The sequence below is a fragment of the Corynebacterium stationis genome, assembly GCF_001941345.1.
Taxonomy (GTDB): Bacteria; Actinomycetota; Actinomycetes; order Mycobacteriales; family Mycobacteriaceae; genus Corynebacterium; species Corynebacterium stationis.
The window spans coordinates 2,643,584-2,758,926 of the sequence record NZ_CP009251.1; the positions used below are offsets into that span (position 1 = coordinate 2,643,584).

General features: G+C 54.5%; 102 protein-coding genes and 3 rRNA genes (2 of these 105 running past the window's edge). 50 read left to right on the forward strand and 55 right to left on the reverse strand.

What is annotated here, in order from left to right:
* Window positions 1-181: the 3' end of a DUF2020 domain-containing protein gene (locus CSTAT_RS12260; protein ID WP_075723648.1), read on the forward strand. Its footprint begins 413 nt before the window's first position; 181 of the gene's 594 nt are visible here — the last part of the coding sequence; its start codon lies off the left edge, out of view; its stop codon occupies window positions 179-181.
* 37 nt (window positions 182-218) lie between these two features.
* On the opposite strand, the gene CSTAT_RS13625 is transcribed toward CSTAT_RS12260, so the two are convergent.
* Entirely contained in the window at window positions 219-371 is a 153-nt protein-coding gene (locus CSTAT_RS13625) for a hypothetical protein (RefSeq protein ID WP_169833266.1), read from the reverse strand.
* A gap of 8 nt (window positions 372-379) precedes the next feature.
* Window positions 380-1,141, reverse strand: a complete 762-nt coding sequence (locus CSTAT_RS12265) for a class E sortase (protein WP_066796890.1) — start codon at window positions 1,139-1,141, stop codon at window positions 380-382.
* Between the two features lie 45 nt (window positions 1,142-1,186).
* On the opposite strand from CSTAT_RS12265, the gene yidC reads away from it, so the two are divergent.
* Window positions 1,187-2,269, forward strand: a complete 1,083-nt coding sequence (yidC, locus tag CSTAT_RS12270; RefSeq protein ID WP_075723649.1) for a membrane protein insertase YidC — start codon at window positions 1,187-1,189, stop codon at window positions 2,267-2,269.
* Here yidC and CSTAT_RS12275 read toward each other — a convergent pair.
* The 4 genes from CSTAT_RS12275 to CSTAT_RS12290 form a co-directional block, all read right to left on the reverse strand.
* A complete protein-coding gene (locus CSTAT_RS12275; RefSeq protein WP_066838333.1) occupies window positions 2,266-2,874 on the reverse strand; it encodes a TetR/AcrR family transcriptional regulator in 609 nt (202 codons plus the stop codon). The two genes, yidC and CSTAT_RS12275, sit on opposite strands and share 4 nt — an antisense overlap.
* A 130-nt stretch (window positions 2,875-3,004) precedes the next feature.
* Window positions 3,005-3,253 carry a GlsB/YeaQ/YmgE family stress response membrane protein gene (locus CSTAT_RS12280; protein WP_066796896.1) on the reverse strand — a complete coding sequence of 83 codons (249 nt, stop codon included), beginning with the start codon at window positions 3,251-3,253 and terminating at the stop codon, window positions 3,005-3,007.
* A gap of 283 nt (window positions 3,254-3,536) precedes the next feature.
* A complete protein-coding gene (locus CSTAT_RS12285) occupies window positions 3,537-4,463 on the reverse strand; it encodes a universal stress protein (protein ID WP_075723650.1) in 927 nt (308 codons plus the stop codon).
* Window positions 4,464-4,634: 171 nt separating this feature from the next.
* On the reverse strand, window positions 4,635-4,835 hold the full coding sequence (locus tag CSTAT_RS12290) for a hypothetical protein (RefSeq protein WP_066796905.1): 201 nt from the start codon (window positions 4,833-4,835) through the stop codon (window positions 4,635-4,637).
* On the opposite strand from CSTAT_RS12290, the gene CSTAT_RS12295 reads away from it, so the two are divergent.
* A complete protein-coding gene (locus CSTAT_RS12295) occupies window positions 4,834-5,814 on the forward strand; it encodes a pseudouridine synthase (RefSeq protein WP_075723651.1) in 981 nt (326 codons plus the stop codon). The genes CSTAT_RS12290 and CSTAT_RS12295 overlap by 2 nt on opposite strands.
* 133 nt (window positions 5,815-5,947) lie before the next feature.
* On the opposite strand, the gene rrf is transcribed toward CSTAT_RS12295, so the two are convergent.
* The 6 genes from rrf to CSTAT_RS12325 form a co-directional block, all read right to left on the reverse strand.
* Window positions 5,948-6,066, reverse strand: a 5S ribosomal RNA gene (gene rrf, locus CSTAT_RS12300).
* 153 nt (window positions 6,067-6,219) lie between these two features.
* Window positions 6,220-9,296 (reverse strand): 23S ribosomal RNA (locus CSTAT_RS12305).
* A 517-nt stretch (window positions 9,297-9,813) separates the two neighbouring features.
* Window positions 9,814-11,339: ribosomal RNA gene (locus tag CSTAT_RS12310) — 16S ribosomal RNA — on the reverse strand.
* The 16S, 23S and 5S rRNA genes sit together here, the layout of an rRNA operon.
* A 621-nt stretch (window positions 11,340-11,960) precedes the next feature.
* Window positions 11,961-12,857 (reverse strand): ABC transporter permease, encoded by an 897-nt coding sequence (locus CSTAT_RS12315; RefSeq protein WP_244892851.1) that lies wholly within the window; start codon window positions 12,855-12,857, stop codon window positions 11,961-11,963.
* 122 nt (window positions 12,858-12,979) lie between these two features.
* Window positions 12,980-13,795 carry an ATP-binding cassette domain-containing protein gene (locus CSTAT_RS12320; protein WP_244892852.1) on the reverse strand — a complete coding sequence of 272 codons (816 nt, stop codon included), beginning with the start codon at window positions 13,793-13,795 and terminating at the stop codon, window positions 12,980-12,982.
* A gap of 29 nt (window positions 13,796-13,824) precedes the next feature.
* Window positions 13,825-14,199: a GntR family transcriptional regulator gene (locus tag CSTAT_RS12325; RefSeq protein ID WP_066798005.1), complete on the reverse strand. Its 375-nt coding sequence runs from the start codon at window positions 14,197-14,199 to the stop codon at window positions 13,825-13,827.
* A 272-nt stretch (window positions 14,200-14,471) separates the two neighbouring features.
* Here CSTAT_RS12325 and CSTAT_RS12330 point away from each other — a divergent pair, with 272 nt between their 5' ends.
* The gene (locus tag CSTAT_RS12330; RefSeq protein ID WP_075723653.1) at window positions 14,472-15,785 is read left to right on the forward strand and encodes an NYN domain-containing protein; all 1,314 of its coding nucleotides are present in this window, start codon (window positions 14,472-14,474) and stop codon (window positions 15,783-15,785) included.
* 98 nt (window positions 15,786-15,883) lie between these two features.
* Here the strand turns inward: CSTAT_RS12330 and CSTAT_RS12335 are convergent, their stop codons facing one another.
* Together CSTAT_RS12335 and trxA are read right to left on the reverse strand one after the other, a co-directional pair.
* Window positions 15,884-16,807 carry a PspA/IM30 family protein gene (locus CSTAT_RS12335; protein ID WP_066841214.1) on the reverse strand — a complete coding sequence of 308 codons (924 nt, stop codon included), beginning with the start codon at window positions 16,805-16,807 and terminating at the stop codon, window positions 15,884-15,886.
* A 112-nt stretch (window positions 16,808-16,919) separates the two neighbouring features.
* Window positions 16,920-17,369 (reverse strand): thioredoxin, encoded by a 450-nt coding sequence (gene trxA / locus CSTAT_RS12340; RefSeq protein WP_272867663.1) that lies wholly within the window; start codon window positions 17,367-17,369, stop codon window positions 16,920-16,922.
* A 76-nt stretch (window positions 17,370-17,445) separates the two neighbouring features.
* Between trxA and CSTAT_RS12345 the strand changes: the two genes are divergently transcribed.
* Genes CSTAT_RS12345 through CSTAT_RS12355 form a run of 3 tightly spaced genes read left to right on the forward strand, consistent with a single transcriptional unit; the run spans window position 17,446 to window position 21,281 of the window.
* Complete coding sequence (locus CSTAT_RS12345; RefSeq protein ID WP_075723655.1) at window positions 17,446-17,646, forward strand: heavy-metal-associated domain-containing protein; 201 nt, start codon at window positions 17,446-17,448, stop codon at window positions 17,644-17,646.
* A gap of 6 nt (window positions 17,647-17,652) precedes the next feature.
* On the forward strand, window positions 17,653-19,890 hold the full coding sequence (locus CSTAT_RS12350) for a heavy metal translocating P-type ATPase (protein ID WP_075723656.1): 2,238 nt from the start codon (window positions 17,653-17,655) through the stop codon (window positions 19,888-19,890).
* A 50-nt stretch (window positions 19,891-19,940) separates the two neighbouring features.
* Window positions 19,941-21,281, forward strand: a complete 1,341-nt coding sequence (locus CSTAT_RS12355; RefSeq protein ID WP_075723657.1) for an MFS transporter — start codon at window positions 19,941-19,943, stop codon at window positions 21,279-21,281.
* A 43-nt stretch (window positions 21,282-21,324) separates the two neighbouring features.
* Here CSTAT_RS12355 and CSTAT_RS13540 read toward each other — a convergent pair whose 3' ends face one another.
* The 8 genes from CSTAT_RS13540 to CSTAT_RS12390 all read right to left on the reverse strand — a co-directional run bounded on the left by CSTAT_RS13540 (window position 21,325) and on the right by CSTAT_RS12390 (window position 28,166).
* Entirely contained in the window at window positions 21,325-21,468 is a 144-nt protein-coding gene (locus CSTAT_RS13540; RefSeq protein WP_153301093.1) for a hypothetical protein, read from the reverse strand.
* Window positions 21,469-21,690: 222 nt separating this feature from the next.
* On the reverse strand, window positions 21,691-23,184 hold the full coding sequence (dnaB, locus tag CSTAT_RS12360) for a replicative DNA helicase (RefSeq protein ID WP_066841207.1): 1,494 nt from the start codon (window positions 23,182-23,184) through the stop codon (window positions 21,691-21,693).
* Between the two features lie 457 nt (window positions 23,185-23,641).
* Window positions 23,642-24,094, reverse strand: coding sequence for a 50S ribosomal protein L9 (gene rplI, locus CSTAT_RS12365; RefSeq protein WP_066796930.1), 453 nt, complete (start codon window positions 24,092-24,094; stop codon window positions 23,642-23,644).
* Between the two features lie 61 nt (window positions 24,095-24,155).
* Window positions 24,156-24,728, reverse strand: a complete 573-nt coding sequence (locus CSTAT_RS12370; RefSeq protein WP_075723659.1) for a single-stranded DNA-binding protein — start codon at window positions 24,726-24,728, stop codon at window positions 24,156-24,158.
* 53 nt (window positions 24,729-24,781) lie between these two features.
* A complete protein-coding gene (gene rpsF, locus CSTAT_RS12375) occupies window positions 24,782-25,072 on the reverse strand; it encodes a 30S ribosomal protein S6 (protein ID WP_171974897.1) in 291 nt (96 codons plus the stop codon).
* A gap of 149 nt (window positions 25,073-25,221) precedes the next feature.
* Entirely contained in the window at window positions 25,222-25,416 is a 195-nt protein-coding gene (locus tag CSTAT_RS12380) for a hypothetical protein (protein WP_075723934.1), read from the reverse strand.
* Window positions 25,417-25,481: 65 nt separating this feature from the next.
* Entirely contained in the window at window positions 25,482-27,713 is a 2,232-nt protein-coding gene (locus CSTAT_RS12385; protein ID WP_075723660.1) for a transglycosylase domain-containing protein, read from the reverse strand.
* An 81-nt stretch (window positions 27,714-27,794) separates the two neighbouring features.
* Window positions 27,795-28,166, reverse strand: a complete 372-nt coding sequence (locus CSTAT_RS12390) for a DUF5318 family protein (RefSeq protein WP_244892942.1) — start codon at window positions 28,164-28,166, stop codon at window positions 27,795-27,797.
* 139 nt (window positions 28,167-28,305) lie between these two features.
* Between CSTAT_RS12390 and CSTAT_RS12395 the strand changes: the two genes are divergently transcribed.
* The 4 genes from CSTAT_RS12395 to CSTAT_RS12410 all read left to right on the forward strand — a co-directional run bounded on the left by CSTAT_RS12395 (window position 28,306) and on the right by CSTAT_RS12410 (window position 31,544).
* Entirely contained in the window at window positions 28,306-29,397 is a 1,092-nt protein-coding gene (locus tag CSTAT_RS12395; RefSeq protein ID WP_075723662.1) for an inositol-3-phosphate synthase, read from the forward strand.
* A 149-nt stretch (window positions 29,398-29,546) separates the two neighbouring features.
* Window positions 29,547-30,029: a MarR family winged helix-turn-helix transcriptional regulator gene (locus CSTAT_RS12400; protein WP_066796949.1), complete on the forward strand. Its 483-nt coding sequence runs from the start codon at window positions 29,547-29,549 to the stop codon at window positions 30,027-30,029.
* 59 nt (window positions 30,030-30,088) lie between these two features.
* Window positions 30,089-31,033 carry a universal stress protein gene (locus CSTAT_RS12405; protein WP_075723663.1) on the forward strand — a complete coding sequence of 315 codons (945 nt, stop codon included), beginning with the start codon at window positions 30,089-30,091 and terminating at the stop codon, window positions 31,031-31,033.
* Window positions 31,034-31,046: 13 nt separating this feature from the next.
* Window positions 31,047-31,544, forward strand: a complete 498-nt coding sequence (locus CSTAT_RS12410; RefSeq protein WP_075723664.1) for a hypothetical protein — start codon at window positions 31,047-31,049, stop codon at window positions 31,542-31,544.
* Here the strand turns inward: CSTAT_RS12410 and trhO are convergent.
* Both trhO and CSTAT_RS12420 read right to left on the reverse strand, forming a co-directional pair.
* Window positions 31,541-32,503: an oxygen-dependent tRNA uridine(34) hydroxylase TrhO gene (gene trhO / locus CSTAT_RS12415; RefSeq protein ID WP_075723935.1), complete on the reverse strand. Its 963-nt coding sequence runs from the start codon at window positions 32,501-32,503 to the stop codon at window positions 31,541-31,543. The two genes, CSTAT_RS12410 and trhO, sit on opposite strands and share 4 nt — an antisense overlap.
* Window positions 32,504-32,628: 125 nt before the next feature.
* The gene (locus tag CSTAT_RS12420; RefSeq protein ID WP_075723665.1) at window positions 32,629-34,125 is read right to left on the reverse strand and encodes a DUF1846 domain-containing protein; all 1,497 of its coding nucleotides are present in this window, start codon (window positions 34,123-34,125) and stop codon (window positions 32,629-32,631) included.
* Between the two features lie 66 nt (window positions 34,126-34,191).
* Between CSTAT_RS12420 and CSTAT_RS12425 the strand changes: the two genes are divergently transcribed.
* A complete protein-coding gene (locus tag CSTAT_RS12425; RefSeq protein ID WP_066796968.1) occupies window positions 34,192-35,001 on the forward strand; it encodes an Fpg/Nei family DNA glycosylase in 810 nt (269 codons plus the stop codon).
* Window positions 34,989-36,482, forward strand: a complete 1,494-nt coding sequence (locus CSTAT_RS12430) for a bifunctional ADP-dependent NAD(P)H-hydrate dehydratase/NAD(P)H-hydrate epimerase (RefSeq protein WP_244892853.1) — start codon at window positions 34,989-34,991, stop codon at window positions 36,480-36,482. Before CSTAT_RS12425 ends, CSTAT_RS12430 begins: the two co-directional genes overlap by 13 nt.
* 11 nt (window positions 36,483-36,493) lie before the next feature.
* On the opposite strand, the gene CSTAT_RS12435 is transcribed toward CSTAT_RS12430, so the two are convergent.
* On the reverse strand, window positions 36,494-37,201 hold the full coding sequence (locus CSTAT_RS12435) for an ABC transporter ATP-binding protein (protein ID WP_088859281.1): 708 nt from the start codon (window positions 37,199-37,201) through the stop codon (window positions 36,494-36,496).
* Complete coding sequence (locus CSTAT_RS12440; protein WP_075723666.1) at window positions 37,194-38,201, reverse strand: FtsX-like permease family protein; 1,008 nt, start codon at window positions 38,199-38,201, stop codon at window positions 37,194-37,196. Before CSTAT_RS12440 ends, CSTAT_RS12435 begins: the two co-directional genes overlap by 8 nt.
* A gap of 177 nt (window positions 38,202-38,378) precedes the next feature.
* Between CSTAT_RS12440 and CSTAT_RS12445 the strand changes: the two genes are divergently transcribed.
* From CSTAT_RS12445 to CSTAT_RS12460, 4 genes are read left to right on the forward strand one after another with little or no spacing between them, the layout of a single operon-like run.
* Complete coding sequence (locus CSTAT_RS12445) at window positions 38,379-39,545, forward strand: sensor histidine kinase (RefSeq protein ID WP_075723937.1); 1,167 nt, start codon at window positions 38,379-38,381, stop codon at window positions 39,543-39,545.
* On the forward strand, window positions 39,535-40,155 hold the full coding sequence (locus tag CSTAT_RS12450) for a response regulator (RefSeq protein WP_066841182.1): 621 nt from the start codon (window positions 39,535-39,537) through the stop codon (window positions 40,153-40,155). Before CSTAT_RS12445 ends, CSTAT_RS12450 begins: the two co-directional genes overlap by 11 nt.
* 56 nt (window positions 40,156-40,211) lie before the next feature.
* Entirely contained in the window at window positions 40,212-41,735 is a 1,524-nt protein-coding gene (locus tag CSTAT_RS12455) for an FAD-binding oxidoreductase (protein ID WP_075723667.1), read from the forward strand.
* Window positions 41,736-41,782: 47 nt separating this feature from the next.
* A complete protein-coding gene (locus tag CSTAT_RS12460; RefSeq protein ID WP_066796992.1) occupies window positions 41,783-43,090 on the forward strand; it encodes a class I SAM-dependent methyltransferase in 1,308 nt (435 codons plus the stop codon).
* 17 nt (window positions 43,091-43,107) lie between these two features.
* Here the strand turns inward: CSTAT_RS12460 and CSTAT_RS12465 are convergent, their stop codons facing one another.
* From CSTAT_RS12465 to CSTAT_RS12480, 4 genes are all read right to left on the reverse strand, one after another.
* Entirely contained in the window at window positions 43,108-43,647 is a 540-nt protein-coding gene (locus CSTAT_RS12465; RefSeq protein ID WP_082869561.1) for a VanZ family protein, read from the reverse strand.
* Window positions 43,648-43,728: 81 nt separating this feature from the next.
* Complete coding sequence (locus CSTAT_RS12470; protein ID WP_075723668.1) at window positions 43,729-45,054, reverse strand: MFS transporter; 1,326 nt, start codon at window positions 45,052-45,054, stop codon at window positions 43,729-43,731.
* Window positions 45,055-45,122: 68 nt separating this feature from the next.
* Window positions 45,123-46,397 carry an AMP-binding protein gene (locus CSTAT_RS12475; protein ID WP_419186568.1) on the reverse strand — a complete coding sequence of 425 codons (1,275 nt, stop codon included), beginning with the start codon at window positions 46,395-46,397 and terminating at the stop codon, window positions 45,123-45,125.
* Window positions 46,398-46,774: 377 nt separating this feature from the next.
* Window positions 46,775-47,386 (reverse strand): TetR/AcrR family transcriptional regulator, encoded by a 612-nt coding sequence (locus CSTAT_RS12480; RefSeq protein ID WP_075723670.1) that lies wholly within the window; start codon window positions 47,384-47,386, stop codon window positions 46,775-46,777.
* 185 nt (window positions 47,387-47,571) lie between these two features.
* Between CSTAT_RS12480 and paaI the strand changes: the two genes are divergently transcribed.
* From paaI to CSTAT_RS12530, 10 genes are all read left to right on the forward strand, one after another.
* Window positions 47,572-48,018 carry a hydroxyphenylacetyl-CoA thioesterase PaaI gene (gene paaI, locus CSTAT_RS12485; protein ID WP_066841171.1) on the forward strand — a complete coding sequence of 149 codons (447 nt, stop codon included), beginning with the start codon at window positions 47,572-47,574 and terminating at the stop codon, window positions 48,016-48,018.
* Window positions 48,019-48,135: 117 nt separating this feature from the next.
* Window positions 48,136-49,119 (forward strand): 1,2-phenylacetyl-CoA epoxidase subunit PaaA, encoded by a 984-nt coding sequence (gene paaA, locus CSTAT_RS12490; protein ID WP_066797009.1) that lies wholly within the window; start codon window positions 48,136-48,138, stop codon window positions 49,117-49,119.
* A 26-nt stretch (window positions 49,120-49,145) separates the two neighbouring features.
* Window positions 49,146-49,433 carry a 1,2-phenylacetyl-CoA epoxidase subunit PaaB gene (paaB, locus tag CSTAT_RS12495; protein ID WP_006822194.1) on the forward strand — a complete coding sequence of 96 codons (288 nt, stop codon included), beginning with the start codon at window positions 49,146-49,148 and terminating at the stop codon, window positions 49,431-49,433.
* Entirely contained in the window at window positions 49,430-50,266 is an 837-nt protein-coding gene (gene paaC / locus CSTAT_RS12500; RefSeq protein ID WP_066797011.1) for a 1,2-phenylacetyl-CoA epoxidase subunit PaaC, read from the forward strand. Before paaB ends, paaC begins: the two co-directional genes overlap by 4 nt.
* Window positions 50,267-50,281: 15 nt before the next feature.
* Window positions 50,282-50,851, forward strand: a complete 570-nt coding sequence (gene paaD, locus CSTAT_RS12505; RefSeq protein WP_075723671.1) for a 1,2-phenylacetyl-CoA epoxidase subunit PaaD — start codon at window positions 50,282-50,284, stop codon at window positions 50,849-50,851.
* The gene (gene paaE, locus CSTAT_RS12510; RefSeq protein ID WP_075723672.1) at window positions 50,851-52,002 is read left to right on the forward strand and encodes a 1,2-phenylacetyl-CoA epoxidase subunit PaaE; all 1,152 of its coding nucleotides are present in this window, start codon (window positions 50,851-50,853) and stop codon (window positions 52,000-52,002) included. The genes paaD and paaE overlap by 1 nt, the downstream gene beginning before the upstream one ends.
* Before the next feature lie 11 nt (window positions 52,003-52,013).
* On the forward strand, window positions 52,014-52,790 hold the full coding sequence (locus CSTAT_RS12515) for an enoyl-CoA hydratase/isomerase family protein (protein ID WP_075723673.1): 777 nt from the start codon (window positions 52,014-52,016) through the stop codon (window positions 52,788-52,790).
* Window positions 52,791-52,844: 54 nt separating this feature from the next.
* Window positions 52,845-54,050, forward strand: a complete 1,206-nt coding sequence (locus CSTAT_RS12520) for a thiolase family protein (RefSeq protein ID WP_066797033.1) — start codon at window positions 52,845-52,847, stop codon at window positions 54,048-54,050.
* Window positions 54,050-54,838, forward strand: coding sequence for an enoyl-CoA hydratase/isomerase family protein (locus tag CSTAT_RS12525; protein ID WP_066797036.1), 789 nt, complete (start codon window positions 54,050-54,052; stop codon window positions 54,836-54,838). Before CSTAT_RS12520 ends, CSTAT_RS12525 begins: the two co-directional genes overlap by 1 nt.
* A gap of 28 nt (window positions 54,839-54,866) precedes the next feature.
* Window positions 54,867-55,712, forward strand: a complete 846-nt coding sequence (locus CSTAT_RS12530; protein ID WP_075723674.1) for a 3-hydroxyacyl-CoA dehydrogenase family protein — start codon at window positions 54,867-54,869, stop codon at window positions 55,710-55,712.
* Window positions 55,713-55,732: 20 nt separating this feature from the next.
* Here CSTAT_RS12530 and CSTAT_RS12535 read toward each other — a convergent pair whose 3' ends face one another.
* On the reverse strand, window positions 55,733-56,137 hold the full coding sequence (locus CSTAT_RS12535) for a PaaI family thioesterase (protein ID WP_066797041.1): 405 nt from the start codon (window positions 56,135-56,137) through the stop codon (window positions 55,733-55,735).
* Window positions 56,138-56,184: 47 nt separating this feature from the next.
* On the opposite strand from CSTAT_RS12535, the gene paaZ reads away from it, so the two are divergent.
* The 4 genes from paaZ (at window position 56,185) to CSTAT_RS12555 (ending at window position 61,009) form a co-directional block, all read left to right on the forward strand.
* Window positions 56,185-58,266 carry a phenylacetic acid degradation bifunctional protein PaaZ gene (gene paaZ / locus CSTAT_RS12540; RefSeq protein ID WP_075723675.1) on the forward strand — a complete coding sequence of 694 codons (2,082 nt, stop codon included), beginning with the start codon at window positions 56,185-56,187 and terminating at the stop codon, window positions 58,264-58,266.
* Window positions 58,267-58,307: 41 nt separating this feature from the next.
* The gene (locus CSTAT_RS12545; RefSeq protein ID WP_075723676.1) at window positions 58,308-58,523 is read left to right on the forward strand and encodes a hypothetical protein; all 216 of its coding nucleotides are present in this window, start codon (window positions 58,308-58,310) and stop codon (window positions 58,521-58,523) included.
* A gap of 55 nt (window positions 58,524-58,578) precedes the next feature.
* Window positions 58,579-60,099 carry a GMC family oxidoreductase gene (locus CSTAT_RS12550; protein ID WP_075723677.1) on the forward strand — a complete coding sequence of 507 codons (1,521 nt, stop codon included), beginning with the start codon at window positions 58,579-58,581 and terminating at the stop codon, window positions 60,097-60,099.
* 139 nt (window positions 60,100-60,238) lie between these two features.
* Window positions 60,239-61,009 (forward strand): hypothetical protein, encoded by a 771-nt coding sequence (locus CSTAT_RS12555; protein ID WP_075723678.1) that lies wholly within the window; start codon window positions 60,239-60,241, stop codon window positions 61,007-61,009.
* An 83-nt stretch (window positions 61,010-61,092) separates the two neighbouring features.
* On the opposite strand, the gene CSTAT_RS12560 is transcribed toward CSTAT_RS12555, so the two are convergent.
* The 3 genes from CSTAT_RS12560 to CSTAT_RS12570 form a co-directional block, all read right to left on the reverse strand.
* Window positions 61,093-62,502, reverse strand: coding sequence for an MFS transporter (locus CSTAT_RS12560; protein ID WP_211273048.1), 1,410 nt, complete (start codon window positions 62,500-62,502; stop codon window positions 61,093-61,095).
* A 253-nt stretch (window positions 62,503-62,755) separates the two neighbouring features.
* Window positions 62,756-63,403, reverse strand: coding sequence for a CoA transferase subunit B (locus CSTAT_RS12565; protein WP_066797052.1), 648 nt, complete (start codon window positions 63,401-63,403; stop codon window positions 62,756-62,758).
* On the reverse strand, window positions 63,403-64,146 hold the full coding sequence (locus CSTAT_RS12570; protein ID WP_075723938.1) for a CoA transferase subunit A: 744 nt from the start codon (window positions 64,144-64,146) through the stop codon (window positions 63,403-63,405). Before CSTAT_RS12570 ends, CSTAT_RS12565 begins: the two co-directional genes overlap by 1 nt.
* 90 nt (window positions 64,147-64,236) lie before the next feature.
* Here CSTAT_RS12570 and CSTAT_RS12575 point away from each other — a divergent pair, with 90 nt between their 5' ends.
* The 3 genes from CSTAT_RS12575 to pcaD are packed head-to-tail and all read left to right on the forward strand — an operon-like array spanning window position 64,237 to window position 67,070.
* Window positions 64,237-65,013: an IclR family transcriptional regulator domain-containing protein gene (locus tag CSTAT_RS12575; RefSeq protein ID WP_075723680.1), complete on the forward strand. Its 777-nt coding sequence runs from the start codon at window positions 64,237-64,239 to the stop codon at window positions 65,011-65,013.
* 41 nt (window positions 65,014-65,054) lie between these two features.
* On the forward strand, window positions 65,055-66,290 hold the full coding sequence (locus CSTAT_RS12580) for an acetyl-CoA C-acetyltransferase (RefSeq protein WP_075723681.1): 1,236 nt from the start codon (window positions 65,055-65,057) through the stop codon (window positions 66,288-66,290).
* A 6-nt stretch (window positions 66,291-66,296) separates the two neighbouring features.
* Window positions 66,297-67,070 (forward strand): 3-oxoadipate enol-lactonase, encoded by a 774-nt coding sequence (gene pcaD, locus CSTAT_RS12585; protein WP_075723682.1) that lies wholly within the window; start codon window positions 66,297-66,299, stop codon window positions 67,068-67,070.
* A gap of 66 nt (window positions 67,071-67,136) precedes the next feature.
* Here the strand turns inward: pcaD and CSTAT_RS12590 are convergent, their stop codons facing one another.
* From CSTAT_RS12590 to benA, 5 genes are all read right to left on the reverse strand, one after another.
* Window positions 67,137-69,812: a helix-turn-helix transcriptional regulator gene (locus CSTAT_RS12590; RefSeq protein ID WP_169833267.1), complete on the reverse strand. Its 2,676-nt coding sequence runs from the start codon at window positions 69,810-69,812 to the stop codon at window positions 67,137-67,139.
* A gap of 140 nt (window positions 69,813-69,952) precedes the next feature.
* Window positions 69,953-70,804 carry a 1,6-dihydroxycyclohexa-2,4-diene-1-carboxylate dehydrogenase gene (locus tag CSTAT_RS12595; protein ID WP_075723684.1) on the reverse strand — a complete coding sequence of 284 codons (852 nt, stop codon included), beginning with the start codon at window positions 70,802-70,804 and terminating at the stop codon, window positions 69,953-69,955.
* Window positions 70,805-71,899 (reverse strand): benzoate 1,2-dioxygenase electron transfer component BenC, encoded by a 1,095-nt coding sequence (benC, locus tag CSTAT_RS12600; RefSeq protein WP_211273017.1) that lies wholly within the window; start codon window positions 71,897-71,899, stop codon window positions 70,805-70,807. It abuts the gene before it with no gap.
* A 30-nt stretch (window positions 71,900-71,929) separates the two neighbouring features.
* The gene (benB, locus tag CSTAT_RS12605; RefSeq protein ID WP_369831096.1) at window positions 71,930-72,442 is read right to left on the reverse strand and encodes a benzoate 1,2-dioxygenase small subunit; all 513 of its coding nucleotides are present in this window, start codon (window positions 72,440-72,442) and stop codon (window positions 71,930-71,932) included.
* Window positions 72,443-72,514: 72 nt separating this feature from the next.
* On the reverse strand, window positions 72,515-74,032 hold the full coding sequence (gene benA, locus CSTAT_RS12610; protein ID WP_075723686.1) for a benzoate 1,2-dioxygenase large subunit: 1,518 nt from the start codon (window positions 74,030-74,032) through the stop codon (window positions 72,515-72,517).
* 523 nt (window positions 74,033-74,555) lie between these two features.
* Here benA and catA point away from each other — a divergent pair.
* The 3 genes from catA to catC all read left to right on the forward strand — a co-directional run bounded on the left by catA (window position 74,556) and on the right by catC (window position 76,985).
* The gene (gene catA / locus CSTAT_RS12615; RefSeq protein ID WP_075723687.1) at window positions 74,556-75,419 is read left to right on the forward strand and encodes a catechol 1,2-dioxygenase; all 864 of its coding nucleotides are present in this window, start codon (window positions 74,556-74,558) and stop codon (window positions 75,417-75,419) included.
* A 100-nt stretch (window positions 75,420-75,519) separates the two neighbouring features.
* Window positions 75,520-76,641: a muconate/chloromuconate family cycloisomerase gene (locus CSTAT_RS12620; RefSeq protein WP_075723688.1), complete on the forward strand. Its 1,122-nt coding sequence runs from the start codon at window positions 75,520-75,522 to the stop codon at window positions 76,639-76,641.
* Window positions 76,642-76,691: 50 nt separating this feature from the next.
* Window positions 76,692-76,985: a muconolactone Delta-isomerase gene (gene catC / locus CSTAT_RS12625; RefSeq protein ID WP_075723689.1), complete on the forward strand. Its 294-nt coding sequence runs from the start codon at window positions 76,692-76,694 to the stop codon at window positions 76,983-76,985.
* Between the two features lie 77 nt (window positions 76,986-77,062).
* Here the strand turns inward: catC and CSTAT_RS12630 are convergent, their stop codons facing one another.
* From CSTAT_RS12630 to CSTAT_RS12650, 5 genes are all read right to left on the reverse strand, one after another.
* Window positions 77,063-77,776 carry a hypothetical protein gene (locus CSTAT_RS12630; protein WP_156845133.1) on the reverse strand — a complete coding sequence of 238 codons (714 nt, stop codon included), beginning with the start codon at window positions 77,774-77,776 and terminating at the stop codon, window positions 77,063-77,065.
* A 3-nt stretch (window positions 77,777-77,779) separates the two neighbouring features.
* A complete protein-coding gene (locus tag CSTAT_RS12635; RefSeq protein WP_083640873.1) occupies window positions 77,780-78,406 on the reverse strand; it encodes a hypothetical protein in 627 nt (208 codons plus the stop codon).
* A complete protein-coding gene (locus tag CSTAT_RS12640; protein WP_075723691.1) occupies window positions 78,396-79,226 on the reverse strand; it encodes a TIGR04255 family protein in 831 nt (276 codons plus the stop codon). Before CSTAT_RS12640 ends, CSTAT_RS12635 begins: the two co-directional genes overlap by 11 nt.
* Before the next feature lie 148 nt (window positions 79,227-79,374).
* Entirely contained in the window at window positions 79,375-79,695 is a 321-nt protein-coding gene (locus CSTAT_RS12645) for a hypothetical protein (protein WP_156845134.1), read from the reverse strand.
* Window positions 79,696-79,995: 300 nt separating this feature from the next.
* Window positions 79,996-80,598, reverse strand: coding sequence for an MFS transporter (locus CSTAT_RS12650; RefSeq protein WP_156845135.1), 603 nt, complete (start codon window positions 80,596-80,598; stop codon window positions 79,996-79,998).
* 154 nt (window positions 80,599-80,752) lie between these two features.
* On the opposite strand from CSTAT_RS12650, the gene CSTAT_RS12655 reads away from it, so the two are divergent.
* The 3 genes from CSTAT_RS12655 (at window position 80,753) to CSTAT_RS12665 (ending at window position 87,240) form a co-directional block, all read left to right on the forward strand.
* Window positions 80,753-82,357 (forward strand): N-6 DNA methylase, encoded by a 1,605-nt coding sequence (locus CSTAT_RS12655; protein WP_075723694.1) that lies wholly within the window; start codon window positions 80,753-80,755, stop codon window positions 82,355-82,357.
* Entirely contained in the window at window positions 82,303-84,087 is a 1,785-nt protein-coding gene (locus tag CSTAT_RS12660; RefSeq protein WP_156845136.1) for a type ISP restriction/modification enzyme, read from the forward strand. The genes CSTAT_RS12655 and CSTAT_RS12660 overlap by 55 nt, the downstream gene beginning before the upstream one ends.
* A gap of 348 nt (window positions 84,088-84,435) precedes the next feature.
* Entirely contained in the window at window positions 84,436-87,240 is a 2,805-nt protein-coding gene (locus CSTAT_RS12665) for a DUF4365 domain-containing protein (RefSeq protein ID WP_075723696.1), read from the forward strand.
* A gap of 647 nt (window positions 87,241-87,887) precedes the next feature.
* Here CSTAT_RS12665 and leuS read toward each other — a convergent pair.
* Window positions 87,888-90,731, reverse strand: a complete 2,844-nt coding sequence (leuS, locus tag CSTAT_RS12670) for a leucine--tRNA ligase (protein ID WP_075723697.1) — start codon at window positions 90,729-90,731, stop codon at window positions 87,888-87,890.
* Window positions 90,732-90,806: 75 nt separating this feature from the next.
* Between leuS and CSTAT_RS12675 the strand changes: the two genes are divergently transcribed.
* Window positions 90,807-91,502 (forward strand): alkaline phosphatase, encoded by a 696-nt coding sequence (locus tag CSTAT_RS12675; protein WP_244892854.1) that lies wholly within the window; start codon window positions 90,807-90,809, stop codon window positions 91,500-91,502.
* 41 nt (window positions 91,503-91,543) lie between these two features.
* Entirely contained in the window at window positions 91,544-92,200 is a 657-nt protein-coding gene (locus CSTAT_RS12680; protein ID WP_075723941.1) for an MOSC domain-containing protein, read from the forward strand.
* On the opposite strand, the gene CSTAT_RS12685 is transcribed toward CSTAT_RS12680, so the two are convergent.
* Window positions 92,197-93,609, reverse strand: a complete 1,413-nt coding sequence (locus CSTAT_RS12685) for an aldehyde dehydrogenase family protein (protein ID WP_066839399.1) — start codon at window positions 93,607-93,609, stop codon at window positions 92,197-92,199. The two genes, CSTAT_RS12680 and CSTAT_RS12685, sit on opposite strands and share 4 nt — an antisense overlap.
* Before the next feature lie 144 nt (window positions 93,610-93,753).
* Here CSTAT_RS12685 and CSTAT_RS12690 point away from each other — a divergent pair, with 144 nt between their 5' ends.
* The 3 genes from CSTAT_RS12690 to CSTAT_RS12700 all read left to right on the forward strand — a co-directional run bounded on the left by CSTAT_RS12690 (window position 93,754) and on the right by CSTAT_RS12700 (window position 97,493).
* Window positions 93,754-94,677 carry an AraC-like ligand-binding domain-containing protein gene (locus CSTAT_RS12690; RefSeq protein ID WP_075723698.1) on the forward strand — a complete coding sequence of 308 codons (924 nt, stop codon included), beginning with the start codon at window positions 93,754-93,756 and terminating at the stop codon, window positions 94,675-94,677.
* Between the two features lie 15 nt (window positions 94,678-94,692).
* Window positions 94,693-95,775 (forward strand): maleylacetate reductase, encoded by a 1,083-nt coding sequence (locus tag CSTAT_RS12695; protein ID WP_075723699.1) that lies wholly within the window; start codon window positions 94,693-94,695, stop codon window positions 95,773-95,775.
* A gap of 95 nt (window positions 95,776-95,870) precedes the next feature.
* Window positions 95,871-97,493 carry an HNH endonuclease signature motif containing protein gene (locus tag CSTAT_RS12700; protein ID WP_075723700.1) on the forward strand — a complete coding sequence of 541 codons (1,623 nt, stop codon included), beginning with the start codon at window positions 95,871-95,873 and terminating at the stop codon, window positions 97,491-97,493.
* Here the strand turns inward: CSTAT_RS12700 and CSTAT_RS12705 are convergent.
* From CSTAT_RS12705 to CSTAT_RS12730, 6 genes are read right to left on the reverse strand one after another with little or no spacing between them, the layout of a single operon-like run.
* Window positions 97,490-98,269 (reverse strand): HpcH/HpaI aldolase family protein, encoded by a 780-nt coding sequence (locus CSTAT_RS12705; RefSeq protein WP_075723701.1) that lies wholly within the window; start codon window positions 98,267-98,269, stop codon window positions 97,490-97,492. The two genes, CSTAT_RS12700 and CSTAT_RS12705, sit on opposite strands and share 4 nt — an antisense overlap.
* Complete coding sequence (gene hpaH / locus CSTAT_RS12710) at window positions 98,254-99,039, reverse strand: 2-oxo-hept-4-ene-1,7-dioate hydratase (RefSeq protein WP_075723702.1); 786 nt, start codon at window positions 99,037-99,039, stop codon at window positions 98,254-98,256. The genes CSTAT_RS12705 and hpaH overlap by 16 nt, the downstream gene beginning before the upstream one ends.
* A 21-nt stretch (window positions 99,040-99,060) precedes the next feature.
* On the reverse strand, window positions 99,061-100,137 hold the full coding sequence (gene hpaD, locus CSTAT_RS12715; RefSeq protein WP_075723703.1) for a 3,4-dihydroxyphenylacetate 2,3-dioxygenase: 1,077 nt from the start codon (window positions 100,135-100,137) through the stop codon (window positions 99,061-99,063).
* A 57-nt stretch (window positions 100,138-100,194) separates the two neighbouring features.
* Complete coding sequence (gene hpaE, locus CSTAT_RS12720; RefSeq protein WP_075723704.1) at window positions 100,195-101,709, reverse strand: 5-carboxymethyl-2-hydroxymuconate semialdehyde dehydrogenase; 1,515 nt, start codon at window positions 101,707-101,709, stop codon at window positions 100,195-100,197.
* Window positions 101,702-102,397, reverse strand: a complete 696-nt coding sequence (locus CSTAT_RS12725; RefSeq protein ID WP_075723705.1) for a GntR family transcriptional regulator — start codon at window positions 102,395-102,397, stop codon at window positions 101,702-101,704. The genes hpaE and CSTAT_RS12725 overlap by 8 nt, the downstream gene beginning before the upstream one ends.
* A complete protein-coding gene (locus CSTAT_RS12730) occupies window positions 102,378-103,865 on the reverse strand; it encodes a fumarylacetoacetate hydrolase family protein (RefSeq protein ID WP_075723706.1) in 1,488 nt (495 codons plus the stop codon). The genes CSTAT_RS12725 and CSTAT_RS12730 overlap by 20 nt, the downstream gene beginning before the upstream one ends.
* Window positions 103,866-103,989: 124 nt before the next feature.
* Between CSTAT_RS12730 and CSTAT_RS12735 the strand changes: the two genes are divergently transcribed.
* From CSTAT_RS12735 to CSTAT_RS12755, 5 genes are all read left to right on the forward strand, one after another.
* Window positions 103,990-105,345, forward strand: coding sequence for an MFS transporter (locus tag CSTAT_RS12735; protein ID WP_075723707.1), 1,356 nt, complete (start codon window positions 103,990-103,992; stop codon window positions 105,343-105,345).
* A 163-nt stretch (window positions 105,346-105,508) separates the two neighbouring features.
* A complete protein-coding gene (locus CSTAT_RS12740) occupies window positions 105,509-107,362 on the forward strand; it encodes an FAD-dependent monooxygenase (RefSeq protein ID WP_075723708.1) in 1,854 nt (617 codons plus the stop codon).
* Window positions 107,363-107,449: 87 nt separating this feature from the next.
* The gene (locus CSTAT_RS12745) at window positions 107,450-110,026 is read left to right on the forward strand and encodes a YhgE/Pip domain-containing protein (RefSeq protein ID WP_075723709.1); all 2,577 of its coding nucleotides are present in this window, start codon (window positions 107,450-107,452) and stop codon (window positions 110,024-110,026) included.
* Window positions 110,026-112,191, forward strand: a complete 2,166-nt coding sequence (locus tag CSTAT_RS12750) for a YhgE/Pip domain-containing protein (protein WP_075723710.1) — start codon at window positions 110,026-110,028, stop codon at window positions 112,189-112,191. Before CSTAT_RS12745 ends, CSTAT_RS12750 begins: the two co-directional genes overlap by 1 nt.
* A gap of 49 nt (window positions 112,192-112,240) precedes the next feature.
* Complete coding sequence (locus CSTAT_RS12755; protein ID WP_075723711.1) at window positions 112,241-112,774, forward strand: type 1 glutamine amidotransferase domain-containing protein; 534 nt, start codon at window positions 112,241-112,243, stop codon at window positions 112,772-112,774.
* On the opposite strand, the gene CSTAT_RS12760 is transcribed toward CSTAT_RS12755, so the two are convergent.
* The 3 genes from CSTAT_RS12760 to hisC all read right to left on the reverse strand — a co-directional run.
* Window positions 112,771-113,337 carry an NADPH-dependent FMN reductase gene (locus CSTAT_RS12760; protein WP_006822240.1) on the reverse strand — a complete coding sequence of 189 codons (567 nt, stop codon included), beginning with the start codon at window positions 113,335-113,337 and terminating at the stop codon, window positions 112,771-112,773. The genes CSTAT_RS12755 and CSTAT_RS12760 overlap by 4 nt on opposite strands.
* Window positions 113,337-114,446 (reverse strand): LLM class flavin-dependent oxidoreductase, encoded by a 1,110-nt coding sequence (locus tag CSTAT_RS12765; RefSeq protein ID WP_244892855.1) that lies wholly within the window; start codon window positions 114,444-114,446, stop codon window positions 113,337-113,339. Before CSTAT_RS12765 ends, CSTAT_RS12760 begins: the two co-directional genes overlap by 1 nt.
* 223 nt (window positions 114,447-114,669) lie before the next feature.
* Window positions 114,670-115,343, reverse strand: the 3' portion of a protein-coding gene (gene hisC / locus CSTAT_RS12770) for a histidinol-phosphate transaminase (RefSeq protein ID WP_075723712.1). Its footprint extends 373 nt past the window's final position; only the last 674 of its 1,047 coding nucleotides appear in the window; the start codon falls outside the window, past its right edge; its stop codon occupies window positions 114,670-114,672.

A 115,343-nucleotide genomic window follows, 5' to 3' on the forward strand; every position in this document is an offset into this window, starting at 1 on the left:
GCCCGCCGAATACGGCGAGTGGGACGGAGGTCGCGGCGCGCTTGGCGGTATCCCCACCGGCGCCGGCAGCGTCTTCGCCGTGGCCAAAGACTCCATGGCCGTGGTGGTGTGGAGCAATCAAGAACAATCTGTTAAAGCCGAAACCATCGCCAAGCAGGTCATTATCAACTTAGGGTTGTGAATACCGTCCCGCTAAATTACCTTTCCGGTATTTTCCGTTACACAGCGACGTCGTTATAAGGCATCACCAGCGAGATCTGCGGGAAGACAACCTCCATGAGCAAGAAAAATACTCCGATTGCAAACGCGATAGCTAAGAGCGCTTTCACCGGTGCGGATCCAGGTAACAGATTCCATAGAGCGCGGTACATGATTTCTCCTATGCGGTTTCTTCTAATGCTGCAGGGCGTTGGTTATTGGTAGCACCAGCAGTCTTGGGCAGGTTTTCTACTTCCATCGCGTGAATAATCATGCGCTCGGCATTGGAAAACTGTGGGTGGCAGGTAGTAAGCGTTAAAATGCCTTCGCTCGCGATGGCACCGCTAAGCGATGGCACCGGATCCAACACCGAAACATCTCCCGGCACCGTAATGTGCCGACCCTGCACGTGGGAATATTCTGACTGCAACTTGTCCTGCTGCTCCGAGCTTAAACAATCCAACCGCGGCGCCTCATCCCCCGCAATCGGCAGCACGCGGTAGGTCACCCAGGCGGTTTGTGTCTCCACCACGATGGCATCGCAAGTCTCCAGCGAGCCTAAATCATTAAACGGCGCTCCCTTGCCCACGCGGTGGCCCGCAACCGCGAAATTACCTTCCTCGCCCGGCATCTGAGTTTGTTCATAGCGCCCAGGTCCGCGCAGCAGGTCATTTTCATCGGTGCCTTCAACGATCGCGAACTGAAAATCATCGCCGAAAGCCGGGATGTACATCCGAGCAAAAGCTTCGCCGAGCTTCGGGCTAAGCTGCTTACGGGGATTTTGCCAAGTTTCATCGAGCTGCTCTTGAGCCTGCTCCTGCAACTTTCCAGATTCCACATTTGTCCAAAACGCTTCATAAAACGCAAAAAGCAATAGCACAGCGCCGGCTGTTAATAGCAGCTCACCTAAAATTTGGCGTAAGCTTATGCGGGATTTTTCCATAATTGAAATTATAGTGAGCGGAAAGACCCACGCAGAAAGGCACAAATGCTCGATATATTTGTCTACCCAGTTTCGGGAATCATGAAGCTGTGGCATTTGCTCACGCATCATTTCTTCGACGAACAAACTGCGTGGCTTGTATCCATTGTCCTGCTAGTTCTCACCGTACGATCACTTATCGCGCCACTGACGTGGTACTCAGTTAAGGCTGGGCGCATCTCTGCGCTGCTACGCCCGCGCAAGGCTGCGCTACCTACTGCAACTACCCCCGAAGAGTTTCAGGCGAACCAAGATGCCATCGACGCGATGCACAAAGAGCACGACTACAATCCTGCGATTGGCTGTCTGCCGCCCCTGATCATGCTGCCGGTTTTCTTAGGCCTTTACCAAGTAGTGTTGCGTATGGCTCGCCCGACTTTCAACGGCAGCATCGGCTTCATTACCGCCGAAGAAGTCGATTCTTTCCGCGACACGATGCTCAACGGCGTGCCCATTCCGGCGTTTATCTCCATGCCTGATTCCTGGGCGACTGATTTGGCCGTTGAACCTGCCCTAGTACGTGAGAAAGCCTTGCCGTGGCTGGTGCTGGCGATTGCTTTTACCGTCATCAACCTCTGCATCTCCACCACGCGCAGCTTCTGGACCACCGACTTCAACTCAAAGCTAACCCGCCGCGTCTTTATCTTGATGCTGATTTTGATTCCATTCATCCCGATCCTGTTGTGGAGTCTGGCGATGAATGGTCCTATTCCTCTGGCCGTTATCTTCTACTGGTTCTGCACGAACCTATTCACATTGTCCCTGACCATCGTGTGCCAAATCGCGCTAGCGAAAAACTACCCGCTTACCGATGACGTCCATAACATGCGCCGCGAATCCATCACGGATTTCAGGGAATTCCGCAAGTTGCCATCCGCCGAAAAGAAAGAGCACAAGGCAGCGACCAAGGCAGAGAATAAGAAAACTGCGGAAATCCGCCGCGAAGCTAACAAGATTCGTATGGCCAAACGCCGTGAGGAACGCCAAGCAAAGTTGGCCCAAAAGAAGAAGGCGAAGACCAAGGACTCCGCTGAAGAGGTTGAAAACGCTGACGTTAAAGACTCAGACGTCCAAAAGACAGACGACTAAATGGAGTAATCCGCTGGCGGTTCTGAAAGCATGTGGACCGCCAAGTCACGCGCAGTATTCAAAGGCTTGATATCGCGCATCAAACGCGCACCCGACATGCCGCCGTCTAAGAAGATCAGCAGCTGGTCTGCCTGGCTTCCAGAAGGGTAGCCGTTAATTTCGTTGAGCAGCTCCGTCATCGTCGAATGCATCCAACGACGGTGCTCCAGACAGGCTTCTACAATGCCGCGCTCGGCATCAGTTTCCGGCCGTGGGTATTCGCCCGCTGCATTAAGAAAGTGCGAACCACGGAATTCCTTACCGGGTTCTTCTTCAATAGCCATGTCGAAAAAGGCGAGAATTTTACCTTGCGGGTCAGCAACCTCTGCGGTGCGTTCTGCCCAAGCTTCGCGGTATTGCTCATCGAGCGTTTCCACATAAGCAATAACGAGCGCGTCTTTAGAGCCAAAGAGCGAATAGAGCGAGGCTTTGGCCACATCGGCTTCACGCAGGATACGGTCAATACCGATAACGCGGATGCCTTCGGTTGTAAAAAGGTTCGTTGCAGATGCCAACAGACGGTGACGAGGACTCGGGCGATTACGGCGCGACTTCTTTTGGGTCACTTTGACATCCTTCCTGGGTGCAGGCACAACTAAACCGGTTCATCTATACAATATAGACAAACCGGTTTGTTCGCTAATTTTTGGGTGGGTATCTATTCACTACCCGCAGCCAAGGGCTGTGATCCCAATACTAGTTCGCAGTCTTCGAGCGAATTGCCCCTACTACCCACAGCAGCAGACAAGCGCCGATAACTGCCGTGATCAGTGTCCAGATCCAGCCGCCGCTGCCCAAGCCAACTAGCGAGAGCAACCAACCACCGATAACACCACCGACAATACCTACGACGATGTTGGTCAACAGACCGTGATCGCGCTTCATAATCTTTTCTGCCAAGAAGCCAGCGATAGCACCGATAATAATCCAGCCGATAATACTCATGAGTTCTTTCCTCCTTGCGTGCTGAAACAGCCGTAGGCCTCTATGAGACTCTAGTTTCAGCTCAAATCAATTGTTTGTGTCATTCTCTTTATCAGATCGAGCCCAGCCTTGTAACTTCGTTGGTGAAGCTAAAAGGCTATATTAACCATGATGCCACCTTATGTGACCGATGTAAATGTTCGTAGTGGTATTGTTTGCGAACTGTAATAAAAAAGAAAGGCTCCAACTTGCCATTTTAAGAAGCTGGAGCCAAATCAAAGCCGAAGCTAGATGCTTGCCTGACCTACTTGTCGTCTTGTCCTTCTTCGTCACCGATGTAGGACTCTGGACGGACAACCATCACTGGGCAAGGAGAGGACTGCAACAGTGCGCGTGAGGTCGAGCCCAGCAGCATGCCACGGAAACCACCGCGGCCGTGCGAACCAACGACGACCAACTGGGCGCCCTGGGCGGCATCGGCAAGCGCGCGAACTGGACGGTCACGGGCAATGATGCGGGTAACCTTCACGTCTGGGTACTCATTTTCAAAAGGCTCGAGGCGCTCTGAAAGCAGCTCACCCTGTTCCTTTTCAATCTCGCCCCACTCGGCCTGTGCTGCGGCCAGACCTGCCAGCGAAGTCTGTGCTTGCATATCCATCCAGGTGTGGATGGCGACAAGCTCTGCTCCACGCGCCTGCGCCTCGCGGAAAGCGTACGCAGTTGCCTTGCCGGATACTTCCGAGCCATCCACGCCGACAACCACAGGGCCGTACTTGTTATCAGCGGTCACCGCGTTGTTCTCACGAACGACAACAACTGGGCAATGTGCGTGGGAGACGACGTTTGCCGAAACCGAGCCCATAACCATGCCGGAGAGTCCACCCATGCCACGGGAACCCATGACAATCATGGTGACATCGTGTGAAAGCTCCAACAACATATCAATTGGAGAGCCCTCAGCAATGGTGTGCCCGATTTTCAGATCTGGGAAGGCCTCGTGCGCGATGACGCGAGCCTCCTCAATGCGAGAAGCGGTCTCATTCTGGAGGTCTTCGTAGAGCTCCTTCGGTGGAACCATTCCCTCCGCGTAGAGGAACTGAGGCATGGTGTAGCTCGATGCGATGCGCAGCGGGATGCCGCGCTTGGTTGCGGTGTTAGCTGCCCACAGGACGGCGTTTTTGGAGGCTTCCGACCCGTCTACTGCTACAACAACGATGTCTTCTTTGGCCATGATGTTCCCTTCCTCGGTTTTAGCCAGTTGACGGCAATTCCGCACTGGTCAGGCGACAATCTACGGGGATGAAATAATTTCATTTCCTAGACTTAAGTATAGCTGTTTATTACCGGTGGCAGGGGTTGTTATACCCTAATCGGTGGGCAGTACTCTGAACTCTTCTCGGAATTACAGAGAAACCAGAGCATCTTTTAGCTGCATCGCAGAGTCCACTTTAGACTCTAAAGCTGCAGGAGAGCCCGGCGTTGCTGGGTCTGCATTCGATGGATACAAAATGGTGTAGAAAAATTCAGCGATTTTGAGCATGATTGCTCCGATACCATCGGAAGAAAATTCTACAGCTGAGTCAAGGAGTTCTTTATAGTCCATGGGAAACAGATTACCGCATCAGCGCAGGGGCTACATCCCATTGCCGATCAAAGATGGGCTGAACCCTACGCGTGTTCGCGTGCCAGAGGAAGTATCCCCGATTAAGGCGGCGGACTTTCTTATGGAGGTAATTCAGACTCAACGGCACCGTCACCCTGATGATGACCGGGAAGCATTGCTGAAACGTTTTGCCGACCAAGAGGTCGTGCTTTTCGATGCCACCCCGATCTCCCCCGAAACCCTATTATCGGCGGAGCAAGATGTCTTTTTCTATCGAACTCCAGCACCGGAAACCCCGGTGCCTTATGACATTCCTATTGTCTATGAAGACAACGACATCCTGGTTGCCGATAAACCACCTTTTATGGCGACCATGCCGCGGGCACGCCACATCGTGGAAACCGCGACGGTCAAATTACGCCGAAGCACCGGTATCGATGACCTCGCTCCGGCACACCGTTTGGACCGTCTGACCTCAGGGCTTTTACTGTTTACCAAACGTCGCGAAGTCCGCGGTGCCTACCAAACTCTATTTGCCCGTCGCGAGGTACACAAGACCTACAGTGCCATCGCCGAGCACCAAGTTTTAGATACTCCCTTGGTGTGGCAATCACGGATGGAGAAGACACCCGGGGAGATTCAAGGCCGAATCGAACCAGGTGAAATCAACGCCATTACCAACCTGAGTTGCATTACGCCGTTGACTTCTTCCGAGCAGAAAGCGGTGGAAGACATTCACGGCAGTCAGCCGCAGTTGGCACGCTATTCCTTATCTCCCGAAACCGGGAAGACACATCAGCTTAGGCTGCATATGTGGGCGGCTGGTGTTCCTATCCTGGGCGATCCTGTCTACCCAGTTATCTATCCTGTAGATGCGGAAGATATGAATGTCCCGATGCATCTTACCGCAGCCGAATTAGCCTTTACAGATCCTCTCAACGGGAAGCCCCGACATTTTCATACGTCGTTGGCCTTCTAACATTCTCTTTTTCGCCCGTGCCTCGTTACGTTACGGGCGAATGAGGGGTAGAAAACGCAAGAAAGGAAGGCTAACAGCAACATGATGTCGCCTGCTAGCCTTCCTCTTAGTATTTAGTTGTGTTTTGTTTAATTGTCGGCGGTAACTTACTCTCCCACACCCTCCCGGGTGCAGTACCATCAGCGCGGGCAGGCTTAGCTTCCGGGTTCGGAATGGGTAACCGGGCGTTTCCCTGCCGCTATCGCCACCGACAAATCATCGGAACAACATGTTCTGATGCCAGGGGTGTTGTGTCAGATACTGCATAGTGGACGCGTTCACACCACAAGGGTGTGCTTGATTTTTGTCTGTGCGACAAGAGTCAATTTTTCTCGTTACGTGTTACAAACCAACAACATGTGTTGGTTGTGTTTGTTTGTTGGTGTATTAGTACCAGTAGCCTTAACATCTTACAATGCGTACAGGTCTGGCCTATCAACCCTATAGTCTGTAGGGAACCTCAACAGAAACCTCATCTTAAAACAGGCTTCCCGCTTAGATGCTTTCAGCGGTTATCCCTTCCGTACGTAGCCAACCAGCCCTGCTCCTGGCGGAACAACTGGCACACCAGAGGTACGTCCGTCCCGGTCCTCTCGTACTAGGGACAGCCTTCTTCAAGTTTCAACGCGCGCGGCGGATAGAGACCGAACTGTCTCACGACGTTCTGAACCCAGCTCGCGTGCCGCTTTAATGGGCGAACAGCCCAACCCTTGGGACCTACTCCAGCCCCAGGATGCGACGAGCCGACATCGAGGTGCCAAACCATCCCGTCGATATGGACTCTTGGGGAAGATCAGCCTGTTATCCCCGGGGTACCTTTTATCCGTTGAGCGACACCACTTCCACAAGTAGGTGCCGGATCACTAGTCCCGACTTTCGTCCCTGCTCGACTTGTCAGTCTCACAGTCAAGCTCCCTTGTGCACTTACACTCACCACCTGATTGCCAACCAGGCTGAGGGAACCTTTGGGCGCCTCCGTTACATTTTAGGAGGCAACCGCCCCAGTTAAACTACCCACCAGGCACTGTCCCCAACCCAGATCATGGGCCAAGGTTCAGGTATCCAATCCGATCAGAGTGGTATTTCAACAACGACTCCACCACAACTAGCGTCATAGTTTCACAGTCTCCCACCTATCCTACACAAACCGAACCGAACACCAATACCAAGCTATAGTGAAGGTCCCGGGGTCTTTTCGTCCTGCCGCGCGTAACGAGCATCTTTACTCGTAGTGCAATTTCACCGGGCCTGTGGTTGAGACAGCAGAGAAGTCGTTACGCCATTCGTGCAGGTCGGAACTTACCCGACAAGGAATTTCGCTACCTTAGGATGGTTATAGTTACCACCGCCGTTTACTGGGGCTTAAATTCTCAGCTTCGAAACCACAAGGTTTCTAACCGGTCCTCTTAACCTTCCAGCACCGGGCAGGCGTCAGTCCATATACCTCAACTTAACGTCTTCGCATGGACCTGTGTTTTTGATAAACAGTCGCTTCCCTCTATTCTCTGCGACCCACCAACACTCACACCGCAAAGGGCGGTCATCTCAGTGGGTCCCCCTTCTTCCGAAGTTACGGGGGCATTTTGCCGAATTCCTTAACCACAGTTATCCCGAACGCCTTAGTATTTTCAACCTGACTACCTGTGTCGGTTTGGGGTACGGGCCATATACACACATCGCTAGAGGCTTTTCTCGACAGTACAGGATCACCAACTTCACCAAAAAGGCTCCGCATCACGCCTTAGCCTTAAATAAGTGACGGATTTACCTATCACTTGGCCTACACGCTTACACCAACAATCCACTAAGTGGCATGGCTACCTCACTGTGTCACCCCATCGCTTGGACCACATATTAGGCCCCACGCACGCACACAAAACCAGTAACCCGAAGGCAACCAGAACATGCTTGTGGGTGGTTAGTATCAATGCTTTACCGCGGGCGCGCATATACGGGTACCAGAATATCAACTGGTTGTCCATCGACTACGCCTGTCGGCCTCGCCTTAGGTCCCGACTCACCCTGGGAAGACGAACTTGACCCAGGAACCCTTAGTCATCCGGCGGGACAGATTCTCACTGTCCAATTCGTTACTCATGCCTGCATTCTCACTCGCACACAGTCCACAACTCCTTACAGTATTGCTTCAACCCATGCACGACGCTCCCCTACCCAAATATCAAAAATATTTGCCGCGGCTTCGGCGGTGTGCTTGAGCCCCACTACATTGTCGGCGCAAAACCACTCGACCAGTGAGCTATTACGCACTCTTTCAAGGATGGCTGCTTCTAAGCCAACCTCCTGGCTGTCTTCGCGATCTTACATCCTTTTCCACTTAGCACACCCTTAGGGGCCTTAACCGGCGATCTGGGCTGTTTCCCTCTCGACTATGAAGCTTATCCCCCACAGTCTCACTGCCGTAGAACACAACTGGCGGCATTCGGAGTTTGGCTGATGTTGCTAAGATGATAGTCCCGCTCAACCAACCAGTAGCTCTACCTCCACCAGGCTACTACGACGCTGCACCTAAATGCATTTCGGGGAGAACCAGCTATCACGGAGTTTGATTGGCCTTTCACCCCTACCCACAACTCATCCCCGCAGTTTTCAACCTACGTGGGTTCGCGCCTCCACGACGTCTTACCATCGCTTCACACTGGCCATGGGTAGATCACCCCGCTTCGGGTCCAGAACATGCCACTTGCCACCCTAGTTAGGATTCGGTTTCCCTACGGCTACCCCACACGGGTTAACCTCGCGACATGCCGCTGACTCGCAGGCTCATTCTTCAAAAGGCACGCCATCACCCACACAAGGGGCTCTGACGGATTGTAGACACATGGTTTCAGGAACTATTTCACTCCCCTCCCGGGGTACTTTTCACCATTCCCTCACGGTACTCATACACTATCGGTCACACTGAGTATTTAGGCTTACCGGGTGGTCCCGGCAGATTCACAGCAGATTCCACGAGCCCGCTGCTACTCGGGCACCACAACACACACCACACATCGTCTTCACCTACAGGGCTCTCACCTTCTACGGCCGGGCATTCCAACCCACTTCACCTAACAACACATAGCGCGCTCTGTTCTGGTAGAAACAGAAAATCATGGCCCCACAACACCGCATGCACAACCCCTACCAAGTATCACATACACACGGTTTAGCCTCATCCACGTTCGCTCGCCGCTACTAGCAGAATCATTATTATTTTCTCCTCCTGCAGGTACTAAGATGTTTCACTTCCCCACGTATAACCCCCACACTGACTATGAATTCATCAGCAGGTACCTACCCATAACGGCAGGCGGGTTTCCCCATTCGGACATCCTCGGATCAACGCTTAATTGACAACTCCCCGAGGCTTAACGCAGCCTTACACGTCCTTCATCGGCCCAGTATGCCAAGGCATCCACCATGCGCCCTTAAATAACGAACACACACCCCACACAAAAAATGCGCAGGGTGAACAACCGTAACTAAAAAAATAACTAAACACACAAACAACCAAGCATTAACACCCAGTGTTTATGCGCGTTCTCACAGAAAAAATAAGAAAAAATTACACACACCACACAAACCAATGACCAAAGCCAAAACATTCATGTGGTGGATGCTCGCGTCCACTATACAGTTCTCACACAACACCCCACACCACCCTGGGCAAACCACTGCTAAACAGCATCAGCTTGCCTTGACCTGGTGTGAGCATCAGGACCAACCCATAAACAATGGATTGCTGTCCCAGACACCCAACAGTGCACCAACGAATTACCTAGAAAAATTATGTCCCTGTATATGCTTCAAAAAATTCCTGTTACCAACCCTTATATGGTTGGCGGTGTGTTTCCACTCCGATTCAAACCGGTGGCATGACCACACTCGGGCCATCAACCACCAACCCAACAACACCATGGTTACTACCACGTGGTGGGTTATATAAATAATGCTCCTTAGAAAGGAGGTGATCCAGCCGCACCTTCCGGTACGGCTACCTTGTTACGACTTCGTCCCAATCGCCGATCCCACCTTCGACAGCTCCCTAACAAGTTTAGGCCACTGGCTTCGGGTGTTACCAACTTTCATGACGTGACGGGCGGTGTGTACAAGGCCCGGGAACGTATTCACCGCAGCGTTGCTGATCTGCGATTACTAGCGACTCCGACTTCATGGGGTCGAGTTGCAGACCCCAATCCGAACTAAGGCCGACTTTCAGGGATTCGCTCCACCTTACGATGTCGCTGCCCACTGTATCGACCATTGTAGCATGTGTGAAGCCCTGGACATAAGGGGCATGATGATTTGACGTCATCCCCACCTTCCTCCGAGTTAACCCCGGCAGTCTCTCATGAGTTCCCACCATAACGTGCTGGCAACATAAGACAAGGGTTGCGCTCGTTGCGGGACTTAACCCAACATCTCACGACACGAGCTGACGACAACCATGCACCACCTGTATACAGACCACAAGGGAAAGACTATCTCTAGCCCGATCCTGTATATGTCAAGCCCAGGTAAGGTTCTTCGCGTTGCATCGAATTAATCCACATGCTCCGCCGCTTGTGCGGGCCCCCGTCAATTCCTTTGAGTTTTAGCCTTGCGGCCGTACTCCCCAGGCGGGGCGCTTAATGCGTTAGCTACGGCACAGAAGACGTGGAAGCCCCCTACACCTAGCGCCCACCGTTTACGGCATGGACTACCAGGGTATCTAATCCTGTTCGCTACCCATGCTTTCGCTCCTCAGCGTCAGTAACTGCCCAGAGACCTGCCTTCGCCATCGGTGTTCCTCCTGATATCTGCGCATTTCACCGCTACACCAGGAATTCCAGTCTCCCCTACAGCACTCAAGTTATGCCCGTATCGCCTGCACGCCCGAAGTTAAGCCCCGGGATTTCACAGACGACGCGACAAACCACCTACGAGCTCTTTACGCCCAGTAATTCCGGACAACGCTTGCACCCTACGTATTACCGCGGCTGCTGGCACGTAGTTAGCCGGTGCTTCTTATCTACCTACCGTCACCACACAGTGGCTTCGTCGATAGCGAAAGGAGTTTACAACCCGAAGGCCTTCATCCCCCACGCGGCGTCGCTGCATCAGGCTTGCGCCCATTGTGCAATATTCCCCACTGCTGCCTCCCGTAGGAGTCTGGGCCGTATCTCAGTCCCAATGTGTCCGTACACCCTCTCAGGCCGGATACCCGTCGCCGCCTTGGTAGGCCATTACCCCACCAACAAGCTGATAGGCCGCAGGCTCATCCCACACCGCAAAAGCTTTCCACCACACCATCCAAGATGCGGTCCTATATGGTATTAGACCCAGTTTCCCAGGCTTATCCCACAGTGCAGGGCAGATCACCCACGTGTTACTCACCCGTTCGCCACTCGAGTACCTTGTGCAAGCACAAGGCCTTTCCGTTCGACTTGCATGTGTTAAGCACGCCGCCAGCGTTCATCCTGAGCCAGGATCAAACTCTCCACAAAAAAGGCGTGAAAAGCCCAAAACCTAACAAAAAAGACAAACAACACACACAAAGCGCTTAAACCCCATGTGTGAAGCTGACCAAAAATTACTACATAAAGAAATCAACAAACCCAACCAAACCAAAGTCCAGCTGAGCAAGGTAAAAGTGTTTTATCTCCGTATTAAATACAGACAACAATTACATCGATTCAATATGTACCGTTAAAAAAGTTTAACTATTTTCAATGACACTTAATAACGACAAGTGACATCCGGTACACACCAACAACCAAACACTAATCAAAGTATCTAGTCCAACATAATTCTCATCCACACAACACAGACAAAAATATAAAATCTAGTACATTGGTACACTATTGAGTTCTCAGACAACAACCACACCACACACTGCACACCCCACCATTGGCGCGGCACAGAAGAAGTGAATGGAAAGTCAAAAAATAATTTTGCGTTTCTCGCCAGCGGCTGTTTTCCTACCGCCATTCTCACCAGAACCTAATGTTCTGTGCGGGGCGTTGTCGGTCTCGCTGACTCACATAAAGTTACACACCCACACCAACCAACACAAATCCCCAGGCAAACACACATAAACGATTGATCTATAAACATCGCTTTGATGCTTAGCTTGTTGTTGATGCCATTCCGAGCCATCGAGCCAGGCCTTCGGAGTAGATATCGGTTCTTCTAGCCATAGATGGAAGCAGGAGTCCACCAACTACATATCCTGCGACCGCCGCGATGGTCGGCAGAATATAGCTCTCGTGGTTTATACCGCTGACTATGTACACCTCGAGTGCTATTGCCCCTATAAGGACAGGCACGGTTACGGGCCAGCTCGTTCGTGCAGTTAGACCTAGGGCAATGACCATGAGGACGAGCAAGAGATAGATGGCGCCGAGTGCGCTAATCAAATGCCATCGCGGCACGGCAGCACCAGCAGCAATGAGCAGACCGGGCACAACCGCATTGATGAGCATGGTGCGCTTAGCCCAGAACGTCCTAGTTCCACCGAAAGTCACGTATTCACGTAGGGAGCTCGACAAAATGTCTTGGTAGACCACGAAGAACATGGCTGTCCAAATAATCGCCAGGATTGAGATAGTCTGTGACCACGCACCACCCCAGATCACTGTTATGCCCCAGTAAATAAGGCTGGTGGCTACGGTCAAGCACACGATTCGTATCCAACCTTTAACCTGTGGCCGGTCAAGCAGCTGACCTTCGATAGTCGGCGGGAAGCGTCCCTCAGCAGTCCGGCCACTAGATTGGGAGAGAAGGTCTTTCTTCCTAGATCCGTCTCGCTGTGGAATTTCCATATTGAAGGTCAATACGATCGCAGCAACGAACAAGTATCCAGCGATAAGAAACCACGGGATGCCCATGGAAACCATGATGACCACGAATATCGCGACTGATATTCCAATTTCAAGACGTCGCTGAATGTTGTAATCGCGCCTGCTCAATCCCAGAATCCAATAGGCATCACCTGCTGGCCCCAGTAAAGCTTGAAGTCCCACCAGTGTTAGAAGTACATACCGTATGGTCGTACCTTGACTCATACTCAAGCCCAGTATCACTAACAAAACCAGGCGGAAGAACCATTTTGGTTTGTCTACTAGCTCCCACATTAAGCGCGCGTTCATGCAAGTCCCTCCTCACCAAGAGCAAGGACTGCTCTTTCTAGGTTTACCTCCTGGACGCGGACATCGACATCACCTGCCGCGTCAAAGACGTGGTCCGGGCCAAGGGAAATGGCATCAACAATCACACGCTCGCCCAGGGCAGTTGATTCACGTGAAAGCGGTTTTACCTGCAGGCGGTTGAGCAGACGGTCGACGTTATCTGAGCGGCCGGTTAGCTCCAAGATGCCATCGATAAGCTCTTCCACCGCGCCGTGTTTCATTCCATTGAGCATGAGCACCGTATCCAGGTGTCCAGAGAGTTCATTGAGGTGGTGGGTCGAGATAACAATGGTCCGGCCATGTTCCTCGCGCAGCACATCGTAGAAGACCTGGCGTTTTTCAACATCGAGACCGAGATAGGGTTCATCGAGAAGCATGAGCTCACAACCTGAAGCCACTGCCATGATGATGCCCATCGCGGACTTTTGACCCCGTGACAATGCCGAATAGTTCTTGGATGGCAATTCGAGACGGTCCTGGAGTTCACCGGCACGCTCTGCATTCCAGGTTGCCCACCGGGCTTTGCCAAGCCGCATGAGCTTAGCAATATTCCAGCCATCTACTAACGGATTATCAATTCCCATCAAGATGGTGCGATCCATAACCGCACGATTATCAAAAGGTTCCTGCCCAAAGACTTTCAAGCCTTTTGATGGTTGCTGCCCAGCTATTTTGCGCAACAGCGTGGTCTTGCCAATGCCATTGGGGCCAACCACCCCATGGGTAAGCCCCTGGTCCAGCGCATAATTTTTCGAAGTCACGATTGCGTTCATGGTTTGTCCTAACCCGTTGGAAGTGTCGGTCATTTGTATAGCCCTCGGCTTTCAGCAACTCTTTCGATCAAGTCCAGCAATGCTGCGCGGGAGTAATTCAGGCGCACCGCTTCATCGATAAGCGGGGCGACGTAGTCTGCCGCGAACTCACTGCGGCGGCGCTGGCGAATAACCTCAATGGCGCCCTCAGACACGAACATGCCAATACCGCGGCGTTTATCCAGTACCCCGACATCAACCAAGAGATTTAAGCCTTTGCGTGCAGTAGCCGGATTGATCGAGTGGAAATCAGCGAGCTCATTAGTCGAGGGTGCTCGCGCCCCCTCCGCCAGGACGCCGTCCACAATGGAGTCCTCCACCAAAGAAGCAATCTGCCTAAATAGCGGCTGCGTTGAGTTATCCATCGCCATTGTCATTGCACCTGTCGTAGAAGTTGAACTGAGCTCCCCAACCAAGTTGGTTCGTTACTCATGTAACTAACCGTATAGCCAATGCTGCTAACCCGCAAGGCTTTGCCTATCTTTCGACATAAATTCACGGGCCAAACAGCATACTTTCTCAGGACAAATGGAAATTACCAGCAGATTCACGCAAGGATATCGACGTAGTGTGACAGATGAGGCAAACTAGAGGAATACAAATAAAATTAGAATCAAATGAACGGAATTTAGGAGCCATGCTTGAACGCACAGTTGTCTTTGTTGACACCTCTTATTTATTGGCCAGCTTTTATAACTCATGGGAAATCGGTGCACGTGCCCAGTTAGAAATTGACTTACCCGAGGTCGTAGCCACTTTACGGTCTATGATCGAAAACCAGATCGGCCATCCTGTCCACCGCCAAAATTGGTACGATGGCATTCCAGATACTGGTCCGCACCGCTACCAGCGTGCCTTGCGCACCTGTGATGGGGTGCAACTTCGCACTGGTCAGCTCATTGAATGGGGCGAGCGACGTACACAAAAGGCCGTGGATACTCGTCTCGTTGCTGACATGGTGGTCACCGCCATGAATCAGCACTTCACCGACTTTGTTCTAGTCTCCGGTGATGCTGACATGATTCCCGGTGTGAACGAAGCAGCTAATAATGGCATGCGCGTGCACCTTTATGGATTCGGCTGGGATTCCATGTCTTCGGCACTGCGCCACGCCTGTGACACCACTACCATTTTGGATCCACGCGAGGATTTCCAGGACTGTATGGAAATCCAGGTTTTAGAAGGTCCGATTTCACCAGTGGTTCCAGAGTCCACGGAGGACGAATCCTCTTCTTCAGCCGAACTACCTGCGCGCGATGAGTGCCGCGAGCCTTCCGAGGTCGAGGCCGCTTTTTCCTCCACGCCGCTTATCCAAACAGAGGAACCAGCCGAGGAAAGCAGCGAACTCACCTCGACTCCTACCCCAGCACCGACTCCCACCCCTGGACCAAAGCCCAGCCCAACGCCTGCCGCGGTGCCTACTTCCACCCCGAATCCGGACCCACAGGTTTCAGAAACCCCTTCCGAACCAGATGCTGTAGAAGCCACGGAAGCTCCGAAGCTACCGGAAGCTGGTGAACCAACCGAGGTTGCTGACAATGTGCAGGACGAACAGGATTCAGAGGATCCAAAGGACGCTGCTGAAGCGCCGAAGCCTTCTGGAATTCCAAAGCCATCGATGATGGCGCCGCGACGGAAGCTGCGTTCACGTTATGTTCCGCTGCCAGAAGAAGTCTGGACCTCTTCTGGTTTCCAAACCCCTTTCGATGTCGGCCAACAATATGCCAGCTGGTGGTTTGAAAATGCTGCATCGGCTGACCAGCGCGACCAGGCTCATATCCTGTCCGGCGGTGGACTTCCGCCAGAAATCGATCGCCCTTTGCTGCAGTTCGCGTGCGAAACCCTCCACGAATACACCCTGAGTGAAGCGCAGCGCGTGAATCTTCGCGACGGATTCCACTCCGGCATTCGCGGGGTTCTAATCAATATCACTCGCCACAAATCCCAGTAGCTACAACGAATCACTGGGCATAAATAAAAGCAGCGAGGCCACCATTTACTTGGGGCCTCGCTGCTTTCTTTTTGCCGGTAGCAAGCTATTTTTGCTCTCTACTCTTTGTCGTCGACAGCCTTTTTGGCTTCTTCTAGGACCTGCTCAATTTCGGCATCATGGACATCGTCCGACGCCGTTTTCGCTGCGGCATCGCCGGCTACTTCTGGATCCACTGCTTCAGCCTCAACGTCCGCGTTTGCTTCGGCATTAGCGTCTTTTTGTTCAGCCGAAGACTTATCGCCAGCGGTAAGCTGCTTATCGCCTGCCATTGAGGCACGGATTTCATCAAGACGCGATTTTGCGCGCATATCTTCGGTCGACTCGAGGGCTTCTTGGATGCGGCTGCCGCCCGATGCTTGGTAGAGCTCTTGGGCACCAAGTGCATTCGAGTAGCGCTTTTCAATCTTTGCGCGCACCGAGTCCAAGGTTGGGGTCGAACCATCAGGGGTGAGATCATCCATGGAGCTGAGCGCCTCTGCGTTCATCTCCTGCATGGTAGCCTGGTCCGCCTGCGCAATCAGCTGGTCTACCTGCGCGAGCTGCTCACGCAGTCGCGCCTCGGACTGCTTTTGCTGTTCCTGCGCCTGCTTCGCAGCCTGCGTTGCAGATTCATGCTGGGCTTTGACCTGTTCGATTTCCTGATCCGTGGCAACCAGCTGTGCCGCAACAACCTCGGCGGCGTTGTTGTACTCCTGCGCGGTAGCTGAATCTCCGTCAGATTGCGCCTTGTCTGCTAGCTCTAGAGCGCGACGGGTCTGCGTTTGCAAATCATCCTGGGATTTCAGCAAACGGTTTAACCGCAGCTCCAGCTGCCGCTGATTGCCGATAATCTCCGAAGCTGACTCGGTAATTTCCTGGTGGCGCTTCTTTGCGCCTTCCACAGCCTGCTTAATCTGGACCTTAGGGTCAGCATTTTCGTCAATTTTCTGATCGAAAGATGCCATCAAGTGCTTCCAGCCCTTAGAAAATGGGTTAGCCATCGCCCGCCTCACTCCTTGTAAATGTTCTCAATCAATTAAAAAGACGCTTTCTAGCGAGTGTAGCGTCACTCACAAGAAAGCGTCGAGTAAAAGGGGCAATTACTTGCTGGAATTAGCCCTGATTCTTCTGCTGCTCAACCTGTTCACGAACAGCATCCATATCCAAATCGCGAACCTGCTTGATCAGATCCTCAAAAGCAGCAGGTGGCAAAGCACCAGCCTGGTTAAAGACCTGGATGCCATCGCGGAAGACCATCAAGGTAGGAATTGCCTGAATCTGCAGCGCACCGGCTAGATCCTGGTTATTTTCGGTATCTAGCTTGGCAAAGGTGATGTCTTCATGCTCTTCAGAAGCCTTGTCGAAGACTGGAGCAAAGCGCTTGCATGGTCCGCACCATTCAGCCCATGCGTCAACAATCGTAATGCCCTCACCGATGGTGGTTTCTTCGAAATTTTCCTTGGTTACTTCTACGGTTGCCATTGTTCTCCTTAAATAAGTTTCGGATTTTCCGCTCTGTTGGTATTCAACGGTACCGAAAGACAAACTATTCCCGCTGCACACCCTTGTCAGATACCCCAAGGGGGTATATCATGAAGGTTGTTAGAGCACATTCATCCACCTTTAAGGAGTATCCATCATGGCAACTACCAATTACACCGTCGAAGGCATGACCTGCGGCCACTGCGAAATGTCGGTGCAGGAAGAAATCGGCGAAATCGGAGGTGTTACCGCGGTCAACGCTGATCACAAGACCGGCCAGGTTGCCGTTGAAGGCGCAGGATTTACAGATGAGCAGGTCTCCGCAGCCGTCGCGGAGGCAGGCTACAAGGTGGTTTAATCCCCCATGAGCACTCACATCGATCTTGGCGTCACCGGCATGACGTGCACCTCGTGCTCGTCACGCGTGGAGCGCAAGCTCAACAAAGTCGATGGCGTCAATGCGACCGTTAACTATGCCACCGAGTCTGCATCGGTTAGCTACGATCCCAGCTTGACTGCGCCGGAGGACCTCATCAAGGTCATTCAAGACGCCGGATACGATGCCTACGACGCCAGCCCAGCAGCGAAAGCCGACGCATCAAAAGACGAGACACAGTCGCTTGACGGTGCCTCCCCAGCTGACATTGCCCGCGAGGAAGAAGCGAGCCATCTCAAGCGCTTGACGATTATGTCTGGTGCCCTGTCCCTTCCCATCATGCTGGTGTCGATGATCCCGGCACTGCAATTTGATTACTGGCAATGGCTGAGTGCCATTTTAGCCACGATCGTCTTCATCAATGGCGGCGCCCCGTTCCACAAGGCGACGTGGACAAATATTAAGCACGGCTCCTTTACCATGGACACGCTGATTACGATGGGCACTTCAGCGGCGTACTTCTGGTCGCTGTATGTCATGGTTTTCGGCCACGCCGGCATGCCTGAAATGCGCATGCACATGGAGCTTATCTCCAATAACGCGCAGATGGACCATATCTATCTGGAGTCCGTGGGCATGGTCATCACGTTCTTGCTACTGGGCCGCTATTTTGAGGTTAAAGCGAAGGGGCAGTCCTCAGAAGCGCTGCGCACGCTGTTGAATATGGGTGCGAAAGACGCATCTTTGCTTGTCGATGGCAAAGAGACCCGCATTCCCATCACTGACCTTGCAATTGGGGATCTCTTCGTCGTGCGTCCAGGCGAAAAGATTGCCACGGACGGCGAAGTCATCGAAGGCTTCTCTGCGGTTGATGAATCCATGTTGACTGGCGAATCGGTTCCGGTGGAAGTTCAAGAAGGCACACGCGTTACTGGCGCATCTATCAATACCTCCGGAAAGCTCATTGTTCGCGCTACCCGCGTGGGCGAAGACACCACCTTGTCACAGATGGCCAAGCTGGTCACCGAAGCCCAGTCTTCCAAGGCACCGGTGCAGCGCCTCGTTGACCGCATCGCGCAAGTCTTTGTCCCTGCGGTAGTAATCATCGCTGTTGTCGCGCTCTTTGCGCACCTGCTGCTGGCGCAAGGTATTGCCCCAGCGTTTGTCGCCGCAGTATCGGTCTTGATCATCGCGTGCCCGTGCGCGATGGGTCTTGCTACCCCGACTGCGATTTTGGTCGGTACCGGCCGTGGCGCGCAGCTGGGTCTGCTTATTAAAGGTCCAGAGATTCTCGAGTCCACTAAGAAGGTCGACACCATCGTCTTAGACAAAACCGGCACGGTAACCACCGGTGTTATGAGCGTAAGCGACGTTATCCCCGCTCCTGGCGTGGATTCACACAAGCTCATCAACTACGCCGCGGCAGTGGAATCTGGTTCTGAACACCCGATTGCACAGGCCATCGTCAAGCATGCTGATGACATCTTGCCCGTTTCTGATTTTCAATCGGAGGCTGGGATCGGAGTATCCGGCACCGTAGAAGGCGCGCTGGTATCCATCGGCCGCGCAAGCCACGCTGAGCTTGGCGAGCTTGCCGATGCCTTCACGGCCGCCGAAGAATCCGGCGCCACGGCGATTGTGGTGAGCATCGATAGCAAGCTGGCCGGAATTATTGCCGTGCGCGATACCATCAAGGACACCTCCGCTGCTGCCATTGCCCAGCTCAAGGATTTAGGCCTAACCCCGTATCTGCTCACCGGCGACAATGCCGGTGCGGCGCATGCGGTTGCACGGGAAGTCGGAATTGATGAGACTCACGTCTTTGCCGGCGTGATGCCTGAAGAAAAGGTCGCGAAAGTATGCCAACTGCAAGATGCTGGTCTGACTGTGGCGATGGTCGGCGATGGTGTTAACGACGCCGCTGCCTTAGCCCAAGCCGATCTTGGCTTGGCGATGGGCGCGGGCACCGACGTTGCCATTGAGGCTTCCGATATCACGCTGATGAACTCTGATCTGCGCTCAGCCGCAGCAGCAATCCTACTTTCACGCAAGACGTTTAGCACGATTAAAGGTAATTTATTCTGGGCCTTCGCCTACAACGTGCTCTTGATTCCAGTCGCTGCTGCTGGTTTCCTAAACCCGCTCTTTGCAGGCCTGGCCATGGCTTTTAGCTCCGTGTTCGTGGTTGGCAACTCCCTACGCTTGAGGTCCTTCCACACGCATTAGGTTTTAGCCCATTAGGCAGAAACCTATCGCGTTGTTTACTATCAGCGCCCATGACTCAAACTACTGCTTCTTCTCTAAGCAAAAACGAGCGCCTTGACCGGCTGCCGGTAACCTCCAAACACAAAAAGCTATTGGTAGGTTCCGGCGTCGGCTGGGCGCTCGACGCCATGGACGTCGGACTTATCTCTTTCATCATGGCCGCGCTAGCGGTGCACTGGAACTTAGAATCGACCCAGACCTCCTGGATTGCCACCGCCGGTTTTGTCGGAATGGCGCTCGGCGCCAGCTTGGGCGGATTACTGGCTGATAAATTCGGCCGCAGGCATGTCTTCGCCCTTACCTTATTGGTGTACGGGCTCGCGACCGGCGCTTCGGCACTGGCAACCGGGCTTGCCGTGCTCATTGCTCTGCGTTTTATCGTCGGGCTGGGCTTAGGCGCCGAGCTCCCTGTTGCCTCAACTCTTATCTCTGAGTTTGCTCCTCGCCGCATCCGCGGGCGCATGGTGGTTTTACTTGAGGCCTTTTGGGCCGCCGGCTGGATTGCAGCCGCTATCATTGGCACCTTCGTCGTCGGTGCCTCTGACTCCGGCTGGCGCTGGGCATTAGCTATCGGCATGGTTCCAGCAGCCTATGCGCTCTATGTCCGCTTAGCCCTGCCCGAATCCGTCCGCTACCTCGAGGCGAAGAATCGCCATCAAGAGGCTGAAGAAATTGTCACTTCTTTCGAAAACGCCGCCTTAGCCGAGGGCAAGAATCTCGACTCAGATCTCGCCCCAGAGGTAGCGCTCGATGAAGCTTTTGAAGAATCCTCTATCTGGTCATCGCGTCTGCGCGCACGTACCGCTGCTTTGTGGATTATCTGGTTTTGCATCAACTTGTCCTACTACGGCGCATTCATCTGGATTCCTTCGCTGTTGGTCGCCGATGGTTTTACGCTGGTGCGCTCGTTTAGCTTTACCCTCATCATTACGCTCGCGCAGCTGCCGGGCTACGCCGCTGCCGCTTGGCTTATTGAAGTATGGGGGCGACGAGTAACGCTTGCAGTATTCTTAGTCGGCTCCGCAGTGTCCGCCGGCGCCTTTGGCCTGGCAGATTCCGAAGTCAGCATCATCATCGCCGGCTGCTTCCTGTCCTTCTTCAACCTCGGCGCCTGGGGCGCGCTTTATGCGATTGGCCCTGAGCTCTACCCCACCCACATTCGCGGCCGCGGCACCGGCGCTGCAGCTGGCTTTGGCCGCATCGCCTCGATCATCTCCCCACTGATCGTGCCGCCGATTCTCGCTGCCGCCGGACAGCCCTGGCTCTTCGTTCTCTTCGCTAGCGCCTTTGCAATCGCAGCCATCGCCGCCTTTACTCTGCCGGAAAACAAAGGAAAGGCCCTCGCTAGTTAACAGCGAAGGCCCCCACACGCTGTCATTTAGCGTGCGAGTACTTTTAATTATGCTTAGCACCAAAGACGCGGGCTAGAAGTGCAGCAAAGCCCGAAGGACGAGGTGCCTGGCGTTCAATCTCGCGGATATCGCGGGGAACATTCGACAACACGGTCGCAGTGCTGGTGCGGGATACCGAAATACTCATCTTTCCTCCTCACAATTCGTCGGTAGCACTAACATTGCCACCTGTGAGCAGGGATTTCATCGATGGAAAGGCTTTCCTATCTATGGCCGTACTTAGATAGGAAAGCCTCATAATACCAGTAAATAACGTCTTAACCAGTACGAATACATTCGAGCACCGTTGGTGTCACAGCCTCTCTGACTTTTAGGCCAACAAGCTGTGATGAATTTAATACATCGCGGACTAGCCGTGAGCCATATTCACGAACTTCGAGTAGTGCAACTGGTGCGCAACCTGGACGGTATCGATTGGGCCACCACGGTGCTTCGCCAAAATAATATCGGCCTCACCGGCGCGCTCATTGTCGCGGTCTTGGGAGTCAGGACGGTACAGCAACATAACCATATCGGCGTCCTGCTCCAACGAGCCAGACTCACGAAGGTCAGCCAACTGCGGCTTTTTATCAGTACGCGACTCGGGGCCACGGTTTAGCTGGGAAATAGCGATAACTGGCACTTCGAGTTCCTTCGCCAAGAGTTTCAGCTGACGGGAAAATTCCGAGACCTCTTGCTGACGCGATTCAACCTTCTTACCTGAGCTCATCAGCTGCAGGTAGTCCAGCACAACCAAATCCAAGCCCTGTTGCTGCTTGAGACGGCGCGCCTTGGTTCGGATCTCCATCATGGTCAGGTTCGGGGAATCATCGATGTAGAGCGGTGCATCCTGAATGCGGTTGAGCGTATCGGTCAGGCGCTCCCAGTCTTCACCAGAGACTTTGCCAGAGCGCATATCCGACAGCTTGACCTCAGATTCTGCTGACAGCAAACGCATCACGATTTCTGAGGCACTCATTTCCAGAGAAAAGACCACCGAGCCCTTATTTTGATGCAGCGAACACGAGCGCATAAAGTCCAGCGCCAACGTCGACTTACCAACACCAGGACGCGCCGCGATAATAATCATCTGTCCCGCGTGCAGACCGTTGGTCAAGTTATCTAAGTCAATGAAACCGGTGGGAACACCGGATTCTAAGCCACCATTATTCTGCAGCGCGGTGAGCTCATCGATGGTCGGGATGATCAGGTCACCAATGACCTTGTAATCTTCCGTGGTCTTCTTCTGCGCAACCTTGAAGATTTCCTGCTGCGCTAAGTCCAACACGGTTTCAATTTCCGCGTCCTCATCGCCATTAAAGCCGAGTTGGACCACGCGCGTGCCAGCATCGACAAGCTTGCGCAGCAGCGCCTTCTCAGCGACAATCTCAGCGTAATAACGGGCATTGGCGGCCGTTGGCACCGTTGCCAACAAGGTGTGCAGGTACACCGCGCCACCGATGCGCTCCAGGTTTTGCTGGCGGTCCAGACGGCTCGCAACAATCACTGGGTCAATGTCGGTGCCATCGGAGTACAAGTCCAGCATCGCAGCATAGATCAGCTGGTGGGCAGGATAGTAGAAATCCTCCGGATCGACTTCATCGATAACCTCAATGACTGACGCAGGCGACAGCAACATCGCACCGAGTACGCCCTGCTCGGCATCTTTATCCGACGGCGGCTGACGGAACTCCCCGTAGCGTTGCGGGTTTTCCAGCTCATCGCGCTTACCGTATTTGCGTCGGCCACCGCCGTAATTATTGGAGGGATAGCTTGCTTCGGGGATATCGAAAGACTCCGGCGCCGGCTCTTCCGGCGGCAGGTAGTTATCGTCGTCGAAACTTGCTCCCATACTCGACGTCATCGACTTTTCCCTTTCATTATTAAAGGCCTCTTCCAGCCTAGTACGTCCACGCAACCTTCGCTTGGGCACAACTTGAACACATCTTGGGGATAGTTATCCACAGTTGTCCACAGCCGCCTGTGCAATTTGCAGGTCAGCGGCAATTTTCCCTTTTTAACCCTGAGGAATAGTTTGAACTATTCCCCATTTACACAGCTCACAGGTGGTTTCTGCTACGAAAATAGCAGCTTAGAGCAGCGCTTTTCGATGCACCTATATAGCTGAAGTTATCCACAGGTTTGCGAAGTTATCCACAGTTATCCACAATAGTGCACAGTTGTCCACAGATAAAAAGCACGCAGGCCCCGATGCCATTCCCACCTCACATAGGAATGATACTTCGGGGCCTGCGCGCTAAATGCTGTTGTCGTTGGGTCTATAAATTTCTAGAAATTATGACCGTCGAACGCGCCAATTATTAGGCAGCGACGACCGAGAAATTAATCTTGCCGAGAACGTCAGCGTGCAGCTTGACCTCGACCTGGTAGTTGCCAGTCTTCTTGACTAGGCCCTTTGGCAATTCGATGATTCGCTTGTCCAAGTTAGGGCCGCCAGCCTTCTTGACTGCGGCAACAATATCATCAGCGGTAACAGAACCGAAGAGCTTGCCCTTGTCGGAGGTCTTGACCTCGACAACAACCTTCTCCAGCTGCTCGAGCTGAGTGCGGACCTCACGTGCATGGTCCAAGTCGCGGATTGCGCGAGCTTCCTGTGCACGCTTGATGCCTTCAATCTGCTTCTCAGCGCCGCGGGTAGCAACAATTGCCAAACCGCGTGGAAGCAGGTAGTTACGTCCGTAACCGTTCTTAACCTCAACAACTTCGCCTGGAGCGCCGAGGTTATCAACGGCAGCGGTGAGGATCAGCTTCATGATCCCTGCCTTTCACTTATATGTTTTTAAGTTGAATGTTGATTAATCGCTGACAGTAAATTTAGAACGGGGGTTCGTCATCTCCGCCGAATCCACCAGCTGGTGGAGCGGAGTTCCAAGGGTCATTAGCTGGCTGTGACTGCGCACCGGAAGATTGATTTCCACCGAATCCTCCACCAAAGCCACCTTGGTTGCCGCCGCCCTGGTTCCCACCAGGTTGTCCGCCGCCTTGATTTCCGCCAAAGTTGCCGCTTTGTCCACCCTCACGTGGATTACGGTTAACTTGTGCGGTGGCATAGCGTAGCGATGGCCCGACCTCATCAACGTCAATTTCAAAGACGGTGCGATTCTCACCCTCACGGGTTTGGAAAGACCGTGCCTTTAAACGACCGGTAACGACAATGCGCATGCCCTTAGTCAGGGATTCTGCGACATTCTCAGCCGCCTGGCGCCAAACGTTGCACGTCAAAAACATAGCCTCGCCGTCTTCCCACTGATTAGTCTGGGAATTGAAGCGACGCGGGGTGGACGCTACGCGAAAGTTCGCGACTGGTGCACCCGACGGGGTAAAACGCAGCTCTGGGTCAGCAACAATGTTGCCAACGACCGTGATATTGGTATCGCCCTGTGCCATGGTATTTGCCTACTCCTTGAGAATCGGATTAATGAGTTAAGCCCCAGTATCCGTTATTTGCTGTCTGTGCGCAGAACCTTGGTTCGCAGAACAGAGTCGTTCAGGCTCAGGCGACGGTCGAACTCCAGCACGGTCGCAGACTCGCACTCGAGATTTACAACAGCGTAAACGCCCTCTTCCTTCTTGTTGATTGGGTACAGCAAGCGACGCTTGCCCCACACATCAACGTTCTCAACCTTGCCGCCTTCAGAGCGAACGGTCTCGAGGAACTTGTCTAGGGACGGGGTTACAGTGCGTTCATCTTGGCTCGGATCCAAAATGATCATGACTTCGTAGTGACGCACGGACCTCATCACCTCCTATGGTCTAGTAGTTTCGGCCACATCACCTTTGCGGACATGGCAGGAGGGTACGTTGCGTCAAGCAACCTCAACAGCGTACCGCAAAGCAGCACGGATCGAAAATCCCCCGCACCAGCAAAATCTCTGTAGATTTAATAGCCGTGCGAGGTCGCGGCATAAAATACCGCGCAGGTAACCGGAATGATGGTCAAAAGGACAAGTGCCGCAATTCCCAGCGCCAGCGGAACCCGGCGGTCTTTACCGCGCTGGAAGGTGTAATAAGCGCTCAGGACGCAGATAAAGCCCAAGCCAATTGACACGATACCGATGATGGTGACAACACTCATGGCTATCATTATGGCCCATCACCGGCTAAAACCAACGATCCTTAAGTCGGCCCTTTGGGCAGTGCTTAGTTGAAGAGATCTTCTAAGTCACCAATGACATCATCGACTGTCGGCGGTTGCGGCAGGTTCGGTTCATTACCGCCACCGCCTCCACCACCGCCGTTGTCGCCATTATTGCCGCCGCCGTTTGATGGACTCGTGTTCTCCGGCGACTGCTCTTCTTCGCGGTTCGCCTCATCGTTGCCGTCTTCATCACCTTCGGTGCCTTCACCGTCGGTCTCAGAATCTTCAGTTGTTGCTGCATCACCGGAGGAGTCATAGTTCCAAGATGAATCCCACGCTGTGGCGTTGGAGAGCTCATTGAAACCGTAACTTACGGGCACGGCTTGTGGGAAGGACTCCCACTCGGCATCGGCAAGCGAAGTGTCTAGAATCTGCTTCCAAATTTGCGTTGGTGCACCGGCGCCGTACATGACACCACCCCAGGCGTTGTTAATCGCAGAGGCATTATCCGCAGCGCCAACCCAGACAGCCGATGCCAACTGTGGCGTCGAACCAATCATCCAGGTGTCCTTGTTCAGGCCCGTATCACCCAACTGGTGGGTACCGGTCTTCGCAGCTGACTCGCGGCCACCTGCCAAAGCACCGTTGGACCATCCTGCAATAGGCTTCATCGCCTGGATGACATTGTCGGCTACCTGCTGGGAAACGCGGCGCTCGCCCTCATCAACAGGGTGCTCGTAGAGTACTTCACCGGAGTTGGTTTCTACGCGCTGAACAAAGTACGGGTCGTGCCACACGCCGCGGTTGGTTAAAGTTGCCATCGCTACAGCCATATCCAGCGGGCGGGAGCGGTACTGGCCCAGCACGATGCCTTCATAAGGCTGCTCGCCATTTTCGGTCAAGGTGCGCTCAATCCCCGGCAAGGACTTGGCTACGCCCAAGGCATAAGCCATGTCAGCGGTGTCCTGGGTGGTGTTTTCCAAATCCGCCTGCAGACGCATAAAGGAAGTGTTGTAGGAGTGCATCAACGCTTCTTCAATAGAGCACACGCCACAGGTGGTATTTGAAACATTACCCACGGTAATCCCGTGCAGGTCATAAGGCGCCGAAGAGTAGTTCTGGCTCAGCGGAATACCTTGCTGCAGCGCTGCCGCAAGTGCCATCACCTTGAAAGTCGAACCGGTTTCAGTAGGACCATTGGCATAGTCCCAACCCTCAGCCTCGTTCCCACCGAAGTAACCACGCACTGCGCCTGTCGATGGATCGATGGTCACCGCTGCCGCACGCGCATCTTCTTGCAGCGGAGCAAGGTTGGCATCGACTGCATCGACGCTGGCATTTTGCACAGTCGGGTCAATCGTGGTGGTAATACGCAAACCGCGAGTGTTGACGTCATCTTCGGAGATGCCAACTTCTTCGAGTTCCTCAATCACCTTGTTCTTAATGTGCCCATTCGCACCGGTGGCTTCGGTATAAGCCGACACCGCCGATGGTTCTACGGTGTGCGGAAATTGCATGCCAGCGCGCTCTTCGGCTGGTAGCGTGTCCATTTCTACCAAGCCATCGAGCACGTAATTCCAGCGCTGCTCGGACTGCTGCGCATCAACGGCTGGGTCCCAGTTGCTTGGCGCCTGGATGATACCGGCGAGCATGGCGCCTTCTTCAACGGTGAGCTCTTCAACATCTTTGTCGAAGTACGCCAAAGAAGCGGCCTGCAGACCGTAAGCGTTGCGGCCGAAGTAAACGGTGTTGAGATAAGCGTTGAGGATGTCTTCCTTCGACCACTGGTTGGTCATCTTGATGGAATACACCAGCTCACGCGCCTTACGCACATAGGAGATCTCATTGCCGACCAGCGTGTTTTTCACGTACTGCTGGGTAATTGTCGAGCCACCACCGGCGGAGTCATCGCCAGTAACCTTGCCGACGACCGCGCGCATCAGGCCGGTAAAAGAGAAACCTGAGTTAGTCCAGAAGTCACGGTCTTCAGCAGCCAAAACGGCGCTTTCGACATGATCTGGGATCTCTTCTAAGCTCACGTGGGTGCGGTTTCCTTCCGGCGGCACAATCCGCGCGAGCTGCGTATTGTTATCCGAAGCGTAGATCGTCGAAATCTGGTTATTGGCCAGGTCTTCTGGCTCGGGAACCTCATACTGCACATACGCATACGCAAACATTCCGCCGGGAATGACGATGCAGATTGCGGCAATAATGAGCACAATCCACGGCCAACGGCGGGTGCTTTTCCTGCGCCTACCGCCCGCAGACGGAGTCGTTTCCTTCTTATCGCTCACCTAAACGCGCCTTACTTCCATATAGCTTTAATAATCGCCGGGTATATCACTGGGGTCTAATACTACTGCGATACATGCACGTTAACACTTTCGATAGGCAACTTCGGAGGTTAAAAGGTGGTTCCATCGACAGCTGCGACAAACCTCTACGGTATGAACAGTAAATTCTAGGCCTTCTGCAACAAATTCGGCGATTTCTTTCTCACTGCGCGCACTACCCGCGCGCCGCCCCAAGACTTCGCCATAGACCCAGCGCGTATTGCGCAGTACAGAGCCACAAATGGGGCAGGCACGTTTCGAATCAACACCGTGGTGGGTGGCTGCCGCGCGCAGCAAAAAGTCAGCGTCGCAGACATCGTCTTGCGCGAGCCGTCCGGCTCGCAGCTCGCGCAGGGTTGCTGCGCGTTCCCATTCATGGGACACCTTGTGCTTATACGCCACTTGAGGTGTTATGCCACTCACTTTTTCCACCTTCATATCATCAACTTTATCGATCCACCTCGCCACAAAGTAGCACTTGAGAGGCCTTCCTCCCTAGGGTTGGGAGTTCAAGGCTTAACCAAAAATTATAATCAAGGAGCACATTTAGAAAATGGCCTCACAAGTAAAGGTTGCCATCGTTGGCATTGGCAATTGCGCCACTTCCCTTATCCAAGGCGTGGAGTACTATCGCAACGCCGCGGTCGATGAAAAAATTCCCGGCCTCATGCATGCACAGTTTGGCGACTACCACGTTGGCGATATTGAGTTCGTTGCAGCCTTCGACGTCGATGCAGCCAAGGTAGGCCAGGATCTTTCCGACGCCACCCGCGCATCCCGCAACTGCACCATCACCATTGCTGAGCTGCCACACCTGGGTGTGGAGGTACAGCGCGGTGTCACTTTAGATGGTTTGGGCACACATTACCTGGAAACTATTGAAGAATCTGACGCAGAGCCTGTCGATGTCGTTCAGGCTCTGAGAGATTCCGGCGCAGATGTCGTAGTGTCCTACCTTCCAGTTGGCTCAGAAGAAGCGGATAAGTTCTACGCCCAGGCAGCTATCGATGCAGGCTGTGCTTTCGTCAATGCCTTGCCAGTTTTTATTGCCTCCGATCCTGAGTGGGCACAGAAGTTCACCGACGCTGGCGTCCCTATTGTTGGTGATGACATCAAGTCCCAGGTCGGCGCGACGATTACCCACCGCGTGATGGCCAAGCTTTTTGAAGACCGCGGCGTGCGCCTCGAGCGCACCATGCAGCTCAATGTCGGCGGCAACATGGACTTTAAAAACATGTTGGACCGCAACCGTTTGGAATCCAAGAAGATCTCCAAGACTCAAGCTGTTACTTCTAACTTGAAGGATTCCCCGCTCGCGGGCAAGAAGGAAGACCGCAACGTGCACATCGGTCCATCCGACTACGTCGAGTGGCTCGATGACCGCAAGTGGGCCTATGTCCGCTTGGAAGGCTCCGCGTTCGGTGAGGTTCCACTAAACTTGGAGTACAAGCTCGAGGTGTGGGATTCCCCGAACTCCGCCGGCATCATCATCGACGCGGTGCGCGCGGCGAAGATTGCGCTCGACCGCGGCATCGGCGGACCCATCCTGCCGGCGTCCGCTTATTTGATGAAGTCTCCGCCGCAGCAAATGCCTGACGATGAAGCGCGCGCTGCACTCGAAGCCTTCATCGTCGACGCCAACTAGCTTGCACAACCACGCTTTCGGACACGCTCTCACATGCGTTAGCCCCCGAAAGTGTGGTTTAGCTTTATACGGAAATATTTTAGGGCCCAAAACCTAACCTTTTGGTCAATTAACAACACATCGGACGAGGTGGGCGGTATCATATTTTTATGACTGAAGCTAATAAAAACTCCCCGTCCAGTCTCGAAGACGCCCTAGAAGTCGCAACGGAAATTCAACCGGCGCTTAATAAATTAGTCGTGATTTTTCAGCGCACCACCGAAGGTGGATCGCTTACCACTTCGCAGGTCTCGATTATGAACCAGCTCAAAGCTCGCGGCGCAGCGCGCGTTAGCCAGGTCGCGGCCGCTGAGCTTATCCGCATGCCCACGGCATCTAATGCGCTTTATCAATTAGAACAACGCAATCTTATTGAGCGTAGCCGCGATGAAAAAGACCGCCGCGGCGTTATGGTGCAGCTGACTAAGAAGGGCGAAGCCGAACTTCAGCGCGTTAGCGACGAACGTGCCGAGGCTTTAGCAGAGATTCTACGGTGGCTGGATGCTGAGGGTTTGCAAACAGCACGTGAGGTTTCCGATTTGATTAATAAGCTCGCGGAAATTTATCGCCCTACCCAGGATTCACAGAAATAGTGTCGGATCTCTAAGATGAGGGTGTAGAACGCATCCCTTTGACCTGACGTTGTTTCTTTATGCCGCTGAATTCAGATAATCGCGCTTTTCGCATCCTTATTTCTTGGACGCCGGCTTCCGGCGGCACTGAACCGATCGAGTATGCCGCTTGGCTTGCTCGCACCACAAAAATTGAGGTTCGGGTAGTTTCCGCCTTCGTCCAACCCTGGCATGAAGTTTCCATGCAGAAATTGGGCGGAAAGTACCATAAATGGTTTGCCCAGGAAGCTAAGGCCTGCAAGCAAGCGGTCAAAAGTACTTTGCAGGCAGCAGGGATTGCCCGCGATCAGTGGAACAAGGACTATTCCGTGCTCATGGATGGTCCTTCCAAGCCGCAGCTTTTAACCCAAGCTGCTGAGGACTTTGAGGCCGACTTGGTGCTCTTAGGAACAAACCAAGGTGCAGCGAAAGGTCGCTTCGTGGCGGGTTCGACCGCCGATAGCCTTTTGCACTACTCGCCTATTCCCGTAGGCCTTACCCCGCGCGCGGTGAAACTATCCAAACATGGTGTCACTCGTTTGAATTTTGCGATGACTGAGGAGCAAGGCAGCAATGATTTGCCCGCGCTTCTCGATGCCGCCCAGCTCGCCGCCCAGTGGAAAGTTCCCCTGCGCATCGTCGTCTTTTCTTCGCATGGACTAGTTGCCGCACCTATTCACGACAAGCTCGACGTTGCTTTAGAACTGACTTCGCAGTGGCGCGAGCATTCCTTAGGGCGCCTCGATATCGCGCGCGAGAAGGTGGGCGAACAATTTCCCGATCTAGAAATCCGTACTGAGATTGGTTCTGGGAAGGGATGGCGCGCAGCAGTCGACTCTTTGAAGTGGAAGAAGGGCGATTTAATCTGCTTGGGCTCTACTCCGATGGGCGCTATCGAACGCGTATTTATTGGTTCCCGCGCCACGGAATTGCTGCCGCATCTTTCGGTACCGATTATCGTATGGCCTTCGCGGAAACCAAGCTAGTAGGGTTAAATGCATGAGCGCTCGTCGATTTGATTTCACAGGTCCAGATCACCCTGAAAATGATCTGTCCACGGACGCGGACTTTGCCAATATGCCGCGTCCGGAACCGCACTCGCTCGATGACTTAGCCGATGAGCCAGACCCGGCAAAAATCGCCGAGTTAAACCGCGCTTCCACACGTCAAGCCGTGTGGTTTACCATCATCACGGTCGCGCTTTCCTTCGCTATCGCGATCGGACTCCTGGTCATTTTCCGCCTGGTGGGCGGCCCAGACTGTACCGCCGGCGAAGCCGTGTGGTTTTGCTCCAATAGTCAGCGAGTCATCTGGATCATTGGCGCATCAATCGTCCCCATCGTTGGCCTTTTAGCCTCCGGGCTTATTCTGGTTCGCAAACTGCGCAGCTACTTACGCTGGCGCCCATGGATGGGCGCCTTTTGGATCATGGTTCCACACTGCATGTTCTGGCTGCTGCAAACCCTGCTGGAGCTCTCGAACGTGCTGAACTCCTAGTCAGTTTCAGTGCCCGCTTCGGCGCCAGTTTCGGCAGCGGCAAGCTCCGCTGCTACTTGTTGGCAGTCCTTGCGGCCGCAATTGGCGGTCGCGGTGTGCGCAGCGCAGTCATCACACAGCAGCACCTGCTGGCGGCAGGTATCTTCGTTAACGCAGTTGACGAAGGTATTGGTACCGGCACCGCATTGCACGCAGTGGCCCAGCTGAATGAATCCGGGGTCCTTGACGCCAGCACCAAATTCGTGGTGCATGCGCTTGTCAAAGACGTACATGGAGCCTTCCCACAGGCCCTCGTTGCCGTACTTTTCGCCGTAGCGCACGATACCGCCGTCGATTTGGTAGACGTCTTTGAAGCCGCGGTTTTTCATCAGCACGGATAGAATCTCGCAGCGAATACCGCCGGTGCAGTAGGAGACAATCGGGCGGTCTTTCATCCAGTCATATTTGCCGGATTCGATTTCTTTGATGAAATCGTGCGTGGTTTTCACATCGGGCACCACGGCATTTTTGAACTTGCCGATTTCGGCTTCCATCGCGTTACGGCCATCGAAGAAGACCACGTCATCACCATGCTTTTCAACAAGCTCGTTGACCTCTTCTGGCTTGAGGTGCACACCGCCGCCAATGACACCGTCTTCATCGACTTTCAGCTCACCCGGCGCGCCAAAGGCAACGATTTCGTCGCGGACTTTGACCGACAGACGCGGGAAGTCTTCGGCATCGCCGTCGGACCATTTGAAGGCCATCTTCTTAAAGCCTGGGTATTCCCTGGTTTTGCGTACGTATTTTTTGCACGCTTCCATGTCTCCGCCCACGGTGCCGTTAATACCGTGTTCGGAGATCAAAATACGCCCCTTCAGACCCAAGGATTCGCAGAGGTCGCGTTGCCACAACATGATGGCCTCTGGGTCTTTGAGAGGGGTAAAGCTGTAGTAGAGAAGAATTTTGCCGATGCTCACGGGCATTAGTCTAAACCCGTAATTCCACTTTGTGGAATCGTGGCCTTCGTCCGCTTTCCGCCTCTTCTCGAGTTAGTGTTGTCGCACCCCGAATATTCCCCCGGTTGATTTTTCTTTCGGAAAATCTACCGCTTTTGGTACAAGGCCTTCTTGCGCGCGAAGACTGGGTCAGAGGTTACCAGCACGCCGAGGTTACGGAAGATGCCTTCGTCGACCGAACCGAGGATCGTGGTGGTGTGCACGTCGCAGCCACGCAGCTGCTTGATGACATCAAGAGCCCGGCGCGCATTTTCGTCTTTCGCTGCAGACACAGACAACGCAATCAATACTTCATCGGTGTGCAGTCGCGGGTTCAGCGAGCCTAGGTGCTTGGTCTTGAGCGACTGAATCGGCTCAATGGACTCTGGTGAGAGCAACAAGGTCTCATCGTCAATGTCGGCCAAGTACTTGAGTGCGTTAAGCAGCATCGCTGCTGAGCAGCCCAAAAGTTCGGAGGTACGCCCACGAATGATGGTGCCATCGGCAAGCTCAATAGCGGATGCGGCATCGCCGGTTTCTTCGGCGCGCATGCGTGCGGGAGCCACTACGCGGCGGTCGGTTTCTTTAATGCCAGCTTTGGCCATGACCACAGCGGCGCGCGAGGACCAAACATCATCAAGGCCGGCGCGGGCTTCATCGACAAGCGTCTTGAAATAGCGGCGAATGATTTCCTGCTCGCTGGCTTTGCGGCAGACCTCATCATCGGTGATGCAAAAGCCCACCATATTTACGCCCATGTCCGTCGGAGACTGATAAGGCACATGCCCGGTCATTTTCTCCAACAGCGCCGAGAGCAGCGGGAAGGCTTCGACGTCGCGGTTGTAGTTGACCGCGGACTCACCATGGGCCTTGAGATGGAAGTGGTCAATGACGTTGGCGTCATTTAAGTCCACGGTCGCAGCCTCATAAGCCAGGTTCACTGGGTGTTCCAGCGGTAGGTTCCACACTGGGAAAGTTTCAAACTTCGCGTAGCCAGCCGTCTTCCCAGAGTTCAGTTCGTGGTAGACCTGCGACAGGGCCGTTGCCAGCTTGCCGGAGCCCGGTCCCGGTGCGGTGACCACCACGAGGTCGCGGGTGACCTCGGCGTATTCATTCTTGCCAAAGCCTTCTTCGGAGACAATGACATCAGTATTGGTGGGATAACCGGCAATCGTGCGGTGTTTCGCAACCTTGAGACCCAACCGGCGCAGGCGCTCAACTACTGCGACTGCCTGTTCATTGCTTTCTTCAAACTGGGTCATCACAACATGTTCGACCAAAAATCCGCGCTCGCGGAAGATATCAATCAAACGCAACACATCATCTTCGTACAAGATGCCTAAGTCGGCGCGGACTTTTTGCCGCGCGATATCTTTGGCGTTGATGCACACCAAGATCTCGACATCATCTTTAATGCGCTGAAGCATCGCAATTTTATTGTCCGGCGTGAAGCCGGGTAAAACGCGAGAGGCGTGCATATCGTCGAAAAGCTTGCCTCCCATTTCTAGGTAGAGCCGGCCTCCGATGTCTGCACGCCTTTTATTGATGTGTTCGGATTGCAACAAGATGTATTTCTCTCGGTCGAATCCTTGTGCATGCGTCATCTAGTGTGCCTTTCTCGTTCGCGTTCAATCACTGAATGTACCGGAAAAACTTATAAACTATTCAATATGCCTGAAGGACACGTAATTCACCGTTTAGCCCACACGTTTAATCGAGATTTTCGCGGGATGGATTTGCAGGTGTCCTCACCTCAAGGCCGTTTTGCCGCGGAAGCCGAGCAGTTAGATGGGCACCGCTTGGAGCGCGCTGAGGCATGGGGGAAGCATCTTTTCTTGCTTTTCGATGCCCCCTCGCCATCCCACATCATCTACATCCACTTAGGGCTTATCGGGCAGTTTTTATTTGAAGACCCGGATACCCTGCGTGGGCAGATTAGGCTGCATATTTCGAATGGCGAGCAGGCGGCGAATTTACGGGGTCCGCAGTGGTGCCGGCTGATTACCGAAGAAGAATATGAAGCACAGCTTGCGAAGGTCGGTTGGGATCCGCTGATTGCCGGCACCGATCCGGCACCGCTGCAGGCGAAGGTGCAGCGTTCCAAGCGTGCGATTGGGTCCTTGTTGTTAGACCAGGGACTCTTTGCCGGGGTCGGGAGTATTTATCGGACCGAGGTGTTATTCCGCCAGCAGATTGTGCCATTTCGCCCGGGAAATGAGCTTTCCGATGCCGAGTTTTCCGCGCTGTGGCAAGACCTCGTGGCATTGATGCAAGATGGCGTGGACGTGGGCCGGATTGATACGGTCGCGCCCGAGCACACCCCTGAGGCGATGGGACGCGATCCCCGCAAGGATGACCACGGTGGTGAAGTCTATGTCTACCGGCGCGAGGGCTTGCCGTGTTATGTCTGCGGAACCCCGGTGGTCTCACGCATTATGGAAGGTCGAAAGGTATTTTGGTGCGCGACGTGTCAACGATAGCCCCTGCTTTAAGCCCGGTTTTTAGCCTGGAGGCTGCGCGCGCTGCCGAAGAAGAACTTCTATCACGCGAAGTAGAGTCCGATGCGTTGATGAAGAAAGCCGCTCAAGCCTGCGCGGAAGTCGCCGCCGCGCTGCTCCCCCTACCTGGACAGACTGAGCCTGCTCGCGTCCTCGTGGTGGCAGGGCCTGGCGGCAATGGTGGCGATGGGCTTTTTGCCGGCGCGCATTTAGCACTGCAAGGGCACACGGTGCACGCCGTTCTAACAGCTGACACCGCGCACGAAGCAGCGCACAATACTTTTCTTGCAGCTGGCGGGCAGGTCGTCTCAGCGCAAGACGCCTCGACGAACGGTATGTATGACCTAGTAATTGATGCGGTCGCGGGTCTGGGTTCATCGCGTGAAGCTACCGAGGAAGTGGCAGCCTTGATGGCGTGCGGGAAGAAAGTCTTAAGCATTGATGCTCCCACGGGCTGTGGAACCCAGCGCAGCGTGATTGCTGATGCCACGATTACCTTCGGTCACGCGCGCACCGTGCACGCCGAGCATCCTGAGTGCGGCGAGGTGTTGATTGCGGATATTGGGCTAGCGGAGATCATCGGCAAGCATGCGCCCGTGGGTTATACCAGCGCTGAGCCTAGCTGCGATAGCAACCTGTGGGAATCGCCGCTGCCTGAAGGTATTGCTCGCCTGGCTGATACCGGTCCCATTCCGCGGCTTATTCCAGGGATTTTTGATAATAAATACACCCATGGCGTCACGGGTATTGCTGCAGGAAGTGAGCAATTCCCAGGTGCTGGCATCATGTGTACCGCAGGTGCTGTGCACACCACTACTTCGATGGTGCTGACCATCGGCGATATCACGAACTTTCCTGAGGTTGTTCCCGTCAAAGACGTTGCCGCAGCCCGGCGCGTGGATGCCTGGGTGGTGGGCCCTGGCCGCGGTACCGACGGTGCTGCGCTTTCTGAGCTTGAAGAGATTCTAGATTCCAAGCTTCCGGTGGTTATCGACGCCGATGCCATCACCTTAATCGCTCAGCATCCGCACCTGCGCGAGCGTGTGCGCGGGGCAGTCTTAACCCCGCACGCCGGCGAATTCGCACGTCTAGGTGGTAAAAGTCAGCAACAGCTCAGTGATGAGCTTGGCTGCCACATCCTACTCAAAGGGCGTATCACCACGATTACTTCCCCGCATGAGCTGCCGGTAAGTATAAATACCGGGAATTCTTTCGCGGCTACCGCAGGTTCTGGCGATGTACTCGCGGGCGTTATTGGTGCTTTGCTCGCGTGGCGCTCCGTACATCACCCCACCCAAGATTCGATGCAACCCTCGATGCAGGAAACCCTGCTTTCGGCGGTAGCTATTCACGCGCATGCTGCAGCGCTGTCAGCCAAACAGCCGGAAGGTTATGCTCCAACGACAGCAATGGGGATAGCCACAGCTCTAAGCCGGGCTATCGCCAAGTTAAACAACCGTTAAGCTCTGCGGATCTAGTGGGTTGCTAATGCGTCAGCATTTGCAACGCGCCCGTCGCGGACTTCGACAGCTTGGTCGACGTAGTCCAGCAGACGGCGGTCGTGGGTGACCATCACGGTGGCGGTGTTCATTTCGCGGGTAAGTTTCGCAATCAACGCCATGATTTCCTGGGACAGGGAGGAGTCAAGGGCGGAGGTGGGCTCATCGGCAAGCAAAAGCGCTGGCTCGGCCATCAAGGCGCGCGCGATATTGACACGCTGGCGCTGACCACCGGAAAGCTGCGCCATGCGGCGACTGCCCAGGTTGGCCAAACCGACCTGCTCGAGCAACTCATCGGCACGCTGCGGGCGCATGCGCACCCCGCGGATGTGGTCCATAATCAGCAGCTGTTCGCGCACCGTCAACGATGCCAAGAGGTTTGCTTGCTGAAAAATCACGCCGATATTCTCACGGCGCACCTTGGAACGGGTCTTATCATCCGCGCCGGTGAGATCGATGCCGGCGACTTCTACGCGGCCAGAAGTCGGAGTGACCAGGCCAGCAGCAACGGAGAGCAGGGTGGATTTACCGGAGCCGGATTCACCGATAATGGCGGTCAGCTCGCCCGGCTTGGCGGATAAATCAGCCTTGTCTAATGCGGTGACGGTGGATTCTCCATCGGGGTAGACCACTGTGGCCTGGGTTATCTCGAGGGCGTGAGTGTTCTTATTCATGTTAAGCATTTCCTCCAAGAGCAATCATTGGGTCAGTTTGAGAAACCTTGCGGGTAGCAAGCAGCGCGCCAAGTAGTCCCAGCAACCAGATGCCGACGGTGGGGACAACCACGGTGGCAGCGCTTAGTTCAAAGGGCAGGACACCCGAGGCAAGGGCTCCAAGCCCCCAGCCGATAAGACCGCCAAGGCCTGCCCCGATGGTCAAGATGACTGCGGCTTGGCTCAGTGAGTCTTTGAGCAAGTAGTTTCCGGATGCGCCCAGTGCGCGCAGGATGGATAGGTCGCGGGTGCGTTGGATGGTCCACACGGTCAAGAAGGCAATGGTCACAAGAGCCGAGATGACGTAGAGAAAACCCTGCATGGTCAGCAAGGAGCCTTGTTCCGAGGAATAAGAGGCAAGTCCTGCGAAAGCTTCTTTGAGGGAGACGGCATCGGGGTCGTCAGCATCGGTAAGCAGCACCGTGCCGCGAACATCAGCTGGCGCGTGGGTGATATCGGCCCAGTTAGAAAGGCTGATCCACACCACAGGTGAGTGGGAGTAGTACAAATCAGGCACAATCGCAGTGATTTCTTGGGCTTGTCCGGCCAAGGTGACTTCCTCGCCTAAAGCAAGGTCTAGTTCCTCAGCGGTGGTCTCAGCAATGGCAATGCCCTCACCGATGGTTTCATCAGTGCCGGGGATAGCGTTGCCTTCGGCCAGGCCGAAAATGCCCACGCCTGCGGCGGTGTCATTGGCCTCCATGCGAGTCTGCCCCACACCCAGTGCGGTGGCATTGTCGTGCGCGCGAATGTCATCGGCAGTAATGGCGGATTCGGTAAAGGAAGGCTCCTCCGAGCTAAAGACCACGCCGGCTGGGTCAAGGGCCTCAAGCGCTGAGGTATTTTGCTTACCCAGCCCGCCGGTTAGGCCGGAGAGCATAACTAAAAGGAGTGTGATCATCCCGACGACGCCGGTCATTAGCGCGAACCGTCCGCGGGCATACGCGATATCTCGAAGACTTAAGAACATGACTTCTATTGTGGTTTGCGCAGGTCACGTTGTAATCGGGTCGCTGGTTGGTTTGCTAATCAACCGTCTGGTTGATTCCTCCTCCCCTGTTTGTCACGCTAGCCTTGATGAGTGAGTACTTCGAATTTTTCCTCGCTGGTACGCGTGCTTGATGCGTTGCGGGTGGGCTTGCACATCATGTTTGCCTTTTTATTGGGTTTCGGTGTGCTTCGCTCGCTTTTCGATGCCCCACATAGCGCCGCCGTCCCCCTCTTTTCCGTGTTGATGGCTGGGTTGTATGTGTACGGCACGGTCTTAGAGCGGCATCGCGCGCGTGCGCAGGTGGAAATTTCTAACAGCGCCAAATATGCGTGGCTGACGGGCATTTTGGTGCTGTGGTTAATGTTGCTGACGCATTCGCAGGACTTTTTATGGCTGGAATTTCCGCTGGTGCTTTTGACCTTGCATATCGCAGCGCTTGTGCCGGCGCTGTTGATTTCCCTGGGGTTGTGGCTGGTCGCAGCGTTTGTGCCCTTGTGGCTGCATCCTGAAACCTGGGGTGTGGCAGCGGCCGTGGGTCCCTTGATTGGCACGGTCTTTGCCATTGCCATTTTCTTTGCCTATCGCGCACTACATGCAGAAATTGAGCATCATCGGGCGATTGCTAAGCAACTGCGTGCAACGCAAGAAGAGTTGGCCGCCAGTGAGCATCAAGCAGGCCGGTTGGAGGAGCGCGAAAGGCTTTCGCGCGAGATTCATGACACCGTAGCGCAGGGTTTAAGTTCGATTGTGCTGTTGGCGCGCGCAGCGAAAAGTAGTGCAGATCCGAGTTCGCAGTTAGCCACGATTGAGTCGGTCGCGGCAGATAATTTGGCTGAGGCACGGCGGTTTGTGCGCGATTTGGCCTCACCAGATGTGCAGCAGTCTTTGCCGGAAGCTTTGCGTTCCACGGTGGCACGCATGCGCGACCGGGGTGCAGGTTTGGGGGAAGACACGGAGTTCCGTCTAGAGTTTGCCGGGGATACCACCACCGCTATTCCGCAGCCGATTGCCGCTGCTGCATTGCGGTGTACCCAAGAAGGACTGTCGAATGTGGCCAAGCATGCCCATGCCTCTACTGTGGTGGTGACCTTAGGTATCTTTGCGGATGCTTTAACCATTGACATCGTTGATGATGGCGTAGGCATGAATACTGCTGATGCCTCAAACTCGACCTCTAGCTCGAGCTTTGGCCTGAGTGGTTTGCAGCAGCGCATTGCATCTTTAGGTGGCACGATGAGTGTGGAGTCACCACCAAACGGTGGGACTGCATTAGCAGCCCGGTTGCCGCTCACTAGTGAAAGAGAGGACCGCGATGAGCATTAAAGTCATGCTGATTGATGACCACCCCGTAGTACGTGCGGGTCTGCGCGCAATTTTGGATTCTTTTAGCGATATCGAAGTAGTCGCTGAAGGCTCCAGCGGCGCGGCCGTCGATAGACTTTTTGCACCGGAATCGCTCGCTGTCGATGTCGTGGTCTGCGATATTCAAATGCCGGGCGTTGATGGCATCTCCGCGACCCGGCGCGTGCGCGATAACGACGGGCCACCGGTGCTGATTTTGACGACTTATGACACCGAGGCCGATATTATTGCCGCGGTGGAAGCTGGGGCTTTGGGCTATTTGCTGAAAGATTCCCCAGAGCAAGTGCTTCACGATGCCGTCGTCGCAACCGTTGAAGGTCGCCGCACTTTATCGCCCGAGGTCGCAGGACTTTTGGCTGAGCGTGTGGGCAGGCCGCAGCAAGCGCTCTCAGCCCGCGAGATTGAAATCTTGCAGGCTTTGGCCACCGGCGCTTCGAATAAGGCCTTGGCGCAGCAGTTATTTATCTCCGAGGCCACGGTAAAGACGCACCTGATCCACGTCTATCAAAAGCTCGGCGTGGATAATCGCACGGCTGCGGTCACGGCCGCACGCGAACGCAAGCTGATTTAACTTGGGTCCCAGCTTTGCTGGGCGCGCGGGCGCAAAAGGGATTAAAGTGGCCTTACATGAGTGTTTCCCAGAATTTGCTAAGCATCGGGGGCAGCATCACTAATGCCCTAGGGTCATTAATCCAGCAGCGTAGCGTTGACGCGGAAGAGATTATTCCGGTCGGGTGGCACCGCCACAAGCAGGGCGTAGAGACACTCGCTCAAAGCTTCGCGGCGGTACCTGCCGGGCAGCGCGTGCGGTTGGCGAAGAAAACATCGAACCTCTTTCGCGGTCGCACTGGCGAGTCGGCGGGCTTAGATGTCAGCGGCTTGAACGGGGTCATCGAAGTAGATCCGGTGGAGCGCACCGCACAAGTACAGGGCATGTGCACCTATGAGGATTTAGTCGATGCGACATTGCCGCATAAGCTTGCGCCTTTTGTCATTCCGCAGTTAAAGACCATCACCTTAGGTGGTGCGGTAACCGGCATGGGTGTGGAGTCCACGTCTTTTCGCAATGGCCTGCCGCATGAATCAGTGCTGGAGATGGATATTCTCACCGGCACGGGTGAGATTGTGACCTGTTCACGGGAGAAGAATGTGGATTTATTCCGCGCTTTCCCGAACTCTTATGGCTCTTTGGGCTATGCCGTGCGGTTAAAAATTGAGCTGGAAGAAGTCGCGGACTTCATCGAGTTAAACCACGTGCGCTTTCATAATGTAGAAACCTATGAAGATGCCGTTGCGCATTACGTTGAGAGCCAGGAATTTGATGGCCAGCCGCTGCACGGAATTGATGGCGTATCTTTTTCACCGGAAGAATCCTATCTGGTGCTCGCGGTAGCAACGGACGCTCCAGGGCCGGTGTCTGATTACACGCGCGATGAAATCTACTACCGCTCTTTGCATCACTCCGCAGGAATTAAGCGCGACCGGTTGACCATCCGCGATTATATTTGGCGCTGGGATACCGACTGGTTTTGGTGCTCCCGCGCATTTGGCGCGCAACAGCCCAGTATCCGCAAGTTGTGGCCGCGTGAGCTGCGCCGCAGCTCTTTTTACTGGAAGTTGATCGGCATCGATCGCAGATACGATGTCGAGCACAGGTTGATTAATAAGCGCAAGGGCGAACCGCACCGCGAACGCGTAGTCCAAGACATTGAAGTCACCGTCAACCACATCGCTGACTGGCTGACGTGGTTCTTTGACGCGTGCGATATTCAGCCGGTCTGGTTGTGCCCGATTAAGTTAAGGGCATCGTCCGCCGTGCTAATTGGCACAGGCGAAACAACCAAAGATGCCAACGTACCGTGGCCTTTGTATCCGCTTGATACGAACACCACGTGGATTAACTTCGGTTTTTGGTCCGCGGTTCCCGGTGACCACGTCTCCGCGGATGCGCAGCCAGGTGCGTTTAACCGGGTCATCGAAAAGCAAGTATCTGCACTTGGCGGGCACAAGTCCTTGTACTCCGAGGCCTTTTATAGCCGCGAGGAATTCGAAAAGCTCTACGGCGGAACCTTGCCTCACCAACTCAAGGACAACTACGACCCACACCAGCGCTTTCCTGGCCTGTATGAAAAGACCGTCAGCGGTCAATAACTGCATAACAACACTAAATATCGAGCACAAGAAAGTAGATCTTAACGATGAGTACTGCATTTCAACCCATGACTGTCGGGGAAATTATTGACGCATTCATCGACGGCCATAACCCCTTTTATTGGAAAGCCTTCGACGGCTCCACCTCTGGTTCACCTGAGTCGAAGTACACGGTGAACATTAACTCCGCAGAGGGCTTGTCTTATATCGTGACGGCACCTGGCGATGTTGGGCTGGCGCGCGCTTTTGTCACCGAGGGACTTACGGTAGAAGGGGAGCATTTAGCGCACCCTTACGGCATCTTTGACGCCCTGCGCGAGCTAAACGGCAAGACGAGGAAACCAGATTTTGCGACGATGGCAAAGATTTTGCGTTCACTAGGTTCTATGGGCGCTATCCAGGTGCAACCGGTGCCAAAGGTAGAGCGCTCTTCGTGGATTGAACGCACCATTCGCAGCGGCTTATCGCGGCACTCTAAAGAGCGCGACGCGGATGTTATCTCCGACCACTACGATGTCGGCAATGATTTTTATGAGCTGTTCTTAGGCAAAGCGATGACCTATACCTGCGCCTACTACCCCACGGAAGACGCCAGCTTGGACGAAGCGCAGGAAAATAAGTACCGCCTGGTGTTTGAAAAGCTCAACTTAAAGCCCGGCAATACGCACTTGGATGTCGGCTGCGGCTGGGGCGGCATGGTGCGCTACGCTGCACGTCACGGGGTGAAATCGCTCGGCGTGACGCTTTCGCGCGAGCAAGCTAATTGGGCGCAGGCAAAGATCAAAGAAGAAGGCCTCGAGGACTTAGCGGAAGTGCGCTTTTTGGACTACCGCGATGTGCAAGAATCCGGCTTCGACGGCATTTCCGCCATTGGCTTGTTAGAGCACATTGGCGTGGATAATTACCAAGCCTTCTTTGAGTTTATGCACGACAAGCTGCATGAAGGCGGCGTGATGCTCAACCACTGCATCACATACCCTGATAATCACAAGACGGCCAAGGGGACGTTTATTGACCGCTATATCTTCCCCGATGGTGAGTTATCTGGCTCCGGCACGATTACTAGGTCGATGCAAGATATTGGTTTCGAGATAGTCCACACCGAATCTTTGCGCTTTGATTACATGCGTACGCTGCGGGATTGGTGTGAGAACTTGAAGGGTAACTGGGACCAGGCCGTGGCACTGGTTGGCCTGCCTACCGCCAAGCTGTGGGGAATGTACATGGCAGGTTCTGAGTGGGGCTTTGAGCACAACGTGGTCAATCTTTACCAGTTCGTCGGCATCAAGCTTGACGAGGAAGGCGGCCGCGCTGGCCTGCCCGAGCGCCGCTGGTGGAGCGATTCCATCTTCTAAGTATCACGTTTAGTGAGCTAAACGTGATACCGGAGTCCGAGGACGGTCATTGCACCCAAGAGCATCGCGAGCAAGATGACCAGCAGGCGCATCAGGCCGCGGTGCTCGCGTTGCGGAATTAGCGCAAGCGCACCGGCACCTAACACGCCGCCTAGGGTGTTGAAGAAAATATCATCGATATCGGTATAACCCAGTGCGAAGACGTACTGGGTTATTTCAATGCCCATCGAGCCGAAAAAGCTGGCGCCAACGGCGGCGATAAAGCTTTTCGTGCGCGCATAGATACCAGCCGCGAGCGGCATAAATAGCGCGGTATTGCCCAGCGAGTTCGTCCAGGGGGCGTACCAATAATTGGGGCGGTCGAAGCTATCGAAAAGCTGCGCATCGATGCTGCGAATAGCATGCGCTGATCCATCGACCACTCCGGGAATGTCCACGAAAGGCTTGCCCAAAGTCACCAACACAATGATGATTGTGGACAAGGCGATAGCCACAGGCACAGAAATACTGCGCTGTGGCTTCATCACCTGGGGCATGCGGGTCGAAGTTGAGATCATGATTGACCTAACTTAACAGGTGGATCTTAAAAGCAACTGGCCGAAGTATGGCAATTGCCAAAAGCAATTTCTACATGTGATCTACACGTGCAAGTCTTTATCCTGAATGCCCTTAGGCACCATGAGGACGCCGATGAGCGAAATGAGCGAGATGGCCACGCTGTAGGTAGCAATCGCCATAGAGGTGTTGAAGGTGGTGTAGAGGATTTCTGCGATCATTGGTGCGAAGGCGCCGCCGATGATGGAGCCGATCGCGTAGCCGATAGAGACGCCAGACAGTCGGACCTTGACGGGGAACATCTCGGCGAAAAGCGCACACATTGGGCCGTATGTCGGACCCAATAGGGCGCCGGTGACGATGACTGCGAGGTAGAACATCGCGATGGAGCCGGTGTCAACGAGCATCCACATCGGGACACACCAGATGGCGAGTGCGATATAACCGATGATGAAGGTGCGCTTGCGGCCGACGCGGTCGGATAGCTTACCGAAGTACAGTGTTGAAGCAAGCCAGAACGCGGAGGCTACCAGCGATGCGCCGAGCACATCGGTGCGCTCATAACCCACGTACTTGGTGCCGTAGGCGAGGAAATAGGCGATGACAAAGTAGCCAATCGCGTTGTTTGCGGCGAAGATCAATGCGCACTTTAAGACGGTAGCCCAGTGGCTCTTGAACAAAACTGCCAGGGGTGCGGACGAGTCCTTCTTGAGCTCCTGCATTTCCTCAAACGCTGGAGATTCTTCCACCGCGCGGCGGATGAAGTAGCCCAATGCAATCAGGACGATAGAGGACAAGAATGGAATCCGCCAGCCCCAGGCGAGGAATTGCTCAGTGCTCAAGATGGCGGAGAGCACCAGCATGAAGATGGTGGCCAGTGCCATGCCCATGGGTACGCCGATTTGTGGGAAGGACCCGAAGAATCCGCGACGACCGTTCGGAGCGTGCTCGACGGTCAACAGCGCCGCACCGCCCCACTCGCCGCCGGCGGACATACCCTGCAAGATGCGCAAAAGCACCAGCAAGATTGGAGCGGCTAGACCGATCGCGTGGTAAGTCGGTAACAGGCCCATGAGCGTAGTGGCTGCGCCCATGCCCAACAAGGTGATAACCAGGACAGGTTTGCGTCCCATACGGTCACCGAGGTGCCCCGCCAAAATCGCGCCGAGTGGCCTAAAGAGGAAAGAAATACCCAGCGACGCCCACGATATGATCTGCGCGAGCGAAGGATTCTCGTTGCTCACAGGGTCAAAGAACTGCGCAGCGAAAATCAGCCCGGCTGCTTGGGCGTAGATAAAGAAGTCAAACCACTCGATGGTGGTTCCGACCATGGAGCCTGCGAGCACGCGCTTGTGTTCAGCGGTCATGCCCGCGGCTGGTTGTGGGTTATAAGTTGTAGAAGCAGTCATGTCCTACAAACCTCCGGGAAATCGGCGACGATAGGCGTCGGGGTTTAAGGTATCGGGGGGTTAGAGCTTTAGTGGTCATCTTTAGGGCGGTTGTCAACGAGGCGCTTGGCTTTGCCGTCGCCGCTATTGACCTGGTCTTGGACAAGTACTTCGACGGTGACGCCGATGCGTTGCTTGATTTGCTTGCCCAGCCAATCGGTGGAATCTTCCACGTCCTTTTCGGTGGCTTGCGGGTCGCGCTCCACCAACAAGGTGAGGTGGTCCATGCGGCCCTTCTTCGAGAGCACGCACTGATAGCGCGGGCGCAAGCGGTGGTCTTCGGTGATGATCTCTTCGAACTGGGACGGGAAGCAGTTCACGCCGCGCAAGATGATCATGTCGTCATTGCGTGCGGTGATGCGGTCCAAGCGGCGCATGGAACGCGCGGTGCCTGGCAAAATGCGGGTGAGATCGTGGGTGCGGTAGCGAATTATCGGCAGCGCTTCTTTGGTCAAGGTGGTGATGACAAGCTCACCATATTCACCATCAGGAAGCGGCTCGAGAGTTTCTGGGTGCACGATTTCTGGGTAGAAGTGGTCTTCCCATACGGTCAGACCATCTTTGGTCTCCACGCATTCTTGAGCTACGCCAGGGCCCATGACCTCGGAAAGACCGTAAATGTCAGTGGCGTCAATTCCGAATCCTTCTTCAAGTTCGTGGCGCATGCCTTCAGACCACGGCTCAGCACCGAAGACGCCTACGCGCAGTGAAGTTTCGCGCGGGTCCATGCCTTCTTTTTTCATGCGGTCCAACAGTGTCAGCATGTAGGACGGGGTGCCCAAGATGGCATCTGGTTTAAAATCCTGCATGAGCTGGATTTGACGCTCGGTCTGCCCGCCGGAGGTCGGAATGGCGGTGGCTCCAAGTTCTTCAACGCCATAGTGCGCACCGAGGCCACCGGTAAAGAGACCATAGCCGAAGGTCACCTGGACCTTATCGGATGGCCGCAGACCACCAGCGCGGAAGGAACGCGCTACCAATTCTGACCAGATCTTGATGTCGTTGTGGGTGTACCCCACCACGGTGGGACGACCCGTAGTGCCAGACGAGGCGTGGATGCGCGCAATTTGGTGCTGTTTAACTGCAAACATGCCAAAGGGATATTCGGCGCGCAGGGTGGATTTATCAGTGAACGGAAACTTAGCCATATCGGAAAGTTCATTGAAGTCGTCTGGGTGCACGCCGATTTCGTCAAATTTCCGGCGGTAGTGTGGCACGTTGTAGTACGCGTGGCGCAATTTGTTCTTCGCGCGCTGGGTTTGCAGCGCGATGATTTCATCACGGGATGCGTACTCAATGCCCATCTGTGGGCCGTGATTGTCAGAAAAGATGTCAAAAATGGCGGTCAAGGTATTGCCTTTCTCATCGGGAAAGTCTGGGGGTCCACACCCTTAAACCAGGTTTCCCACTGGCTGTGCAGAGATCTAAATGTCATCCGAACTTGCCACCACAGCGCGATCTTCAGGGTTTCGCAACATTGGAAGAAGTCGCAGACTCTGACCAGATGTCCGCGCGCGCAGCGCCTTGCGTGGCAAAAATTCACTTACTGACTTACCAATCGGTCAGGTAAATCATGGTTGAAGCGTACCAACTCTGCGTGTTACTTGCAACACAATTAAAAATCTTTTTTAACCACATCGCAAATACAGCGAAATCCCCCGAGAGCAAATCCACGCAAAAACTAGCGTTGTGCAGCACCGTTAAAGAGCAACACGACCGCATGGCGGGCAATCTCATCGGGTGAGAGACGCCCACCCGTCTCATACCATTCAATAACTGAGTTGACGGTGCCGAACATCAAACGCGTGAGCACGCCGGTATCCAGATCAGAGCGAATCTCCCCAGAAGCCTGCGCGGCATTGATAAGCGGAATCACGCGGCGAGTAAATTCCCGTCGTCGCTGCAGGGCGCGCATTTCCAACTCGGAATTACCCCGCAGACGCAGCAATAAAGTCACCGATTCCTGGTCAGCACACAGCACCTCAATGGAGCCATAAATCAGTGCCCGTACCTTCTCACCTGGCGAAGCAGCACTTGCCTCCGCCTTATCCACCACCCCATCGAGCGCATCCTGGGCGCGGGTCACCGCATACTTCAAAATCTCTTCCTTGGAAGAAATATGGTGATACAGCGCAGACTTAGAAATCCCCAGCACGCTGGCAACATGGCCCATGCTTGTTGCCTCATAGCCACGCTGGTTAAATTCACGCACCGCGGCATCGATGACATCATCACGGGAATAGCCGGGGCGCCCGCGGTTGGGAGAGGGAGTAACTTTCACTGGTGGGTTCACGTCTTACATTCAAGCAAAGAAACCTCACTTCAGATAGCCCCCGCCCCACAGATGTGCTGATAAGCGCTGTCCACAGCGTTAAAGAAACCGAACGGACAGTCAGCATGTACACTTTCGACCACCACACCCTTTAAACCTCTAGTTTCCGCATGGCTGCGCAGAATTTCCCGCACAAGGAGCACAGCATGCGCAAGATTTTGGCACCCGGCGTCGCCGAAGAAGAGCAATTCGCCCACGTCCGCACCATGTTCGCCGACGACCTCGCTACCGCGAATCTCGGCATCACCATCACATCTTTATCCCTCGGCCGCTGCGAGGGCACTTTTACCATCACCCCGGAAATGTGCAACGGGCACCTCACCGCCCAGGGCGGGTTTCTATTTACCTTTGCCGATTCACTTTTCGCCGGGGCGTGCAATTCCCCCGGCAAAGTCGCCGTGGCCGTGCACAATTCCATCCACTACATCGCCCCTGCCTTTAACGGCGATGAAATCCGCGGTACGGCAGAAATCAAACAGCACTGGGGCCGCAACGGCATCGTAGATGTTCAGCTCACCAAAGAAGGCCAGCCCATCGCCGAATTCCGTGGCACTTTCCGGCAACTTCCCAGCAAGCCAGAGGCCCGCAAGTAGCTCGTCCTGCACTAAATCCACGTCAAATCTTCGCTAAAGATTGACGTGGATCACATTTGGCCATATACTGACCAACCAGTCAGTAAGTAATGAACTTTTCACAGGAAGGTTGCCACCATGACAGCCACGACTCGCTCCCTGAGCTCGGTTGGCGAAGACGACGCCGCCGGACAAAAGCTTTTCGACGAACTCATCGCCGCCGACTCCCGCATCGAACCTACCGACTGGATGCCAGCGGCCTACCGCAAGACCCTGGTGCGTCAGGTGTCCCAGCACGCACACTCCGAAATCATCGGTATGCAGCCGGAAGCCAACTGGATTACCCGCGCACCATCGCTTAAGCGCAAGTCCATTTTGATGGCGAAAGTTCAAGACGAAGCCGGCCACGGCCTCTACCTGTATTCCGCGGCAGAAACCCTGGGCACCTCACGTGATGAGATGGTGCAACAGCTTCTCGATGGCACCGCCAAGTACTCCTCCATCTTCAACTACCCGGCGCGCACCTGGGCTGATATCGGCGCAATCGGCTGGCTGGTTGATGGTGCTGCGATTGTTAACCAGGTTCCACTGTGCCGCGCTTCTTATGCTCCTTATGGCCGCGCGATGGTGCGCATCTGTAAGGAAGAGTCCTTCCACCAGCGTCAGGGCTGGGAGATCCTCTACGAATTGGCGCACGGCACCGAGGCACAGAAGCAGATGGCACAAGAAGCCATTAACCGTTTCTACGGCCCGGCACTGCAGATGTTCGGCCCACCAGATACAGATTCCCCGAACTCCCAGCAGTCCATGGAATGGAATATCAAGCGCTTCTCCAATGACGATCTGCGCCAGCGCTTCGTCGACATGATTGTTCCGCAGGCAGAGGCATTGGGCTTGCACTTTGAAGACCCAGACCTGAAGTGGAATGAAGAACGCGGCCACTACGACTTTGGCGAGCTGGACTGGGATGAGTTCAAGCAAGTCATCAAGGGCGAAGGCCCATGCAGCGTGCAGCGTATGCAGCGCCGCCGCCAGGCACATGAAGACGGCGCCTGGGTTCGTGAGGCTGCTGCTGAATTTGCCAAGAAGTACCACGGCGCCGAATCCGCACTCTCGGCCTAATCCCCTGATATTTAAGGAGTCACCCCATGACTGAAAACCAATGGCCAATGTGGGAGGTCTTTGTTCGTTCCTCCCGCGGTCTGTCACACGTTCACGCTGGTTCTTTGCACGCGCCTGATGCCACGATGGCATTGCGCAATGGCCGCGATTTGTACACCCGCCGCAATGAGGGCAGCTCCGTATGGGTCGTGCCATCTGAAGCGATTTCTTCCACCGACCCAGATTCCAAAGGCGGCTTCTTCGAATCCGCAAAGGGCAAGGCTTACCGCCACGCTACTTACTACAACAAGAGCGAAGGAGTGCCACACCTATGAGTGGATTCGCTGCAGCAGATTCCGCAACCACCCAATCTTTGGGTAATGCAATCTCTACTGAAGATATTCGTAACTCCGGTATCAAGGCTGATGACCAGGTCGCGCAGTATGCCGCCATGCTTGGCGATGACGCCCTGATCCTCGCCCAACGCCTCGGCTGGTGGATTTCACGCGCCCCAGAGATGGAAGAAGATATCGCGCTCGGCAATATCGCACTCGACCTAATTGGGCACACGCGCTTTTTCTACACCTACGCGGCCAGCGCGTGGGATAAGACCGAAGATGACCTGGCGTATTTCCGCACCGAAGAAGAGTTCCGCTCAGCACGTTTGGTGGAGCAGGAAAATGGCGACTTCGGACAAACCATCGCTAGGCAACTGCTCTTCTCGCACTACCAGTACGCGCTGTATAGCAAGCTGCAGGACTCTGCTGATGAGACCATCGCTGCGATTGCTGCGAAGGCAATTAAGGAAGTGGAATACCACGTTGACCACTCCAACCAGTGGATGCTGCGCCTAGGTCTTGGTACTGAGGAATCACACCGCCGCATCTCCGCTGGCATCTACTACATGTGGCCTTACCTGGAAGAACTTTTCGAGGACCTGGAACTACACAAAGAGTTGGCCGCAAAAGACATCGCCGTCTTGCCGTCAACCCTGCGTGATGAAGCACTTGGACGCATCACCGAAGTGCTGGAGAAGTCCAACGTAGAAATCCCCCAGGTCAAACCCGCGCGATCGAGTCAGCGCACCGGACGCTTTTCTGAACAACGCGGCTATATCTTGGCCGAAATGCAATCGCTGGCACGCCAGCACCCTGGCGCAACCTGGTAGAAGGAGGCTTTAGCCATGTCTGCCGCAACATCCCCGCACCCTTTTGATAAACCCACCGTTAGCCCTTCTGACCACCCGCTTCGTCCTGTCAATGAGCAGGATGCTGCGGTGTGGGATATTGCAGCACGGGTTCCGGATCCAGAAATCCCGGTTATCTCCATTGCTGACTTAGGCATCCTGCGCGACGCGAAGCTCGTTGGTGACAAAGCCATAGTTACCATCACGCCCACCTATTCAGGTTGCCCCGCAATGGATCACATCACCGCCGATGTCACCGATGCCTTAAAGGCCGCCGGCTTTGACCAAGTCACTGTTGATCTGGTGCTGCAACCAGCGTGGACCACGGACTGGATGACCGAAGAGGGCCGGGAGAACTTGCGCGAATATGGCATTGCACCTCCTACCGGCAAGGCTGCGAAAAGTGGCCCGATTCCTTTAACACTTGCTGCGCCGACACCGATTGCGTGCCCGCGCTGTGGGTCTAAAAATACTTCTAAACTCGCCCAATTTGGTTCGACTTCTTGCAAGGCGCTGTACAGCTGCCGCGACTGCTTTGAACCTTTCGATTACTTCAAGGTGCACTAATGACTGCTTCGCTGAAAAAGAAAAAGGCCACGTTCAACACGTTGACGGTCTCCAAGGTTCGTCCGCTTACCGATAATGCGGTGGAAGTCTCCTTCGATATCCCCGAAGAACTTCAGGATGACTATGACTACATCCCCGGCCAGTACGTTGCACTGCGCGCGATGATTGATGGCCAGGAACACCGCCGTTCCTACTCCATCTGTGATGTACCGCGTCCTGGGCGTTTGCGCGTTGCTATCAAGCGCGACCGTGGCGGTATTTTCTCCACCTGGGCCAATGACACTCTAGAAGCGGGCACGCAGATTGACGTGATGAACCCGCAGGGCGCGTTCGTGTCCAAGACCCACCTCACGGGCTTGAACAACCCTGAGGTCATCCGCGAGGAAATCTCCAAGATTGATAATCCACACCTGGTGGCAATCGCCGCGGGTTCTGGCATCACGCCGATCATGGCGATTGCGCAGACCGTCCTCGCCGAAAGCGATGACAGCACCTTCGAGTTGATCTTTGCCAACAAGGGCGGCAGCGAAGTCATGTTCGCCGAGGAAATCGGTGACCTCAAGGACAAGTACCCAACCCGCTTTGCTGTGCATCACGTGCTCTCACGCGAACAGCGTGTGAACCCATTGTTCTCCGGTCGCATTGACTCGGAAAAACTGCAGCTTCTGCTCGATAATGTCATTCGTACCGAAGCCATCGATGAGTGGTTCTTGTGCGGTCCTTTTGAACTCGTCCAGCTCGTCCGCGATGAACTTAATGGCCGCAAGGTCGATGAACAGGCCGTGCGCTATGAGCTCTTTACCACGGGCAAGCCCACTGGCAGCCAGCAGCAAACTGGCCGCCACGTGGAAGCAGATCCCGATGGCAAGAATGTGGAAATCACCTTCAACCTCGATGGTTTATCCGGCAAGGTGGAATCTCCTGAATCCGCCAATGAAACTCTTCTCAACGCCACGCTGCGAGCGCGTCCCGATGTTCCTTTCGCCTGCGCGGGCGGCGTGTGCGGCACCTGCCGCGCCAAGCTGGTCGAAGGCGAAGTAGAGATGGCCGAGAACTTCGCTTTGGAAAAGGATGAGATTGAAAAGGGCTACATCCTCACCTGCCAGTCCCGTCCAAAGACCGCCTCAATCAAGCTTGACTTTGATGCTTAAGGCGGCGGCACATGATTGACTTATTATTCAACGAGGACCGCACGGTTGCCGAGGTCGTGCTCAATAATCCTAAGGCCATGAACTCCCTGGCACCTGAGGATCTCACCGAGCTATCGCAGGCGTACACCGAGGCCGAACAAGCCAGCGTTCGCGCGCTTCTTCTGCGTGGGGAAGGCCGCGGTTTTAGTGCCGGGCGCAACATCAAGGGCTTGGATCCACGTGATGATGACGCAACCGACTACTTGGCCAACAAGGTCACCCCGGTGCTCAAGCAGATGTCGCAGTTTCCTGCCCCCACCTTCGCTGCAGTCCATGGTGTCTGCCTCGGCGTCGGGCTCGGCTTGGCCATTGCCACAGATATTGTCTACGTCGCCGAAGACGCAAAGTTCGGCTCACCGTTTGCGAATCTCGGCGCGACGCTGGATTCAGGTGGGCACGCGCTTTTCGTCGAAAGGCTCGGCGCACACCGCGCGATGGATCTGATTGTCACCGGCGACATGATTTCCGGCGCCGAAGCCGTCCAAGCCGGGTTGTTCTCACGCGCAGTGCCTGCCGATGACCTCCTGGAATTCACCCGCGAAAAAGTTGAACGCGCAGCTCGCGGCGCAACGCAGGCTTTTGTGGCCTCAAAGAAACTCATCGCCGATATCCGCGACTCCAAGACTGGGCTGTGGGACTCGGTCCACGATGAGAACTTTGCCCAAGGCGCGCTGTGTTCATCCGAGGACTACCTCGAAGGCTTCGCCGCTTTTAATGAAAAGCGCGCCCCCGTCTTTAAAGGTATTTAGACCAGCCAGAACGACTTAATAGTTCCTAGTTAAATACAAGCAAGAAGGACAAGCATGACTGATTCAAGTGCATACCTGGTGTCAGGTTTTAGAACCCCGGTGGGAAAGTACGGCGGCGCGCTGTCATCGGTACGCCCCGATGACCTGATGGCGCTGACTATTCAAAAGACCGTCGAAGAAGCAGGACTCGATCCCGCGGCCGTGGATGAAGTCATCATCGGCAATGCCAATGGCGCGGGTGAAGAAAACCGCAACGTCGCGCGCTTGGCTTGGCTGCTCGCTGGTTATCCGGATACCGTGCCGGGTATTACCGTCAACCGCCTGTGCGCCTCCGGTATGTCGGCAATTGCGCTCGCCACCGCCATGGTCGAGTCCGGTCAGGCGGATATCGTACTGGCCGGCGGCGTGGAATCTATGTCGCGCGCACCATGGGTCATGGAAAAACCCACAACGGCTTTCGCGCGTCCCGGCGAGGTTTTTGACACCTCCATCGGCTGGCGTTTTGTGAACAAGAAGTTCACCGGCATGGACAAGATGACCTATTCCATGCCCGAGACCGCCGAGGAAGTCGCCAAGGTCTTTAACATCAGCCGCGAAGATGCCGATGCTTTCGCAGCCCGCTCCCATGAGCGCGCACTCGCTGCGATTGCAGATGGAAAATTCGACGCTGAAATCGTGCCGGTGGAGGTCAAAGACCGCAAGGGCAATGTCACCATCGTTGATACCGATGAAGGCCCACGCCCAGGTTCCACGCCAGAGGTGCTGTCCAAACTACGCCCGGTGACCAGGCTTGGCGATGTCACCACCGCCGGCAATTCTTCCTCACTTAACGATGGCGCCTCCGCGGTCATTGTGGCCTCGCAAAAAGGCATCGAAAAGCTAGGGCTAAAACCCCGTGCCCGCGTGGTGGCGAATGCCGCACGTGGTCTACAACCGGAGATCATGGGAATGGGTCCAGTGCTGGCAACGCGGGAGATTCTCAGCCGCACGGGCTGGGACCTCAATGAAGTAGATGCAGTAGAGCTCAACGAAGCCTTCGCAACACAATCTTTGGCATGTATCCGTGAGCTGGGCCTGGATGAAAACAAGACCAATACGTGGGGTGGTGCGATTGCACTGGGCCATCCATTGGGTTCCTCCGGCTCGCGCATCACACTGACGCTGCTCAACCGACTAGAAACCGAAGGTGGCACCCGCGGGATTGCCACCATGTGCATTGGCGTCGGCCAGGGCACGGCGATTGCGATTGAGAGGGTCTAATGACTGATATTCACACTGCCACCAAGGACTTCTCGGCGCTGCAAGTCACCGAGGAAGACGGTTATATTATCGCGCGGATGAACCGGCCCGAAGTCCGCAACGCGATCGATGAAACCATGGTGGAGGAATTCCACACATTGTGTGGAATCCTCGAGCGTGACCCGCAGATTCTAGTAGTTACCGGCTGCGTTGCGGAAACCTCCAAGGGCCCACGCGGGATTTTCGCATCTGGCGCAGATATCGCGCAGTTGCGGGAGCGCCGCCGCGAGGATGCACTGCGCGGGATTAATTCGGGCGTGTTTCACCGGATAGCGAAGTTGCCTTCACCAGTCATTGCAGCCATCGACGGCTTTGCTTTGGGTGGCGGCTTGGAACTCGCACTGGCAGCAGATTTCCGGCTTGCCACGCCCGGCGCGAAATTCGGCCAACCAGAGGCGAACCTCGGCATCATCGCTGGTGCAGGCGCGCTGTGGCGGTTGAAAGAAGCCGTGGGCAACCCACTGGCAAAAGAGATTCTGCTGACCGGACGCGTACTCACCGGCGAGGAAGCCGCGCAGTCACATCTGGTCAACGAACTTTTTGAACCAGAAGAACTCGAGAACGGCGCCCGCGAATGGGCGAAGAAGATTGCCGCACTCGATCCGCTGGCGGTGCGGCTGTCCAAGCAGCTTTTCGATATGCCCGTGGAAGCGCATCCTGCAATAGACAATATCGCGCAGGCGGTGCTCTTTGAATCCGAAGCAAAATTTGACCGTATGCAGGCATTTTTAGACCGCAAGAAGAAGTAAGAATCAGAAGAGTTTAAGGAGACGGAACATGGCTCTACCGGAAAAGGTTGGGGTGCTCGGCGGCGGCCGCATGGGCGCGGGCATTGCGCACGCCTTTTTGGCCGCTGGCGCGGATGTGAAAGTCGTCGACATCAACGATGACGCGGTTGCGGCCGCGAAAGCCCGCGTGGAAAAGGCGATTCAAGGTTCCATCGACCGCGGTGCCGAAGGCACCTTCGAATCCTGGGCAGAACGTCTGACGCTATCTACGGACACTGCAGAGTTCGCTGGTTTCGACCTCGTGGTCGAAGCGGTTCCAGAGTCAATGGAGCTCAAGACCACGGCGTTTAGCAATATCGCAAAGGCCGCACCAGAGGCGGTTATCGCGACCAATACCTCCTCACTGTCGGTCTCACAGCTGGCAGATACCGTGGCTAATGATGTGATCGGCCTGCACTTCTTCAACCCAGTGCCAGCCTCGAAGCTGGTGGAAGTCGTCATCGCGAAATCTACTCCGGAAACTTTGGTGGAGACCGCGAAAGGCTGGGTTGAAGACCTAGGCAAGACGGCAGTGGTGGTTAAAGATGCACCAGGCTTTGCATCGTCACGCTTGGGCGTTGCCATCGCCTTAGAAGCCATCCGCATGGTGGAAGAAGGCGTGGCATCCGCACGCGATATCGATAATGCGATGGTGCTGGGCTACAAGTTCCCCATCGGTCCGCTGGAGCTGACCGATATTGTCGGCCTCGATGTCCGCCTAGGAATCGCCGAGTACCTTGAGTCCACCCTAGGTGAGCGCTTTGCTCCGCCGCAGCTGATGCGGGACATGGTCGCCCGCGGCGAGCTCGGCCGCAAGTCCGGCAAGGGGTTCTATGACTATTCCGAAACCTCTTAAACGCTGTTATTGAGAAAAATCTACGATTTCTTCTCAATAACAGCGTTGGTGATACGCGCCGTGCATAAACGGCGGCCGGATTCATCAACAATGACAACTTCATGACTGGTCAGGCTGCGGCCTAAGTGCAATGCGGTGGCAGTAGCGGTGACCATCCCGGCATAGCCGGAAGCGTGATGGGTGGCGTTGATATCCACGCCCACGGCCACCTTTCCCAAGGTAGAGGCGTGAATAACGGCCGCCCAGCTTCCAACTGCTTCAGCCAAACACGCCATGGCCCCGCCGTGGAGCAGACCGAGGGATTGCCGGTTGCCATCGATAGGCATGGTGGCAACAACCTTGGTGGCTGATTGCTCAAGTACCTTCACACCCATCTTTTCATCGAGCTCTCCCAGCTCAATCGTCCACGGCTCATACTTTTGCATTCTTCTTCTCTCTTCTTTTTCTTCGTAGTATTTTTAGAAAGGCAACCATGACTACCTCCCTTATCGATACCATCGTCCCCAGCTTTTTATCTGGAAAGTGGCTTACACCGGACAATCCAACGCGTATCACTGAGGTTGCTGACCCGTCGACGGGGGAGATTGTCGCGCGCGTTTCCGCGGAAGGTTTAGATATTGCCGCTGCGGTTAATTATGCCCGCGATATCGGCCGTAAGAACCTGCAAGAGCTAACCATTCATGAGCGTTCTTTGAAGATTAAAGAACTGGCCATCTTCTTACAGGACCATCGCGATGAGCTTAACGCATTGGCGCATAAGACGGGCGCGAATAAGCGCGATAATTTTGTTGACGTCGATGGCGGCATTTCCACCATGTTCACCATTTCGTCGAAGGGCCGCCGTGAGATGCCGAATGCGCACGTGGTCACCGATGGCGAGCCAGAGGTCTTTTCCAAGGACGGATCTTTCATCGGCCGGCATATCTACACCACCATTCCGGGTATTGCGGTGCAGATTAACGCCTTCAACTTCCCGGTGTGGGGCATGTTGGAGAAGTTCGCGCCGTCGTTTATTGCGGGCGTGCCGAGCATCGTCAAGCCTGCTACGCCGACTGGTTTTGTCACCCAGGCCCTGGTGCGTTTGATGCTGGAGTCAGGAATTTTGCCGGATGGTTCGCTGCAGCTGATTTCTGGTTCCGCACGCGACTTGCTTGACCACTTGGATTTCCGCGACCACGTGGCCTTTACCGGTTCGGCGCAGACGGCGAATACCCTGCGCGCGCACGAGAATGTGCTGGAAGGCGGGATTCAGTTCTCCGCGGAGGCAGACTCCCTCAATGCTGCAATTTTGGGCACCGATGTCACCGAAGATGCCCCGGAGTTTGAGGCCTACACCAAGGCTGTGTTCAATGAGATGACCTCGAAGGCTGGGCAAAAGTGTACTGCGATTCGCCGCGCGATTGTGCCACATAACCTGGTGGAGCCATTCATCGCAGCGTTATCGCAGCGTCTGGAGTCCAAGGTTGTGCCCGGCGATCCGCGCGACGAAAATGCCACGATGGGGCCGTTGGTCTCTATCGAGCAGCGTGACGATGTGGCATCGGCAGTGCAAAAGCTTATCGATGCCGGCGGCGAGGTCGTCTACGGCGGCGCCGACAAGCTCGAGGGCGCATTCTTCGCGCCGACCATCCTGCGTTTCGATGACGCCGAGGCGGAAGCCGTGCACTCAACCGAAGCCTTCGGCCCGGTCATCTCTGTCATCGGCTACAACGAGCCGACTGAGGCAGTCGAACTCGCCGCCAAGGGTGCTGGCTCCTTGGTGGCTTCTGTTATTACTCACGATGATGAACTCGCCGCACTGTATGGCCGCGGTATTGCTGCCTACCACGGCCGCGTGCACTTTCTAGACCGCGTGGATGCGAAGACTTCCACCGGCCACGGCTCCCCGCTGCCACACCTGGTCCACGGCGGCCCAGGTCGTGCAGGCGGTGGTGAGGAGCTCGGCGGTATCCGCGGCATCTTGCACTACATGCAGCGCACCGCGATTCAGGGCAGTCCGGACCACCTGACTGCTGTGATTGGCCAGTGGCACCGCGGCGCGGCAGTCAACCGCGTGACCCGTCAGGATGTCATCAACGGCACCGGTGTGCATCCTTTCCGCAAGGACCTGGCAACGCTCAAGATTGGCGACCAGTTCGCCTCTGACCTGCGCAAGGTCACCCTTGAGGAAATCCTGGCTTTTGCGAAAGAAACCGGCGATACCTTCTACGCGCACACCGATGAAGAAGCCGCCATGGCCAACCCCTTCTTCCCACGACGTGTGGCACACGGTTACCTGCTGGTCTCTTGGGCCGCTGGTTTATTCGTCGAACCTGCTCCAGGTCCAGTCCTTGCCAACTACGGCCTGGAAAACCTGCGCTTTATCGAGCCAGTAACCTATGACGATTCCATACGCATCGAGCTCACCGCCAAGCGAATTACCCCGCGCGTCACCGATGACTACGGCGAAGTCTGCTGGGACGCCGCCCTCTACAACCAAGATGATGTTCTCGTCGCATCCTACGACGTACTGACCTTGGTGGAAAAGGTGGACACCATCTACGCGCAGAAGTAATGCAGAAGTGCCGCTGCTAGCCATTTCCGTACAGTGGTGACATGGAAGAGAGAAAACTGTCATCACTGTTTTTCGGAAATGTTGTCCTCGAATCCGGGCTCATGGGCACGCCCGTCCGCATCTATTCGGAAGACATGCGCTCTTATTCTTTCCGCCCTGATTCTCAAACCACGCTTTCGGTTCCGCTCGACGAATTGAAAGGACCTCTGCACGCAATGACAACTGGAATGCGCGGAAATACCGGACAACCCAAGTGAACTGACTTACATTTAACTCCAATATTGCTACACAACACACTATTGGAGGTCGTTCATGGCTGGGCAGAATTTTAATTTCATCATTGCGGGTGCGGGTTCATCGGGAAATGTCATTGCGCGCAGGCTTATCGATGCCGGCAAGACCGTCGCCATTATCGAAGCCGGTCCCTTTGACACCAACCCGGATATCACCAAGGTTTATGACCTGGGAAAGTTGTGGCACAGCGAGCAAGACTGGGACTACCGCACTTTGCCGCAGGCGCACGCGAACAATCGCGAACTACACATTCCACGCGGTAAGGTCATGGGCGGCTCCCATGCCCTAAACGCCACCATCTGGGTGCGCGGGGCAAAAGAAGACTATGACACCTGGGCATATCTTGGCTGTGACGGCTGGTCTTGGGATGAGGTGCTGCCAGCTTTCAAGACTATTGAAAACTATCCTCAAGGTGACCCAGAAACCCGCGGGCACGATGGCCTTCTGGATGTCCGCAGCGACTATGAAACCAATCCGCTGCAAGACGCCATGTTGGAAGCCGGGCAACAAGCCGGCATTCCCTTGAATGAAGACTACAACTCCGGCAACCCCGAAGGCATCGGCCGGATTCAGGCGAATGTCAAAGAAGGCAATCGCTTCAACACCTGGCACGCATACCTCAAGCCAGCTGCAGATCATGACAACCTCACCATCATCACCGACGCCAAGGTCCAACGCGTAATTGTGGACGGTGACACTGTCACGGGCGTGGAAATAAGGGGTGAGAGTGGCATCGATAAGCTTTATGCGAAAGAAACCATCCTCTGCGCTGGCGCTTTGAACTCTCCCGAAATTCTTCTGCGCTCTGGCATTGGTCCTGCTGAAGAACTGCAAGCTCTGGGCGTGACCGTGACACATGATTTACCTGGTGTGGGCAAGAATCTGCACGACCATATTCTCTCCCCCGTTATTTTTGAAGCCACCGAAAAGGAAATCCCAGCCTCTGCTGTCCTGCCCGCCGAAGTACACGTATTTACCAAGTCTGCTCCGGATAAGGCCGTGCCGGATACCCAGCCGTTGTATTTTTCTGTCCCGATGTACAACGAGGACATGGAAGGCCCCTCCAATGCCTTTACGCTGATGGGCGGACTGGTGCGTCCGGCCTCCCGCGGCGAGCTAACCCTGACTGGTCCGGAAGATGATGACCCGATTGCACTCGACCTGGGAGTACTCAGCGTGCAATCCGATATGGATGCGCTGGTAGCATCCGTCAAAGAATCCCGCGAAGTCGGCCGCCAAGAAGCCCTTGCCGAATGGGGTCCCGTGGAAATCTACCCCGGCGCAGATGTTTCCGACGATGACTTAGAAGATTACGTGCGCAGCAGCGTAGTGACCTATCACCACCAAGTTGGCACCTGCAAGATGGGCACCGATGCCCTTGCCGTGGTCTCGCCACATACCCTGCGCGTTTACGGTCTGCAGGGCTTACGCGTTGCCGATGCTTCCATCATGCCGCTGGTTCCATCTGGCAACACCAATGCCCCGACCATCATGATTGCTGAACGCGCCGCGAAGTTCATCCTCGATGATGTGAACTAGCCCGTTTCTCACGCGCTGATGACACAAGCTGTGCCCATCCGGCAGCCCAAGAATGTGGCGGTACATCAATACACTGCGATGACATAGGCGAAACTCATCAAATCCCCCGTGATGACGAACAGGCTTTAGACTGTTAATCATGATGGACAACGAATACACGGCGGTGGGTTTCACTTATGATTCCTTCGATGACTTGATGTATGACCTCATGGATGAGACCGGCGGTAAAGGCCTCACCGTTCCCGGTTTTGAAGGTGTAGTGGTCTATCAAGATCCAACCGGCCCGCGGATGTCTGCTTTTAAAGATGAGGATGGGTGGCGGACTAATCCCGGGTTCTTAACCGATACCCCGATTGATGCCACCGCGTACCGCGTGGGGGATTTCATCGCGCATGTCGCTATACGCCGCGCCGATAACGGTGAGGTTTTCAACAATGTCATTGCCGCGAGCGATGAATTCTTCGCCCTGCCTCCAGGCAATCCAGCTGGGGGTCAAAGTATTCGCACTCCGCAAGGCGCGTTGAGCGCCTGGGCAAAAGAGTATGAGCTTTTCGATGACGCCGCCACCTGGGCTGCATCCGACAACGCCTTTACCTCCCAAGACGCCGACGGTAACCAGCAGACCACCCCGAATATGCTGTTTAGTCCCTCCGCAGAGAAATTCCACCAGGATTTTAGCCCGCGTGATTTGAGTCCTTATGCCAAGCTCGTGGGCGAGATTGCTGAGATCAAAAAGCGCACGAATCAGCTGACCAAGCAGACTTTCCTCATCGCCACCATCAATTATCCTGCCGGCGATCTACCAGTCCTCTTCCCCGGTGATACACAGGTTAAGGCCGGTAATGTCTTCGATGGCACCGTCTTTTTATCCTTCGGTGCAGGGTTTTGGGCTAACCGCGATCAGAATTAGCCATGGATAGACAAAAATGAGGCTCGGGAATTTTCCCTGAGCCTCATTTTTATGTGTGTATCGCGTTGTTAGAAGGTTGTGTTTTAAGAAACGCCCTCAGTAACCCGCGCAGATGCATGTGGGGACACGGTGGGTTCGGTGGATATTACCTGCTCAACTGCAGGGGACTTCGGAATCAGGACGGTACAGATTACACCGATGACGGCGACTCCGGCGAACATACCGAATGCCCAGGTGGGGCCAAAGCCGGCACCAATCATAAGACCCGTTGCCATCGGACCAACGATGCCGCCGAGGCGACCGAAGCCAGCACACCAGGCAACGCCTGCGGCACGCGCGGAGGTATCAAAGTAGTTCGAGGTCAGTCCGTAGGTCAGAACCTGGGTACCCAGCACGCCAACACCAGCAATGACGATTGGGATGTAGGTCAGGTAGACGTTATTGGTAAACGGCAGGATCATCAAGGAGATTGCGGCCAAAGTAAAGGTCACGGTGATAACTGCCTTCGCGCCGACGCGGTCGGCAATCATGGAGGCAAATAGGCCACCGACAACCGCGCCACCGTTGAGGAACAGCAGCGTGTACATGGAGTGTGCTGCGGATGCACCGTTATTTTCCATGATCACAGGCAACCAGGTGTTAAGGCCGTAGGTAGATAGCAGACCCATGAAACTCATCGTGCCGATAAGCAGGGTTCCGGGAAGATATACACGGGAGAAGATTGCGGCAAAGCCGGATTTGCCTGTGGGGCTCGATGGGGTGACGTGAGCTTTCGCTGCTGCCTCACGGCTAACAGGCTTGGTGAGGAAGTGAGATTCTGGCAAGCCAAACTTGCGACAAAGCTCTTGCGCGCGCATGGAACGGCCGGTAGCAACCAGCCACTTTGGGGATTCTGGAAGCAAGAACCACGCGGCAGGCAGCAAGAACAGAATAGGGGTTGCGCCAATCATGAAAAGTCCGCGCCAGCCAATCGCGTCTTCTAATGCAAGTGCTGCCAAAGAGGCCATAACACCACCGGCGGGGACACCGGAGTAAGCAATGGCGTTGAAGAAGTTGCGGCGACCCGCCGAGGCGAATTCAGCGACGATTGCGCCACCGGTTGCCACGATGATGCCCACGCCTAGGCCGGTGAAAAAGCGCAGCACACCGAAGGCGAGAACAGATGTCGTAAGCGCGGTTAGCGCCATGCCAAGTGAGAACCACGCGATGGCGGTAAGGAATACTCGGCGGCGACCAAGGCGGTCACCGATAGCACCGGCAGATAGCGCACCGATGGTCACGCCGATCATCGCCCAGGATCCTAGGGTGCCAGCCACCGCTGGGCTGAGCTGGCCAATCTGAGTTGGATCCGCTAATAGATTGGGCAAGACGGCACCATAGATAACGAGGTCGTAGCCATCAAATAAAATGGCTATAGCTACGATAGCTAAAACGCCGTAAACTGTACGCTTATGAGCCGGTGACTCCCATGTCTTGGAAGCCTTCGAGGGCAAAGTAGAAGATGTGGTCATCGCTGCTCCTTTAAAGTGTGGCCACAATGGGTATGAAAATCTTCTATGATTTTTCACATAGCCCTATCAAACCGTGAGATAGACCACACGTCTTTAGGGGAATTCCCGTTCTTCGCCAAGGGCAGCATGTCCTCTAAGCGCACTTTCATCCCGGCAGCGCACATAGAAACAGAACAATCCCAGCAAGAGCACGAAACTCTCACTGGGATTGCGTGAAGAAAGCTAGGATTGGCGCTTAGGCGACGCCTTCAGCCACCTTGAATGGAGCGTCAGTAATTTCCTTCAGCTCTTCGAGGGTGACTCCTGGAGCCAGCTCAATCAGGGTAAGGCCTTCTTCAGCGTCAACGTCAAAGACCGCGTGTGTGGAGACGATCTTGTCCACACACTTAGCGCCGGTTAGAGGCAGGGCGCACTCGCTAAGAATCTTCGGGGTGCCCTTCTTGGTCACGTGGTCAGTCATCACGATGATGGTTTCAGCACCGTGGACCAGATCCATTGCGCCGCCCATGCCGCGGACCATCTTGCCCGGGATCATCCAGTTGGCGAGGTCGCCGTACTGCGAGATTTCCATGGCGCCAAGAACCGCAACGTCAACGGAGCGAGAGCGGATCATCGCAAAAGACGTGGAGGAGCTGAAGTAGCTCGCACCAGGCGCTGCAGTAATAGTTTCCTTACCAGCGTTGATTAGCTCTGGGTCCAGCTGCTCTTCGGTGGGGTATGCGCCCACGCCGAGGATGCCGTTTTCCGAGTGCAGGATAACTTCCTTATCGGCTGGAACAAATCCCGGGACCTTGGTGGGCATACCGATACCGAGGTTGACGTACTGGCCATCCTGCAGGTCAGCAGCCACCCGCGCTGCCATTTGATCATGTGTCCAAACCATTAGCTTTGCACCGTCCTGTTCTCAATTCCTACTTCTTGCTCGCCGACGACTACGACGCGGTCAACGAAGATACCTGGCAGGTCTACTTCTTCTGGGTCCAAAACGTCGACGAAGTGCTCTACCTGCGCGATGGTAATCTTGCCGCTCATCGCTGCATCAGGGTTGAAGTTTTCCGCGGTCTTGCGGAAAGACAGGTTGCCATAGCGGTCGCCCTTGTGTGCGTGCACCAGTGCGAAGTCGGTGCGGATACCGGTTTCCAGCACAAAGGTCTCACCGTTGAATTCACGGGTTTCCTTAGGCTCGGAGTACTGAGCCACGGTGCCGTCGGAGTTATAGCGCATCGGCAAACCGCCATCAGCGACCTGGGTGCCCACACCGGCAACGGTGTAAAACGCTGGGATACCTGCGCCACCAGCGCGCATACGCTCAGCCAAAGTGCCTTGTGGAGTGAATTCCACAGTCAGCTCGCCCGCCAGGTAGCGGCGTGCGTACTCCTTGTTGAATCCAATGTAGGAGCCAATGGAGTGGGAAATGAGACCGTCTTCGAGCAGCAAGCTCAAGCCGAAGCCATCAGCACCCAAGTTATTGGACACGATGGTGAGGTCATTTGGACCCGAAGCGCGTAGGGCTTCGATGAGCACGGTAGGAATGCCTACCAGCCCAAAGCCACCGACGGCGATCGAGGATCCCGAAACAATGTCTTGCACCGCCTCTGTGGCGGAATTAGTCCTTTTATCAACCATGTGCCACATGCTACACTCAAGTTCATCATTAGTACAACGGTTCGCAATGCGCACAATTATGGTGTGTGCAGCAACCTTGGAAGGAGAGTTATGACTAGTCCCTCAAGTGACTTCGTGCAGTCCTTTGCCCGAGGTCTCATGGTGATTCGCTCTTTTGATGCCACCGCGCCATCGCAGACCTTGTCGCAAGTGGCTACTGCAACCGGCCTATCCCGCGCGGCAGCTAGACGCTTTCTTCACACCTTGGTGGAAGAAGGCTACGCCGTAAATAATGACGGCCAATTTTCGCTCACCCCACGAGTACTTGAGCTGGGATATAGCTACCTGTCAGCACTTACTCTGCCGGCGCTGGCCCAGCCGCGGCTGGAAGGACTCTCCGCGCAGGTAGGCGAATCCTGTTCGATGTCGGTGCTCGATGGCACAGACATCCACTACGTCTCCCGCGTAGCGGTGCGCAAAATTATGACGGTCAACATCACCATCGGCACGCGCTTTCCCGCGCACTCGACTTCAATGGGCCGCGTGATTTTGGGCGGCATGCCAGATGCCGAGATTCGTAGCTTCTTGGATTCAGTTCCTTTGGAGCACGGTCTGACCCCGCGTGCATTGACAGATAAGGAGCAACTATTCGAAGAAATCATTGCTGTACGCAACCAAGGCTGGTCCTTGGTTGACCAAGAATTAGAACTTGGTCTGCGCTCACTTGCAGCCCCGATCTTTGATGCTGATGGCAAAGTCGTCGCAGCAATTAATATCTCGACGCAGTCTGCGGTGACATCTGTACATGAATTAACCAGCAATTATTTGCCGGTGTTGCTATCTACCGCAAGCGAGATTTCCCGCGACCTGGTCATGGCCAGCAATTAATCCCTAGCTTTAAATACCTCTAATAAATGAAGGAGTCTTCAATGACCAACCACAACGATAATGACATTGTCTTTTGCTCCCCACTGCGCACTCCAGTGGGACGCTACGGCGGAGTATTCAAGGATATTCCGGTAGAAGATCTGGCTACCACCGTGGTCGATGCCATCGTGGAGCGCACCGGGATCACCGCCAAGGACGTAGACGACATTATCTTGGGCCAGGCGAGCCCGAATGGTGCAGCACCAGCACTTGGTCGCATCGTTGCGCTGAACTCGGCCTTGGGCAAGGAAGTACCGGGCATGCAGCTGGATCGCCGTTGTGGTTCGGGCCTGCAGGCACTCATGACCGCGGCCGCACACGTTGCAGTCGGCGCAGCTGACCTGATTATCGCGGGTGGCGCGGAGTCCATGTCGCGCACCGAGTACACCGTTGACGGTTCCATCCGCTGGGGTGTCAAGGGCGGCGACATGCAGCTGCGTGACCGCCTGGCTGAGGCACGCGAGACCGCTGGCGGCAAGAACCACCCAATTCCTGGCGGCATGATCGAAACGGCTGAAAACGTTCGCCGCGAGTACAAGCTCACCCGCGAAGCACAGGACCAGATGGCAGCAGCATCGCACGAGCGCGCGCTGAAGGCCCAGGCAGAGAACTGGTTCGAGGAAGAAATCGTGCCAGTCACCGTTCCTGCCAAGAAGCGTGGCCAGGAGCCAACCGTCGTGACCGCCGATGAGGGCCCACGCGAGGGTTCCACCCCAGAAAAGCTTGCTCAGCTGCGGTCTATCCGCGGCAAGCAGGATGAAGAAGCAACCGTGACCGCGGGCAACGCATCCTCGCAAAACGATGGCGCCGCAGCCATGATTGTTACTACCCGCGCCAAGGCCGCTGAGCTGGGGCTTACCCCGATGTTAAGCCTCAAGGGCTGGGCTGTTGCAGGTGTTGCGCCAGAGACCATGGGCGTTGGTCCAGTTCCAGCAACCAAGAAGGCACTGGAGCGCACCGGCGTCAGCTTGGATGACCTGGATGCCATCGAGCTCAACGAGGCTTTCGCAGCGCAGGCACTCGCTGTGCTGCAGGAATGGGACTTGGCGTGGGATGATTCCCGCCTGAACACTTGGGGCTCTGGCATCTCCTTGGGCCACCCAGTTGGTGCGACCGGTGCTCGCATGTTGGTGACTTTGGCACACCGCCTCAAGCGCGAGGGCGGCCAGCTGGGTCTTGCCACCATGTGCATCGGTGGCGGTCAGGGCATGGCAGCAGTTGTAGAAAAGGAAGGCTAGAAACACATGACACAGTTGCACTTTGTTGAATACGGACCACGCAAGGCGGAGACTCCACAGGGCACCTTGGTGTTCATCGGGTCGATTGGCTCCACAATTGATATGTGGTTGCCGCAGCTCGATGCGCTTTCCGATGTCTTCCGCGTCATCGCCGTCGACCATCGCGGCCACGGCCAGTCTCCTGTTATTGAGGGTCCTGCCTCCATTGCGGATCTGGCAAGTGACGTGCAAGAAACCATCGAAAAGCTGGGCGTTGACACCTACGGCGTAGCTGGCCTTTCCCTCGGCGGCGCGGTTGCGCAGTACCTCGCGGCTAATGATCCGAAGGTCACCTCGGCAGCCTTTTTGTGCACGGCACCGAAATTTGGCACTCCTGAATCCTGGCATGAGCGCGCGCGGACCGTGCGTGCAGATTCCACCGCCGCGCTTGCCGATGCCGTCGTGGCCCGCTGGTTCTCCGAAGGCTGGGTTGCTGACAACCCAGCATCGACCGCGTTCTACCGCGAGATGATTGCCACCACCCCGGCTGAAGGCTACGCGTCCTGCTCTGAAGCTTTGGCCGACTGGGACTTTGCGGATGAACTCCCGAAGATTTCTGTTCCCGTGCTGGTTCTAGCTGGCGCCGATGACCCTTCTACCCCACCTGAAGTGCTCAAAGGTATCGGCGAAGCAGTCAGCGGCGAATCCACTTACGTGGAAATCAAGCCCGGCGCGCACGTGCCCACCATCGAGGCACCGCAGGAAGTCACCGACGCCCTGCGCGCGCACTTTACGCGCTAAAGCCTCATCATTAGTGAGAGAAAGTCTGCAGGACAACGCGCCTGCAGACTTTCTCTTTTTTAACGCCTATTCACGAAGGGCTTGCGCGAGTGCCGCTGGGAGTTCGGTGCGGGTGCGGATGCGCAGCTTGCGGTAGATACGCGTGAGGTGAAACTCCACGGTCTTGGGTGAAAGGAAGAGCTGCGCGGCGATTTCCTTGTTGGTCAACCCGCTGGCGGCGTGATGGGCGACTTCTAATTCCTGCGTCGTTAACGAAGACACCGAATTTTGCCGCGGACCCAACCCTCCGGCGCGGCGCTCGCGGTTGATCTTCTCTACATACGCATGCGCGCCCATGGATTGATAAACCTCTGCGGCGCGAGCTAAGTAGGTATCCGCATGCCGGCGTCGACCCAGCCTGCGTAGCGCCTGGCCAAAGGCAAAAAGTGTTCTGCCCTGATAGGGTCGCATGTGGGTATTAGCCATCATGTCGATGGCTTCTTCATACAGTTTTACCCCACGGTCAGCCTCACCCAACACCAACGCTTGATGGGCACGCTCAGCGACCAGGCGTGCTTGGAGACCCAGATTATTTACGCGGTTAGCATCTTCTTCTGCAACGCTGAGAAGCTCATCTGCTTCTTCCAGGCGCTTGGTTTTTAGTAGCACGTGAACTGCTAAGTCGCGCCATGGCCAAAATCCGGGCTGGCTAATAGATTGTTTCTTATCCAACGCGATGAGCTGGTCTGTTGCACGGATGGCATCAACCATCTGGTTTTCCCGCAGGCCTGTGACCACGCGCGTGATCGCAGCGGGAACTTGCTGAATGACAAAGGCATCGTTGCTGATGATCAAACGATTTCGATAGTCCGCGGCGATGGAATAATCACCCCGCAGTTGCGAAATGATTGCACCAGTCCACAGTAATAACGGATCAAGTAGGTCAATCCCGAAGTGATCGGATTGGAACAGTCCCTTTTCCACCGTAGCGAGTGCATCATCCCACTCTCCGAGTAAGAACTCCGCGCGCGCAAGCCACGCAATCTGCCACAAATCAATACGGGTAGCGCCTTCTTCGCGCGGCAGCTGCTGGAGTTCCTGGCGGGCAGAAACCGGATCGTCGTTAGCCAGCTTGACCCATCCCACGACCATGTGGCGGCGCTGAGCTAGCACTTTGGACTCCCCTGGCATCACCGGCATGTCAACATTTGCTCCGGTCAGAGCTACTTTCGCGACGTTGGCGATATAGCTTGCGGACAAGGCTGGCTCTGATTCAGGTCCGCCCCATTTCACCGCTTCTTCTGCGGCTTCAAGAACGCCCTGCAGATTCCAGTTAGCAATTTCCGCCAAAGCTTTATACCCAGCTAGCTGCGCGCGTACGGCATCGGGGGCGCTTTTATCTAAATCTGCGTTGCTAAACCGTGCCATGGCTTCGTTGCGCCGTCCTTGGTGGATAGCCAAGTACCCCAACAAAGAATCGCGCCACATATTCGGCGCTCGGGTATCCAAAGTGCGGGCACGATGCGCTACGGCACGGATATTGGACGAAGAAACTAAGGCTTCCATCTGGTTGAGCTCATATTGGCGTTGTTGGGCTTCAGTGGCAGCCAATTCAGAAGCTAATCGATAAAACTCCGCCGCCTCTTTCCAGCGCCCCGCGCTGCCCAGGCTATCGGCAGTTTTTGCAAGCTCGGTGGAAACATTTTCATCGTAACTGTTAAGGCTTCGCGCGCGGTGCACTAGTGCTTGTGCCCGATTTCCGCGGGCGGCATAGAACTTGTGCGCGCCTTTGTGAAAAGCACGGCGGCGTGCCGGGCCCACGAGCCCGCCAACCGTGGATTTGTCTTCCACCGCGCCAAATTCCAGCACCGGTGGAAATACCCCGGGGGCTACGGTAAGGATTCCAGCATCGATAGCTGCTTCAATGGCCCAGTCCACGTCTTCGGTGCCCACCATGTGCTCGATGAGATCCAACGTGGCTGGTTCATCCACACATGACATGGCTTGGAGTACTAACAGGGTTTCTTTGCTAAGCCCCTGTGATTTTTCCTCCCACCTTTTAATCCATTGCTGCGGTACTTTAACAGTGACATTGCGGTTATTCCACGAATCAGCAGGCAAAGCCGTTAGTAATTCATGAACCTTGCCCAAGTATCCACCCGACATGGATTGGATACGCTCGGCCAATTCCATCGGGATGCGCGCACCGACATCTGACAAGGCAAAGGTTTGAACTTCCTCTACCTTCATGGGGGTTAGTTGCACAATACTGTCTGCGTACGCCAAGTAAGGCGCGTTCGATGCCCCGGTAAGAAAGACGATAAAGCGCCCATCTTCTAACGTGCTCAGCGCAGCCCCGATGGCCTCCACCGTAGATGCTTGCAACAAGTGCGCATCATCAATGTGTACCAGCGTGGATGCAAAAGGCGCATCCACCACGCCCACCATCGCAACCAATGGATCATCACTCATAGGCTGTGCATCATCGCGGTCAGATTCCGTGAGCACCAAGTTAATGCGGTTGATAACTTCCTCAGTGCTCATGTCCGAGGTAGCTGACATTGAATAGGCCGACCACCCACGAAGATTGCGCAGAAGAGAACGTGCCAGCGAAGACTTACCTGTCCCAGAATCACCATGGATAGCTAAAATTTGGCCGATACCTGGGCTTAAGTTATTAATCTCCGACATCACCTTTTGGATCTCGGGACGGGCCAATAACGACAGATCAATTCCGCCGCGCTGCGATTTATTAGTGGCCATTGAAGTCATTTTAGAAGAAAAAGCCGTCGTCATATGCAAAATGACAGGCTGCCTAAGCTTCACTGATAGAAGCTCGTGCAGCCTGTCTACTTTCTGTACTCGGAATGGACCTGGAAGAGTGTTTAGACCATCAGTAGGTCTTAGCCCTGATCACCGCCGGAAACCGGAAGCACAGAACCGGTAATATAGCTTGCTTCCTTTGATGCCAAGAAGCAGATAGGTGCGGTTTGCTCATCCAAGGTGCCGTAACGCTTCATCAAGGATGAATCCACGGTCTGGTCAACAATTTGCTGGTACCATGCCTTTTCCTGCTCATCATCCGGCAATGGCCCACGTTGTACCGCGCGTGCTGGAGCCAGCGTGCCGCCAGGCGCTGCGGCAACAACGCGCACGTTGTGGTGCGCTGCTTCGTGCGCGAGTGCCGAAACAATCGCGTTGACTCCGCCCTTGGCTGCTGCATAAGGCACGCGGTTGATTCCGCCAGTGGCTGTCGATGACACGTTGACAATAACACCCTGCTCGGAGCGAGAATCTTCCTTCGAAGAATTTCCAATCAAAGCGGGTAGAACCGCCCGGCACATCCACAGAGTGGGGAAGAGAGAACGGTTGATTTCCTTCTCAATCTCCTCCGGCGTGTAGTGCTCATAAGGTTTTGCCCAGATAGTGCCGCCGACGTTATTAATAAGGACATCGACGCGCCCGGCCTTCTCTAGCGCGAAGTCCACGGCGGACTGCGCACCAGCAAAGGTTTCTAGGTCAGCGGTGGTGGAATACACCTCGCCCACGCCGGCATCGAGAAGCTCTTGCGCTTTCTCATGCACCAAGTCCGCACGGTCTACTAAGACCACCGTGCCGTCTTCGCGCGCAATACGCTGGGCTACTGCAAAGCCGATGCCCTGGGCAGCACCCGTGACGATGACAACCTGGTCTTTGAAGCGCTGCGGGGTGAAAATTCCTTGTTCATCGGCGGCTCCGCCAACTGGCATCGTCATCTACACACCGACCTTTACTGCGACCTCTTCAGTCTTTTCCGCAACCTTCTCACCGGTCTCAGCGGCACCAGGCTGCTGGTTAGCGTTGAACTTCTCGTAGTAGAAATTCAGCGGCGGGGTGTCATGGCCGTCGAAGTACTTGCGTACTGCTTCCACCATTGGCGGTGGGCCACACAGGTAAGAATCGGCCTCGCCTTCAGCGAGGTGCTCAGTCGAATCCATGTGGTCAGTGACAAAGCCACAGCGCTCGTGTCCTTCTTCCTGGGAAAGTACCGTGAAGAAGTCGAAGTCATCGATGCGGTCCTTGTACGCAGCGATTTCCTCCAAGCGCACTAGGTCTTCGCTGGTGTTGGCGCCGTAGATAAGACGCACTGGGACATCGAGAAGCTCATCGTTTGCGAGAGATTCCATAATCGACATCACTGGTGCCAAGCCCGTACCGCCAGCGAGTAAAAGCACTGGCTGCAGCGGCTCACGCAGGAAGAAGGAACCCATAGGGCCTTCAAATTCCAGCTTGTCGCCGACCTGAGCTACGTCCTTAAGCCAGTTGGTCATCAAACCATTCGGAGTGTTTTTGATCAGGAAGGCAATCTTGTCTTCCTGCGGACCGGTGGCGAAGGAGTAGGAACGGGTCTCTTCTGAACCAGGAACGGTGATATTGACGTATTGACCTGGCAGGAAGCTCAGACGCTCACGGTCTTCTACTTCTAGTTCCAGCTCAAAGACCGTGTCCGACAGCGGGCCGACTTTGGTGACGGTTGCGTTGAAAGTTTCGGGTCCAGTCTTGGCCAGCACGGAGGTGGTGCGAATCTGCAAGACCATGTCGGAGCGGGGCTTGGCCTGACATGGCAGGCAGAAGCCGTTGTCCAGCTCGTCCTGGGTCATGGCATCATCTACGAAGTCACCTTCGTCGAAGTCGCCAGATTCACAGAAAGCCTTACAGGTACCGCAGGCGCCGTCACGGCAGTCAAAAGGAATGTTGATCTTGGACTGGTAGGCCGCATCTGCAACGGTCTGGTCTTCTCCACACGGAATGAACTTGGTGATTCCGTCTTCGAAGGCGAGTGCAATCTTGTGCTCGGTTTGGGTAGACATAATCATGTCCTCCTTTAAGTATGTACGGATTTAGACCATGTAGACATCGACGATGTGGTGGATGAAGTCATTGCGCAAGATGATGCGCTGCTTCTTAAACAGTGGCTTGCCAGTGGAAAGGTCCAAGGTGGCAAACGTAGTACCGAAGTAGTTATCGGTGGTCTCGTAGCGGTAGTAGTAGTTAGTCCAGTTAAAGCGGATGTCTACTTCGTTCTCGCGACGCTCCAGGATTTCCACGTTGGTGATGTTGTGACCAGTGCGTGGGTCTGGCAAAGAGGTTGCAGAGGAACGCTCGGTGCGGATGCGGAAGATGCGGTCTTCCAGGCCTGCGCGGTTCGGGTAGTAGATGAGCGAGATTTCAGACTGTGGGTCTTCGGTGAGTTCACCGTCATCGTCCCACGCGGGCATCCAGTACTCGGCATCCTCGGTGAAGCATTCGATCCACTCTTCAAAGTGGCGGTCATCGAGCAATCTGGCCTGGTAGTAGAGGAAGTCTTCTACTTCCGTGCGGGTGATTTCTTGGGTCATTAGTGCTTGCGACATGGTGGGTAGACCTCTCCTTATATAGAAGGTTGAGAAAAAGAATCTGTATGAAAAGTGCCGGCGTGCAGTTGCTTATCGACGACGGGAGCGGCGCGAACGACGTGGTGCGCCCTGTCCGGAGGCAGCCTTTTCTGCGGCTGCTGCTTCAGCGGCTTCCTTGCGTGCGGCAGCGGCAAGCGCATACTCACGCGCGGATTCAGTTGCAGCCTTCTCATCGAAGAGGTCCTTGTTGACAGAAGCATCCATCTTGACCGCAGCGCGCATGACGTCTTCCCAGTAGCCGTGCTGGATTGGGTACAGACCTTCGTCTTCGGTACGTGCACCAGAGGAAAGAACCTCGTTGAGCTGCAGCTTCTGCGCCAACTCATTAGGACCACTTTGCTGCTGGTGAAGACCACGGGTCATGTCATTCCATGGGAACGAGGTAGCCAGGTAGGTCTTCTGACAAGAACGGAACTCTTCCAGGTCATCTGGAGTAGCCATGCCGGTCGCGTTGAAGAAGTCTTCGTATTGACGGATGCGGTTAGCTCGGGACTCTGCGGACTCCCCCTTGGGCGCGATGCAGTAAATGGTCACCTTGGTCTTATCCACAGAGATTGGCTCGAGGCGTCGGATCTGAGTGGAGAACTGGTCCATGATGTAGACATTTGGGTAGAGGCACAGGTTGCGGGATGCGCCCACCATGAAGTTTGCGCGCTCTTCACCGTGCAGTTCTTTTAGTTCGCTCAGGCGGTCATACACTGGGCGGTCTTCTGGGTTTGCCCATTGGCTCCACAGCATGAGGTGGCCATTCGGGAAGGAGAAGTAGCCCCCACCCTGGTTGCCCCACTCACCAGCACTCATCGCGCGGGTTTCATTCTTGGACTCACCGGAGTCACGACGGGAAGTGGTTGCCGCGTAGTTCCAATGGGTGGAAGAAACGTGGTAGCCGTCAGCACCGTTTTCTGCCTGCAGCTTCCAGTTACCGTCATAGGTGTAGGTGGAAGAGCCACGCAGGACTTCCAAACCTTCTGGGGACTGGTCAATGAGCATGTCCAAGACAGCACGTGAATCACCCAAGTGTTCTTCCAGGTCAACTACGTCTGGGTTCAAAGAGCCAAAGAGGAAACCGCGGTAGCTTTCAAAGCGTGGAACACGGCGCAGGTCGTGGCTGCCGTCCTTGCGGAAGTTTTCTGGGTATCCGCCAGTTTCTTCGTCCTTGACCTTGAGCAGGCGGCCATCATTGGAGAAGGTCCAGCCGTGGAAAGGGCAAGTGATCGTGGTGCGGTTATCGGTCTTGCGGCGGCACAGCATCGCACCGCGGTGGGAACATGCATTGATCAGTGCGTTGAGCTCGCCGTCTTTGGAACGAGTGATCATGATTGGCTGACGGCCGATGTTGGTGGTGTAGTAGTCGCCAACATTCGGAATCTGCGATTCGTGCGCGAGGAAGATCCAGTTGCCTTCGAAGATGTAGCGCATTTCCAGGTCAAAAAGTTCCTGGTCGGTAAACACCTTGCGGTTGACGCGAACAACGCCTTCTTCAGGACGGTAGTCCAGTGCGTTTTCCAGTGTTTCATCAACCGAATTACGGCGCGCTTGTACAGACATGTGTACGCTCCTTTGAATTTTAGCCTTGGGGACTTACATCGTCTCCACGGGATATCCCGCAGATTCACACCCAATTTCAGGTGTGCGAATTGTGTTTTCACCGATTCATGAAAGATGCATTTCCTGTTGCATCTCACGCAGTCACGATCCGTGATGTAGGACTCACCATACGGAGCTTGGGGAGATGGAACACTAGGTACGATCCTAGGGTTTAGTAGGGTCTTGGCGTTCGCTAGTCGCACTTTGCAACATTTAATCTTGACTAGCTGCAGTTTTACTTTAAAAAGCAGGACCTATCTCTCGGATAAAGTTTTTACGTGATGAAATTCGATTGACTTAGGCCATGCGCTAGGCCACAGTATTAAGTGGCAAGCAGGGTACATCACAAGTAATTTTTCGACGACACCGCGGGAGATACTGTGGAGCATCACCCCCGCACCGATGTGCAACTCGCTGCACTTCCCACACATACATTTAGCTTCATTACCGCAAGGAAGTGAAGTCTATACAAGGAGGCTTTCCCATGGCTTTGGATACGGCAACAGAAACCGCAACAGCACAAGCATCCGGCACTGCAGCAACGGACAAGTTTAAGAAGACCCGCGCACCGCACGCGGATACTTCCCCGGAGCGCGCAGCAGCCATCTATAAGGATCTCTTCAAGGCTTTTGAAGAAATCACCTTGAAGCACCAGATCACCTACGACGAGTACGAAGTAGTTAAGTGGTGGATGATTCAGGTCGGCGAAAACGGCGAGTGGCCACTGTGGCTGGACGTCTTCTACGAGCACGTTGTGGAAAAGGCTAACTACGACCGCAAGGGCTACACCGGCACCCAGGGTTCCATTGAGGGCCCTTACTACGTTGACAACGCTCCGAAGCTGCCAGCTGAGTGCGAGATGCCAATGCGTGATAAGGACCGCGAAGCACAGGCACTGTACTTCACCGGCCAGGTCACCGACATCGACGGCAATGGCCTCGGCGGCGCTACCGTTGAGCTGTGGCACGCAGATGAGGAGGGCTACTACTCCCAGTTCGCACCAAACATCCCAGAGTGGAACCTGCGCGGCACCATCGTGACCGATGAAGAGGGCAACTACAACATCAAGACCTTGCAGCCTGCTCCTTACCGCATTCCTCACGATGGCCCAACTGGCTGGTTCATTGATTCCTACGATGGCCACCCATGGCGCCCAGCGCACCTGCACCTGCGCATCAAGCACCCTGGCTACCGCACCATCACCACTCAGCTGTACTTCGTTGGTGATGAGCACCTGCAGGATGACGTTGCTTCCGCAGTTAAGCCTGAGCTGGTTCTGGATCCTCAACCACAGGCAGATGGTTCCAACAAGGTTGTTTACCCATTCGCGCTGGATAGGGAAGACTAATCCCCTTCGCTAGATAAACCCTCTATCGCCTCGTGTTCACAATGGCCGCCACGGCTAATGTGGGATACGAGGCTTTAGTCATGAAAGGACGCATAATTACATGTCAGCACCCATTATTGAAGCTATTGAAACCCGAATCTTAGATGTTCCACTTATCCGTCCGCACGGGTTCGCGACGTTTACCGCCAATGAGCAGCCTATTTTGCTCGTACAGGTCAAGCTGTCGGACGGGTCCACGGGATTCGGCGAGGGTGTCGTACCAGGTGGCGCTTGGTGGGGCGGGGAGACGGTTGAGACCATGCAGGCCATCGTCGAAAAGTACCTGGCACCGGCCACCATTGGCCGCAAGGCTTCGGAGATTTCCGGCATCGTGCACGGTTGGGAACGCCACGTTGCTAACATGCGCTTTGCCAAGGCCGGGTTAGAGATCGCTCTTTTCGATGCCTACGCTCGTTCCCTTAACATCCCCCTCGCTGACCTGCTCGGCGGCAAGTTCCGCGATAGCCTCGACTGCACCTGGGCCCTCGGCGTACTACCGCTTGAGGAGGCTGTCGCTGAGGTCGAAGAGCGTATTACTTCACATGGGCACAAGTCTTTCAAGCTCAAGATGGGTTCTGGCGATCCAGCAACGGACGTTTCTCGCATCGCAGAGCTTGTCGATGCCCTCGACGGCCGCGTCTCCTTCCGCATCGACATCAATGCCCGCTGGGACCGCCTGACTTCCCTGCGCTTCTTGCCAAAACTCGCTGAGGCTGGCGTAGAGCTCTTTGAGCAACCAACGCCTGCTGATGACTTGGATACCCTCCGCGAGATTACCCAGCGCATTGGCGTTCCTGTTATGGCCGATGAGTCCGTCTGCTCCCCCGCCGACGCCCTCGCGGTGGTCAAGAAGCAAGCCGCCGACGTCGTCGCTATCAAGACCACCAAGCTCGGTGGCCTACTCGCATCCAAGAAGACCGCCGCCATCGCTGAGACCGCTGGTCTCGCCTGCCACGGCGCCACCTCCCTGGAAGGACCTTTCGGCACCGCCGCTTCCCTACACTTCTGCGCCTCCACCCCAGCGGTCACCTACGGCACCGAGCTCTTCGGCCCCATGCTGCTGAAGGAAACCTACGTCGAAAATGACATCGAGTACCGCGACGGTAAGGTCTTCGTCCCCGAAGGCCCCGGCACCGGCTTGAACCCTGACTGGGACCAGATCAACAAGTTCACGCGAAAATAGTCAAGCAACTTCCGCAAAAAGAGACAACCAACGATGTAACAAGGAGAAAAATGCTGTTTTTGGCACGCATGGATGTAAATTTCCCCGATTCACTCACCCCTGAACAAACCGCTGACTTCCAGGCCCGCGAGAAGGAATACTCCGGCAACCTGCAGGAAAAAGGCATCATGCGCGCCATCTGGCGCGTCGTCGGCGAGTACGCCAACTACTCCATCTTCGACGTTGATGACCACGATGAGCTGCACACTATCCTCAGCGGCTTCCCCATGTTCAAGTACATGGACGTGAAAATCACGCCACTAGCCAAGCACCCTAACGCACTGAAGTACTACCTGCGCGATTAAATTCTTGGAGCTAAAGCACCGAAGTCAAAAGGATACTGGGCATTACTGTCACTTATTTACAGTGATGCCCAGTATATTTACTCCCTAAAGTCCCGAATGTACTGGTTCATTTCTCTACGGACGCTCGATCTTTCTTCAGGAATCTTCAGCCTATCTTGACGTGAAGGTTGTGCCCCTGATTTTTCACGTAGCCAATTCAAGCAATCGCGTGATGCAATTTCGACTTCCTCAGATGACTCAGCATTAAACTCTTCACACCAGCTTTCGATGAGCTCGGTCTCTTCAAAAAATGGCTCAGTCGCTACTTGAAAGTCGGTGGTCGGCACTAAGACTCGAGAGGAAAAATGTACCCAGCGCTGCAAGAGAATATTAATCCCTAGGTTTGATAAAATTGACGCCCGTCTAGTGAACTGATCTGGAGACACCGTATACAGCTCGTTAAAATTAACAGCCCATACTTTTCCTTCAGGAGCCTCTACTTCCAAGCCTGGAAGTGCCATATACCCATAGTTGGCTTGCCAGTCCGCTTCTGACCAACTTTTGACTTTATCTAATCGAGCCACCAGCAACTTTGAGCGGAGCTTAATACCATCACGCCGCATTGAACAGGGATGCTGCAAAACCATAATCATTCGAGGCCGCTTTGTGGAACCTGGTTCTAGTTGAACCTCTTTAAAAACATCCCCAGTCAAAAAAGGTCGACCGGAGACTATTTCATCTCCTTGAGCGAGATAAAGACTTGAAGAGCGTAAGGTTCCATTATTGTAGGGCGAAGCCAATCTTGCCGACACTTCTTATCCTTTAGCTCGAATCGAAAAGAATCCATCTTCCGCTTCGAAAACCTCAAACGGTGAACGAAACTTTTCGCGCCAATTCTCATCAAATTTTGTCAGAATGTCTTCAGGGTCAGCATGTCCACTTGCAGCTTCAAATACCAAATCAACTCGCTTCGTAGAGTAAAGGTCGATCGGGGTAATTGGAACCTCATCAAGTATCGGCATTTCAAACCAAGAGGCCACATCCGCGACAAGATAATTTTCCTGAACAATTTCGACTGCAGCATTCACAGATGCCAAATCCCGACGACTATCTGCCGACACTTTTTGCCCCTTACGCCACTTCCGAACCGCCGGAACAGAAACTCCAGTTAGCTGTGCGATATGACGCCACGCAAAGCCCAATTCAGACAGAGACGATAACAATTCTAACGCTGGTTTCTTCGCTTTTTCTGAGCCGAGTACACGCCACTCCCTAACCTGAGAATCAGAGTGTAACTTCTCTGCATCACTGTTGACTGCCTTTGCACGCGCACGAAGAAATCCTGCATCTTCAGTTTGACCTCGAACCTGCCCGAACAAATCAATTTCTTTCGACCCGAAAATATCTCCAGGACGCTCTTGGGCTTGTTGTCTAGTATTCATTATTCAGAACCTCCTGACGTAGCTTATCCGTGATCAACAATTCAAATATTTCTCGTATAGGTTCATGTGCCCTATCAATAATCTCTAGTAGAGAGTCCAGATCGGAATTTGTTCCAACCGTTTTCTCAATAGCTAGATCAAGTAGAAAAAAGGGGCCCGGGGTAGGAAGCTCACGACGAAAATCATCAGAACCGGTGAACGCAAATCCTTCTAAGGCTCCATATCTCATATGAAGAAAGGTATCTTCGGCGATTTGATAGGCTACCGAATTTTGCTTGACACCTCCGTCCAAGATCAATGAAGAAACTTCGTCTATTTCTCGAACCAGGCTGTCTTTCACCCAATCGGACCACACGATTGAATCACCTTCAGATGGTGACGGGACACGAATTTCATCCAAGTACCTTAGTCCCACTCGGTTAACCACACGAACGCTTAAAGTTTCCATAACGGCGGCTACCGAATTCTTTACTAATTCGCGAAGATTTTCATACCCAGCATAATCAGTCAATTCGAAAGACAACGAGACATCGATCCCCCGATCTACAGGATGAGGAGCTTGCCGGATTGAAAAATGCGTTCTTTTATCCCTGCTCGACCATCTCCAAGAAACTACTTTATCTAGGTCAGGTTCGGCTTCCTCTGCCACATTGAAAGAAACACTGTAACCAGGAAGCTCGGCACGCTCAGGAAGCCGATTTTTGAGGCGACCCGAAATTAGATTGACTGCCTGCAGGGTGAGGGCTTCATCAGTCTCTAAATCGATTTCCAACGCAACCAGCACAATTGGGGCATTTGGGTATACGTTTTTAGTTTCCATACTGCAAGTGTAACTTAAAGAGAACCAAAAGTGTTACCGAAATTCGCTGCTATTTCGGCTAGTTGAATGCGGTAACTTGTTCGCAAATTAACAAATTTCAATTCCGCATCAGGTTGGTTATTAGTGCCAATTGTTCAATTCAAGCTCCTCACTCAACAAGGTCTGTAAGTAGCGGGGTATCCCGCAGAGGAGCACACAGAAAAATCAGCACAGTAGCCACCACGGCTACTACAGTCAGTATCGCCATGCTGCTGGTAACGCCCCACTGGTCGAATCCAAAGCCAGCAAAGAAGATGCCCATTCGCATAAGAAAAATACCGGGCGCAGTAGAAGCCGTGGTCACAGCACCCATCTTGCTTTCCGGTGTCACTGCAACTGTATAGGCACCGATCACTGAATTGAAGGACGCCAAAGGCAATCCGTCGATAAACAACACGACAATGGTTGCAACGACATTATGATTGGCCACGGTCAACAGGAGGAGTCCGCCGCTAAAAAACGCCAGGGCTAATGAGCCAAGACGGCCAAGAGGGATTCTCTAAGTTAAAACTCCAGCAAAGAAGGACCCAACGATAACTCCGAGACCAAAGCTCGCTGAGGTTCACCCGATAATGAAAGCGCTGCTTCCGGAAGCTTGGAAAGACTGAATTAGCAACAGAATGAAAGCCGACATGGGAATATTGGCAACCGCCGGCATCATAGTAATTCCGCGTAACCCAGAGTGACTAGATACTAACCGAAACCCATCTACAGCTGCCCTGATGATGGATCAAGAGTTCTCACCATCTTCTTCGGTGCTTGCACAATTGCGGGAAACCAATGTCTTGGAAGGAACCAAAATGCTAGCTAGGCCATGGGCAACACCTTGCACGATTACGGCAACCTGCGGACCGAAAGCAGAAAGAAAACCGGCGAAAGGCCCGCCGAGAACCTCAGCGGCGGATTCACATCCATGAGCAACCGCATTGGCACTACCCAAGTCATTCGGTGCCACGATCTGTCTGATCCGGCTCTCCTCACTTGGCATATCAAATGCACCGAGTGCTGCAGTAAAAATGACGAGAACGGCAATTAACCAGATTGAAGAACCGCCGAAAGTTAGCAATCCTGCGATCACGAACCAGACTATCGCTTGGGTCAATGCCACAACGCGCAAAACCCGCGAAGCATGCAAACGGTCATTCACTGCCCCAGACAGCAGACTAAGAAGGACTAAAGCTCCAGTTCCTAACCTCGAAACCAGACCGATGAGCGTCGGGTTTCCGGTTACGTCAAAGATGAGCAGTGGAACAACAACCGCCGCCATTGCATACCCAGTCTGATTGAGCGCCATCGCGCCCACCAGGCGTTGATAGCCAGGAACTCTCGTCAACTGGGCATAGCTCGAAACTTCAGCGACTTCATACGGTTCTTTGGTAATGAACTATCTTTCCATAGTCATTTCTCACCCGAACTGAGGTGGGCACAGGACTGGCTGCGCCTCGAATTTCAGAGAAAACGCAGATTGGTACCGTAAACTAACCTCCGTGACTTCCTTATTTTCTATCGCCTGCGCATCCCTAGCGTCTTCCCTGCACAACATTGATCGGGAGCTAGAACGTGATAAACGCACCAGCCCGGAAGACCAGCTAAAAACTCCTATCTCCACATTCTTCACGGAACTAGGAAAACAACGCACCCGCAAAATCAACGTCATTACCGAACATCGCCAGGTTGCAGGCGACAACGTACAAGGCGTGCGCCTAGACCTCGGGATAAAAGACGGCTACGGCCGACTGGTAGGCCATATTGAGCTAAAAGCGCCAGGTAAATCTGCCAACCCTTATCGCCATGCAGGTTGGTCTAAGCACGATAAGAAGCAGTGGGAACGGCTAGAAAACCACACCAACCTGATTTACACCAACGGTTGGGAATGGACTCTGCTGCGTCATGGGTCTGATCGGCCTATCGCTCACGTTATTTTGACCCCGGATAAAGACAATGAACTGCCCGAAGACCAGGTACAACACTTATCGAACCTGCTAGACCAGTTCTTATCATGGCGGCCTACCTCGCCCTCGACTCCTAAAGGACTGGCAACCCAGCTCGCACCGCTAACGCGCCTGCTGCGCGACTCGGTTATCGAAGTCATTACCGATAGCACCGAAGATGCCTTAGACAAGCTCTATGCCAGTTGGAAACAAGACCTCATGCCGGGTGCAACCAAGGAAGACTTTGCGGACAGTTTCGCCCAAACCTTTACCTACGCCCTGCTGCTGGCACGTATTGAATCTGACGTCGATTCCACCAAGTTCCACGCAAAAGACATAACCCCTGGCCTAAAACGCAACGGCCACAGGCTTATCGGCGCGGTGTTGGAGCTGATGTCGCAGGAACGCAACCGCGAACTGGTTGAGGGGCCGGTTGCGCTGTTGGAAGCGACGATTGGTGCGGTGGATACGGAGAAGTTTACTTCCGAAGCAGACCCCTGGCTGTACTTCTATGAACACTTCCTCGCAGCCTATGACCCGAAAATGCGCGCCGATGCAGGTGTCTATTACACCCCTGTTGAGGTAGTGAAAACGCAGGTTCGACTGTTGGACGAGGTGCTGAAAACTCGGTTTGGTCGCCCAGATGGGCTGGGGGATGAAGCAACTACGATACTTGATAATGCGACCGGCACAGCCACCTATCCTCTTGAAGTTGCACGTCACGTCATAGAAAATGCGGCATCGAAACAAGATGCAGCGCGTAGTCTTGCTAAGCGTCTCTATGCTTTTGAGCTACTAATGGGGCCGTACGCAGTGGCCCACATGCGTTTGACGCAAATGCTGGAAGATACCGGCATTGAGTTAGGTAAAGACGGTGTGCAAGTATTCCTTACGAACGCATTGACTGACCCAGGAGATGTTTCCGGCGACAACCAACAAATATCCCTCTGGGAAGTTATGGAGGATATCAACGAAGAAAACCGCCGTGCAGGGCTTGTTAAAAATGAGCGAACACCAATAAAAGTGCTCCTGGGAACCCCCCTTATGATCGCGGCTCCCGCTCGAAAACCCTCGGAGCTGGGTCAACCTCATACAAAAACGTCATCTTGGAAGAAAACAACGGTAATCGACCTCTGCTTGATGACTTCATTGAGCCATTAAAAGTGCGGGGGCTGGGTGGGCAAGCTAAAAACCTCTACAATTCCTACGTTTACTTCATACGCTGGGCTATCTGGAAAGCGTGCGAACAGCGCAAAAATGAAACCGGCGTAGTCAGCTACATCACCAGTTCTTCCTATCTACGCGGCCCAGGCTTTGCTGGGATGCGGGAATACATGCGGCGTGTGTTCGACGAAGTATGGATCATTGACTTGGGTGGCGAGGGACGAGGTGCGCGCCCGGAAGAAAACGTCTTTAATATCCGAACGCCTGTAGCGATTTTTGTTGGAATCCAACACCCCAACACATCAACCGGCAAACCTAAACGCCATACCGACCGCATGAAACAGCAAGCAAAGGTTTATTACCAGCGCATATACGGAACAGAATTGGAGAAGCTGAGTGCTGTTGGCGAGGTAGATGTTCCAGAAAGCGATGATAAATGGACTCAGCTTTCCAACGGAGACTGGACAGACAAATTCGTACCTTCTAGCGCGGCGGCACTATCTGATGGGGTTCCACTCGACCTCGTATTTCCATGGAGCCATTCGGGAGTTCAATTCAAGAGGAAATGGCCTATTGGTGCTTCAATTGACGTGCTGGAAAAGCGTTGGAAGCGCTTGCAGGAAGCTCCAAGTAGGGAAGAGATGGCAGTGCTGTTTCGCCAGACAAGTCAAAAGCATTTAGAAGCGAAAGGGGAAAATCTGCTGTCGTTGCTGCCCGTTGATGCGCTGATTCAGGACTGCCATATGCTTGCACCAGTTCGTTATGGATATCGTAGTTTTGACCGGCAATATACTCTCCCCGATAGCAGAATAAATGACCGCCCTCGCCCGCAACTGTGGGATAGCTGTAGTGATGACCAGCTGTTTTTGGTGACGCTTACATCTACGACGTTGGGTGATGGCCCTGCTGTGACGTTGAGTCCTTATGTCCCAGACATGGACTTCTTTCGTGGGTCTTTTGGTGCGAAAAGTGTGCACCCGCTGTATCGCAGCGCGGGCACGTCGCAGCCGAATATTTCTGCCAGCCTGCGTGCGGCATTAAATGATGCTTATGGCCGTGAGGTTGAACCGTTTGAGATTGCTGCCTACGTGGTGGGCTTGTTGGGAACGTCTGCCTATACTGAGCGGTTTGCGGATGAACTTGCGGAATCAGTCGCGCATGTCCCGTTTACTGCCGATGCTGACCTGTTTGCTGAGGTGGTCGATTTTGGCCGCAGCATCATCTTTGAACAAACCTGGGGCGAGCGCGGAGCAAAACTAAACCAGTTCGGCCAGCCGGTTGGTCAGCGTTTTAGAGGTGCGGCAACGATTGCTGTACCCGCCCCAGAAAGTGATTACCCGGAGTCTTGGTCGTACGATGCGGACAGTCAGCAGCTGTTTGTTGGCGGTGGCAGGTTCGATAACGTATCCCCTGCCGTTGCTAACTTCGAGGTATCCGGCATGAGTGTTGTCGGTTCCTGGTTGGGCTACCGGATGAAAACACCTGCCGGTAAATCCTCTTCCCCACTCGATAAAATCCAGGCCGACACTTGGCAACATGATGGCGAGCTTTTAGAACTGTTGTGGCAGTTAGAGTTCATGGTCAACGCGGAGTCACTCGGTGCTGAGCTAATAGACAAAGTAGTGACAGGGAAAATAATTTCACCATCTACACTGGGCGTTCCTACTGATGTGGAAAGGAAGGCACCAGCGAAGAAAAAGCCTGGTGAGCTGACCCTAGAGGGGTAGTTAAATGGGCAAGCCCCGCAGCCGGGGGGGGTTTGACGGGGCTTGCGGGCAAACGTACAGTGCGATTTTACTACCATGGACGGCACACAGGGACGCCGTCTAACGCCAGGTTCTAGCCACCCAGTACTTCCCTACTTCACGACGAGGTTGTCAGGCGACCAAGTACGTAAATCTTCTTGACCACGGTCTTGCTTTCGGTAAGCGCGACGATCTTTTCATCGCTAAGCCCTGCGTCCGAAACCGTTCAACCTCCGCGAAACATCGAAGGTCTGACATTTTATTCCGGGAACCAAAACGTAGGCATGTACATTGATTACATTGGCAAGGGTGCAATCTGGACGGAGAGCAATGATGCAAGTTCATAGCAGTCAGCAAATCGGGGCTACTGGTGAAACATTCACCAAGTATCAGTTCGAGAAAATGCAATGGGGGCCAGTGCCCATCGGTCAACATGACAATGGGACAGATCTTCTCGTACAGATTCGTGACGAGCAAAGAGTAGAGACCGGAGCGATTCTCGGAGTACAAGTCAAAACAGGATCATATTTCTTCTCAGAGCCATATGCCAAGGACGGGGAGACAGGGTGGGTTTTCCGAGTAGATACAAAACACCGCGACTATTGGGTTGAGCACTATTGTCCTCACATCATAGTAATCGTCAACGCAGAAAAAGAGATCGCATACTGGGAGAAGATAACCCCAGAAACTACTATCTCAACTGGGAAAGAGTGGAAGATATTAATCCCCGCTCACCAAACGTTAGAACAGCACAGCAAAGATAAGATTTTGCACTACGGGGTCTCAGGAAGTAAGAAGTCTAATTGGGAAGGGACGGCGTGGGGAGGAAAAAGCAGACTGCGCGAAGAGGATCAGCTACGAGCAGCATTCCTGACGCCACGACTACTTGCTCCCCACGAAAACGAAGGAAGAGCACCCGACGACTATCTAGAGGCCATTGCGAGCATATTGTGTGGACGCACCGGATTAATAGCGAGGCACGGAAATCGAGGTGAAAAGTGGTTAATCGAAAATAATCAAGAAGCAACTCAATTGCTAGGGGGAATTTACCATGCAGTCAAGAATATGTTTGAGAGTGCCGACACTGAAGACTTGCATAAGCTCGAAGATCAAAACATACCGAATGACCAGGCTGCTGGGCTAGCGATTTGCCGATCCGTTGCTTACCGCGAAGCCGGACAATATGTAGATGCAAAATCGGTGTTAAAAACTGCACTCTTCTCGCCACGGGACTTCTCTGACGGGGATCTCGCCTGGCTGCTTGCACATTACGCAGGCGTTGAAGCGGAACTTGGGAACCATATTGAATCAAGAAAGTGCTGGGAGGCGGTGTTCGCTCTATGTACATGGACACGACCAGATCCCACCATACGCGCTCTAATGGCGACGACGGTCAGTGCGCTACTTTCCGTCCACAATCGTATTTACGGAGAGCCCGTGGATTTAAAAGAGGCATTAAACACCATGGACAACCAGGCCTATCTTTGGGTGGCACAGTTAGAAAACCGCGGACTGGCGCAAAATCTTACCCTCGCAGCAAAACGAGAATTACACGATCGTTCAATTTCATTTGGCGCTAATGACATAAGCTATATAACACTTCGGGCAGCAAGCCTGGTGAGAGGATTTTTCGGTGATTTTAGTCAATGGCGCTACACAACACGCCTATTAATTTTCCACTTAGTAGTCACCTATGGCGGCAAAGCCATGATCGAAGCATCAGCTCGCTGGGCAAGACAATGTCTGCCCGCTAATGAATTGCGCCAGTTCTTTTTGCTTTCGCTCGAGCATGGAGTACATGATCCGTTAGTACAGTTCGTCCGCGAATTCGATCCAAATAAGATGACTGTTTCCTCAGTGACAACTGATCTTGCGTTAGTTGGTGAAGCAGCTGATTATCTCGATCAGAAGGAGGCTTCAAACCTCGCTCGCTGGGCCTGCGATGAGATCGAATCTGATTATCCGACACTGACACGTCTCGATAGCCTTGCTGGAACATCTTTCGGCATTCAGAAGCTGCTGGCTGATCTTTATCCATGTTCTGATACTAAGACTCAGAATCTTCTTCGTGAGCATCTACTTCGTCAGCTTCCGGTTGAAGGTGGAATGGCTGGAAGACACTATTCAACACTCTTGCGAGTTATAAACCCAGATGAATGGTCCCCAACTGACATCACAAAAATCACGAAGGCTCGTACCGAATGCGACCATACTTTTCGCCACACAATAGAGAGTATATTCTGGGACCGAGATATCGAAACTCGCGATGATCTTAAGAACCGCATGCAAACCGGCGATGTTTCAGCATATCTTTCAGTAGGTCCCGATGAGTCATTTCCGAAGGAGTCTTTCCAAGGAGTAATCACGGAGCTCGAAAAGCTTGTGAAATCTGATATTGATGAAAGCATGAAGGGTGCTGGTGTAACACGAACGTACTCAGCTGCTGCGGAGCTTTGCCGTCTGTCAATCATGTTCCCAGAAACCGCTAAATGGGACACGGTCGTGTCCTTTGCCGAGCCGAATTTCATGAGAGCAGAAGACACAACCAGCCTAATTGACACCCTAATTGACGATATAAACCACATCCCTAATTCATTGAGGGACCGATTTTCCCAGATAGCAACTGGCTGGATGAACTTTTCAATCGATGACTTTTTCTTACCCAGCGTCCACCAAAATCAAATACGCGCAAAAGCTGCTCATTTATATTTCCGATTGAATGAAGAGCAGTTTAGCCCATTGCGACAAGGTCAAATGTTTACCGGAAATCGCTTTGACATCCAAGAAGGATTGCTCTTGAGCGACGAGCTAGAAAAACTTTCTCCGGAAACACTCGCCATCTTTATTGCAAGTGAGACGCCAGAGATACGGAGAACCGCAGTAAATATCGCAATTCGGCATTGGATGAACAATTCAGATTCAGATAACTCACGGGAGCTCTTGAACGCAGCGAGGGAACGGCAACCACTGGAGACTGAAGCAGCTATGTTGCGTGCTGTTCTCTTTGACGAGACAGATCGCTTCCGCCGAAATGGAGTGTTGGCAGAAATATCACAATCCCAGTTTCTAAGGCTCCGCGAGCGAGCCAGAATCGAGATAGGTAGGCGGGAACTAGGAGCACAAGACACTAAATAAACCCGCACAGGAATCCGACTGCTTTCTATTTCCCACTAATCTACAACGGCGATTCTAATTGGGAGTTTTCAGTCAGATTAGACATCCTGCGGCTCACTAGCTTGAAAAGAGCTTCTGGATTATCAACAGTAACGCGAATGGGCCCGCCGCTATGCGCAATTATGCGCATTGTCGCTGGTCCTGAGTGGTAAGACCATCTCCATTAGCAATGTTTATTTCCAATGCAGCTCGCTCCGGGAACACAGTGTCATCGAGTAATTCAATCTCCTGGATATCGGCCAATGGAATGGTCTTGACCGAAATCCACAAAGCGGAGGTTTTCTATCTCTGATTGTCCGCGTCAACCGCAATATCAAAAGCTCCGATGACAAACAGGACGAAAGACAGAATTATCGCTGCACTGAAGTCATTATTCCAATAAAAGAAGGCAGTAATGATTCCTAAAACTGGGAGAATCACGCGCCTCGGAGTGCGGAAACCAACACCCCTGAATGAAACTGCGACCCGAGTACAGACATCGAAATAACCTTTCTCACTTCCCCCCGACAGAGGTAAAAACGCATTAAAGCCCGAGTATCACTGCACGTAAAATGCAGGATGCTCGGGCTTTTCTAATGGGCTCGTAAGAAAGCTGCCGGGCTGCTTTCTTACTTCACGACCAGGTTAACCATGCGTCCAGGGACGTAAATCTTCTTGACCACGGTCTTGCCATCGGTAAGCGCGACGATCTTTTCATCGGCAAGCGCGGCGGCCAGCACCGTTTCCTGATCGGCATCTGCTGGCACGGAAACGCGGGACTTGACCTTGCCCATGACCTGGATTGGAATCTCAATCTCATCGTCCTTGAGCCATTGCTCATCAAAAGTTGGGAAGTCAACGAAGGTGATGGTGTCCTCGTGGCCGAGCTTGTTCCACAGCTCCTCCGCGATGTGCGGCGCAACCGGCGCAGTCATGATCAATGCTGGCTCAATTGCGGCACGTGGAACACTCTTGCCGTAGTTCTTGGTGAGATAGTTGGTGTACTCAATCAACTTCGCCACAGCGGTATTCGCGCGTAGGTGGTCGTAGTCATCACGAATTCCGGCGACGGTGCGGTGCAGTTGCTTCAAGTCTTCATCGGAAAGCTCTGCGTCCGAGACCGTGATTTCACCGGTGGTCTCATCGACGACCAGACGCCAGAGACGCTGCAAGAAGCGCTGCGCACCGACAACATCCTTGGTTGCCCATGGACGAGACGTATCCAAAGGCCCCATGGACATCTCGTAAACACGCAGGGTGTCCGCGCCAAATTCCTCGCAGAAATCATCCGGGCCAATCGCGTTCTTCAGCGACTTACCCATCTTGCCGTATTCCTGGTTGACCTCTTCACCGTTGTAGAAGAACTTGCCGTCCTTCTCCTCTACCTCGGCTGCTGGTACGTAGATGCCACGAGAATCGGTGTAGGCATAAGCCTGGATGTAGCCCTGGTTGTACAGGCGACGGTATGGCTCCTTGGAGGTGACATGGCCCAAGTCATAGAGCACCTTGTGCCAGAAACGCGAGTACAGCAAGTGCAGCACGGCGTGCTCCACACCGCCGACGTACAGGTCAACGCCACCTGGATCATTCGGGCCGTGAACGTCTGGCTGTGGACCAGTCCAGTAACGCTCATTTTCAATATCTACTACTGCCTCATCATTGACCGGGTCAATGTAGCGCAGCTGGTAGAAGGAAGAACCTGCCCACTGCGGCATGACGTTCGCGTCACGGTAGTAGGTCTTGGTTCCCTCACCCAGGTCGAGTTCAACCGCAATCCACTCCTTGGCCTTCGCCAATGGTGGCTGTGGCTCAGAATCAGCATCATCCGGATCGAAGGACACCGGCTGGTAGTCCTCAACCTCTGGCAGCTCAATCGGCAGCATCGACTCAGGCAGCGCGTGTGCCTGGCCTTCCTCGTCGTAGACGATTGGGAAAGGCTCGCCCCAGTAGCGCTGGCGGGCAAAGAGCCAGTCGCGCAGCTTGTACTGGATCTTCTCAACGCCTAAGTCCTTGGACTCCAACCACTCAATGGTCTTGGCGATGGCATCGGACTTGCTCAGACCATTGATGTCCAGGCCCTCATCGTTCGCGGAGTTCACCACGGTGCCTTCACCGGTGTATGCCTCTTCGGTGATGTCGCCACCGGAAACAACCTCGGTGATCGGCAGTTCAAACTCAGTAGCAAACTCGTAGTCACGGGTATCGTGCGCTGGCACAGCCATAATCGCGCCGGTACCGTAGCCCATCAGCACATAGTCACCAATGAAGATTGGGATCTGCTTGCCATTGACCGGGTTGGTGGCATAAGCGCCGATGAATACACCGGTCTTTTCCTTGTTTTCCTGACGCTCCAGCTCAGTCTTGGACGCGATGTCCTTCAGGTAAGCCGCGATAGCATCCTGCGGGTTGCTCTTGCCATAGGTCCACTTGGTGTTGATATCCGCACCGTAATCTTCGGTGCTTGCCAGTTCCTTCACCAGCTCGTGCTCAGGAGCCAGCACCATGTACTCAGCACCAAACAGGGTGTCAGGACGCGTGGTAAATACGCGGATGTCGTGGCCCTGGGCATCGAAAGTAACTTCTGCACCGCGGGAACGGCCAATCCAGTTGCGCTGCATGGACTTGACCTTGTCCGACCAATCCAGCAGCTCCAGATCATCCAACAGGCGATCGGAGTACGCGGTAATGCGCATCATCCACTGGCTCAAGTTCTTGCGGAAGACTGGGAAATTGCCGCGGTCAGAACGGCCATCAGCAGTAACTTCCTCATTCGCCAAAACCGTACCCAGACCCGGGCACCAGTTCACGGTGGAGTTAGACAAGTAAACCAGGCGGAACTCATCGACAGCCTTAGCCTGCTCAGCCTTGGACAAGTCGTTGTAAACAGCGCCATCCTTGGTGGTGCGGGAGCCTGCTTCTAATTCTGCGATCAGTTCAGAAACTGGACGCGCCTTGTTCTGATCCTCATCGAACCAAGCGTTGTAAATCTGCAGGAAGATCCACTGCGTCCACTTATAAAATTCTGGATCCGTGGTTGCAACCGAACGGCGCTGGTCATGACCCAAGCCCAGCATGCCCAGCTGACGGCGCATGTTTTCAATATTCGCCATCGTGGTCGTGCGTGGGTGCGTACCAGTTTGAATAGCGTACTGCTCCGCTGGCAGACCGAAAGCGTCATAACCCAAAGTGTGCAAAACGTTCTTGCCCAGCATGCGGTTATAGCGCGCAAAGACGTCAGTTGCGATATAACCCAGTGGGTGACCAACGTGAAGACCCGCACCGGAAGGATAAGGGAACATGTCCTGCACAAAGAGCTTGTCCTTCGGCAATGGCTTATCGGTGGCTAACTTCCCTACTGGGTTGGCAGCATCAAAAGTGCCGTTATCAATCCAGTACTTCTGCCAGCGCTGTTCAATCTCAGTCGCCAGTTCCGGGGTATAGCGGTGCGTAGTGGTTTCACTAGGGTTCGTCATAGCATCACAGTCTAGTAGGTCAACCCACCAGCAGCGTAAGTTGGATACTTCTCCCCTGCGCTTAGCCACATCATGATGTCGAGTCCATCACATTCAGGTCGCTCGAACGTCCACCCCGGCGCACTGAATGTCCTGGGCCAGGACGACGATGGTTTCTCCGTCATGATTGAAGGCGGCGCCATTGACTGGACTGGTCACGCTAACCAGTCCGCGCGTGAGATTGAAGAAATGCAGGACTTCAACGCTTCCGTTGACGCTGCCATCGAGTGGGTCGAGACCAACTCCAACTGGGAAGAAACCCTGTTGATTGTTACCGCTGACCACGAAACCGGCTACCTCTCCGGCATGAATGAGCCAGAAGACGGCAAGTGGAACGTCATGGCCGGTGACTCGTCTACCCTGCCGACTCACGAGTGGTACTCCGGTAACCACACCAACCAGGTTGTTCCTTTCTTCTTCAAGGGCGCGGGCTCTGAAGACATCATGAGCCAGGTCAAGGGCACCGACCCGGTGCGCGGTGACTACATTGACAACACTGACATCGCAAAGCTAGCGAAAAACGCCTGGTGGACCGACGGCAGCAACACCGGTGGCAACGACGATGACGACAAGAAGCCTGTTGCTTCTGGTTCCAGCAACGCTTTCTCTGGCCTTGCGGGCGCGGGCATCATGGCTGCTGTCATTGGCGCGCTGGTAGCACTCGCCCAATCCGTGGGCGTTGTCTCCATTGACACCTCCGCGATTGACCGTTTGATCCGCCAATTCAAGTAGTTCGCAATCACCAGTTTTTGGCTGGTGGTTTAATGGACTGCATGAACGCACGCGTTGCCTCCACCAATATTGCCGTCCCCCGCGACAATGCGGCTGGTACTTACAGCCGCACCGGGATCGATAAGCAGCCGGCCGAATCCATCTCTGTGTTCGCGCCCGGGCCCAACTACGGCGACGGCTCCGGCGTGACCGGAGATTTTATTGGCGATGACCAGCACCACGGCGGCGCACACAAAGCCGTGTATGCGTTCTCGCGCGAAGAGCTGGACTTTTGGCAGGATGAGCTAGGAAGAAAGCTTGTCGATGGCTCCTTTGGAGAAAACCTCACCACCCACGGCATCGACCTGGGTGGTCTTGTCATCAATCAGCGCGTTCGAATTGGAACCGCGGTTTTAGAGGTCTCAGTCCCCCGCACCCCGTGCGCGACTTTTGCCGCGTGGTTAGCAGAAAATGGGTGGGTGAAAAAGTTCACCGCACGCGGCGACTGCGGTGCTTATTTTCGAGTTATCTCCCCTGGCACCATCACCCCGAATGATGAGCTGATTCTTGAAGAAGCACCGAGCCACGGAGTCACCATGGCTGAAGCTTTCGCCGTGAAGATGGGCGCCAAAGAAAACCTAGAAAAAGTGGTGAATGCCCATTGTTTACCTGGGCATCACCACGAACAGCTTGCGCGCCGTTTAGAGCGGGCAAATTAGCCGTTCACCACGTGTGGGTAGGCCAGCCCCTTGAGGCCTTCGACACCGAACTCGACGCCGTAGCCGGAGTTCTTGGTACCGCCGAATGGGATGCGCGGGTCCACGTTGCCGTGGGCATTGATCCAGGTGGTACCGGCTTCGAGCTGCGATGCGACCTCGAGGGCGCGCTCGCGGTCAGCGGACCAGACTGAAGAACCAAGACCCACATCGAGGGAGTTGGCCATCTCGATGGCTTCATCGACAGTCGAGTACTTAATGATCGGCAGGGCTGGGCCGAACTGTTCCTCAGCAACCAGTGGGTTGTCGTTGTCGATATCAGCAACCAGGGTAGTAGGGAAGAAGTATCCCGGCTGGTCGTAGTCAGGCTCACCACCGACGAGTACGCGTGCTCCGCCGTCCTTAGCAGCCTTGACCAGCTTGTCGACGATATCGAACTGCTGCTTATTCTGCAGCGGCCCCAGCACGTTTTCTTCTTCCAGGCCCACGCCCATCGGCATGTTCTTGGCTACCTCAACGAGCGCGTCCACGACCTCGTCATAGATGGATTCCGGAACGTATAGACGCTTCATTGCGGCACAGGTCTGACCGGTGTTGATGAATGCGCCCCAGAATAAACCTTCAGCGATTTCCTTAGCGTTGACATCGTCAAGCACAATGCCCGCGTCGTTGCCGCCGAGCTCCAAGGTCACGCGCGCAAGGGAAGCGGCGGTGGATTCCACAATCTTGCGGCCGGTCTCGGTAGAGCCGGTGAACATCAGCTTGTCGATGCCCTGGCTCGTCGATAGCGCTGCACCCACCTTGCCATCGCCAGTAACGATGTTGAGCACGCCTTCCGGTAGGACACTGTTGATGACCTTGACCAGCGCCAGAACAGACAGCGGAGTGTATTCGGAAGGCTTCATGACAACTGTGTTGCCCATGCGCAATGCTGGGGCCAGCTGCCATACGGAAATCATCATTGGCCAGTTCCATGGGCCAATTGCGCCAACCACGCCGAGCGGACGGTAGAAGACCTTCGCGGTGGTCTCACCGTCTTCCACAACGGTGTGGTCAGGGGATTCAAAGGAGGCAGTAGCGCGCAGCCACGCCGAGCATGCGCCGACCTCGAAGCGGGCATTCGGGCCGTTGAGTGGCTTGCCCTGTTCGCGAGAAAGCAGCTCCGCTAGGGGTTCTGCGGCAGCTTCGATGGCATCAGCAGCGGCGAGCAGCAGCTCATTGCGCTTTTCCTCACCCAGCTTGGCCCAGTCCTTTTGCGCATCGCGGGCGCGCGCAATGGCTTGTTCCATATCTTCTGGGGTACCAGCAGGCGCAATGCCGACGACCTCACCGGTGGCTGGGTTTTTTACTTCATCGCCAGATTCCGCAACGATGGAATTGAGTAGGGAATCGTAGGTATCGAACTGAGACACGACGTGCTCCTTATTAGTTAGTAACCGTGAAAATTACACTAACCACTAGGATATAGCTCACGTAACTTTCGTGTTGTGTTTGCGCGCACAGTTGTTGTTTCCAAACGAGACTCTTACCCACCTGTCAGGCGATATAGTTGGGCTATGCCACAATTACCCGCCTCTCATCTGGATCTTAACCAGTGGCGCATTGCTTCAGACGAGGCTTTTGGCAAGCTGCATATCAACGCCCACGATCCCGCATCTTTCCAGGTAGAGCTAAAAGCTGCCACGGCAGGGGATGTGTCTCTATTTGATATGCGCACCGGCGCGCACTCTGTCGCCCGGCGCGCCGGCGACATTCAGGACGCGGATATTTCCTATTGCAAGCTAAGTTTGCAACTGCACGGCAATTCAACGCTGTGCCAAGATGGCCGCGAATGTCAGTTGAATCCGGGGGATTTGGCTCTGTATATCACCCACCGTCCGTATGAGCTGCAGTATTTACAAGACCAGCATTCGCTCGTCGTACTTTTTCCGCACAGCTATCTGCACCTCACCCCAGTTCAAATTGAGACAATCACAGCACGCCCAGTTTCCCGCGACCATGGCCTGGGCAGGGTCATGGTTCCGCTCTTTGAACAGCTCGCAGACAATATCGAAGTCCTTGAAGGCCCACACGCAGGTGCGCTATTGCAGTCAGCGCTGAATATGTTGGTGGCGGTATTCGCCTCTGAGCTGGATTCGCAGCCTGAGAATTTGTTATTTGAGCAGGCACGAAAGTACATCGACAAGCATCTTGCTGACGCCAATTTGGGCCCACAGTCTATCGCCCAGGCGCTGTTTGTCAGCGTGCGTCAGCTACACATGCGCTTTTCTGCGCATAAGACCACCGTGGGCGCCTATATTCGAACTAGGCGCTTAGAACGCATCCGCGCCGATTTAGCCAACCCCTTACACACAGGCGATTCCATCGCCACCATTTCCGCGCGCTACGGCCTTCATGACCCTTCGCAGGTTTCGCGCGCTTTCAAAGCAGAGTTCCGAGAGTCACCGAGCGCCTTTCGCACCCGCGTCTCGCGACCATAGATAGGGGAGAAGAATATGACCCAGCAGTTCACCTACCAGGCACTTCCCATGCGCGTGCGCTTCGGCGTGCGGGCATTTGATGTCATCACAGAAGAGCTTGAACACCTTGGACTGAAAAAGGTTGTGGTGTTGTGTTCGCCGGGCCGGAAAGAACTGGGGCAGTTGCTTGCCGATGCCCTCGGCGCCTCCCATCTCACCACCATCCCCAAGGCAGTCATGCACGTGCCTCAAGAGCTAGCCGAGGATGTAATCGCCGAGGTTGAAAACTTAGGCGCTGATGGCTGCGTGAGCATCGGCGGTGGTTCTGCAATTGGACTGGGCAAAGCCGTGGCACTTGAGCTGGGATTGCCCACTATTGCCATTCCAACGACTTATGCCGGTTCAGAGATGACCACGGTCTGGGGGAGTACGGCTGCTGGCAAGAAGAAAACCGGCCGCAATGAGAAGGTCCTGCCTAAAAGTGTTATTTACGATCCCTCACTTAGCACGGGCCTGCCGGTAGATACCTCGGTAACCAGTGGATTCAACGCCATCGCGCACGCTGTGGGGGCACTCTACGCACCCGATCGCTCACCAATTGTTTCGCTCATGGCAGAAGAGGGCGTTCGCGCATTAACCACCGCCTTGCCCGCGATTTCGGCCAACCCAGAAAGCCTTCAGGCGCGTAGCGATGCCCTCTATGGCGCCTGGCTCTGCGGCGCTTGCCTAGGCTCCACTACGATGTCGCTCCACCACAAAATATGCCACGCTCTCGGCGGGACGCTCAACCTCCCACATGCGGAGACTCACACCGTGATGTTGCCGCATGTTCTAGCGTTTAACCAGCCAGAAATACCAACTGCTGTGGGGGCATTATCGCGTGCGCTCGGTGGCACGAAGAATCCCGCGAAACGACTGTGGGAGCTGGCTACCAAACTAGGAGCCCCTGTCTCCTTGGCATCGCTGGGAATGTCTTATGCAGATATCCCGCGTATCGCCCGCCAAGTACACGAGGAATCCTACGGAAACCCACGTGAAGCCTCCCTAGATGACATCACACGAATTCTATTTACCGCATGGACTGGCGAGGATATTTTCCCGCGCTCGAACATGAGATAACAGTTTGATTTCGATTGTTTGTTCGAACTAGAGCGAGAGTAATCAGTGGCTATATCATCATGTTTGAAAGTTAGTTCTAAACAGATGAGAATGTTATGGCTGATAATTTTTATGCAGTTAACAACCTATCCCAACCTTTAGCCCAACTTTACACCGCCGCTCGCTACGCCGAATACGAAGCGTGGCTCAAGTTAATTCCTGAACTAGAAGAAGATTTCGAATTAGTTTCCGAACAGTGCGCCCGCCACTATGGGCAATCTGTCAAAGTAGTCACCAAAACTTTCCTCGCCCTACAACGTCTCACCAACGAATTGCCGCAGTTATACGCGGTGCTTCAAAAGCACTGGCATTTGGATTTCCCACGAGTTATCGCCATCGATACAGCCCTGTCGAAGCTCGGGAATGATGCAGGGGAGGACATCATCCAAGAGATAGACGGCAAGATTGCTCACTATCTCACTCCACGCCTAGAAAATCAGCAGCTCCCTTCGGCAAAACACATCAGCCAGCGAGTCCGAGAGCTTGTCAATGAGTTCGATGACCGCGTTCCGGTTAAAGACCCACGTCCGCAGCGCCGCATGGTTAAAGACAAGCTAACCGCTAACTCTTCCTCACTAGCGGTAGAAGCACCGCACGAGGAGATCCAAAGAGCCGAGGACTGCGTCAAAGCAACCGCCGATGCACTAGGCATTACCCGCGCGGAGGCCATGCTGCAAGTCCTCAGCGGCGACACCCCAGCCAAGGATGCAGTAACCAAGCTGGTGCTGTTTAGCGCAAAGGACATTGAGAACGCACCAGCCTTCCTGCAAGGATTCGGGTGGGTAGGTCCAGAGACCGTCGAAAGGCTGCGCGAGGGCGCAACCATCATCGACGCCGACGTAGCTGCTCACGCGGAAACCGCAAGCTACCAACCCACCGACGCCATTCGTACCTTCGTCGAGGGCCGCGATGGCACTTGCCGGTGGCCAGGCTGCTCGGTTCCTGCACAAAATTGCCAGCTGGACCATCGCCACAATTTTGATGAGGGTGGTCCGACCTCGCCGTCGAATCTGTTCGCCCTGTGCCAGCACCATCACAACATCAAGACTGATACTCGCGCGATGTATATCGTCGACCCCATCTCGGATGTCGTGTACTGGCTCTTCGAGGACGGCAGCTGGGTCTCAGACACAGCACAAGACGGACCTATCGGTAAAGGTGCGAAGAATTGGCTGCAGACTTTTGAACAGAAGATTGCAGCGCGGCGCAAGAATGCTCGGGAAAGTGCGCATGAACTTGCCGATGCCATCGATGAGTACTACAAAAAGCGCGCCGAAGATGACAAGCGTGAGCAAGACCAGCGCGACATTATCGACGAGTTATGGGTTGATGACGTGAAATTAGCTCAAGCATTACTGCGCGAAGGTGACTTTGAAGGAGAAAATCCGCTCCATTTGAATGACAATGTCTTCGCATTGCTCGAAGCAATCCACAAAATGGGCCTCGACCTCGATATTAATGACGGCATCGCGCCATGGGCACGGATTCAGAAGAAACTTCTGGAGCATGAACGCGCAGAAAACGAACGGCGGATTCTGGAAGAAGCCGAAAAGCTCGCGCACGAGCTTGCCGAAGAAATTATGAAGCAAAAAGAGAAAGGAAATGACGAGACCGAGAAGTCAGAAGAATCGGAGGAACCCGCCAAGGTTCCTACCAATCCTGGAGACCCACCGTTCTAGCCCTTGAACTTCTCCACGAGGGCACGGGTAGCACTCGCCAACTGCTGAACATCAGCGCCGACGCAGACAAAGGATGCGCCAGCATCGATATAGGCCTGGGCTTGTTCGAGATTGAAGGCATTGATGCCAACGAGCTTGCCGGCATCGCGGACTGCCTTGAAGGTCGTATCCACAGCAGCAAGCACGTCAGGGTGCTGTTGCTGGCCTAAAAGACCCATGGAAGCAGCCAAGTCGGAAGGGCCGATGAAGATAGCATCGACGCCATCGACGGCAGCGATTTCTGCGGCGTTTTCTACCGCTTCGGCAGACTCGACCTGGACGGTAAGGCTCACGGTCTCGCTCGCCTTGTTCAGGTAGTCATCGACGCCATTGAACCGGGAGGAACGTGCCAGTGCTGCACCGATACCGCGAACTCCGCGGGGTGGATAGTGCATCGCGGCGACTGCCTTTTCGGCTTGCTCGGCGTTGTGCACCATCGGAACCATGAGGTTTTGCGCACCCAAGTCCAGGTACTGCTTGATCAGCACGGTGTCGTTGACTGGAATCCGTACCACTGGGGTAGCAGGATAGGCCGCAACAGTGCGCAGCAAGCTGGTGACGGTTTCAAGGCCGTAAGGGGAGTGCTCGGCATCGATAAGCAGCCAATCGAAGCCTGCGGAAGCGGCGATCTCTGCATTGGTTTCCGAGCCCGACGAGATGAAGAGTCCTACCTGCGCACTGTCCGAATCGGTGACGCGCTTGGCAAAATTGTCTGGAAGTTCTACTGGAAACGGCATGTGATTGCTCCTAGCTCGCCGTAGTCGGCGTTGACGGTATCGCCTGGGTGAACCCACATTGGCTTGGTAAATGAACCAGCCAGGATGATTTCGCCCGCCTTGAGGCTCTCGCCATGGGCATGCAGTTTATTGGCAAGCCAAGCAACGCCCATCGCTGGGTGGTTGAGCACGGCCGCGGCGACGCCGGTGTCTTCGATGGATTCGTTGCGGTAGAGCAGGGCAGAGACCCACCGCAGATCCACGGCGTCCGGTGCGACGGGGTTGCCGCCATAGACCATGGCGCCAAGCGCGGCGTTGTCGGAGATGGTATCGACGATGGTGCGGCCTTCCATCTCAATGCGCGAAGACAGAATCTCGAGCGCAGGCACGACGTATTCGGTCGCGCGCAGCACATCAAAGATGGTGGCATTTGGGCCCGACAGGTCTTCCTTGAGCACGAATGCCAGCTCGACCTCGATGCGCACATTCGAGAACTGTGCGTGCTCGATGACAGAGCCGTTTTCAAAGATCTGGTCTTCGAAAATCGCGCCATAATCCGGCTCGGTAATGCCGGTGGCTTCCTGCATGACCTTAGAGGTCAGGCCAATTTTTCGGCCAACCAAGCGCTTGCCGTCGGCGACTTTTCGCTCAACCCACTTGCCCTGCACCGCGTAGGAATCCTCCACGGTCATATCGGGGTAAGTGGCGGTCAAACGCGGAATCATGGTGCGGCTGTTTTCCGCTTCATGCAGTTGCTTAGCGATGTCTTCTAGCTGTTGTTGAGATAGCATCGTCGATTACTCCTCCTGCGATTAAAGCTGGTGACCCAACTTGTACTCGCCCTGCTTCCACTCGGGCAGTTCTTCTTCGTCTTCTGGTCGAGTGTAGGAGAAACCATCGGCGCCGATGGTCTTTTCCATTTCGGATGCATCCGAGCGCTCTACTAGTGGCTGGATATTGCCATCGAGGTCCAGCACGCGGGAGCCGTCGGTGTACCAAGAAGGTACAACTGGGGTTCCCCACCAGTCACGACGCTGGTTGTCGTGAACGTCCCAGTGCACGGCTGGGTTGTCTGGGTCGCCGGTGTAGTAGTCCTGGGTGTAGACCTCTACTCGGTGTCCGTCTGGATCGCGCAGGTAGAGGTAATAAGCGTTGGATACGCCGTGACGGCCTGGGCCGCGCTCGATGGCATCCGACTTGCGCAGTGCACCGAGCTTGTCGCAGATAGCGATGATGTTGTGCTTTTCGTGCGTTGCGAAAGCGATGTGGTGCATACGTGGACCATTGCCACCGGTCATTGCGGTGTCATGCACGGTTGGCTTGCGGCGCATCCACGCAGCGTAGACGGTTCCTTCGGAATCCCGGATGTCTTCGGTAACGCGGAAGCCCAGGTCTTCCATGTAGTCGACGGCCTTTGGCACATCAGGAGTGATCTGGTTGAAGTGATCCAAGCGCACCAGGGCACCTGGGATGTGGGCATCGTACGCCCATGCAAGGCGCTCACGGTGTTCAACGTCGTAGAAGAACTCATATGGGAAGCCCATCGGATCGACCACGCGCACGGAGTCACCAATGCCGCGGGTGAAGCCTTCTGGGTTACGGCGAACTTCGCAGCCACGTGCTTCGTAGAAAGCAACAGCCTTGTCCAGATCCTCAGGGGAACGAACGCGGTAGGAGAATGCTGCTACGGCAGCGGTGTCGCCCTTACGCAGGACCAGGTTGTGGTGGATGAACTCTTCGTAGGTACGAAGGTAGATTGCTTCATCATCTTCGTGGGTGACAACCAGGCCGAGGGTGTCCACGTAGAACTCGCGGGACTTAGCCAGATCGGTAACAACGATCTCCATGTATGCACAGCGCAAGATATCTGGAGCTTGAACTTCAGTCATGATGACTCCTTGTAAATAGAGGGAGGAATGGGTGAGGGAATAGGAAGGAACTTCGGATTAGTCGGTCTGCTTGCCGAAGACTGGGTTGTGGACTTCACCGAGGTTGATGTGAACAGCCTGCTGGTCGGTGTAGAAGTCGATGGAGCGGTAGCCGCCCTCATGACCCAGACCGGAAGCCTTAACGCCACCGAATGGGGTGCGCAGGTCACGCACGTTGTTGGAGTTCAACCAGACCATCCCCGCTTCAACGTTCTGTGCGAAGTTGTGGGAGCGCTTCAGATCAGAAGTCCAGATGTACGCAGCCAGGCCGTACTTGGTGTTGTTGGCCAGTTCCAGTGCTTCTTCATCGGTGTCGAATGGGGTGATGGCTACGACTGGGCCGAAGATTTCTTCCTGGAAGATGCGTGCTTCTGGATCCACGTCAACAAAGACGGTTGGCTGAACAAAGTTGCCCTCTGGGAACTCCTCTGGGCGCTCGCCGCCGGCAACCAGCTTTGCTTCTTGCTTGCCGATTTCGATGTAAGAGGTGACCTTCTCGTAGTGCTCTGGGTGAACCAGTGCGCCAACCTCAGTCTTAGGATCAGATGGCAGGCCAACCTTGACGCGCTTAGCCTGTGCTGCGTAGCGCTCGACGAACTCGTCGTAGATGCCGCGCTGGACCAAGATGCGGGAGCCAGCGGTGCAACGCTCGCCGTTAAGGGAGAATACGCCGAAGATGGTGGCATCAATCGCGGTGTCCAGGTCAGCGTCGTCGAAGACGATAGCTGGGGACTTGCCGCCAAGTTCCATGGACAGGCCCTTGAGGAAAGGAGCCGAGTTGCCGAAGATGATCTGGCCGGTGCGGGATTCGCCGGTGAAAGAAATCAGTGGCACGTCTGGGTGCTTAACCAGTGGGTCACCAGCGTAGCCCTCTTCACCGAAGCCGTTGACCAGGTTGAATACGCCCTTTGGCAGGCCAGCTTCCTCAAAGATGCCAGCCCACAGCTGAGCGGACAGCGGAGTGAACTCTGCTGGCTTGAGCACAACGGAGTTACCGGTAGCCAAAGCAGGTGCAAGCTTCCAGGACTCCAGCATAAACGGCGTGTTCCATGGGGTAATCAGACCAGCAACGCCGATTGGCTTGCGGTTAACGTAGTTGATCTGACGGCCTGGAACCGTGTAGGCATCATCGGCCTGCGCGACAATCAGGTCAGAGAAGAAACGGAAGTTTTCCGCGGCACGCTTTGCCTGGCCAGTGGCCTGGGTGATGGGCAGACCGGAGTCGAAGGACTCCCAGGCTGCGAGAACCTCAGCGCGGGATTCCACGACGTCTGCAATCTTGTCCAGCACGCGGGCACGCTCACGAGGAAGCATGGAGGACCAAGGGCCGTTCTTAAAGGCATCGTTAGCCGCAGCTACTGCCTTGTCGATGTCTTCGGGCTTACCGGAAGCTGCCTTGATGTAGGTCTGGTTGGTGACTGGGTCGATGACGTCGAACTCATCGCCGTCGACGGATGGGACGAATTCACCGTTGATGTAGTGGAGGATCTTCTCTGGCAGATCCTGTGGCTTTGCTGCATCGTTGTTAGTCATTGTGCACTCCTTGTTCTTCGTGATGATTTTCGGAATTTAAACGTTGGCGGTAGGTCGTTGCGGTTGTCAGGCGGTGGTTGCGGGCTTGGGATTCGATGTAGAAATCTTCTGCCTGCGCTTCGATTAGCGCTACTAATCTGTCGTGTTCTTCCACCGATTGCTCTGCTCTGTGTGGCACATAGCGGAAAGTGGAAACGCGGAAATATTCGAGGTTCTCCCATTCATCGAAAAGCAACTGCACCAACCTGGAATTCGGACACTTGCTAAACAACGTCTGGTGGAATTCTTTATTAAGGTGCGTGAACTCGAGCGGGTCAAAATCCTTCAGCAGGTCCCGCATCTGTTGGTTGATGCGGCGGGCTTCATTCAGATCCTCCGCGGTCAACAGTGGTGCGGAAAGGGCGGTGGCTCGACCTTCGAGCACCGCGATGGTCTCCATGGTTTCGAAGTACACCGCTTGGTTGTAGGTGGAAACCCTGGCGCCCACGTTGCGCTCGTAGGTGACCAAACCTTCGGCCTCGAGCTGCCGGATAGCCTCACGTACTGGAACGACGCTGACCTGCAGTGCATCGGCGATGGTCGAGAGCACCAGGCGGTATCCGGGTTCATACTCGCGGGTGCGGATTTTCTCCCGAATCCACGCATATGCCTGCTCCGCTTTGGATTGATTACTTAGGTGCGTTGTCATCAGAGTTCGCCGCTAGATACTCTTGGTAGGCCTCTTTGTTCTTACCGGTTGGCGGGAACAAGCCATCTAGGCTTGCGCCTTCGGCAACGCGGGCTGCTACCCATTCATCTTCGTGTTCTTTGCGCAGTGCTGCGTCGACGACCTCTTCGGCGATATCGCGCGGGATGACAAGAACGCCGTCATCATCGCCGACGATGATATCTCCTGGCTGCACGGCCACTCCGCCACAAGCGATGGTGATATCGGAATCCCATGGCACGTGCTTACGGCCTAGAACTGATGGGTGCGGACCCTGGCTAAAGATCGGCAGGCCAATGCGCTTTACTTCTTCATAGTCACGCACAGCACCATCGGTAACCACGCCGGCAGCCTTATTAGCTTGTGCACGTAATGCCAAGATATCGCCTAAAGTTCCGGCCTCACGCGTGCTGCGAGCTTCGATGACGATGACTTCATCTTCGCGCACGGAATCAAAGACGGCCTTCTGCTCATTCAGTCCGCCACCGTGCGACTTGAACAGGTCCGGGCGGAAAGGAATAAAGCGCAAGGTACGCGCCACGCCGAACAGTTTGGTGCCGGTGGTTTGTGGGAATACACCTTCAATAAAGCAATCCACGTTGCCGCGGTTGCGCAGTTGAGCAGAAAGACCCGCGGTTGGAGCCTTCTGCAGCTTGGCCTTCAGCTCTGGCGGGATGGTCTGCTTATCTTCAACTGGTGGCAGACCAGCGGACTCACGGTCACCGAATGCATCTTCGCGCTGCTTGTCATCCACATTCGGCAACATGCCCACTGCCGGGTTAAAGGAGGCTTCAACCTCGACGACGGTGGTCTTCAAACGACCCGAAGTCACGCCACCAGGGACATCGACTTCTACCTCGACCACGTCACCAGGAACGATGACGGTCGAGCCAGCTGGGGTTCCCGTCAAGATAATGTCGCCGGTTTCCAAGGTCATGTGCTGCGACAAGTCTGCAACAAATTGCGCCAGCGGGAAGATCAGATCTTCATCGGAGGTGCCGTCTTCTTGCACAACGTCGCCATTGACCCAGGTGCGCAGGCGCAGGGACTTGGGGTCGATACTTTGGGCATCGATAAGCTCTGGCCCAATCGGGGTGTAGCCATCGCGCGACTTGGAACGGGTATTAGAGCCCTTATCCTGCGCCCGGTAGTCGTATAAACCGATATCATTGGCCGCAGTAACATAGCCAACATGCTCCCAAGCCTTGTCAAGGGAGACGTTGCGCGCCGGCTTGCCGATGATCAAAGCGACTTCACCTTCAAACGCCAACAACTCAGTGCCGGCGGGGCGTTCTACTACTCCGTCAGATTCCGCGAGAGTACTAGTTGCCTTAATGAAGTAGCTCGGATACTTAGGCCGACGTCCACGTTGTGCCGCCCGCGACTCAAATGCCACATGGACGGCAATCATTTTGCCCGGATGATCCGGGAGGAACGAAGGAACAGCCACGAAGAATTCCTTTCTGCTCATTGATATTTGACACAAATCGTATATCATTTCATCCCATTGGGCAAGTGGGTCAACTCACAAACTCCCAACTTTTACAAGTAGCACCACAATTGAAAGGGTTTCAATGACCACGACAACCAGCGTTTCGCGGCGCGAACGCCGCAAAGTGCTTGCGGCCACCACGATCGGCACAGCCATCGAGTGGTACGACTACTTCCTTTATGCAGCGGTCGCCGGCCTCGTATTTAACAAGGTCATGTTCGGCCCACTGGAAGGTGGCCTAGCCAGCATCATCGCCTTTCTGACGGTGGGAATTTCCTTCCTTTTCCGCCCCCTGGGTGCCTTTTTAGCCGGGCACTATGGCGACCGCCTGGGCCGCCGCTTCGTCCTGATGGTCACCCTCTTTGCCATGGGCGGGGCAACCACCCTCATCGGCCTGCTGCCCACCTATGACACGCTGGGCTACTTTGCACCACTGCTGCTCATCCTGTTGCGCATCATTCAAGGTATTTCCGCTGGTGGTGAGTGGGGTTCCGCAGTCCTGCTCGCAGTTGAGCACGCACCCAAGGAAAAGCGCGGAATGTTCGGCGCCGGCCCCCAGATTGGTGTACCCATCGGCCTTTTGTTGTCATCGGCAGTTTTATCCATCATGAACTGGGTTGCGCCAGGTGATGCTTTCATGGAGTGGGGCTGGCGCGTACCCTTCCTGCTTTCCATTGCCCTGGTAGCCGTGGGCTACTTCGTACGCATGGGCGTTGATGAATCCCCAGTCTTTGAAGAGATGGCTGAACGCAAGGAAGTAGAAGCCGAAAACCCCGCAAAGCTGCTGTTCAAGCGCTTTACCCCACTGGTCATCGTCGCCGCTTTGGTCTTCGCCGGCAATGGCACAGTGGGATACATGACCACCGGTGGCTACATCCAGTCTTATGCCTCCAACCCAGATGGCCCCGTAGGTCTTGCCCGCGGTGATGTCCTCAACGCGGTTACACTCTCTGCATTTACCTGGATGCTCTTTACTCTGTTCGCGGGATTTATCTCCGACAAGATTGGCCGCCGCACGACCTACCTCATCGGTTTCGTGCTCCAAGCCATCGCCGCTGCAGCACTATTCCCACTGGTCAACACCGCCAACCTCGGCCTTTTGTACTTCGCACTTATTGCACTGACGGTCGGTCTGGGACTTACCTATGGCCAGCAATCCGCAATGTACGCCGAACTATTCCCAGCATCGATTCGCGCCAGCGGCGTATCAATCACCTACGCGCTGGGTTCTGTCCTGGGTGGCGCCTTCGCCCCCATGATCGCTGCGGCGCTCGTGGAAGCCACCGGCTCCACCACCGCGGTATCTATCTACCTGGTCAGCGCCTGTGTCATCGGCTTTATCTGCGCATTCCTCTTGAAGGAACGCAAGGGCATTCCACTGTCCACTGACCATGAAGATGAGCAAGCCTCTAATCACTTCATCTTCAGCAAGAACTAATCCCCATCACCGCAGGAATTAATTGTGATACGTTGCTCAATTTTGGAATATCATATATGATTCACCGATATAGGGTCTAAGTCACAATCGGCGTGGCATTGAGCCGCCTCACACGGCATACCCCGGTTATTGAATCACTCATATCGTGCACAAGGAGCGCCACATGCAGTTTCACCACAATGGCTACGTATCTGAAGATCCACGCGTCTTGCCCGCCCAGGGATACGGCGTGGACCGCGCAGAAGAACTTCCCGATGAAATGGATGTGCTCATTGTGGGCTCCGGTCCCGCGGGCATGATTGCCGCGGCACAGCTGTCGATGTTCCCGAACGTCAACACTCGCTTGATTGAGCGTCGCCCGCATCGCCTGAAACTCGGTCAAGCAGATGGCATCCAGTCCCGCTCCGTTGAAACTTTCCAAGCTTTTGGCTTCGCTACCGAAATCACCGATGAAGCTTATGAGATCACGGAGATGTCCTTCTGGAACAAGGACCCGCAGAACCCGGACAACATTGTCCGCGGCGCGCGTCCACTGGATGATGAGTTTGGAATCTCCGAGTTTCCGCACTTGATTGTGAACCAGGCACGCGTCCTGGATTACTTTGCCCGCTTTGCCAAGCAGGGCCCAGCTCGCATCACCCCGGATTACGGCTGGGCTTTCATTGGCCTCGAAGTCAGCGAAGAAGGGGAGTACCCAGTTGCTGTCACGGTAGAAGACACTGAAGGCAACCAGCGCGTCGTTCGTGCCAAGTACGTTGTGGGCTGCGACGGTGCGCACTCGGCGGTACGCAAGTCCATCGGCCGCAAGATGGCCGGGGATAAGGCCAATCACGCATGGGGTGTGGCGGATGTTGTGGTGGAAACTAACTTCCCCGATTGGCGCACCAAGGCTGCTATTCACTCGAAGTCTGGCTCGGCGCTGCACATTCCGCGTGAGGGTGGCTACCTTTCACGCATGTACATTGATTTGGGCGAGGTTCCGGCAGATGACAATGGTCAGATCCGCAAGACCACCATTGACACCATCGTGGGCAAGGCAAATGAGATTTATGCGCCGTACACCATTGATGTTAAGGAAGTGGCGTGGCATTCGGTCTACGAGGTTGGTCATCGTCTAGTGGATTCTTTCCACGATCACGATAAGAGACCGCGGGTGTTCCTCACCGGCGACGCTTGCCATACCCACTCCGCAAAGGCGGGTCAGGGAATGAATGTTTCCATGCAGGATGGCTTCAATATCGCGTGGAAGCTAGGGCATGTGCTTGATGGCCGCGCCCCGGAAGACTTGCTGTGCACGTACCACGGTGAGCGCCAGCCAGCAGCACAGAATCTGATCAATTTTGACCGCGAGTGGTCCACGCTGATGGCTACCCCTGTTGAGGAACTCGATGATCCGGAGGCCGTGGAGAAGTACTACGTGGCCGCGGAAGAATTTGCTGCTGGCATGCTCACTGAGTACGCATCGAATGCCATCGTGGGTGATACGACGTATCAGGATCTGGCCACTGGTTTCCCGGTGGGCAAGCGGTTTAAGTCTTATGTTGCTAAGCGTCGCGCGGATGCACGCCTGCTACATCTTGGTCATCAGCATTTCGCCGATGGCCGCTACCGCATCTATGTCTTCGCGGACCAGACGGCACCGACCGCCGATGATTCAAACTCGCCGGTGGTGCAGTGGGCTGATATTGTCAGCGAAGCTATTGCCAAGTACACCCCAGAGCGTGCCGATGAAAATGCTCTGGTTGATGTCAAGGTGATTTACCAGCAACATCACCATACTTATGAGCATGCGGATGCCCCACGCATTTTCCGCCCCCTTAACGGTAGGTACAAGATCACTAACTGGGAGAACGTGTGGAATGCGGATAAGGACCAGGACATCTTTGATGCCCGTGGAATCTCTCGTGATGGCGCTGTCGTTATTGTGCGCCCGGATCAGTACGTCGGTGCGGTCTTGCCTCTGGATAAGCCAGAGCTTGTCGATGCCTACTTTGCGAACAATCTCATTGCCCAGTAGATCTCTTTTAAAAGTAATTCATCGGTAAAATCACTTTGGGGTTTGTTGAGTTTAACAAGGCTAAAATCTCTGAGTAGACTCGCCTGCGTGCGCCAAAGTTGGAAGATATTTACTCGTGACGTTAAACGCTTAGGACAAGTGCCCAAAGCGTGGATCATTTTAATTGGCTTGCTCTTTGTTCCAGCGTTATATTCTTGGTTCAACATTGCTGCCTTCTGGGATCCTTATAGCAATACGCAAAACATTAAAGTTAGCGTAGTCAATGAGGATCTCGGAGGTGATTCTGAGACCATCGGTCACTTGGATGTCGGTAAGCAAATCACCGAACAGCTGGCTGAGAATGATCAATTAGGCTGGCAGCTACAGGATGCTGACACCGCAGAAGATCAGCTGCGGCGAGGGGAAACCTACGCCAGCATTATCATACCCAAGAACTTCACAGCGGATCTTCTGGCGATCACAGAAGGTACATTGACCCAGCCTACCTTGGAATACCGGGTCAATGAGAAATCCAGCGCCATCGCGCCGCAGATCACTGATACAGGTGCCACGGCCGTAGATCAGGCCATCACCGCTGCACTGAAACAAGAAATTGCCACTGCTGCAACGAAATCCATCAGCGATGAGGGAAAATCTTTAGAAGATGCCATCCTGGATGCCCGCGACACCACGAATACATCATTCGGCGAAACCGCCGCGAATCTTCGATCCGCGCGCGGGGGATTGGATGATTTTAAAGCCCGTCTGAGCGAGGCCGAGGCTTCAATGACTGGAGCTAAGGACACCGTCGCGCAAGTCGACCAGGCTCTTATCGAAGGTCAAGATGCCCTCGCGCAGGTTCAAGATCTAGCAGAGTCAATCCAAACCGAAGTCACCAACTTCACCGACCAGACCACCTCGGCTTTCGTCGATGGTACCACCGCCGTCGCGGAAGGCACCGCCAACGCGAATGCTTCCATCGCCGATATCAATGCCACCTTGCAGCAAACCAGCGGGCGCTTAGATACTGCAGGCCAGCAAACTAACGATGCCATTCAGGCTGGTAAATCTGCCATCGAACAAGTCCAAGGCTTACTCAATGACAGCGCGCTAAGCCCCGAACTGGCAGCACCTTTAGAAGACACGCTGCAACGCTTGGAAGCCGGCAATGCCGCCAGCGAGCGCCTGCTGGGTGATGTCACTAGCTTGAATTCCGAGACTGCCGATACCGCCAATGCTATTTCTCAGGCCGCTGGTGCCATCGATTCAGCCGCGCAAGATACCAGCGCGGCTACACAAGCACTACGCGACGCCGTCGGCGATGGAATCCCGTCTTTAAATAGAACTTTGAGCAATCTCAGCACCGTCGCAGGTTCATTCGCTGGGTCTTTAGAAGGTCAACGAGCCACCCTCGGCGAGGCCAATAACCTCATCGATGGGGTGGTGTCACAGTTGGAATCCACCCGCAGCGCACTGGACGATTTTGATATCACCTTAGCTGGGTTAGAGGACGGCGTACGCGATGTCCGCAGCGATATCCTTGCGTTGACGGCAAGCTCCAATTCCGAAAAGCTCCAGACCATCACTGGCCTTAATTCCGATGAAATTGGCTCATTCTTTGCCGACCCAGTCACGATTAATAGCGAACCGGTCTATGAGGTCAACTCCTATGGTTCTGCTATGGCCGGGCTATTTACCAATCTTTCGCTATGGATTGGCGCCTTCATGCTCATCGTGGTCTTCCGCGTCGAAGTTGACACCGAAGGCTTCAAGCGCGTCACCGTTCCACAAGCCTATGTGGGACGATTCATCCTAATGGCGATTATGGTCGCGTTACAGGCCATTATCGTTGCCGCAGGTAACCTGATCATCGGTGTGCAAACCGTCAATGCCTTGGCTTTCATCGGCACCGCCGTCCTAGTGGGCTTGGCATATCTAAGCATCATCTATGCCTTAGCCTCCACTCTCGGGCTGGTGGGTAAGTTCATCGCCGTCTTGCTGGTCATCATGCAGATCCCCGGCGCATCAGGCCTTTATCCCATTGAGCTTCTGCCCGGATTCTTCAAGGCTATTTATCCTTTCCTCCCGTTTTCCTATGGCATTGACGCCTTGCGCGAAACCATTGGCGGTTTCTACGGTACGCATTACCTGCAGTTCATGGGGATGCTCGCGCTCATGGGAGGCGTCGCCTTTTTCATCGGCATCATTCTGCGTAAAAACCTCGGGCATTTCAGCACAGTTTTTAATCATGAGATGGCGGAAAGCGAGCTCATCGAGTTCGAAAACGTTCAAGTTGTCGGCGATGGCTACCGCTTGGCCGACATCGTTCGCGCGTTGGAAGATCGCGAAGGATTTGCCGAAAGCATCAAGAACGAAGCTGAAAGGTACACCCGTCGCATTCATGTCACCGCCGGCATTGGCGTGGTCGGAATCATCGCACTCACCATTGCCGCTTGGGCGCTTCCCGATGCTAAGGCCCTTCTTTTGGGCTTGTGGACCGCCTGGACACTCTTGCTCATGGGCCTGGTGATTGCTTTCGATTACATCCGTAAGTCGTTGAAACAATCCGAGGAAATTATTCAGATGGATGACCAAACTCTGCACAAGTCTGTTTCTGCCCAGGCCAGCGGACTTCACGCCATCGCGGCATCACCAGCTTCAGAGACTACGGAAGGGGAGAAATAATGCGGGATGCCCTGTCTGTTGTTAAAAATGACTTCTCCAAAGTCCGCCGCAGTGTCATGGCGACATGCCTGTTGCTCTTTCTTATCATCATTCCCCTGCTTTTTACGTGGTTTAACGTATTGGCTGCCTGGGATCCTTTCGGTAATACCAAAGACCTGAAGATTGCCGTCGCCAGTGAAGATGATGGCTACACCAGTGATTTCTTCCCCATCGAGGTCAATGCGGGAGACCAGGTCTTGTCGCAACTACGCGCGAATGAACAAATGGACTGGGTCATCACGAACCCCTCTGATGCCATTGAAGGAACCAAATCAGGGGAATACTACGCGTCAATTATCTTGCCCTCCACTTTCAGCGATGACATGCTGACCTTTTACGCCGATGGTTCTCAGCCTGCCCAAATCGCGTTGCACACCAACGAGAAAAAGAATGCGCTAGCACCAACCATTGCTAATAAAGGCGCCGAGGGTATATCGGCTAATATTTCGGAGACTTTTACCCGCACCATTGGTGATGTCTCATTGGGATTGGTGACTTCCTTGTCTGATTTCTTAGACCAAGGTGACACTCAAGATGCACTCAGCCGTATTGAGGCACGTGCCGAAAATCTACAGTCTCAGCTACGCAATGGCGCGCGAACCGCGCGAACAATGGGCGATTTAACGGAATCCGCTATCCCCCTGCTCGAAAGCGCTCAGCGTATTATTGATACCCCGAGGCCATCACTGCCTGACACCACTCGCGATGGCATCACGGATATATCTGCTTCTTCCGACGCCCTAGACGGTGCTTTATCTGCCACCCGCGAAAGCTATGCCATTGTCGGCGACCGCATCGATGCACTCTACGAAACAGCCAACATTTCTCGAGAAACTCGTTCCGAAACGCTCAATACTTTGGCGAACAATGTCCAACTCAATATCAATGCTTACGAGGGTCTCAAGGACACCGTAAATACCCGAATTCGCCCGCTAGCTCCGGCCGAAGCCGCGACCCTCACCGGTCAATTAGATGAGGCTATAGCTGCCCAAGAAAGCGTGCGTGATCGTCTGCGCGCTGCGTCGGATTCAGATAGCCCAGAACGTCCTGATTTCTCGTCGTTAGACCGGGCATCCAGCGCCATTGAGGATGTGCGAAACTCTGGCATTCGTGACCAAGTCAGTCAGCTGGCACAGACCCTGCGCGGCATCGGCGACACCATCGAATTGCCCGAAGGCGATATTCAGCTCAACACCGATTCCTTAGCAGGAGCGAGTGCAGCGCTTGACGATGTCGGTGCCACCCTAGACCAAAACGCGGATAGGCTCGACGACTTACTCGACCGGATAAACACCGCCAGCAGGACCGGCGATCTATCGGAGATCGCTGCAATTGTTGGCGATGATCCAGAAGCCTTTGCCCAAGCGCTTGCCGCCCCCGTGGAAGTAGAACGCCAAGCTATTTACCCTGTTGCTAGTTTTGGCGTAGGGATGGCTCCGCTGTACACCACTCTTGCGCTATGGGTTGGGGCACTCCTCGCTGCGGTCGCATTGCGCACCGATGTCGCAGCTAAGCTCACCAAGCATCGCCCAAACCGCTTCGACGAGGAAGTAGACCTTGAAAACGAGACCGAAGACGACACGGCAGAGATTCCGTCCGAGGCACCAGAAGAACCTGAGGAGATCGGGCCATTCGCAAAGTACTTTGGGCGCTATGGCACCTTCGCGCTCGTTGGCCTTGCACAATCTACATTGTTAACCCTTGGCCTTATCTTCTTCGTTAAGCTCGAGCCAGCGCATCCTTTCCTGCTAGTACTGGCCGGCTGGGTCTCATCATGTATTTTCATGCTGTTGGTCTACGCATTAACAGTGGCTCTGAGTAATGCCGGTAAAGCATTGGCTGTATTCCTACTCGTCATACAAATCTCTAGCGCCGGTGGCTCCTACCCACTGCAACTTTTGCCGCACTGGTTCCAAAGCGTCAGCCCTTGGCTTCCGGCAACTTATTCCATCCGTGCATTCAGGTCGGCGCTCGCTGGCAGTTACGGTGCTGACTACTGGATTGCGCTAGCTATGCTGTTGCTCTTTGTCATCCCCGCTTTAATTCTCGGCGTGGTATTGCGCAAACCTTTGGCTAACTACACCTCGGGATTAAATAAAGCTCTGGCGAAGACCAAGATGATGTAGTTAGGATGGGAACTGTCCGCACATCGTCTCTCCTCAAGGAGGAATAGCAATGGCACAACTAAGCAATCGAAAAGTAGCAGTTATCGCAACCCACGGTTTCGAGGATTCGGAACTTACTAGCCCAGTGGATGCAGTCAAAGAAGCCGGTGCAACAGTTACCATCATCTCTACTGAGGACCAGCCAATCACCGGCAAAAATGGCACAGAAGTACAGGTAGATCTGACATCGAACCAAGCCAAGGCAGAGGATTTCGACGCCTTGCTTCTTCCGGGCGGCACCGGCAACGCCGATCAGATTCGCATGGATGAGCACGCAGTGAAGTTCGTCGAAGACATTTTTACCTCTGGGAAACCAACTGGCGTTATTTGTCATGGCGGCTGGATTCTTGCTGATGCCGATGTGCTCAAGGGTCGTACCCTAACGTCTTTCCCCAGCCTCCAGACTGACCTGCGCAACGCGGGTGCTACCTGGGTGGATGAGGAAGTACACACCGATAACGGGCTAGTCTCCTCCCGCACTCCAGATGATCTTCCAGCATTCAATGCGAAGATCATCGAGGAATTCGCAGAAGGCGAGCACTAGAAGCCATAAGCGGCGTCTTTTTCATCCCGGATCTTTTGATAGGTCTGGGTCAACACCACGGTGTCTTCTACTAAACGATCTAATCGTTGGAGGACATCGTGGTTTACTATTTCACCACGCAGCAGATCGGCGCTTTCAACAAAGACATAAGGTTGCACGACTTGGCCCTTCATATAGGTGACAATCGGCTGTAGCTGCTGCGCTAAAACGAGGTAATGCTTGGACGAACCGGCCGTGGCAAACATCCCGACGACCTTGTCACGAAAAGCATTGGTAGGAAGGATGTCGAAGACATTCTTCAGCGCTGCTGGGATCGAGGCTTGGAAGATTGGCGTGCCGATGACTAGCGCATCAGCCTGCATAATCTTCTGCGCGATTTCTCCTGTATCACCGGTGTATTCGGTGTAGTTTCGGCCATCAGAGAAGACCATGTCGACCTCGGCCAAATCGATGATTTCGACATCGATATCAGAGTCGTACACCGCAAAAGCCTGCTTTAAATACTCCGCCACCGTTTTGGTTTTGGTTCCGACATTAGAGCCCGAAATTAGTACAACGCGCATTAATTATCTTTCTCCTCATCTTGAGCTTTGGCATCGGCAGCCGTGTATTTGCGAATTACTGGCAGAATTTCCTCGCCGATAATGTCAATCTGCTTCATTACTTCATCAAATGGCACGCCACCGAAGTCGATCTGTCCAATGTATCGCTGATGCCCGAAGACTTCGTGCTGGTGCAAGATATTTTCGATGACCTGCTGCGGACTACCCATATTGGCAATGCTCATCGGATCCACGTTTTGGGCATACATCTGCTTCGATAGACCCTGTCCGTTGGTGCGGATCATGCCCTCATTCATGTAGCGGTAGGTATTCTGCAGTGCCTTTTGCGAAGTCTCTGCCACGTGGAAGAAACCAGCCGTGGTGATAGGCAAGGTAGCGGGGTCGAATCCGGCATGTTCTGCCGCCTGGCGGTAGGCATCCACCGTGCGAGCAAAGATGGAGGTAGTTCCACCGAGGTGTGCCATGACCATTGGCACGCCTGCCAATCCAGCTTTAATCGCGCTGCCTGGTGCGCCGCCGACAGCGCGCCAAATACGCAAGCGATCCTCAATTGGGCGAGGGATAACTTCTGCTTCATTTAATGGTGCACGGAATTGCCCTGACCAGGTCACCGATTCTTCACGATTAATCTGCAGCAGTAGCTCGAGCTTTTCTTCATAGAGCTCTTCATAATCACGAAGGTCATATCCCAAAAGTTCAAAGAGCCCCACGCGTGATGCGCGTCCCGCAACCAACTCAATGCGTCCGTTTGAGATGAGGTCCAACGTGGAGAAATTCTCATAGACGCGCACAGGATCCGAAGTACTAATAATCGTCGAGGAGCTACCGATGCGCATAGTGGACGTCGCCTGCGCGATAGCGCCCAAGATGACAGCGTGCGCTTGGGAGGCGAAGAATTCCTGGTGCGATTCACCTAATCCGAAGTAGTCCAGCCCTGCCTGTTCGGCTGCTTGCGCGTAGCGGATAAATTCATGCACCCGCTCTTTGGTGCTAACCCGAGAACCATCATTCGGGTTGGGAAGGTGGTCACCTAGGGTATAAATACCAAATTCGAGACCTTGACCTTTATCAAAGCCAAAATCGTGCATGGGGTTGGGAGTATCCGCCACGTTGCATCCTTAGTGTTGTAATTTAAATAGCTTCTTAATCCTGGCAACTACCATTCTGGCCGAACTATTCCGGAAAACGTCGATTTACATGATACGTCACCAATAGCAAAAGGCCGCCTCCCACATCTTGGTATTAGATGAGGAAGCGACCTGTCACTTCGTTTACCCGGGAAGAAACTTACCTAGGTCGAGCTCTTTCGCGCTCACAGCGCGTTAGACGACGTCACTTGATTACGGCGGACCCAAAAGCCTTCAGCAAGACATCGGTTTCTTCTTCCGTTGTGGTGGAAATACGCACACCTTCTGGGAAGGCGCGGATGAGTACGCCAGCTTCGGCGAATTTGGCGGCGAGTTCTTGCGGAGGAAGTGGGAGGGCAGCAGCCGGGAGCCACACGAAATTCGCTTCGGAGGCGATTGCGCCCCAATCGGCGAAAGCTTTTGCGATGCGCTCACGGGCGATGACGGCTTCATCGATACGCTCTTTAAGCTCTTCTTTGGCATCTAATGCCGCAAGTGCACCTGCTTGTGCCAGGGAGTTCACAGAGAAAGGAATAGCTACCTTGTTGATCGCCTCAATGAGATTGCGCGGGCCGAAAGCATAACCCACACGAGCCCCGGCGAGGCCGTAAGCCTTAGAGAAGGTGCGCAGGCCCACGACGTTGTCGTATTTTGCGATGACCTCGGTGCCAATCGGCTGACTTTCAGCGCGGTTGTACTCAAAATAAGCCTCGTCGAGGCCGACCACAACATTCGCGGGAACCTTAGCCATGAAGGCCTCAAACTCGTCGTTGCTAATGGTGGTACCGGAAGGGTTATTCGGGTTGCAGATAAACACCAGGCTGGTCTTATCCGTAATGGCCGCTGCGAGACCATCCATATCTAGACCCTGCTCCGGGG

What these genes read in the sequence shown, in the direction of transcription:
- CSTAT_RS13625 (WP_169833266.1), bottom strand. Translation starts at nt 371, where the DNA reads ATGTACCGCGCTCTATGGAATCTGTTACCTGGATCCGCACCGGTGAAA.
- CSTAT_RS12265 (WP_066796890.1), bottom strand. Translation starts at nt 1,141, where the DNA reads ATGGAAAAATCCCGCATAAGCTTACGCCAAATTTTAGGTGAGCTGCTA.
- yidC (WP_075723649.1), top strand. Translation starts at nt 1,187, where the DNA reads ATGCTCGATATATTTGTCTACCCAGTTTCGGGAATCATGAAGCTGTGG.
- CSTAT_RS12280 (WP_066796896.1), bottom strand. Translation starts at nt 3,253, where the DNA reads ATGAGTATTATCGGCTGGATTATTATCGGTGCTATCGCTGGCTTCTTG.
- CSTAT_RS12285 (WP_075723650.1), bottom strand. Translation starts at nt 4,463, where the DNA reads ATGGCCAAAGAAGACATCGTTGTTGTAGCAGTAGACGGGTCGGAAGCC.
- CSTAT_RS12295 (WP_075723651.1), top strand. Translation starts at nt 4,834, where the DNA reads ATGGGAAACAGATTACCGCATCAGCGCAGGGGCTACATCCCATTGCCG.
- CSTAT_RS12290 (WP_066796905.1), bottom strand. Translation starts at nt 4,835, where the DNA reads ATGGACTATAAAGAACTCCTTGACTCAGCTGTAGAATTTTCTTCCGAT.
- CSTAT_RS12320 (WP_244892852.1), bottom strand. Translation starts at nt 13,795, where the DNA reads ATGAACGCAATCGTGACTTCGAAAAATTATGCGCTGGACCAGGGGCTT.
- CSTAT_RS12325 (WP_066798005.1), bottom strand. Translation starts at nt 14,199, where the DNA reads ATGGATAACTCAACGCAGCCGCTATTTAGGCAGATTGCTTCTTTGGTG.
- CSTAT_RS12330 (WP_075723653.1), top strand. Translation starts at nt 14,472, where the DNA reads ATGCTTGAACGCACAGTTGTCTTTGTTGACACCTCTTATTTATTGGCC.
- CSTAT_RS12335 (WP_066841214.1), bottom strand. Translation starts at nt 16,807, where the DNA reads ATGGCTAACCCATTTTCTAAGGGCTGGAAGCACTTGATGGCATCTTTC.
- CSTAT_RS12345 (WP_075723655.1), top strand. Translation starts at nt 17,446, where the DNA reads ATGGCAACTACCAATTACACCGTCGAAGGCATGACCTGCGGCCACTGC.
- CSTAT_RS12350 (WP_075723656.1), top strand. Translation starts at nt 17,653, where the DNA reads ATGAGCACTCACATCGATCTTGGCGTCACCGGCATGACGTGCACCTCG.
- CSTAT_RS12355 (WP_075723657.1), top strand. Translation starts at nt 19,941, where the DNA reads ATGACTCAAACTACTGCTTCTTCTCTAAGCAAAAACGAGCGCCTTGAC.
- CSTAT_RS13540 (WP_153301093.1), bottom strand. Translation starts at nt 21,468, where the DNA reads ATGAGTATTTCGGTATCCCGCACCAGCACTGCGACCGTGTTGTCGAAT.
- dnaB (WP_066841207.1), bottom strand. Translation starts at nt 23,184, where the DNA reads ATGACGTCGAGTATGGGAGCAAGTTTCGACGACGATAACTACCTGCCG.
- rplI (WP_066796930.1), bottom strand. Translation starts at nt 24,094, where the DNA reads ATGAAGCTGATCCTCACCGCTGCCGTTGATAACCTCGGCGCTCCAGGC.
- CSTAT_RS12370 (WP_075723659.1), bottom strand. Translation starts at nt 24,728, where the DNA reads ATGGCACAGGGCGATACCAATATCACGGTCGTTGGCAACATTGTTGCT.
- CSTAT_RS12380 (WP_075723934.1), bottom strand. Translation starts at nt 25,416, where the DNA reads ATGAGTGTTGTCACCATCATCGGTATCGTGTCAATTGGCTTGGGCTTT.
- CSTAT_RS12395 (WP_075723662.1), top strand. Translation starts at nt 28,306, where the DNA reads ATGGCCTCACAAGTAAAGGTTGCCATCGTTGGCATTGGCAATTGCGCC.
- CSTAT_RS12400 (WP_066796949.1), top strand. Translation starts at nt 29,547, where the DNA reads ATGACTGAAGCTAATAAAAACTCCCCGTCCAGTCTCGAAGACGCCCTA.
- CSTAT_RS12405 (WP_075723663.1), top strand. Translation starts at nt 30,089, where the DNA reads ATGCCGCTGAATTCAGATAATCGCGCTTTTCGCATCCTTATTTCTTGG.
- CSTAT_RS12410 (WP_075723664.1), top strand. Translation starts at nt 31,047, where the DNA reads ATGAGCGCTCGTCGATTTGATTTCACAGGTCCAGATCACCCTGAAAAT.
- CSTAT_RS12420 (WP_075723665.1), bottom strand. Translation starts at nt 34,125, where the DNA reads ATGACGCATGCACAAGGATTCGACCGAGAGAAATACATCTTGTTGCAA.
- CSTAT_RS12425 (WP_066796968.1), top strand. Translation starts at nt 34,192, where the DNA reads ATGCCTGAAGGACACGTAATTCACCGTTTAGCCCACACGTTTAATCGA.
- CSTAT_RS12435 (WP_088859281.1), bottom strand. Translation starts at nt 37,201, where the DNA reads ATGCTTAACATGAATAAGAACACTCACGCCCTCGAGATAACCCAGGCC.
- CSTAT_RS12440 (WP_075723666.1), bottom strand. Translation starts at nt 38,201, where the DNA reads ATGTTCTTAAGTCTTCGAGATATCGCGTATGCCCGCGGACGGTTCGCG.
- CSTAT_RS12445 (WP_075723937.1), top strand. Translation starts at nt 38,379, where the DNA reads ATGTTTGCCTTTTTATTGGGTTTCGGTGTGCTTCGCTCGCTTTTCGAT.
- CSTAT_RS12450 (WP_066841182.1), top strand. Translation starts at nt 39,535, where the DNA reads ATGAGCATTAAAGTCATGCTGATTGATGACCACCCCGTAGTACGTGCG.
- CSTAT_RS12455 (WP_075723667.1), top strand. Translation starts at nt 40,212, where the DNA reads ATGAGTGTTTCCCAGAATTTGCTAAGCATCGGGGGCAGCATCACTAAT.
- CSTAT_RS12460 (WP_066796992.1), top strand. Translation starts at nt 41,783, where the DNA reads ATGAGTACTGCATTTCAACCCATGACTGTCGGGGAAATTATTGACGCA.
- CSTAT_RS12465 (WP_082869561.1), bottom strand. Translation starts at nt 43,647, where the DNA reads ATGATCTCAACTTCGACCCGCATGCCCCAGGTGATGAAGCCACAGCGC.
- CSTAT_RS12470 (WP_075723668.1), bottom strand. Translation starts at nt 45,054, where the DNA reads ATGACTGCTTCTACAACTTATAACCCACAACCAGCCGCGGGCATGACC.
- CSTAT_RS12475 (WP_419186568.1), bottom strand. Translation starts at nt 46,397, where the DNA reads ATGGGCATTGAGTACGCATCCCGTGATGAAATCATCGCGCTGCAAACC.
- paaI (WP_066841171.1), top strand. Translation starts at nt 47,572, where the DNA reads ATGCGCAAGATTTTGGCACCCGGCGTCGCCGAAGAAGAGCAATTCGCC.
- paaA (WP_066797009.1), top strand. Translation starts at nt 48,136, where the DNA reads ATGACAGCCACGACTCGCTCCCTGAGCTCGGTTGGCGAAGACGACGCC.
- paaB (WP_006822194.1), top strand. Translation starts at nt 49,146, where the DNA reads ATGACTGAAAACCAATGGCCAATGTGGGAGGTCTTTGTTCGTTCCTCC.
- paaC (WP_066797011.1), top strand. Translation starts at nt 49,430, where the DNA reads ATGAGTGGATTCGCTGCAGCAGATTCCGCAACCACCCAATCTTTGGGT.
- paaD (WP_075723671.1), top strand. Translation starts at nt 50,282, where the DNA reads ATGTCTGCCGCAACATCCCCGCACCCTTTTGATAAACCCACCGTTAGC.
- paaE (WP_075723672.1), top strand. Translation starts at nt 50,851, where the DNA reads ATGACTGCTTCGCTGAAAAAGAAAAAGGCCACGTTCAACACGTTGACG.
- CSTAT_RS12515 (WP_075723673.1), top strand. Translation starts at nt 52,014, where the DNA reads ATGATTGACTTATTATTCAACGAGGACCGCACGGTTGCCGAGGTCGTG.
- CSTAT_RS12520 (WP_066797033.1), top strand. Translation starts at nt 52,845, where the DNA reads ATGACTGATTCAAGTGCATACCTGGTGTCAGGTTTTAGAACCCCGGTG.
- CSTAT_RS12525 (WP_066797036.1), top strand. Translation starts at nt 54,050, where the DNA reads ATGACTGATATTCACACTGCCACCAAGGACTTCTCGGCGCTGCAAGTC.
- CSTAT_RS12530 (WP_075723674.1), top strand. Translation starts at nt 54,867, where the DNA reads ATGGCTCTACCGGAAAAGGTTGGGGTGCTCGGCGGCGGCCGCATGGGC.
- CSTAT_RS12535 (WP_066797041.1), bottom strand. Translation starts at nt 56,137, where the DNA reads ATGCAAAAGTATGAGCCGTGGACGATTGAGCTGGGAGAGCTCGATGAA.
- paaZ (WP_075723675.1), top strand. Translation starts at nt 56,185, where the DNA reads ATGACTACCTCCCTTATCGATACCATCGTCCCCAGCTTTTTATCTGGA.
- CSTAT_RS12545 (WP_075723676.1), top strand. Translation starts at nt 58,308, where the DNA reads ATGGAAGAGAGAAAACTGTCATCACTGTTTTTCGGAAATGTTGTCCTC.
- CSTAT_RS12550 (WP_075723677.1), top strand. Translation starts at nt 58,579, where the DNA reads ATGGCTGGGCAGAATTTTAATTTCATCATTGCGGGTGCGGGTTCATCG.
- CSTAT_RS12555 (WP_075723678.1), top strand. Translation starts at nt 60,239, where the DNA reads ATGATGGACAACGAATACACGGCGGTGGGTTTCACTTATGATTCCTTC.
- CSTAT_RS12565 (WP_066797052.1), bottom strand. Translation starts at nt 63,403, where the DNA reads ATGGTTTGGACACATGATCAAATGGCAGCGCGGGTGGCTGCTGACCTG.
- CSTAT_RS12570 (WP_075723938.1), bottom strand. Translation starts at nt 64,146, where the DNA reads ATGGTTGATAAAAGGACTAATTCCGCCACAGAGGCGGTGCAAGACATT.
- CSTAT_RS12575 (WP_075723680.1), top strand. Translation starts at nt 64,237, where the DNA reads ATGACTAGTCCCTCAAGTGACTTCGTGCAGTCCTTTGCCCGAGGTCTC.
- CSTAT_RS12580 (WP_075723681.1), top strand. Translation starts at nt 65,055, where the DNA reads ATGACCAACCACAACGATAATGACATTGTCTTTTGCTCCCCACTGCGC.
- pcaD (WP_075723682.1), top strand. Translation starts at nt 66,297, where the DNA reads ATGACACAGTTGCACTTTGTTGAATACGGACCACGCAAGGCGGAGACT.
- CSTAT_RS12590 (WP_169833267.1), bottom strand. Translation starts at nt 69,812, where the DNA reads ATGGCCACTAATAAATCGCAGCGCGGCGGAATTGATCTGTCGTTATTG.
- CSTAT_RS12595 (WP_075723684.1), bottom strand. Translation starts at nt 70,804, where the DNA reads ATGACGATGCCAGTTGGCGGAGCCGCCGATGAACAAGGAATTTTCACC.
- benC (WP_211273017.1), bottom strand. Translation starts at nt 71,899, where the DNA reads ATGTCTACCCAAACCGAGCACAAGATTGCACTCGCCTTCGAAGACGGA.
- benB (WP_369831096.1), bottom strand. Translation starts at nt 72,442, where the DNA reads ATGTCGCAAGCACTAATGACCCAAGAAATCACCCGCACGGAAGTAGAA.
- benA (WP_075723686.1), bottom strand. Translation starts at nt 74,032, where the DNA reads ATGTCTGTACAAGCGCGCCGTAATTCGGTTGATGAAACACTGGAAAAC.
- catA (WP_075723687.1), top strand. Translation starts at nt 74,556, where the DNA reads ATGGCTTTGGATACGGCAACAGAAACCGCAACAGCACAAGCATCCGGC.
- CSTAT_RS12620 (WP_075723688.1), top strand. Translation starts at nt 75,520, where the DNA reads ATGTCAGCACCCATTATTGAAGCTATTGAAACCCGAATCTTAGATGTT.
- catC (WP_075723689.1), top strand. Translation starts at nt 76,692, where the DNA reads ATGCTGTTTTTGGCACGCATGGATGTAAATTTCCCCGATTCACTCACC.
- CSTAT_RS12635 (WP_083640873.1), bottom strand. Translation starts at nt 78,406, where the DNA reads ATGAATACTAGACAACAAGCCCAAGAGCGTCCTGGAGATATTTTCGGG.
- CSTAT_RS12640 (WP_075723691.1), bottom strand. Translation starts at nt 79,226, where the DNA reads ATGGAAACTAAAAACGTATACCCAAATGCCCCAATTGTGCTGGTTGCG.
- CSTAT_RS12665 (WP_075723696.1), top strand. Translation starts at nt 84,436, where the DNA reads ATGATGCAAGTTCATAGCAGTCAGCAAATCGGGGCTACTGGTGAAACA.
- leuS (WP_075723697.1), bottom strand. Translation starts at nt 90,731, where the DNA reads ATGACGAACCCTAGTGAAACCACTACGCACCGCTATACCCCGGAACTG.
- CSTAT_RS12675 (WP_244892854.1), top strand. Translation starts at nt 90,807, where the DNA reads ATGTCGAGTCCATCACATTCAGGTCGCTCGAACGTCCACCCCGGCGCA.
- CSTAT_RS12680 (WP_075723941.1), top strand. Translation starts at nt 91,544, where the DNA reads ATGAACGCACGCGTTGCCTCCACCAATATTGCCGTCCCCCGCGACAAT.
- CSTAT_RS12690 (WP_075723698.1), top strand. Translation starts at nt 93,754, where the DNA reads ATGCCACAATTACCCGCCTCTCATCTGGATCTTAACCAGTGGCGCATT.
- CSTAT_RS12695 (WP_075723699.1), top strand. Translation starts at nt 94,693, where the DNA reads ATGACCCAGCAGTTCACCTACCAGGCACTTCCCATGCGCGTGCGCTTC.
- CSTAT_RS12700 (WP_075723700.1), top strand. Translation starts at nt 95,871, where the DNA reads ATGGCTGATAATTTTTATGCAGTTAACAACCTATCCCAACCTTTAGCC.
- CSTAT_RS12705 (WP_075723701.1), bottom strand. Translation starts at nt 98,269, where the DNA reads ATGCCGTTTCCAGTAGAACTTCCAGACAATTTTGCCAAGCGCGTCACC.
- hpaH (WP_075723702.1), bottom strand. Translation starts at nt 99,039, where the DNA reads ATGCTATCTCAACAACAGCTAGAAGACATCGCTAAGCAACTGCATGAA.
- hpaD (WP_075723703.1), bottom strand. Translation starts at nt 100,137, where the DNA reads ATGACTGAAGTTCAAGCTCCAGATATCTTGCGCTGTGCATACATGGAG.
- hpaE (WP_075723704.1), bottom strand. Translation starts at nt 101,709, where the DNA reads ATGACTAACAACGATGCAGCAAAGCCACAGGATCTGCCAGAGAAGATC.
- CSTAT_RS12725 (WP_075723705.1), bottom strand. Translation starts at nt 102,397, where the DNA reads ATGACAACGCACCTAAGTAATCAATCCAAAGCGGAGCAGGCATATGCG.
- CSTAT_RS12735 (WP_075723707.1), top strand. Translation starts at nt 103,990, where the DNA reads ATGACCACGACAACCAGCGTTTCGCGGCGCGAACGCCGCAAAGTGCTT.
- CSTAT_RS12740 (WP_075723708.1), top strand. Translation starts at nt 105,509, where the DNA reads ATGCAGTTTCACCACAATGGCTACGTATCTGAAGATCCACGCGTCTTG.
- CSTAT_RS12750 (WP_075723710.1), top strand. Translation starts at nt 110,026, where the DNA reads ATGCGGGATGCCCTGTCTGTTGTTAAAAATGACTTCTCCAAAGTCCGC.
- CSTAT_RS12755 (WP_075723711.1), top strand. Translation starts at nt 112,241, where the DNA reads ATGGCACAACTAAGCAATCGAAAAGTAGCAGTTATCGCAACCCACGGT.
- CSTAT_RS12760 (WP_006822240.1), bottom strand. Translation starts at nt 113,337, where the DNA reads ATGCGCGTTGTACTAATTTCGGGCTCTAATGTCGGAACCAAAACCAAA.